Genomic DNA, 112,244 nt, shown 5'->3' on the forward strand with positions numbered 1-112,244 from the left:
GTGGCCCGTTCGTCTATCGGTTAGGACGCCAGGTTTTCAACCTGGAAAGAGGGGTTCGATTCCCCTACGGGCTACCACTTCATCACACTCCGAACTTTTCCTGACACAGGGCCTGTACTTGCGCCCAGACGGATTTGAATTCCGGCGTGTTTTCCGCGGCATAGTGGAAGTTCTTCATCAATCCCGTAAGCTGAGTGAAGACCTGGCGTACCTCGGCCTTGTCGGCGAACTGCGCGGTGGATTGAGTGACGCCATAGACCAGTTTGAACGTCATCTTCTGACGCTCTAGCGGCACCGACGCATCCACCGGGTCAAAGGCATCCTGCTGCAGATAGACCATGTCGACAAACAGCGCCTTTTGCTGAGTCACAAAATCCTCGATCGTGACCCCTTCCTCGCCGGTCACCTGCATCATCTGGTCAACCTGTTCGCCCCTTTCGATCAATGCCAGCAAGTCGCGCACTTTGCCCGTCCATCCGGCTTCGGCGTTGGTGTCGTACCAGTCCGAGAGCTGTTCCAGATAACGCGACCAGCTGAGCATCGGATCGACCGCGGGATAGAACCGCTTATAGGCGCGTTCGGACGACAGGCCGAGGAAACACTTCACCGTGGACAGCGTCGATTGCGTGACCGGTTCATCAAAGTTCCCACCTGCCGGTGACACGGTCCCGATCAGGGTCAGGCTGCCGGTGTCCCCATCATTGGTCTTCATCGCTCCGGCGCGTTCGTACAACCCCTTGATCGAGCTTTCGAGATAGGCGGGAAAGCCCTCTTCCCCCGGAATTTCTTCGAGCTTGCCGGAGGTCTCGCGCATGGCCTGAGCCCAGCGACTGGTACTGTCCGCGATCAGCAGCACATCATACCCCATCTGGCGGTAATACTCACCCAGAGTGATCCCGGTGAAGATCGACGCCTCGCGCGCAGCTACGGGCATCGAGGAGGTGTTGCAGATGATGATCGTCCGGTCCATCAGACTGCCGCCAGTGGTCGGGTCGGTCATCTTCGGGAATTCCGCAATCGTCTCGACAACCTCACCCGCGCGTTCACCACAGGCCACCACGATCACGATGTCCACCTTGGCGTTGCGTGCAATCAGGTTCTGCAGCACCGTCTTGCCTGCGCCGAACGGACCAGGAATACAGGCCGTCCCACCGCGGGCAATCGGAAAGAACGTGTCGATCAGGCGTTGAGAGGTCAGGACAGGTTCGGTTGGATAGAGCCGCTCGGACAAGGTGCGTTTCAGAACGTTTTCCGGTAAAGCCCGCCGTACCGGCCATTTCTGCGACAGGGTCAGCGTGTGCTCACCCCCCTGTGCATCTTCAAGCCGCGCCACGATATCATGGATCATGGCCGCACCTTTCTGAACCCAAATGACTTTGTAATCCCCAACCCAGTTAAAGGGCAGCATGATCTTATGGGTAAAATGCCCCTCGGGCACCGCCCCGATGCTGTCGCCTGCAGTGACCGTGTCGCCCACCTTGACCGATGGGGTAAACGACCACTTTGCCTGAGTGTCCAGCGGCGCCACGTCCGCCCCACGCGGCAGAAAGATTCCGAATTCTGCCGCCACTTTGGCCAAAGGCGACTGCAAGCCGTCAAACACCTGCCCCAACAGCCCAGGACCAAGTTCGACCGAGAGCAGCTGCCCGGATTGTTCGACCGGGTCGCCCACGGCGACGCCATCAGTGCTTTCGTAAACCTGCACATCGGCAGTGTCGCCCCGCACCCGTAACACTTCGGCTTTCAGACGTTCCTGACGTCCACCGGGGCCGGGCCGCGTGGGCAGAATGAAAACGACCTCATTCTTGACCAGCTGTCCGGGATGGCCTGTGGCATCAGGGTTCGCCTGAATTTGTACCAGCCCTTCCTGTACCGAGACGACGCGGGCAGTAGAGGTCTGCGTGGCGGAGGTTGGGGCTGTCATGCGCTTACTCCCTCGAAATCCAAGTCGATCGCACTTGCCATGGCGTGTTGCGCCAGTTTCTCAAAGCGCGTTGCCGCGTCACGCGCATTGCTTTGCGCCCAGCGATCAAAAATATTCCAGATCAGAACATAAATCGCCACGGCTTCGAAATCGAACAGATGGCGCGCGGCGTAGCGTTTCAGTTGCTTATGGCTGACCGACAAAAGCAACCGTTCAAGCCCCAGGGGGTCATCGACATCCAGCAAGTGTTTGGCTTCTTTGATCCAGGGCATTGGGGTTTCCAGCCGAAAGGCAGGGTCGCCCCAGTTGGCTGGAATGTGTCGGCTCCAGCGTCCAATGCCATAGACGCCACTAGGTGCAGCACCCCCCTGTTTGCGCAGGCGCAGCGCGGCAACCGCCGTCCTCAAATCCATCCGTTCCATGAACAGCTTGCGCAAGGTCGGTTGTGAAATGTGCCGGAGCGCTTCTTTGCATCGCTCAATGGTCTGTGCATCCGTGGTGTTCATATCATAGTTGTTCCAGTTCAGAGCGTGTTCCATTACCTCCAGAACCCGCGCATCCGCTGGTGTCAGCGCCCGCAAGCGCCGGTCCAGCCTGAGCCGCGACAGTGGAGGTTGTTTGGCGATGAACAACCGTTCCGAGCCCGGCAGGCTGCTGATCAGCGCGATATAGGCGTCAGGGTCCGACATGTTACCGGATCACACCTTCCAAAACAGCACGAAAGCGCGGCTGCAAATGTTCCATTAACAACGAGGCGACGGCCTTATCGGTCAGATCCAGAACAACCCCCTGTTCATCAGCCCGGATGCGGATGCCATTCTGGGTGTCATCCGCGCTGTGCAGCTCAACCTGTTCCTTCAGCATTTCAGCCGTCAGTCCCAGAACGTAACGCGTCAGCTTTCCCGACTGAATATCATCGGCGTTCTGTTTGATGTCATCCTGAGTGGCGACCCTGGGGGGCAGTATGACCTGCGCGGGCCCTTCCAGTCTGGCGTCTGACGCGGCGCGACCGACGACCTCAAGGATCATTTGTTTCAGCAGTTCAGGATCAGTCATTTCTTGGGTGACCAGCCGTTCAACATCCTTGCGAAATCGATCTGTCAGACCGGCCTTCATTGTAAGCACCGCATCACGCATCGCTGTGTTCAGCGCCTCTTCTCCGGCTGTGCGATAATTATCCGCCTCGGCACGGGCCTTTTTCCGATACTCATCTACGTCGCGCTTGGCATCGGCAAGAATTTTGGCCGCCTCGGCTTTGGCATCAGCGCGCAGCTTGTCTGCATCGGCCTGACCGGCAGCCACACCATCGCTGCGCAGCTTGTCGATCAGCGCATCCACCCCATGCGAAATCATCCCGTCCTGTGCCATCAGCTAATCCCCGCGCTGATGACCAAAGCAAAGACAAAGGCAAATACGCCAAAGCCCTCGATGATTGCAGCCGGCGCAAGTGCCAGGCCAAAAATCTCGGGCTTTTCCTTGGTTGCGTTAATCGCTGCAGCACAGGCCCTTCCCTGCCAGATGCCGCAATACATCAGGGCGATGCCCGACAGGATACCGATCCCGAACAGCCCGCCTGCATTTTCAGGCGTCACATCGCGGTTCAGCGTGAACATGATGACAATACCGTAGATCACCATGGTCGATGGAAAGGCCGACACGCCGATGAACCGGCCATACCCGCCTTCGGTTTCCGTCATCGCTCCGATACTAGCCTGTCCGGCAATGGAACAGCCAATCGCGCTTGCTGCGGCGCCCAGCGCCATGGGGGCATAGATTCCCAACCAGCCCAATGTAAGTACAAGCTCATTCATTCCTGAACCTCCTTGCGGGCGAACGGGCGAAAGACGATGCCTTCATCCGGCAGGCCCCATTTAAAGAATTCGATGTAATTGAGACGTAATCCGTGAACGACGCCGCTCATCATGGCGAGCGCGAAATTGAGGATATGCCCGGCGATCAGGATCAACACTCCGAACAGAAGGCCCAGTCCTTTCAGGGACTGCATCACCGAGACCGCCAGATCGTTGAACGTGATCGCCAGCGAAGCCGAGGCCAGCCCCAGCGCAAACAGGCGCATGTAGCTAAGCACATCGCCAAAGGCCCCCATCGCCCCGGCCAACCCCTGCACGCCCTCTATCAGGCGCCACAGCCAGTCAGAGGGTTTGGCAATCTCGCGCTCGCTGGTGAACAGAAGGATCGCCAAGGCCCCAGCGATCATGATCGCGGCCCCCGGTGCTGTGGGTTCCCCTTTCATATAGCTCAGCCACAGTATGAACCCGCCGATCAACACCGCGATCCAGCCAAGATTGGCGACGGAACTGCGCCGCCCCCAAGACGCGCGTGCTGCAAGCGCATTCGCCAATATCAGGTGCAGAACGCCGACCACGATTGAAATCATCATCATCGAGTCGAAATTGTTCAGGTCCAACAGCTTGAGTTTCCCCCAGATCGTGCCCGAGGTCGGGGAAGCGCCAAAATAGCTTCCAACCAAAATCCCGTACAGGACCGTCGCGCCCGAGATGATCAGACCATAAAGCCGCCACGATCTTTTCGCCGGTGTATTGTCGAGACGTTTCCAGAAGGCCAACAGCCCCAGCAGGATAACCAGGCCATAGCCGGCATCCGCAACGATCATCGCAAAGAAGATCGCGAACGAGACGGACACGATTATGCTGGGGTCCCATTCTCGGTACCCAGGAACCTGATAGAACAGGGCAAGGTCTACCGCCGCACTGAGATTTTCCGGCTGCTCAAGCAGCGTCGGAGGCATCTCGTTCGGGCCCGGGTCTTCGATCAATACAGCGGCGTTCTGCGAATTGGCCATGTCCAGGACAGCCTCGACCTGATCGCTGGGCACCCAACCCTGCAGGGCAAACACTTCGCCTTCGTCGCGGACCTTTTGCGTGGCATGGGCCAGTTCGGCTGCGCTTTCGGCGGCGGCAAGATTACGCCGCATCAACGTCAGAAAACGGGTCTGCCCGATACGCTCGGCTTCCAGCGCCTCAATGGCGATTTCGGCCTCTTCCAGCTGAGCTTCAAGCTCGTGAATGGGCAACGAACCCGTATGGGTGCGCGGCACTGGAAGGATGTCGTCTTCGGGATCTTCCGGGGCGATCAGAACGGCGTAGAGAAACCGGTGATCCTCTTGCAGGATGGCCCAGGGCAACTGAAGCTCCGCCAGTGCCTCACGGTGCTTTAGCGGCAGTTGATAGAACCAAAGCCGGTTGCCTGCCAACACATCACTCGGCGGAAAATCCAGATCTCCCCACGGGCGCACCTGAGCGATCCGGTGGGCCAAAAAATCCCGGTGGTCGGTCATATCCCGTATGCGCTGCATCAAGTCCAGGACTTCACCGACGAACTGGTCCATATCAAAACCAGAATCGCGCCGAACCTGACGGCGCGTTTCCGACGATTCTTTCAAGAACCGCAATGCTTTATACGCATCTCGGGCTCCACGCTCGTTGATCCGCTCTGGCTCTGCCGGCGGCGGTGCCAAAGGTAAAACATGCATGCATCCCAATGTCTGCAGCGCGCCCAGAGTGTCCCCCTTGTTCGCGGCGCGGCCGACCAAAGACAGTTTTTTCAGCCTTGCAACACTCATGCCGCAACCTCCTTCGCATGTTTGCGTTTGGAGATTTTCGAGCGCACAACGGATTGCATCTGTTCATCGCTCAGATAGATGCGGATTTTCTTGATGTTGGCCCTGGCGCGCGGGATCAACACCTTCTCGAACAGATTGACGCGCTGGGTGATCGTGGCGACTGATTTGTCAAAAATCCTGACCCTTTCTTCGGCCACTTTCACGCGCAATCGGGCTTCGATCATGTCATGCAACAAACGCGCCACTGCATCCACCCAATGTGGCTTGGCCAAAAGGGAATACGGACGTACCGCGACCTCGATTCGGTCCAGATCGGGCATGGTAACGCCAACAACGTTGACCTTCTTCAGCCGGTAATCCTTTAGTTCGACCAACCCTTCCAGGTCGACACCTAGTTGCGCCAGCATGGGCAGCTTTTCCCCGACCTGCTGTGCCAAGCGCGCCACCTCCTCCTGCAGGTACTGCACATTTTTACGTGCCTTGGCCCGTTCAGCCATCAGTTGCTGACGCTTCAGGTCCAAAGACGGCAAGAACCGCTCATAGCTTTTCAGCTGCGTCTGCTCGCGCGCAAGCGACGATTTATTCAGCTGCAACCGCGCCATGTGCATCCTTTGGGAAGTATTTGTCGATCAGATCCTGCTTCATCAGCAACTGCTCGGGGGCAAAGCATTCAGCTAGTGTCTTCCATCCCAGATCTAGCGCATCCTCCAGCGGGATCGAGACGTTGATGTCCATAAAGCGTTTGCGGAACAAAGCGCCGAATTTCAGCAACTGGTTGTCATAATCCGATAGGTCAAACGCCATGGCCTGTTTCTGCGCGGCATCTCGGCTTTCGGAATAGAACCGGATCATCGTGTTCATGATCTGGCCGTGGTCTTCGCGTGTGGTTTTGCCGATTACATTCTGCTTGAGGCGCGACAAACTGCCGAACGGGTCGATCACCCCGGAATGCAGGTAAAACTGGCCTTCGGTGATATATCCGGTGTTGTCCGGCACCGGATGCGTCACGTCATTCCCGGGCATGGTTGTGACAGTCAGCACAGTAACCGATCCACCCTTGGCATAGTCGCAAGCTTTCTCATACCGTCGTGCCAGTTGCGAGTAGAGATCGCCCATATATCCACGCTGCGATGGGACGCGTTCCTGACTGATCCCAACCTCTTTCATCGCATCGGCATAGGCGGTCATATCCGTCAGCAGGACCAGAACACGCTTGCCCTCTTCCACAGCGAATTTCTCGGCAACGGCCAGCGCCATATCCGGCACCAGCAGGCGTTCTACCAACGGGTCCATGGCCTGATTGACGAACATCACGGTCCGCGAGAACACGCCCGCATCCTCGAACGAGGTTCTGAACGTGTGGTAGTCGTCAAAAATCAGCCCTAGCCCGCCAAACACAACAATATCCGCATCCGCCTGAATGCCGATGCGGCTGAGAAACGCGTTGAACGGCTCGCCGGATACCGAAAATATTGGGATCTTCTGGCTTTCGACCAGCGTATTGAACACGTCGATCATCGGCACATCCGTGCGAATCATCTTGTTGGGAACCGACCGCTCAACCGGATTCACCGTCGGTCCCCCAATGTCGATGCGCGGTTCGGCAGACAAGTCCGGACCGCCGTCAATCGCCTCGCCTGCGCCGTCAAACACCCGGCCCAGAATATTGGCCGAATACGGGGTTTGCATCGGATGACCAAGGAACGTTGCTGTCGCCTCGGTCGAAATCCCCTTGGTACCCGAGAACACTTGCAAGGTTATCACATCGCGGTCGATGAAGATGACTTGCGCCAGCGTTCTGTGTCCATCGACAGTTTCGATCACGGCCAGATCGTTGAAACGCACCGTCGCGTCAGCGGACCCGTCACTCGGAACTTTTATCTTTAGCGTATCCCCCACGATCTCGAGAACGCGGGTAAATTTCAGAAGACTTCGGGACATTTCCGATCCTCATAGCCTGAAAACTTGATTGAACTCAAATCGTGCAGCAAACGGTCACAAAAGTCTGCTTTTCAAATGGACCCGCATCACAGCGTCTGCCGAAAAACCATGCGCGCGACCCTGCATTCAAGGGGTCTGCGAACTGAAATTAATGGGCAAATGGTGCTTTAAAACATGACATAAATCAATTCATTTTCAGAAATTTATCCCGGTCATCACCTCAATTACTAAAAATTTAGTTTGACACGTAGGAGGCAAATCGCTGATGCTGATCGTCATCCGGTCTGCGCCGGATCACATTATCTTTGGGAGGAAACAGATGCGGAGACATCTACTTTCCGCAGTGGCGGCGGCTGCCGTCATTGCGGGGCACGGTCCCGTTTGGGCCGACGAAGCCGCAGCACAACGTTGGATCGACGACGAATTCCAGCCATCAACCCTGTCGAAAGACGAACAGATGGCCGAGTTGCAATGGTTCATCGAAGCTGCACAGCCTTACAATGGCATGGAAATCAATGTCCTGTCCGAAGGCATCCCTACGCACTCTTACGAATCTGAGGTTCTGACCAAGGCGTTCGAAGAAATTACCGGCATCAAGGTCAATCACCAGATTCTGGGTGAAGGCGAAGTAGTTCAAGCCGTTCAAACCCAGCTGCAAACAGGTCGGAATCTGTATGACGGCTACGTGAACGACAGTGACCTGATCGGCACCCACTCGCGTCTGCAGTTGGCGTATCCGCTGACCGACATGATGGGTGGCGACTGGGCGGGCACGACCTCTCCGACGCTGGATCTGGATGACTTCATGGGCATTCAGTTCACCACCGGTCCGGATGGCAAGCTGTATCAGCTGCCTGATCAGCAGTTTGCGAACCTCTACTGGTTCCGCAAGGACTGGTTCGACGATGAGGCAAACAAAGCCGCGTTCAAAGAGAAGTACGGCTATGATCTGGGCGTTCCGGTCAACTGGTCCGCTTACGAAGACATCGCCGATTTCTTTACCAACGATGTGAAAGAAGTCGACGGTACCGCGATCTATGGCCACATGGATTACGGCAAGCGCGCACCTGACCTGGGTTGGCGTATGACCGACGCGTGGCTGTCGATGGCTGGTGCTGGCGACAAGGGTGAGCCGAACGGTATCCCCGTTGACGAATGGGGCATCCGCATGGAAGCGGGCACCTGTAACCCTGTTGGCGCATCTGTGTCGCGCGGCGGTGCTGCGAACGGTCCAGCTGCGGTCTATGCGATCCGCAAATGGGACGAATGGCTGCGCAACTATGCGCCTCCAGGTGCCGCGTCTTATGACTTCTACCAGTCGCTGCCGGCGCTTAGCCAAGGCAACGTGGCCCAGCAAATCTTCTGGTACACCGCCTTTACCGCCGACATGGTGAAGCCGAAGTCCGAAGGCAACAACACCGTCGACGACGAAGGCACACCGCTTTGGCGGATGGCGCCCAGCCCGCATGGCCCCTATTGGGAAGATGGTCAGAAGGTTGGGTATCAGGACGTGGGATCCTGGACTTTCCTGAAGTCGACCCCTGCGGATCGTGCTCAGGCGGCTTGGCTGTATGCCCAGTTCGTGACATCCAAGACGGTTGACGTGAAGAAGTCCCATGTGGGTCTGACTTTCATTCGCGACAGCTCGGTCAACCACGAGTCGTTCACCGAACGCGCGCCCAAGCTGGGTGGTTTGGTCGAGTTCTATCGCTCACCTGACCGCGTGGCATGGTCGCCGACCGGCATCAACGTGCCGGATTATCCAAAGCTGGCCCAGATCTGGTGGCAGCAGATCGGTGACGTGAACTCGGGTGCCTTCACTCCGCAAGAAGCGATGGATCGTCTGGCCGAAGAGATGGACATCACAATGGGCCGGATGCAGGCCGCGGATGAAAGCGCCGGTGTCTACGGCGGTTGTGGTCCGCGCTTGAACGAGCCGCAGGATGCGTCCTTCTGGCTGGAAAAGCCGGGTTCGCCAAAAGCCAAGCTGGAGAACGAAAAGCCGCAAGGCCAGACCGTCAACTATGACGAACTGGTTCAGCGCTGGCAGTCCCAGTAAGCGTAAACTCGTAGGCCGGGCTCAGACCCGGCCTACCCCCAAATACCCCCAGAGAACACCAGATGATCGAACTTCAAGACGCGACCAAACGGGTCGGCAACGTCATCCATATCAAACCCACGAATCTGACGCTGCAAACAGGCCATTTCAATGTGTTACTGGGTGCCACCGGTTCCGGGAAAACATCACTGATCAAGATGATGGCTGGACTGGATCCGATCGCCACAGGCAAAGTCCTGATGGACGGTCAGGACGTGACTCGGCTGAATACGCAGAAGCGTAAGATCAGTCTGGTGCACCAGTTTTTCGTCAATTACCCCCATATGAGCGTTTTCGACAACATTGCCTCGCCCCTGCGCGTGGCAGGCATGGCGAAAAGCGAAATCGAAGGCCGCGTCGAAGAGGCCGCTGATCTGCTGCAACTGCGTCCGATGCTGCAGCGCCGCCCGCACGAGCTGTCGGGTGGGCAACAACAACGCACCGCTTTGGCCCGCGCGATTGCCAAGGAAAGCCGGGCCGTGTTCCTTGATGAACCCCTTGCCAATCTGGACTACAAACTGCGCGAAGAGCTACGCGAGCAACTTCCTGATCTTTTTGCCGGACGCGGGGCCGTAGTGGTCTATGCGACATCAGAACCGGAAGAAGCATTGCTGCTCGGTGGTCATACCGCTCTGATGGCAGACGGCCGGGTCACCCAATTTGGGCCAACCGCTGATATCTACCGCAATCCGGAAAACATCGCTGCCGCACGTGTGTTCTCGGATCCGCCCATCAACGTCGCGCATATCACCGTCTCAGGTGCGCAGGCGCAACTTGCAGGGGGCGGTGGATGGGCCGTCACCGGCATCGCAGACGGTGAATACACAGTGGCGGTACGCCCGCATCGCGTGACGCCATTCCGCACATCGGACGCAGATGTAGAGCTGACCGGGCGTGTGATCGTGACCGAGCTATCCGGATCTGACTCCAGTGCGCATTTCCAACATGGGAACGACGCATGGGTCTCATTGGCGGCGGGCGTACATCCCTATCAGGTTGGCGAAGACCATAGTTTCTATATGAATCCGGCCCATTGCCGGTATTTCGGCCAAGACGGCAAAAGGGTGGCCTGACATGGCACAGATCAAGCTTTCAAACCTTCGACACAGCTATATGCCATCGCCGCAAGGCCCCGAAGATTATGCGCTGAAGGAAATCGACGTCACTTGGCGCGATGGTGGGGCGTATGCGCTGCTGGGGCCATCGGGCTGCGGCAAGTCTACGCTGCTGAACATCATCTCGGGCCTGCTGACACCCTCTGAGGGGCAGATCCTGTTTGATGACCGCGACGTGACCGCCCTGCCCCCTGATCAGCGCAACATTGCGCAGGTTTTTCAGTTTCCAGTGATCTACGACACGATGACCGTAGGCGAGAACCTAGCCTTTCCTCTGAAAAACCGGGGCGTTGACGCGGCAACCATCAAGCGGCGTGTTGATGAGATTTCCGAAATGCTGGATGTCACAGATATGCTGGGCACCAAAGCCTCTGGCCTGAGCCCGGATAACAAGCAAAAAATCTCGATGGGGCGCGGACTGGTGCGCGATGACGTGAATGCGGTGATGTTTGATGAGCCGCTGACCGTGATCGACCCGCATCTGAAATGGAAACTGCGTTCCAAGCTGAAAGAGCTGCACCAGCGCGTAAAAGCCACAATGATCTACGTCACCCACGACCAGACCGAGGCGTTGACTTTTGCTGATGAAGTCGTGGTCATGCAGGATGGTGAAGTGGTTCAGATTGGTACGCCGGTTGAACTGTTCGAGCGGCCTCAGCATACATTCGTTGGTCACTTTATCGGCTCGCCCGGCATGAATGTCTTGCCCTGCGAGACCAAGGGCGATCGCGCTATTTTCGAAGGGCATGAGGTGGTCTTGGAAGGTCCGACCAATGGTGAAGGTGGTCGCACCGATCTGGGAATACGCCCGGAATATGTAGGCTTCGGCCAATCCGGCATACCGGCACATGTCACCAAAGTGGCCGATATCGGGCGCCATTACGTGGTCAGTGCGATGGTTGGGAACACACCGATCAAGGCCGTCACCGAACACAATGCGCCTGAACAAGGCTCGATGGTCTTTCTGCAACTCAAACCCGAGCAGTCCCGCGTCTATCGCGACGGCTGGATCGCAACGCAGGAGCGGGCCCAATGAGAACAATAAACCAAAGAGCATGGTTCTTTGTCCTGCCGGTTCTGGCACTGGTCGCGTTCAACGCGCTGGTGCCAATGATGACGGTGGTCAACTACTCGGTGCAGGAGACCTTCGGCAATAACCAGTTCTTCTGGGAAGGGCTGGGATGGTTCGAACAAATCCTGCGCTCCGACCGCTTTCAGGCCGCTTTGGGGCGACAGTTCCTGTTTACCTTCATGATCCTGATCATCGAGGTGCCGCTGGGCATCATTGTTGCCCTGTCGATGCCGCGCAAAGGCTTTTGGGTGCCGGTCTGTCTGGTGCTGATGGCTCTGCCGATGCTCATCCCCTGGAACGTCGTCGGCTCGATGTGGAACATCTTTACCCTGCCCAAAATCGGCCTGCTGGGGTATTTTCTGAATGACGTGCTGGGCATCAATTATGACATGACACAGCAACCATTGTCGGCCTGGATCACTGTCATCATCATGGATGTCTGGCACTGGACTTCGCTGGTGGTTCTACTGTGCTATGCGGGTCTGGTTTCGATCCCGGACGCCTATTATCAGGCGGCCAAGATCGACGGTGCCAGCCCGTGGTCAGTGTTCCGGTATATCCAGTTACCCAAGATGAAGACGGTTCTGACAATCGCCATCCTGCTGCGGTTCATGGACAGTTTCAACATCTACACCGAACCCTTCGTTTTGACTGGCGGGGGTCCCGGAAACTCGACCACCTTACTGTCGATCGATCTTGTAAAGATCGCACTGGGACAGTTCGACCTTGGCCCTGCGGCTGCGATGAGCTTGATCTATTTCGCCATCACACTGCTGGTCTCATGGGTCTTCTACACTCTGATGACAAAGGATGACGCCGAATGAAAAAGCGCTCCCTCATCCCGATCCTCTATATCGCGTTCCTGATGTTGCCGATCTATTGGCTGGTGGCGATGTCCTTCAAGACCACGAACGAGATCCTGTCGGGCTTTTCTCTGTTCCCGCAGACCTTTACGCTGGAAAACTACATCACGATCTTCACAGACCCGACGTGGTATTGGGGCTACATCAACTCGATCACCTATGTGACGCTGAACACGGTACTTTCCGTCTGTGTCGCCCTGCCAGCGGCCTATGCGTTCTCACGCTATCGGTTCCTAGGGGACAAGCAGTTGTTCTTCTGGCTGCTGACCAACCGGATGGCACCGGCTGCGGTGTTCGCCTTGCCGTTCTTTCAGCTCTATTCGTCAATCCAGTTGTTTGACACCTATCTGGCGGTGGCGCTGGCGCATACGCTGTTTAACGTGCCGCTAGCGGTGTGGATTTTGGAAGGGTTCATGCGTGGCATCCCCAAGGAGTTGGACGAAACCGCTTATGTGGACGGGTATTCCTTTCCGCGCTTTTTCGTCACGATATTCCTGCCAAATATCAAAGCGGGCGTAGGCGTCGCGGCATTCTTCTGCTTCATGTTCTCATGGGTCGAAATGCTGTTGGCCAAGACCCTGACAGCGGTCGAGGCCAAACCCATCGCTGCCGTAATGACCCGAACCGCGTCCAGCGCCGGGTACGAATTGGGCCTGCTGGCCGCCGCCGGGACGCTGACCATCATCCCCGGCGCCATCGTCATCTGGTTTGTCCGCAACTACATCGCGCGCGGTTTCGCGATGGGGCGTGTATGAGGTTCGATATGCGTAAACTGCTTTTGATCCCCTTTCTGATCCCGGGCTCGGCCTTGGCGCAAGCACAGGCCGGGTGGGGAAGTGTGGGTCAGCCCGAAGAAAAAGAGTTTTCCTGGACCGCGCCCTTGTGGCCGGATTTCTGGATGGCGTGGACACCGGCGACCCTGGCCGTATTTGTCGGCATCTTTTCAGCCATCGCGCTGATCGGTCTGCTGGAAGGGTTCAAATTCCGCGACGGGATTGAACGGCGCGGCGTTCTGGGCTTGACCACCACATTGGGCGACCGTCTGTTCATCACATTGCTTGGGGCAGCTTACATTTTTCTGGCCTGGTTAGGGCTAGTCGGGCAACCGGTCTGGACACCGCTGTTCCTGTCCATCGGCTGGGGCGTTTTCGTGTTCTGGAAAGTTTAAGCTTTGCGAAACCATCAAAGGATGCTTGTCTGTCAGGCACAGGTAAAATGACGGCACTGGGATCAATGCGAAAGAAAAAGACAACAAACCTGCTGACCGAGGTCGAACTGGAGTTCATGAACGAACTCTGGGCTCTGGGTCAGGGCTCGGTGCGTGATGTACTGGACCGGCTGCCACCAGATCGGAACCTGGCCTATACGTCAGGGGCCACAATCCTTCGCATTCTTGACGAAAAAGGCTTTGTAGAAAGTCGCAAAAACGGCAAGACCCTAAGTTATACGCCGCTTCTGGAGAAGGATAGGTATCAGGCGCGTTCACTGCAGAACCTGTCACGAACCCTGTTCGATGACACACCAGCCACGCTGGTTGCACGGTTGGTAGATGACGCCGGTCTGAGCGAGGCAGATCTTGAGGATATTCGGGCACTGGTAGAGAGGAGACTGCAAAATGACAGCGGTTAAACCGGTTCTCGACGCATTTCTCGAACTGAATCTGGTTCTTGCCCTAGCGGCTATTGTATGGATCGCGGCAAGATACGTGGTTTCAATGACGCAGATGCGACACGGGTTTGTTGCACAGCTGCGCGCATTGAAAATTCTGTGTCTTTGCGTCCTGCTCAGCCCCCTTTTGGCAATCGTGGCTGGTTTGGTCATGGCGCTGTATTCCGTTGAAGGCGGGGTCGCCATTGGGGATCTTGCGGTTGCAGCCTATCTGCGTGGCGATATCGCCATGCCCGCTACCCAGTTCGAGGCCCTGCTCAATACCCGGCAAAGGTGGATCGAACAGACCCTTGCAGGAGAAAACCCGATTATATCGGCAATCTTGGTGGTAATGGCGCTCTATTCTGCGGTCTGCATCCTGCGCATTATCCGTGACGGGTTGGCAATCCGAGGCATTGTTCGCTCCAGCTACCTGTGGCGAAGCTCGGAGAAGGTCGATATCCGCCTGTCCGACCGGGTCACAGTCCCCTTCGCCGTTCGCGGTTTGTGGCGCAGGCATGTGGTATTGCCCAGCCATCTGCTCAACACCCCCAGCGATATGCGGTTTGCCCTTGCACACGAGCTGCAACATGTCAGGGCTGCCGATGTTGAATGGGAACTGGGGTTCGAGCTTTTGCGGCCGTTCCTGTTCTGGAACCCGGCATATCTGATTCTCAAGTTTCAATTCGATCGGCTGCGCGAGCTGGCCTGCGATCAATCCGTCGTTTCGCGCCGTGGAATCAACGCGGTCGAATACACCTCCTGCCTGCTGAACTATTGCTCCAATACAGTAATGCGCGGCAGCCCGCGTGTATTGAATGTGGCTTTGGTTAAAGGGGGCAAGGCCAAACGCGTCTTGCGTCAACGTGTGATTGCCCTGGCAGATGCCCCTGCAATCCAACCCACAATGCCTCCTCTGTTCTTTGCCTTAAGCGCAGCTTTTGCTGTGACATTGGCGTTAGGCGCTGCGTCATTGCAGCCTGTAGACGACTGGAGCCATGACAGGTTGATGTTGTCGACCGTTGTGAACCTTGAACGGTTGGAAGCCCGCAATCAGGGCAACTGACCCTTATTCGTGGGAAATACTCTCGAAGGATCTGCAGCGCGACGCACATTCTTGCAGCGAAGCCAATCTGCGTTTGCAGAAGAAAGAAATCGCAGGTTGCTTGGTGAAACAGGCTGAGTGGCGGTGCTGTCAGGCAAATTCGAACCAGTCTCAGTCTACCTCAGAAAGCTAAAAATTAGGCGAAACTAAATTGGCTCCACGCCGAAAGGGCGGCAGTTCAACTGAGTTTGAACTTGTCGCGTGAGTAAAGCTGCCGTTCATGATTGAAGTGACTATGGACGGAAGTGTCGTCTGCGGCAAAATTTTGCAAACATCACATTTGCCGGAGGCAGAGCATCGCACGTTCTTTTCGCCGACGGAAGATGTGAATACTCAGCAAGATTGTTCTTCCTACGGCCAGTTTCTTGTCCTAACGCATTCCCTATGACTTTCATCGCCGCGTCGTAAGAGTGCAACTTGTCAGTGACGACGAAACCCTGACTGGCCCCATCGTTTCATCGCTTTCTTCAAGTGTAAAAGGGCCGCAACACGATCCCGGCGCTTCGTGACATAGATTTCCAGCACCTCGCCTTCATTGTCGGATTCCCGCCGCAGGTGATATTGCTTGCCGTTGATCTTCAATAATAACCTTATTTAGATGCCGCTACCAGTTCGCGAAACATCGCATCCGATTTATGCGTTTTCGGCTAATTTCTGCGGCACAGATAGGGCCAAACCTATTCAACCAGAATCGAACGAACACGATCACTGCTAGACGAATGATCTCAGGGTTGGTTTTGAAGCAGCAAAAAAGTGAGCGTTTTTGTCATCAAGCGAAGCTACGAAACTGCCCTGCCTGTCTCAAGCCAATTTCCCCTGCACCACCCGTTCAAATGTTCAGGGCTTGCGGATCGAATGGCACAAGAATCTCCTGATTTTCTGTACCTCGGATCAAAAGTTGGTTTCCCAGAGTTTCAACTGCAATCACCCTGGCTCCACTACGCCAACGAAGCGCCCCGATGACATGTGTAACCTCAACTTGGCGATCGGGGTTTAGATGAATGACGCCGTGATCGTTCGGGAAACTGTTTTCGACATTTCCCAGGATGGGCGAAGCGGCACCCTCCTCAACCCCAAGGCAGGCGAAGTGGCGGCTCGACCAAGGAGCATAATATCGACCACCGTTCGAATGCCACAACATCGTCATCGGCAAAGCCTGAGCCGATTTTAGCGACAGGAACATGTCGCCCTCCACCGGGCGAGTTACCGCGGTCCAACCCAATTTCTCTTCAGGCGAATCCAATCCAACAACAAAATCTTCACTCTGTGGAGACCATGGGTAGTTTGACAGATTCACTTCGCGGTCTTTCCCAGGAAAAGACGCCAACGTTTGGCTTTCAGCCGGATATCTAAGCGCTGAATAGCCTAAGGCCGGATCAACTTCCTGTTCAACCTTAGGCGTTCTCCAACACTGCTTTCGAGAGGTATGAATGATCCCACCATTGGGCAAGGATACATTTGCGTGATTTGCAACCGGCATCGCGCCGTCGCCACCAATGAAAGTGTGACGCTGGTAGACGAATGGATGCTCAGGATGCAGTGTAATCTCTTTTTGCAGCCTAGCTCCATAGACCGTTCTGTCGAGCTCAGCGCGCAAATAGCTGTCGGTCTTTTCTTCTAGTTTCCAACGAGAGTTAGCTGGCCACCCATGCAGCGGCGATGTCCCCTCAGTTGACCCGAATGGGGCGCAGAAGAAATCACCGCCGAGTTTTTCCAAATGAGGTGCTATACCTTCGGGCATAACTTCGTCTGTGCCGACCCAAGGTGCGCGATGTAGTGGTGAAATCTCAGCGTCACCGTCGTACACACTGAAACTCTCGATCAACCCCAACTGCAAATCGAATGAAAGCCGGATGCCTGTTGCGGACAGCGCGATCACAAACCACTCCTAGCCCAAAAAGTCATTCCACCAATACCATGACGCGACCATTTCCTACTCTGGTTTCGTAGGTGCGAAGATCTTCGCATACGGGTGCCCTCAAAGCTTTGCCCGTGCGATAGTCGAATAGCCCATTATGCTTGGGGCACTCTATCTCGTTGTCCATCACCAGACCGTCCGATAAGTGCACTTGTTCGTGTGTACAGAGGCCGTCGGTGCAATAGAACTCATTGTCCAAACTGCGAACAATCAAGTAGGTTCTACCGTCGTGGTCCCAACGAATGAGATCTTCTTCCTCAATATCGTCTACGGCGCATGCGTCAACCCAAGGCATTACGTTCCTCCTCGATCACCGATTTCTAACCCCGTGTTTCTCTCCGGAACTGCCAAGTGAAAATGTTCCCGATATGGGCGGGCCGTCGGCGGGAGAGACTTTCGTATGGCGTAACTCGGGTCAACACGCTGCTTCATGACGGAACCCATCATTTCTTTGTAGCCGTCCCAAATCGAAGTATTCGGCGGCGGCAGATCATCCTTGATCAGATCATGAAGCGCTGGAAGAGAGTAATAAGGAACCATCGGGAACATATGATGCTCAATATGGTAATTCATGTTCCAGTAGACCCAACGGCTTATCGGGTTCATATATAGTGTGCGGGAATTCAACCGGTGATCAAGAACGTTCTCCGCAAGCCCTCCATGCTGAAGCAACCCCGTCATTACAAAATGCCAGCACCCATAGACCCGAGGACCTCCGATCAAGAGTATGGGGATCAGGGATTTCCATGCGGCCCCGGAGACAAGCAAAACAAATGAAATCAACAATACAGCGGCGTAGATCGCAATGTGAACCCGCGCCCAAAAGACCGCCTTGGGCCATTGGCTTTCCGGAATGTAATCCTGCTCTTCTTGCGACAAGTTCCCCGTGGCATTTCGCATTAGAGTTTTGAGTGAAGTCCAGGTCTCAAAAATCCCTACAAATGCAAACGCCTTCAGGATCAGGCTGATCGGGTGCATCCACGCTATTTCCGGATCGCGGCCAACAATGAGTGTATCGGTGTGATGCCGCGCGTGGCTCCAGCGCCAATTGACCGGGTTTCGCATGATCTGGAAGGACGCGATGTGGTACACGACGTCGTTCATCCATCGGGTTCGAAAGGCTGTTCCGTGTCCGCATTCGTGCCAACGGCTGTCGCAGGCCGAACCATACACGACACCGTATGCAAACCAGAAAGGCACGCAAAGCCAGCTACCCCAGAAGTACAAACCGCCAGCCGCAAATACAAAGTGCAAAGCGATCCAGATCACTGTGTCACGAATGGCCGGCGCATCCCTGCGCTTCATAAGCGATTTCAGCTTCTTACGAGGAACATCGCTGTGGTACCACTCTGCGGCCGACAGACCGTTTTCTATCGCTTGACGCGTATTCGCACCAGTCAGGGAATAATCCCGAGCAGTGAGTTCAGAGCCAATGGGTATGGTCGACTTACTCATTTCCCCTTTCTCCATCGCTCACAGCGCCTCCCGCTTCTTCGTAGACTATAGCAAAGGCGCCTGAATTTTGACTTCGCTAATTGGGCGGCGCGGAGCTCGCCCGTGTTACAAGCTCTACGGGAAGCGCTGATTTCATTGGAAGCGCTTTGCCAGTGTTCGCCAACTGGCCCAGCAAAACCTCTGCCGCACGGCGTCCCAGTTGGTGTCGGTCCTGTCGGATTGTTGTCAGAGCCGGAACATAAGATCCTGACATTTCGATATCGTCGAAACCAACAACCGAAATGTCACCGGGCACCTTCAACCCACCCGCGACCAGCCCAGAAATCAACCCAAAGGCAACCATATCCGCAGCGCAGAACACCGCCGTTGGGCGCTCATCCATCGCAAGTATTCGTCTGGCGGCCTCATGTCCGGATTCCAGCGAAAAGTCGCCTCTGATAATCCACTCGGGCCGCGCTGGAAGCCCCAAGCGTGTCCGTTCTTCGACCACGCCCTTACGCCGAGCGGTCGTCAGAACATTCCCGTCGGGACCGGTAACATGCGCGATTTTTTTGTGGCCCAAATCATGCAGATGCCTGATCGCCAATCGCGCACCTTCAGCGTTGTCGCTGGAAATCACTGGAAAGGCCTCGCCTTCCACCCATTCACACAAAAATACTATGCGGTCGCCCGCGCCGTATGTGACGCATTGCTGAAGTGCGGTCGAAGGAATGCCACCATCCAAAGAGATTGCGCCATCTATCCGGCCGTCTCGAAAGTACCCGGCAAGAGTTTCTTCCTGCAGCGGATTACTTTCGGTATCGGCAATCAGAACTGCATAGTCCGAGCCCGCAAACCCCTCGCTGATACCGGCAAGTATGCCCGAATAGAAAGGTTTGCCGAGGTTGGGAACAAGGATCAGTACGGCCCCCGCCCTTTTCATCCGCAGGTTTCGGGCTGCCTGATTAACGCGATATCCCGTCTCGCGAATAGCTTCCAAAACAGCAACACGTGTTGATTTTGACACCAGATCGGGATTGGACAGAACACGACTGACAGTGGCTGTCGACACCTGCGAAACACGTGCGACGTCCTGTATTGTGGCGGGTTTGGGTATCTTGCTCATTGCTTGGCAGTCGATTTCTGGCTTGACTCGAATCTCATGTGATGCCGATTATGTAATCGATTACACAATTTGGAAAGTAGGTTTTTCCCATAATGTAATCGATTGCAGTAACGATTTCGCCAAACGAGGGAAACTGATGGCATCCGAATTCAAACGCAACAAAAGCCAGGTTCTTTGATGGTTTCGAAGGTCACATTCGACTTTGCCGGGGCAAAGGTCCTGGTGATCGGTGCCAGCCGAGCCGGCATTGGTGCCGCTATTGCAAGAGAATTCCAGGACTCGGGTGCCACAGTGGAGATTACCGGTGTGGAACCGCAATGCGTCGAAGAGGACGCCGCCCGGTTTGACTACATTCAACTGGATGTAACCGACACCGACGAAGTCTACAATTTCGCAAGCACACGCGACCATATTGACGTCTTGGTAAACTGTGCGGCGGTGACTCGACGCGGTGAAGAAATGGCACCTGAGTTCTTTTCCCACGTGCTGGACGTAAATCTGACCGGGTCTTTTCGCTGCGCCGAAGCGCTGCACCCTGCCCTTTCGGTCGCGAAAGGGCGCGTCATAAATGTGGCCTCCATGTATGCGCGCTTTGGTTCACCGCTCAACCCAGCCTATGGCGCGTCAAAAGCCGGCGTGGAACAACTAACAAAATCACTGGCGATTGCGTGGGCCAAAGACGGTATTCGGGTGAATGCGATCGCGCCCGGGTTCATCGTGACCGAGCAATCGGCGAAAGCCCGAAAAGACGCCAGTTTCTCAACAGCTGTAGAAGCACGCACACCCTTGGCACGCTGGGGTCACCCAGAAGATATCGCTGGAACAGCCTTGTTTCTCGCATCCGATGCGGCAGCCTTTGTGACCGGTGCCTGCGTGATCGTGGACGGAGGGTATTCGGTTGTTTGACAGGAGCGCACGATGAGTGACTTCGCAAAAATCCGCGCTGCGGTGATCGGGACCGGCTTCATAGGAACAGTGCACGTTCAGGCGCTTCGGCGTCTGGGCGTGGACGTAAGAGGTGTTCTTGGGTCATCGCCAGAGCGCGGAAGGGAACGAGCGCGGGCAATGAGCGTGGCCCGAGCTTATGACTCTCTGGAGGATCTGTTGGCGGATGAAAACATCGATATAGTGCACGTAACGACCCCTAACCACGCACACTATCCGCAAGTGAAATCGATCCTGGCTGCGGGCAAACACGTCATCTGCGAGAAACCACTTGCCATGACGTCCGTAGAAAGCGCCGAAATGGTCGACCTAGCCAAGGCTTCTGGCAAGGTTGCAGCGGTTTGTTACAACATTCGCTTTTATCCGCTGAACCAACAAGCCCACGGCATGGTAATGGCCGGGGATCTGGGTGATATCCGTTTTGTTACCGGGCACTACCATCAGGACTGGCTTGCCAAGCCCAACGACTGGAATTGGCGGTTGGAAAGCGAAATGGGTGGTGTGTTGCGTTCGGTCGGTGACATTGGAACGCACTGGGTTGACCTGACGAGCTTTGTCACCGGGTTGAAGGCGACCTCCGTCTTTGCAGAGCTGACAACCTTCCTTCCGGAACGCCAGAAACCTCTTGGCCCAATTGAGACATTTACCAGCGGAACCGGTGAAACCGAGACTGTGCGCATCGATACCGACGATGCTGCCATGATCCTTATCCGATATGAGAGCGGAGCACGGGCCGTGATGAGCACATCTCAGGTCAACATGGGGCGAAAGAACTCATTGCAATGGGACATCGCCGGAGCAAATGCCAGTGCGGCTTGGGACAGTGAAACTCCTGATCATCTGTTCATTGGGCATCGTGACGCGCCCAACCAAACCCTGATGCGTGACTTCACCTTGATGAACGGTCCGGGGATCGCAGCCGCCACCTTGCCGCCCGGGCATGTCGAAGGGTTCGCAGATTCATTCTTCAACTTTTTCCGGGCGGTCTATGCCGACGTCATCGCGGGCGGGCGGCAACAAGGCAGCACATGGGCCACATTTGAGGACGGCCACTACGAGATGCAGTTCTGCGAAGCCGTCGTCAAGTCGGCGAGTGAGAGCCGCTGGGTCGATTTGAGCGAGATTTGAGGGCGATGACATGAAACTGGGCTTACTGACTGCACCATTCGAAAACTCTCAATTGACTGAGGTGGCGGCCTGGGCCGGTTCCAATGGGTTTTCGGCGATGGAGGTCGCCTGCTGGCCATCGTCAGGTGGCGAACAACGGCGCTATGCGGGAACCAGCCACATCAACGTAGATGGCCTTTCCGCGGATCAGGGCAATGAAATTGTCGGGCAACTCGGCGATCAGGGGATCGAGATTTCGGGTCTGGGGTACTATCCCAACCCGCTCCACGCCGATGAAGAGCATCGGGTTGAAGTTATTGGACATCTTAACAAAGTAATCACCGCCGCCGGTGTTATGGGCATCAAAGTTGTCAACACATTCGTCGGCGGAGATCGCACTCTGCATCTAGACGCGAACTGGGAGCGTGCCACCGAAATTTTCGATCCGATCGTGAGGCATGCACAAAACTCTGGTGTGCGTCTGTGCTTTGAGAACTGCCCGATGATCTTCAGCTATGACGAATGGCCCGGGGGTCACAACATTGCTTACTCGCCAAGAATCTGGCGGCGGATTTTTGAAGAATGGGGCGATGCGGTTGGCATGAACTTCGATCCTTCACATCTGATCTGGCAGTTCATCGATCAGACACGGTTCATCAAGGAGTTCGGTCCTCACATGGCTCATGTCCATGCCAAAGACGTGATGGTTGATGAGGACGGGCTTTATGAGAACGGTGTGATGTCTACCGGCATGGGATGGCAAATCCCACGGCTATGCGGGCTGGGCGATGTGGACTGGTCCGGTTTCTTTTCCGGCCTGTACCGCGCCGGATACGACGGTCCGATCATTATCGAACATGAAGACAGATTGTTCGAAGGGACTGACGAAAAGGTCAAGCGGGGTTTTCTGCTGGCCCGGGATGTCCTGTCACCATTCATCAAGTGAAGAAATTATCAAATTTGAAATGACTAAAACTGGGAGGAAACTAAAATGAAGAACCTACTTTATGGTGTTGCTGCTCTTGCAGTTTCAGCGTCTCTTTCAACTGTGGCGTTGGCTGACGGGCACAAGCAATACACAATCGGAGTGTCCAACACCGTTCAAGGTAATGGTTGGCGCGAACAGATGATCTGCGCCATGCGTGCGCAAGCTCTGGTCGAAGCCGATGTGACGAACCTAATCGTTGCGCATCGCAACACCGATTCAGCCGGGCAACTGGAAGACATCAACAACCTCATTGAAGCGGGTGTAGACGCCATCGTGCTGAACCCATCCAACCCCGATGCTTTAAACTCGGCACTGGAAAAGGCGATATCTCAGGACATCGTAGTTGTTGCCGTGGATGCCGGCGTTTCGGCTGAAGGCGCCTACATTCTTTCGAACAATCAAGAAGAATACGCCTATCTTGGCGCCAAGTGGTTGTTTGAACAGCTTGGTGGCAAAGGTGACGTTGTCTATATGCGTGGCATTGCTGGGGTTTCGGCGGATACTGACCGCGACAACGGCTTTAAACGCGCGTTGGCAGAACACCCCGATATCAATGTGGTGCACGAGGTTTTCACCGGCTGGCAGCAAGACCAGGGCAAGCAACAGATCTTTGATTACCTGGCCACCGGCATCCCGTTTGACGGTGTCTGGACCAGCGGCATCGACAACGTAATCGTCGATGCGTTCACCGAATCCGGGGCACCTTTGGTGCCGATCGTCGGCGCAGACAACGCGGGCTTTGTTCAATACTTGACCGAGGTTGAGGGATTGAACGGCGCGGCCGTGACAAATCCTGGCTCAGTCGGCGGCGCAGGCATTGCTCTGGCTGTCGACATTCTTAACGGCAAGGCACCTGAGAACAAAACCGTTCTTGTAGATCCTGTGCTTTGGGAGAATGCGACGGACGCAGGCCGTGAAACGATCACAGCGGCTCAGAATCCTAACCTTGACCCAGAGTGGCCCGTATCAGTGACCGTTCCCGGCTGGACCGATTACACGATGGAACAAATCATCGACTGTAAGGGACCCGGCGAGGGCTGATCCGAATTGACTGGCCTTCCGCCTTTAGCTGGGCGGAAGGCAAATCCAACCCACTCGGCATTCAAGGACTTCCATGAGCAGCACACCACTTCTCGACGCGTCTGACGTGGCCAAAAGTTTTGGCGCCGTACGGGCGTTGACCAATGCGCACCTCACGGTTGCCGAAGGCGAGATCGTTGCCTTGATGGGCGCAAATGGCGCTGGCAAGTCCACTTTCGTCAAGATCATTACTGGTGCCCTTAAACCCGACGCTGGTCAGGTATTGATCAGAGGCAAACAAGCGTTTGTCGGAAGCCCCGCCGAGGCGCGCCGTTCCGGTTTGGTGCCGGTTTATCAAGAACCCTCACTCATTCCTGATCTCGACGTATCCGACAATCTTCGGCTGACAGACACACCTGTCGATCAGTTTCAAAACTGGGTTACAGAACTTGGCATCGAAGGCCTGAAACTATCGGCAATGATTGGCGACCTGCCACTTGCTACGCTGCGCATCCTCGATCTGGCACGCGCGCTGGCAGTTGAACCAGATGTCCTCTTGCTGGACGAAATGACCGCGGCGCTGCCGACGGATCTGGTTGAACGCGTATTGAAGACCGTAAGGCGCAAAGCAAATGACGGGATGGGTGTGATCTATGTTTCTCACCGTTTCACCGAGATTTCGGAACTGTGCGATCGGGCCACTGTGTTGCGGGATGGCATGTCTGTCGGAGATCTCGACATTGAACCCGGCGTAGAAGAACGCGTGGTCGAATTGATGCTGGGTCAGAAGATTGACATTGGAACACGTCAGATCCTTCGAGCAAATGAACCACAGGCTAAGACACCGCGCCTAGGCATTAAGTCACTGGCTTTTGAGCCCAGTTTCTCGGATGTTTCGTTCGACTTATTCCCCGGCGAGGTCCTAGGGGTGGTCGCGCTTGAGGGTCAGGGGCAGGATGAACTGTTTGAGGTTCTGGCGGGCTTTGATCGCCCGTCTTCAGGATCGATGGAAGTTGATGGAAAGCCCGTAAACTTCGCCCACCCCGCCGACGCCATTGCCGTCGGGATAACTTTCGTTCCGGGCGATCGTTCAGACGCTCTGCTGGCGCAAAGGTCAGTTAAAGAAAACATCGCTCTGCCATTTTCAGCCCGGCTCAAGAACTGGGGACCAATAAAATTGCGGCATGAGCGCGATCGGGTCGCTTATGCGGTTGAGAAACTTCAGATCGACACACGCGCGCAAGGCGAGGTGCAAAGGCTTTCAGGTGGCAACCAACAGAAAGTCACCATTGGTCGCTGGCTCGCGACAGGTGTCGAAACCCTGCTTCTATTCGATCCGACCCGTGGCATCGATGTGCGCACAAAACGCCAGATTTACCCGCTTGTCCGTGAGTTGGCAGATCAAGGAGCGGCGGTTCTATTCTATACGTCCGAGTTGGAAGAAATCCCACTTGCCTGTGACCGCGCGGTCGTAATCTTCAACGGTCGCGTGGTTGACGTGATAGATGCGGCCGACGCGGATGAACAAACACTGATGCGTGCGGCCTATGGCCTGACCGAGACGGAGGGCGCGGCGTGAGCGTGGCCATCCGAAAACACGCATGGGTCATGGGGTTAGCGATTCTTCTCATGGTCCTTTTGACCATCACAAAATTGATACAACCAACTTTCGGTGCGTCAGGACTGGAGAGTATTGCCCGCGCCGCCCTGCCCTTTGCTTTCGCAACCGCCGGTATGGCCATCGTCGTAATTGTCGGCGGTATCGACCTGTCTGTTGCGTCTATGATGGCTGTCTGTGCTGTGACTGCAGCCGTTCTGATGGAGCGCATGGCCGGTGCACCGGCCTTGTTTATCGTGTTGGGGGTCGGGTTTTTGATGGGGTTGATCAATGGTCTTTTGATCGTTGTAACGCGCGTACCCGACATCGTTGTGACACTCGCCATGCTGTTTGTGTGGGAAGGCGTCGCGCTGTTGATCCTTGAGACACCGGGCGGCGCGACTGCAGATTGGCTGGAACAGGCAATACGCGGTCACTTTCTATTCGCCGGGATGCCCAAGGCACTGCTTGTCATTGCCTTGGGCATCGCTGTTGTCTGGATGCCAATCCGGCGCTCCAAACTCGGACTATCGATCTACGCCACCGGATCAGACGAGCTTGCCGCCTTCCGCTCTGGCGTTTCAGTGGGAAGAACAAAGATAACGGCCTATGCGCTATGCGGGCTGTTTTGCGCCATGGGCGGTCTAAGCCTCGCTGCGCTGACCGGGATTGGAGAGCCGGTTCCGGGGCCATATCTTATGGCCTCGGTCGCGGCCGTAGTTCTGGGCGGTGTCGTGCTGGGCGGTGGTAAAGGCGGTCTGCTTGGGCCGATCATCGCGGTGTTCGTTTTGCGGATCATTCGAACGATCCTGACATTGCTTGCCGTCGATCCAAACGTGACCACGATTATCGAAGGCACAATTATGGTTCTCGTCGTTATGCTGGGCACGGCGGCTTCTTTAAATGGGACCCGCCGATGAGCATGAACACTACAGATCCGCCGATGGTCCGCTTTGGCCGTTATCTGCGAGACAACCCGATCATCCCGCTATTGGTTTTCCTTGTCTTGATGATCGCTGTGCTCGAAATATTGCGGCCAGGTATCGTTACCCCGGTCCGAGCAGGTCGAGATGGGTTGATCTCTACTTTTTGGGTTGGCAACCTGATCAAGTTTGCAATTCCGTTGGCGATGCTTGCGGCTTGTCAGGTGCTGACAATGCTAACCGCAGGAATTGATCTCTCGGTCGGGGTAGTTGCCACCGTGTCAGCCTTCGTTTGCGCAACACTTAGTGCGATTTGGGGCGTGACACCTGCAGTATTGATCGCGCTGTCAGCTGGCCTAGTTGTGGGCGTTGTAAATGGCATCGGTGTGGGATTGGTCCGGGTCCATCCATTGATCATGACACTGGGATCGGGGTTAATCGCCACCGGATGTCTGCAGGTCTATCAACGCCTCGTTATCAATGCTGGCACCGAAATTCCCGCCTTCCTTGCCTGGCTCGGAACCGGCCGCACCGCTGGAATGCCGAACGGCCTTTTTGTATTCATCCCGTTTGCGCTCTTTATCCTGTGGCTGATGCGCTATACAGGATTTGGTCGGCTGCTGTTCGCCTTAGGCTCCAATGAGCAGGCCGCTAAGCTGTCCGGGGTCCGAGCATGGCAGGTCTATCTGGGGCTCTACGTGCTTTCAAGTTTGATCGCTGCGCTGGCTGGCTTGCTCTATCTCGGCATGATCCGTCAAACTTCGCTGAGCCTTGCCAACCCCTTATTGTTACCCTCTGTCGCTGCGGCGGTGATTGGCGGCACATCAATCTTCGGAGGTCGTGGCAGTTTCGCAGGTGCGATTGTGGGCGCACTTATTCTGCGTGTGCTGGATACTATGCTAACATTGATGCAAATGCCGGAAGGTGCGCGCACGGCCCTGTTTGGGCTGATCATTCTTGCAGTTACCGCACTCTACGTCAGGATCACCGGCACGCGCTAAAGGGAGTTTCCAATGGCCAAATTCCGGATCGTCGGCATCAGTTTCGATCACATGCATATGGGTGACTTGCTTCGGATGGTGCACGATCACCCTGACGCTGAAATCGCCGGTATATTCGATCCTGATTGGGACAAGATGAAGGCAGCGGCAACGGCATTCAGCGTTCCCGAAGATCGGATCTTTACCGACTTCGACACATGCATGGCTGCGGGACCCTACGACATGGCAATTCTTTGTGTGGCAACGGCTCAGCATGCGGAATATACCGAACGTCTGGCCTCTTATGACCTGCATGTTTTTGTCGAAAAGCCCTTTGCCGCTTCTTCTGATGATGCGCGCCGCATGATGGCTGCAATGGATAGGACCGACAAGCAGTTGATCATCAACTGGCCATTACGATGGGTCGAAAGCCACGTCACGGCCAAACGGTTGATTGATGAGGGGATGATCGGCAACCTGCGCGAAGTGCATTTCTACGACGGAAATCGCGGCCCCCTATACCATCTGGCCGACAAGGTCGAAGTCACCCCGGACGAGGTTGAGCGTCAGAAACCGAACTCATGGTGGTATAAGCGGGCATCGGGCGGTGGGTCGCTGTTGGATTACCTTGGCTACGGCGCGACGCTTGGAACCTGGTATTTAGGGGGAAAGGAGCCGATCGAGGTGACATGCACAGTCGATGAGACACCGGGGATTGAGGTCGATCAACATGCCATTGCCGTTTGCCGTTATGAAACCGGGCTCTCAAAAATGGAAACGCGCTGGGGCACCTTCACCGACCCGTGGACAACGCAACCTCAACCAACTTGCGGATTCGTCTTTGTGGGCACAGACGGCACCATTTCATCGCCCGATTATGCCGATCACATAACGGTTCAAACCCGCACACGACCTGACCGGCACGAGATACCAGTGACTCCGCTACCGTTAGGTGAACGAAATGCGATTGAGTACGTCCTTGACTGCATATCCAGAGAAATCGCGGTCAAAGGGCCACTGGATCCAGCACTTTGCCTGACAGCGCAACGGATCGTCGATACAGCGCTCCGCTCGGCATATGAAAAACGAACACTTCGGTTACTCGCATGACCTCAGACAGTGCCAATACAGACCAGTACGCACTAAAATCTGCTCATCTGCACGAAATCGATGCGCCGGATCTGCAGTATCTTCCACCAATGCCTCGACGCTATGAACCCCGGATCGGGGTTATTGGTACGGGTGGGATTTCTGCAAGCCATCTTGATGCCTACCGAACAGCAGGCTGGGACGTCGCCGCAATCTGGAACCGTACGCGCTCAAAGGCTGAAGAGAAAGCTGCTGAATACTGCCCCTCTGCACGCATCGAAGATGACTGGGAGGCGCTTCTTGCCGATAGCGAGATCGACGTTGTCGATGTCACGCTGCACCCCGAACATCGTGTGCCAATCATCAGAGCTGCCCTGCAAGCAGGCAAACACGTGCTCAGCCAGAAGCCTTTTGTTACCGACCTCGATCTGGGTAATGACCTTGTGAAGCTGGCAGATGATCAAGGCGTTAAACTAGCGGTAAACCAGAACGGTCGTTGGGCCCCGCACCTGTCCTGGATGCGTGAGGCGGTTTCAGCCGGATTGATCGGTGATGTTCTGTCGGCCCATATCTCAATTCACTGGGATCACAGCTGGACTGCAGGTACCCCGTTTGACGAAATCGACCAGCTGATACTTTACGACTTTGGAATTCACTGGTTCGACTTTCTTGCGTCTCTTGTCGGAGATAGAGCAGAAAGCGTCTTTGCAGCTGCTACATCTGCACGCGGCCAGGCCAACAAAGTGCCTCTGATGTCGCAGGCTCTGGTTCGTTTGGACCAAGGCCAAGCAAGCCTGGTTTTTGACGGGGGCGTTCCCTTTGGGCCTCGCGATACAACATACGTTGCAGGTACGACCGGTAGCCTGACATCAGTTGGACCGGATCTGTCGACGCAATCTGTGACACTTGAGACAGCGCATGGCATTGCGCGGCCTGCACTCGAAGGACAATGGTTCAACGACGGGTTTCGTGGCGCCATGGGGGAGCTTCTTTGTTCAATTGAAGACGACCGAGAGCCCTCAACATCTGCAAGAACCAACCTAAAATCATTGGCCATCGTTCTCGCCGCGGTTGCTTCGTCTAAACGCAAAAGGGAGGTCGAGATAGGAAGCATTAGGCTCAGGACACATAGCGAATAGATGACCAAAGCGGCGAGAGCGATTTCTGAGAGGAAGACTTTGAGACACCTGTCGAACCGCGTCGCCAGTCCTTCAATCTGCCAAACATGATCTCAATCCGATTGCGACGTTTGTAGCGGCACTTGTCGTATCGGACAGTTGTCTTGCGCTGTTTGCGGCCTGGGATGCACGCGCGTATCCCTTTGTCTTTCAACGCTTCTCTGAACCAATCGGCATCATATCCGCGCTCACCCAGCTACCATTCGACATTTGGCGGGCTGCTGATCAATGCCCTCGCGCTAATGTAGTTGCTGACCTATCCGGCAGTGACAGACAGATCCCAGGGGCTTCATTCGCCATTGTGCTTGAACCAATAGCGCAAAGGGGCTCATCTGTCACAAACCGCATGCAACTATGTGTTCATGCCGCCCTTGGTGCGCCCGATCAGACATGTGCACCGCTCATTTGAGCGCGATGATTCACGCAGCCAAACGGAAATCAATGGGCCTAAATTGTTGTTGTCGCGTGATGTCTTCCACTGAAGCAGAATATACTCCAGCATAGTCCGCGCAGTCTCCAGACCGGTTGCTGAGCAAAAGATTGGTGATGTCCTCAGCCGCGTTCTGAGCATGAGCTTGAACGGAAGTAAACCCTGTAAGAAGCGCGCTGAATGTCAAAACACTCACTCGCATGGTTCGATCTCCTTAGGGTTTTCAGAAATCCAAAAAAATGTTGCTCGATGGGAGTTGATGTCAGTCATCCTATCCTCAAAACGCGACGCGGTCCCCTCCATTCAAGTCCAAGATTTCTCTCGCTTCATCGGGAGTTGCGACCTGACTGCCTTTCTCTCACCGAAGATTCAGGCCACGATTCTCGACAGCACCCAGCCGCCCGAACTCACACTCAAGCGTCTGGTCAGCGTTACCCACGCAATTGATTGGGCCGAACAGGAATGTCGTTCGACTTTTGACACCTCAAGAACCGGCCTCCCAGATACAGGGTTCGCCCTCCTTGATCTGTGGGAACAATTCCCTGCTCCACCTTTTTGGGAATTTGCAGCATAGACCTCTGAAAAACATACATTTCTGAGAGGAGAAACTCTGGGTTCCAGACCCATCTCACGAAAATTCCCTGTAAATTGCCGGGTATCAGGGAAATCCCTCCCAAAGCGACCCCGCCAAAATGCGCCACTGAGACTGAGGCCTGAATTGCGTTCTGAGTGTACGGTTTGCTCCGTCTCTGATTGAAAGCGCATGCGCCAACTCGCGGGAATTGCGGCGCAATTCCGGATCAGAAAACACAACTGAAGTGAGACAGGTATGAGTGGCGGGGAGACAGGGATTCGAACCCTGGGGACGCTCTCACGCCCAACGGTTTTCAAGACCGCCGCATTCGACCACTCTGCCACCTCCCCGCGTGGGGCCGGGTCTAAGGCTATCTTTAAACGGTGGCAAGACCAAATAGGGAAATCTTGCCGAAGCCTGTGCAGCAGACTTTCCATGGCCGAACGTGCAGGCTATGCTTTGCGTGAAAGACCGTGACAGGCTGGCAGTTCAGAACCAGCGATCGGCGGCGGGGTACGATGAAAGAGGCCCCTTACAGGCAAGGGATTGCAAATATGGATCGAGCGACCACGACACGCGCAAAACCGCGGGCACTGGCGGTTCTGGTAATAACAGTTGCGGCTCTGTCAGGGTGCGACGAGGCCCTGACATCGGGTGGAACATCCACCGAGCAGGCGGACGAAAGCGTGCAGGACGACGGCAAATTAGAGCTGTTTCCCAAAACGACAGGGAACGCGCGTGATGATGTTGAAGCTCCTGATGTCTTCAAGGTCACCGAAGCCGGTTTGTGGGATGGGCGCCCCTCGTTGGGCGGAATCTGGGTCGCGCACCCGGACGTTACACAGCCTGAACGTGTTCGGATAACGAATACAAAGAACAACAAATCCGTAACCGGCGCACTTTTCCGCCGCGAACGCAACCTGCCGGGCCCTGCGCTGCAACTGTCTTCGACTGCCGCCGCGAAACTGGGTATCCTCGCAGGCGCACCGACTCGGGTTGAAGTTGTTGCCCTGCGGCGCAAGCCTGCCGAGAAAGTAGAAGAAAAAGCTCCTGAGCCCGAAGAGGTCGCTGAACCCGAAGAGACCCCAACGGCTGAGGCGGTTGAACCTCAGGACAAGAAAACCGATAGCCAGACCACAGCAGATGTGTCCGAAGACGTTGATAAACCAGCCAAGCGTAAATGGTGGCAAAAGAAGGCTCCAGTTGCTGCAGCTGGTGCTGCGACAGCTTCAGCCGTGGCTGAAACCGCAGAAAAGACCGATGAGGTGGCAACAGAGATTATCGAGGCGGCGCCTGAGCCAGCACCAACCGCAAATCTGACCGATCCCACTGTCACGCCGCCAACCGAGGCTGCACCGAAGCGGAAATGGTGGCAAAAGAAGCCTGCCGACGAAATCACCGAAACACCTCTGGACCCGATTGAGGGCGCTGCAGCGGCCATCGAAGAGGCCGCCCCTACCCCGGCAGCAACCGCAGCCAGCACTGAGGCAACCTCCGTTTCATCGCTTTCAAAACCGTTTATTCAGGTGGGCACCTTCACAGTTGAAGAAAATGCCGAAGGTGCTGCCGAGAAAATTCGGCGAAACGGGTTGCCTGCGAAAGTTCAAAAACTCGAAGCCAATGGCAAAACTGTTTGGAGGGTGATCGTTGGTCCTGCTTTGACGCGGGCGGAACGAAACGCAATGCAAAGCGACGTCAAAGATCTGGGCTTTTCTGACGCCTATACCGTGAAGAATTAAGCAAAAGGAGGTCCCCCTCGTGCTGTCCTCATTTCGATCATCTGTACTGACCCTCGGTTTGGCTATGTTTGCCCTGCCCGCACAAGCTTTCGATACGCAAGCCCGTGCTGCCTATGTCATGGACCAAACGACAGGAACCGTTCTTTTGTCCAAAGACGCAGACCAGCCGTTGCCGCCCGCGTCCATGTCCAAACTCATGACCCTGTTTGTAGCATTCGAAGCGCTGCGGGACGGTCGCCTGGAACTGAATGAGGAACTTCCGGTTTCCGAACATGCGACCAGCTATAAGGGCTCAAGTATGTTCCTGAACACGCAGGACCGTGTCCGGGTCGAAGACCTGCTGCGCGGGATCATAGTCCTGTCAGGAAATGACGCATGTGTTGTTATCGCCGAAGCCCTTAGCCCGGACGGAACCGAAGCTGGGTTTGCCCGGTTCATGACCCAACGCGCGCAACAGCTGGGCATGAATAATTCGAACTTTGCGAATTCGAACGGATGGCCAGCCGCAGGCCACATGATGTCTGTGCATGACCTCGCCATTCTGGCCGACCATCTGATTAGCGACTTTCCCGAATATTACCCTCTGTTCGCCGAGGAAGAGTTCGAATTCGACAACCGGGTGCCGTCAAATTCGCGTAACCGGAATCCCTTACTGAAACTTGGGATTGGTGCGGATGGGCTAAAGACTGGCCACACGCAAGAAGCGGGCTATGGCCTTGTAGGATCGGCCCAACAGGGCGATCGCAGGGTCATATTCGTTTTGTCGGGGCTCGACAGCGTCGCCCGCCGCGCAGAGGAGGCTGAGGCCGTCGTTAACTGGTCGTTTCGCAATTTTGTCGAGAGGCAGCTTGCCGAAGCAGAAAAACCGATAGGACAAGCCGATATCTGGATGGGCACTTCGAAAACGGTTGATCTTGTCCCGCAAGAGGATTTGACACTGCTGCTGCCTGTTCTCGGGGATAAGAATGTTGAGGCAGAAATCGTCTATGACGGTCCGCTTGAGGCCCCCATCGCCAAAGGACAGGAAATCGCTGAGCTTGTCATCAAACCCGATGGCCTGCCCGAGATCCGTAGACCCCTGGTTGCAGCGGAAAGCGTCGAAAAGGGCGGTTTCTTCGTGCGGATTATGACAGTTGGCGGCATTGTTGCGAAAGATGTCATCGGTAACCCGTTGGGCGCGATGTGACGGCGGGCGGGTTGTTTCTAACCTTCGAAGGCATTGACGGATCGGGCAAATCCTCGCAAGCGCGTATGCTGGCCGAGCATTTGCGCGGGCTCGGGCATGATGTCGTTCTGACGCGTGAACCTGGCGGCTCTGACGGGGCCGAGGAAATCCGCAGACTGGTTCTTGAAGGCGATCCCGATCGCTGGTCCGCCGAGACGGAAATCCTGTTGTTCACCGCTGCGCGCCGTGACCATCTGGAACGCACCATCGAACCCGCTCTGGCGGCGGGCAAGATCGTGATCTGTGACCGGTTTGCCGATAGCACCCGCATGTATCAGGGCCTGTCGCGCGGCGACTTGCGGGGATTGGTCGATCAGTTGCATAGGCTGATGATCAAACGTGAACCGGACCTGACCGTGTTGATCGACATGGACCCTGAAACCGGCCTGTCTCGGGCCAAGGGGCGACAGGGCACCGAAGAACGGTTCGAGGATTTCGGCATTCACCTACAACAGAAGATGCGGGCCGGTTTTCTGGCATTGGCAGATGAGTTCTCCGACCGGTTTCGCGTGATCGATGGCAATAGGGACATGGACAGCGTTGCCCGCGATGTGACAGATATCGTCATGCAAGCCTTGTGACGGACGATTGATGAACAACGACATCCCGATCCCGGATCAGGCACCCGGTGCCCTTCATCCGCGCGAAACGCCACATCTGTTTGGGCAGGCAGAGGCCGAGCAGGCCTTTCTTAGCGCTTATGCTTCAGATCGCCTGCACCATGGCTGGCTGCTGACCGGCCCCCGAGGTGTGGGCAAGGCGACGCTGGCCTGGCGGATCGCGCGGTTTCTGTTGGCTACCCCGGCTGTCGAAGAGGACGGGCTGTTTGGCGCGCCACCTCCCCCTGAAACGCTTGAGATTCCACCAGATCACCCGGTTGTTCATCGAATTCTGGCTGGTGCCGAGCCTGGCCTGGCCGCCATCAAACGATCCGTGAACGATCAGGGCAGGTTGCGAAATGAAATCGTTGTGGACGACATTCGCAAACTTGGGAAGTTCTTCGGCCTGTCCTCGGCCGATGGGGGCCGCCGTGTCGTCATCGTAGATTCTGCGGATGAAATGAACATCAGCGCCGCCAACGCATTGCTGAAAATGCTCGAAGAACCGCCTGCGCGGACAACGCTGCTGTTGATATCGCATCAACCGTCCCGCCTTTTGCCCACGATCCGATCCCGGTGCCGTACCTTGCGCCTTTCGCCGCTGAACGCGGAAGATATGAACGCCGCACTGACCCAGACCGGGGTTGAGCTGACTGGAAACCCCGATCATCTGGCCGCTCTGGCCAGCGGGTCCGTTGGGGACGCCGTCCGCCTGATAAATCTGAGCGGCCTCGAAATATATGCCGAGCTCATCGCGATCCTGGGCACCCTGCCCCGGCTGGACAGACAACGCGCTCTGGCTCTGGCCGAGGCTGCCGCACAGCGCGGAGCAGCCGAACGGTTCGAGTTGCTGTTGACGCTGATCGACATTGCCTTGTCACGTCTTGCTGTGACCGGTGCGACTGGTGCTCCTCCATCGCCAGAGGCCGCGCCAAACGAAGGTGATATCCTGTCCCGTTTGTCCAGATCGCCGGAGCAGGCACGCCTTTGGGCGGAAACCGCAGCCCAGATCACCGCCCGCGCCCGCCACGGGCAGGCGGTGAACCTTGACCCTGCCGCTCTGGTCCTAGATACGGTGTTCAAGATACAGGAAACCGCCGGTCAGAACAGATGAGCGATACCCCCCAAATCACCGACAGCCATTGCCATCTGGACTTCCCCGATTTTGAAGGACAGTTGGACCTGATCGTCGCAAATGCGGCCGAATCCGGTGTGACCCGGATGGTGACGATCTGCACCAGGTTGAGGAACGAACCCACTGTGCGCGCCATAGCTGAGGCTCACGCGCCGGTATTCTACGCGGCAGGCACGCACCCGATGAGTGCAGCCGATGAACCGATGGCAACTGTGGACGAGCTGGTGGCACTGTCACAGCACCCCAAGTTTGTTGGTATCGGTGAAACCGGGCTGGATTATCACTATACCGCCGACAGTGCGCAGGTTCAGCAGCAATCCCTGCGCGTTCATATCGAGGCCGCTCAGCGTACCGGACTGCCTTTGATTATTCATGCGCGCGCGGCGGACGAAGACATGGCCCGCATTCTGGCCGAAGAATACAGCAATGCCCCCTATTCATGTGTGATGCATTGTTTTTCGTCTTCGGCCGAGCTGGCACAGTCCGCCCTGGATCTTGGGTTTTACCTGTCCATGTCGGGCATCGCCGCTTTTCCCAAAAGCCAGGAATTGCGCGATATTTTCGCAAATGCGCCAGTAGACCGCATCCTGGTTGAAACCGATGCACCTTATCTGGCGCCGCCCCCGTTTCGCGGCAAACGGAATGAACCGGCCTATACCGCCCACACCGCCCGCAAAGGCGCGGAGGTCTTTGGCATGGGCTATGCCGATTTCGCGGCGCAGACGCAGGCCAATTTCGAAAGACTTTTCACCAAGGTCGCCTCTTACAAGGCGGCGGCATGACCACGCTGCGCTGCACCATTTTGGGCTGCGGCTCGTCAGGTGGAGTGCCACGTCTTGGCGGTCACTGGGGCGACTGCGACCCCGAAAACCCCAGGAACATCCGCCGCCGCTGCTCGATGCTGGTCGAACGTGACGGGCCCGAAGGCACCACCTCGGTTCTGATCGACACAACCCCGGATATGCGCAGCCAGCTGCTGGACACCGGCACCGGGCGGTTGGACGGGGTGGTCTATACCCATTCCCATGCCGACCACGTCCACGGCATTGACGACTTGCGCATGATTGTCTTCAACATGCGCGAACGGGTGCCGGTCTGGGCTGATGGCGACACCCAGAATGATCTTTTGGGCCGATTTGGCTATGCCTTCATCCAACCTGAAAACTCACCCTACCCGCCGATCCTCAACCTCAAGACAATCGACGGCCCGTTCGAGATCACTGGCCCGGGAGGCCCTATCCCATTTCACCCCTTTAAGGTGAACCACGGTTCAATCGACGCGCTTGGTTTCAAAATGGGCAATCTGGCCTACCTGCCGGACGTGGCAGAGATATATGACGATGCCTGGACCACATTAGAGGGACTGGACTGTCTGGTGATCGACGCGCTGCGCCGGTCCCCGCACCCGACCCATGCGCATCTGGAAAAGACCCTTGGCTGGATCGACCTGTTGCAACCAAAAACCGCGGTTCTGACCAACATGCATATCGATCTTGACTATGCCACGGTCGACGCAGAAACCGCAGACAACATCACCCCTGCTTATGACGGCATGGTGATACATCAGGCTCTGTAGGGCCCTGGCCGAGATCATACAGATATCCTTTCCCGCGCGAATAACTGTTGCGGAACGCTGACATGCTGCAAAATCTCATTGAAGTCATCCTTCCAGTTTTTCTTGTTATTGGAGCCGGTTACGTCTCCACTCTTCTTGGATACTTCAAGGAAAACCACATTGATGGCCTGATGAAGTTCACTCAGGGTTTTGCAATCCCCTGCCTTCTGTTTCTTGCGATTTCACATCTCGACCTCAGTGTCAGTTTTGATCCCAAGCTGTTGATCAGCTTTTACTCTGCTGCTGCGCTTTGCTTTTGTGCCGGCCTGTTCGGCGCGCGACTGATCTTCAACCGCGAATGGGAAGATTGCGTCGCAATCGGTTTTTGCTGCCTGTTCTCCAATTCCGTCCTGCTGGGATTGCCGATTACTGAACGGGCTTATGGCCCTGAAAGCCTTACGGGCAATTATGCCGTCATCGCCTTTCACTCGCCGTTTTGTTACGGCCTAGGCATCACGGTAATGGAGGTGATCCGGAACCGGGGTCACGGAGGATCGCGAATGGTTCGCTCGGTCCTGACCGCGATGTTTCGCAACGCTCTGATTGTCGGGATCTCACTGGGTTTCATCGTAAATCTGTCCGGGCTCGGCGTGCCAGCCGTTGTGGATGATGCCCTTGGCCTGGTGACCCGCGCGGCCCTTCCCGGCGCACTATTCGCGCTTGGGGGCGTTCTGGTTAAATACAGACCCGAAGGTGACCTAAGGGCGATCGCCTTTGTCTGCGGCGTTTCTCTGCTGCTGCACCCGAGCCTTTTCTGGCTTTTCGGATCCACCCTTGGACTGCCACAGGATCTATTCCGGTCCGGAGTGATGACAGCCGCCATGGCCCCTGGTTTCAACGCCTATATCTTTGCAAACATCTATGGCCGCGCCAAACGGGTTGCTGCATCCTCTGTTCTGTTGGGGACGGCAGTATCTATCCTGAGCGTCTGGTTTTGGCTGACCCTATTGGGCTGACGGTGCGGCAGGCGGATTGACTTTTACACGACGCGGCGCACCTATCGCTAAAGTGGACAGGACAGATTTATGACACACGCCCTTATCGTTACCCATGGCCAACCTTCTGACCCAGAACCAGCCGAAGCGGCCTTGGCGGCTTATGCGGCCGATGTAAATGCCCTGTGTGCCGGTGTTTCGGTTCATTCTGCAACGCTGGCAGCCCCTGGGGCGCTTGACAGCGCACTGGACAAGATTCCCGGCGACGCCGTCATCTATCCCCTGTTCATGGCCAAAGGGTGGTTTGTCACAGATGTGCTGCCGAAGCGTATTGGTGACCGCCGAAACCCTATTCTGGATCCTTTGGGCGCGGACCCGGAATTGCCCCAGTTGGTCGCGCAAACTCTTGAGGGAACGCTGCAAGACAAAGGCTGGCGGTCACAAGAAACGGACCTTGTGATCGCTGCGCATGGATCGGGCCGCAGCAGAAACCCTTCCGCCGTTGCAACGGCATTCGGCGACGCTTTGTTGCAGCTGATACCACTTGGATCCCTGCGCCTTGGGTTTGTCGAAGAGGCCCCTTCGATTTCTGTGGCCGCCGCAGGAACCGGCGCCCAAACCCTGTGTCTGCCATTTTTTGCCTGCACGGGTGGCCATGTTCTTGAGGATGTGCCGCAAGAATTAAGCAAGGCCAAGTTCAAGGGACAGGTTTTACCGGTTGTGGGTGAACTGCCACTGGTGCAGCAACACATAGCGTCCGTTCTCAAAGCTTTTTCTTCATCGAAGTAGAGTCGTCTGACCACATACACTTTGCCGGTTCCTTTAGGGGGAAACCTATCTGTGTGAGTGATCCACAAGCTGCGAATATAGACAGTGGCGAGACCGGCCATTTCGCTTGGCCGCATACAGGGCAAGGTCTGCCGCATGCAAAATCTCAGCCGGTTTAAGCGATGGAAACTGGGTCGAAAGCGCCGTGCCTATACTGGCTGAAACCTGGCACGACACGTTGTCGAACATCATCGGTTCCCGCAGCCGTTCGATCAGCCTGCTGGCGATTGCAGAGAGAACACCCTCGTCCGTCAATCCTTTGTATATAATTACAAATTCGTCCCCGCCGACACGCGCCACTGTATCGTCTCCGCGGGTTTCCTCACCCATGATCCGCGCCGCCTGTTGCAACACATAGTCGCCTGCGGCATGCCCGAATTGGTCATTGACCGATTTGAAAAAATCAAGATCCAGATGCATCAGCGCGAATGGAGATTTGGACGAGATCATGTGATCCAATAGAACATCCATCGCCCGGCGATTTTTCAGCCCCGTCAGTGTATCTGTAAATGCCTTTTGCTCGGCGGCAAGCATCGCCCCTTGAAGGCGCAGGTTCAGAGATCTGGACGCCTCCATCGCTGCCGATTTCGCCTCGACCAGATACAATAATTCGATCGCCAGATCAGTGCCCGAGAAATCCGCACTGGTCAGGGCATAGTCCCGGACCGCATCCAAAATCGATATTCCGAAAGACAGATTGATGACCGCCCCCTTACCTTCGGGCAGCGGAGCGATAAGGCCCTTCAATGCTGTGCGCGGGGCGTCATGGAACCTGAGCTGTAACTTGGTGCCGGCCTCGGACATCAAGCCTGAAACCGTGGTAACCGCCCTAGGGCGAAGCAGCTCAAAGATATCCAGAAAGCTTTGACCTTCCATCGGCTTTTCAGGGCGCAGCTTTTGCAAGGTTGATCCGACGCGGGTCACTTTCCCATCCTCGTTCACCAGCAAAAACATCGGGCACAGGGTTTGCAAAAGCTCTGCCAGATTATTCGCGTTCATCTTGCTTTTCGCGCCCCTAAATCAAAATGCCGACCTTCTGAAAAAGCGCTTTCTACCAGAACGATTGAGATAAACTCGATCTCATCCTGCTGGCCCTCATGCGATAGCATGGCCAGAGCCCCGTAATCATCAGCGATCGCGCGCAATACACCAACCATGACGCTTGAAAAGCCAGGCAGGCCTGGATGGCAGGACAGTCTGTATTCCGTCGGTGAAAGCTCGTGCAATTCAAGTGCCGGAAGATTTAGATCCGATACGGCCAATCTGACCCGGTCAGACAGATCATCAAGCGAATGGAGAAATTCCAGATAGCTGACACCGCCAAATCGCAACAGACGGCGCAGGTCTTCCATGTTGGGATGAGACACAAGGTACGTTCCCAAGTCTTCAAGAACGTCACTGCGTGAACGTTTCAGGACCGTGCATACCTCATCCAATACCTGCTCGGTAATATCATCGTCGTAAACAAGCATGGCCTCGAACTCGGCAAAGCCCAGTTCGGCTGAATCCATCACGCGCATCCAGCACGGCTGCCCGTAGGTCACCGCAACAAAGGATTGAATCGCCCGGTTGATCAGACCATGCATGAGAGACCTCAAATTGGTTTCTCACGCAGTGTGCTCTGAAATTTGTTAACAAACACCCAACACGCGGGCGTCACCACATAGAATTCACGCAAGTATCGAAGTGGAAGTGACTGAGATTACGCTAGAAATCTGTCGGCGCTCCGCCTTCGGTTTTGCGTCGTGCGACAAAGTCGGCAAGCTCTTCTCGGATGCCCTCATCCATTGCCGGAGCTTCAAAGCTGGTGATGATTTCCTTGAACATGTGATGCGCGCGCTCAGCGGTCCAGACGCCTCCTGCGACTTCCCAACCCTCATAGTTCTTCCAGTCACTCAGAAACGGCTGATAAAACGCTGTGGTATAGCGATCCTGAGTGTGCTGAATGCCAAAGAAATGCCCGTCATTGCCGACTGACCGGATCGCATCCAGAGCAATCTCGTCAGGGCCGGTTGCCGTCAATTCCGGCTGCATATACCGCTGAATTTGCTGCAATATCTCGCAATCCATAATGAACTTTTCAGGGCTTGCGATCAGGCCACCCTCAAGCCAACCTGCAGCGTGATAGACCATGTTGGTGCCCGATTGCACCGCCGCCCATAATGAGTTCGAGGTCTCCCACACAGATTGGCCATCCGGAACGTTTGCCGCGCAGACACCCGAAGACCGCAGGGGCAAGTCATAAAATCGGGCCATCTGGCCGGTCATCTGTGTCGCCCGCATGTATTCCGGCGTTCCAAAAGCCGGAGCACCAGATTTCATATCCACATTCGAGGTGAACGTACCGATGACACAAGGAATCCCTGGTCGCACATATTGGAACAATGCAATCGCGCACAGCGCCTCAGCCAGGGATTGCGCTACTGCACCGGCCATTGTGACGGGGGCCATCGCCCCGGCCAAGGTGAACGGCGTCACAACAATCGCCTGCCCGCGCCGCGCCAACCTCAGGCAACCGTCGATCATGGGCTGATCGTGCTTCAACGGCGAGGTCGAGTTGATGTTGGTATACATCCTCGGCTTGGCTTCGAATTCTTCATGGCTCAGACCCCCTGCGATCCGCACCATTTCCATGACGTCTTCGACGCGTTCCTTGCCCAGCGAATAGGCATGCATCGCCTTATCGGTCAGAGTCAGCTTGTCGTAGAGAACATCCAGATGCCGGACGCTGGCATGTATATCCACTGGCTCGACCGGGTATCCACCGGCAAAATGGATACAGTTGAAATACTGCGTCAACTTCAACAGGTTCCGGCACATCTCGCGATTTCCCGGTACCTTGGTGCCAATCTCCATATCCCAGTAGTTCGGCGGGGACGACACATTTCCGAACAGCAGGTTTTTGCCCCCGATCTCGATTGCGCGGTCGGGATTACGCGGTGTGATGGTAAAGGTGGATGGGGCTTTACGCACCATTTCCATGACAAAGTCCCGGCCCATTCGAACGTTGTCGCCGTTGATCGTACATCCGGCCTCACGCAGGATTCCGATTGCCTCTTCGTTGTAGAACTCGATCCCGATCTCTTCGAGAATCCGCATTGCGCCCTCGTGGATCGCCGCGACGCCAATCTCGTCCAACGGTTCGGTTGGTTTGTCGGTGTTGATCGGAGGGCTCCACGGCATCTGATCAATAACCGCTGCGCCCCGTCTCTCGGCGGCACCGGCCCGTCCTCCGCTGCGACCTCTGCGTGCTTTCTTGTCGGCCATTGGACACTCCTCGGAACTTGGCTTTCTAGAAGCAAGCCCCGAACGCGTACTGTTGGCCGCTCTGTCTGCGACAGGCTATGTCGGTTTCGACGTCTGAACCGCCGAATTCACAGCCCGATCACGCATTTTCGTACAACCAAGCAGGTATATGTCCGATGTTTGGCAAGACGACATCGGCCATCGCTTCGAGCGTTTCTGCACGCGCCAGACCCGTCAGAACCCCGATCGTCTTCATACCTGCTGCCCGTCCGGCCTGCAGATCATGCAGGCTGTCGCCCACCATTGCTATGTTTTCTGGGTTTACCCCCACATGCTGTGCAAAGGCGAAGAGTTGACCCGGGCCTGGCTTGAATCCGTGCCCACTGTCATAACCGGCGACAAAATCGAAATGTTCGCGGATCCCTGCAGACGAAAGATGTTCGGATGCGGGCATCTCTCCGTCATTGGTCGCAACACCCAGTTTCAGCCCAGCCTCGCGCAGCCCATCAAGGAACGGGATAAGCGGAACGGCCTGGGCTTGCGGAGATGAGGCCGACTCGGCATTCAACAGATCCACCAACTCTTCGCGCGGCATTTCCGGGAGGTGCGGCTCTAGAACCTCGGCGATTTCTTCGACGGTGCCCGCAATGACAACACTGTCCTCAGAATAGGCAACCTGTTCGAGGTCAAAGCCGATCACCTGCCCAAGCTCGGCCGCACGGGCATGATCTCCGTTCGTCACTCGCAGTAAAAAATTGCGCCCAAACGTGCCCCAGGTTTCCGCGAAATCAAACAGGGTACCGTCTTTGTCGAACAGGATGGCTTGGATTGGCATTGTGAAACTCCTGCCCGGTAGGCTTTCAGGTCCAATGAACTTCCGCGCCACCAGACAACAAGGCGCGGGCCTGGCCCGGCTGATCATACGGCACAGAATTGACGTCACAAAACTCGACTACCCACGAATCGTCAAGCATTAGAAAATCCAGAACTGAGCCCAGAAACTCCGGCTCTGCTGCCCTGTCTTTGATGTCCTGTACCGAAGCCCCCGTCGAACCCAGAAATACAGGCAGCAGGTCATCATTGCCCACAAGCCAGGTAAGGGCATTCAGCGCCAGCGTTTCGGCGGATTGAGCGGAAATTGGCATAAAGAAGCCCCTGATCTGATATTGGAAAGGGTTTGTTAACCAGAGTCATAAACACTTTAGCAACGCATGCAATCAACGGTGACTGATATGTCGGTGCAAGGAACGATCCTTGTCCTGGACGGGACCTCAACCAATCGAATTATGCTGAAGGTACAGCTTACTGCGGCCTGGTATCACGTCGCACAGGGGGAAAATCTGCGGGGTCTTGATGGGCTGCTGAAACGTGTGCGCCCCGATTTGATCTTAACCGCGCAGTCATTGCCGGATGGAACGGCGGCTGATGTCAAGAAAGTGGTAATGGCCGACCCGGATCTGGCGGATATTCCCATTGTCGCTATCGCGCCGCAAAACGACAAATCCGCAAGGTTGAGGGCATTGTCAGATGGGTTGGACGATGTATTGGCGCACCCGTTCAAGGACACGTTGTTGCTAGCTCGGGTTCGCAGCTTGTTACGGGCACGCGCCGATACGCAGGAATTGCAAGACAATAGCGGATCGCCATGTTTGGGATTTGCCGAAGCGACAAGCACCTTTGCCACGCCACCCAAAGCTGCGCGCGCCGCCCTACTGACGCAATCCGCTAAAACCGGGGCGCTTTGGCAGAAGGCGCTGTCCGAACATACGCATCACAGTTTGTCAATTCACACGATATCGAACCTTCACCGCCTGCTTTCCGGCCCCATCCCGGACGCGGTTATTGTCGAAATTGATGGCGAATCTTCAGGCCTGAGTGTTCTGGCGGATTTGAAATCGCGCGGGGCAACACGGCACACAGTGCTGATCGGCATCTTGAGAAAGGATGACGCGTCTCTGGCTGCCGAAGCGCTGGATCGCGGCGCGGATGCCATCTGTATGGCGGGGTTCTGCCCCCGTGAAACTCTGTTGCGGCTTGATAACCAGCTTGCCCGCAAAAGCCGAATTGACCAGATGCGGGATTCTTTGCGGCGTGGCATCGCGGAATCCTGGGTGGATCCACTGACCGGCCTGCATAACCGCCGCTATGCAATGCGAGCATTGAAGCAAATCGCCCGGCAGTCTGCGCAGACCGGGCGCGGTTTTACCGTGATGGTGGCCGATCTGGACCATTTCAAATCAATCAACGACAAGTTTGGCCATGCCGGAGGCGATCAGGTCTTGATCGAAACAGCCAAGCGCATGCGCAATTCCATTGATTCTGACGGCTTTGTGGCCCGGATCGGGGGCGAAGAATTCTTGATCGGTCTGCCTGAAACTACAGGGCGGCGGGCATTGGGGATCGCACGAACCGTCTGCAACGACATCTGCCAGTGTCCATTCGACCTATCCGAGGCCGCCGAACCAATCGCAGTGACAATCAGCATCGGCCTCATTACAGCTGATGACAACACGTTTCGCCAGGGCATCCCACCCGCACCATTGGACAACATGATAAAATCTGCGGATACGGCCCTGTATGCTGCGAAAAAGGCGGGACGCAATCAGGTCATGGTCCAGAATCACGCAGCCTGATCGGGTCAGTCGCGCTTTCTGCCCGCTTTCGATTTTCGGTGCACCACATCTTCCAGACGATCAGCGTATTCGACGCGTTCTTTCGGGCTCATGGCTGACACACGGATCAGCCACTGTTCCTGCAAAGCAGACTGCATCTCTGACATCACCTGCGCCTGCTGGCCCAACAAAGTCTCTACAGCGTCAGCCGCGAAGGGTTCGGCGCGAAGTGCGTCGCCAAGGGCTTGAAAATCCGCCGTCCGATGATCGACACCTTGGCGGTGCAGGCCCGAAAGCTCGGCCCGCATCGCCTGGCGTTCATGCTTGGGAAGCGCGCGATAAAGCGCCGATCCAAATCCCGGAGGGGTTTTGACGTGGTCATTGTTTCGGACGCGCAGCGCCGTGCCAACAACCGCACCGATGACTAGCAGATTGATAGCAAGGGACACGATCAGCAGGACAGGCATCCACCGGCGTTTAGGTTTTGACTGTTCGCTCATTCGCCTTCCTCCAGGAAGATTGTATTCAGATCCATATCCGCAACCTCAAATCCAGAGGATTGCGAATAAAGCAACGTCGCCGGATCGGGCAAAAAGGCCGGGGCAGTCAATCCAATCCAGATGCCAGCAATGCCCGCGGCCGCCAGACCTCCCATCCCCTGCCAGCCAAAGAAACTATCCAATGCCTGTGCCCAGAACCCTTGGGGTGATTTCTGAAGCCTTTGCAAACGAACGGTTTCCGCATCGGCCAGAATACGAAGGGCGAGTGCATCGGGTAACGGCTCATTTTCTTGACGAGCACGTAAAAACAGGTGATTCAGGTCGCTATTTTCATCCATCGGCATATCCCAACTCGTCTCTTCTTGCGGCTAACTGCTGTGCCAGTGCCCGCTTTCCCCGAGCTGTCAGACTCTCTACAGCTTCGACGGAAATATCCATGATTCCCGCGATTTCGGGATTGGGCAACTCTTCGATATGGCGCAAGACAACAGCCTGACGTTGCCGATCCGGAAGTTGCGCCAACGCGAACTGCAGTGCGTCCAACCTAGCGGCATCCTGAAGGTGTTCGGTTGCACTGATCGCATCGCTTTCAGGTTCGGCAACATCAGAAAGACTGTCCGCCGATTTCTTCCGCCGAATATCGACACACAGGTTCAGAGTGACCCGGTAAAGCCAAGTCGACACCTTTGCCTGTCCAGCAACCCAATCCGGCGCCATCTTCCATAGGCGCATCATGGCTTCCTGTGTGACATCTTCGGCTTCGGCCCGGTCGTTCAACAGCCTGAGCGCCACCGAAAAACTGCGCGGCCCAAGCCGATCGGTCAAAATGCGTGCCGCATCAGCGTCACCCTCGGCGAACCGCCGCAACAATGCATCGTCTCCAGGGTCGCCCGCAGCCTGACTTTGGCTGCGAGCCCCCGTTGATGAGGTACTCAGGTCCCGCATCCTTCATTAGCTGTCGTCGGTGCCAGCCTTGTCACGTTTTTTGTGATGCCAGCCCATCCGGTTTTTCGCATCGGCAAATTCCTGTTCCGAGATCGTGCCATTTTTGTCCGCGTCGATGCGGTCAAACATCTTGCCAGCACGGCGCGGCTTGGGCAACTCATCATCGGATAAGAGGCCATCCTGATTGGCGTCGTGCTTTTCGAACATTTGATTCACACGCTCATTCGCCTTCTTCTGGCCAGCCGCTTGCATCTCGTCGACGCTCAGCATGCCGTCGCCATTGGTGTCGGCATTGGTGAAACGCTGTTGCCTATAGGTTTGCATTTCTTCCTGCGTGACCTGACCATCATTGTTCAGGTCCAACTCTTGAAAGGTCACGTCCTCTCGGCCTTTCGGACCGACAGCCAAGGCGGTTGTGCCCGTCAATGCAATGGCCGATACCAGAATGGCCGGGATAAGTTTCGCGCTTTTCATATCGTTTTCCTTTGTTTCTCGCGACCGGTTTGTCGCTGCTCACATAGGTTAAAACGGTGCAGTTTTCGGTTTCCGTCGCCCAATTTTAATTTTTTTCTGTTGCTCACTGCCAACGACCACATAATTTCCGGACATCTCATCGCGGCACAAAGCGACGCACCCCCCTTTTCTGTGGGGCAAAACAAGCGCAATATCAGGGCAATCTGAATGCGCGAGTTTCAAAATGACAGATCAAACGATCGACACAATATCCGAGAACGACCGTCCAACCCGGCCTGCGCTAATCAAAGGCTTCCGTTGCCGCTGCCCAAAATGCGGTGAAGGCAAGCTGTTGCACAGCTACCTGAAGGTGAATGACAGCTGCAGCAGCTGTGGTCAGGAACTGTTTCATCACCGTGCGGATGACGGTCCAGCCTATCTGACGATCCTGTTGGTCGGTCACCTGCTGGCGCCCGCTTTGCACATCTCTTATGTCCAGTGGCGCCCTGACCCGCTGAACATGTTCCTGATTTTTGCATTCGGATGTACAGCCTTGACACTATTCCTGCTACCGCGACTGAAAGGGGCCGTTGTCGCCTATCAGTGGGCACGACGGATGCATGGGTTCGAAACGGACCGATGACTGGAATGATTGGGTCGGCCCTGAGATGAGTACGGACAAAACGGCTATACGGGACGCTGCAACAGTTATCGTGTTGCGGGACCGGATGTCGAACCCTTCCATTTTGATGGGTCAAAGGGGCGCAAAAGCCGTTTTTATGCCGAACAAATTCGTGTTTCCGGGTGGCGCGGTAGACGCAGAGGACGCCCTGGTCCCGCTATCGGCTGACATGTCCCAGCTCTGCCGCGATCGGCTTGCTGAACAGTCTCCGCCCGGGCTGCAGAATGCTTTGGCGGCCGCCGCAATCCGCGAGCTCTGGGAGGAAACCGGCCTGGTGCTTGGAGTTCCCGGCGCTTGGACAGGTGAGGTGCCGATTGACTGGCAAAGCTATGCAGAGGCAGGATTTCTGCCCTCTGCAAAGTCATTGCAGTTTGTTTTTCGCGCCGTCACCCCGCCCGGCCGTACTCGCCGGTTCGATGCACGATTCTTTTTGGTAGATGCAGACGCCCTGCAAGGCGATCTGGATGACTTTGGCCGCGCTTCGGATGAGTTGTCTCACCTGCAATGGGTTCCGTTGAACAAGGCGCGAGAGCTTGATCTTCCCTTCATAACCGAAGTTGTTCTGGCCGAAGTTGCAGCCCGGGTCACACGACCCGAACCACCCCAAAGCGTTCCGTTCTTCCTCAATCAAGAAGAACAAAGCCTGTTCTTACAGATCAAAGGCTATCCAATGTCCGAACAGGACTTCTAGCCGAACCTACTTCATTCGGCTGATCACCGTGGTCACCTCGGGCTTTTTGCCGATCTCGGTCTTTGCTGTCTGACGCACGATCCGGCGCAATGCCTCTTCCAGCTTGTCATCGTCGCGCCGGGTTTTGGTATCCGCCCGCATGAGGAATTGGTTCAGGTCCTCTTCCAGAACTTCGACCAGTGCTGCGCGCGATGTTCCGATCTCGGCCAAGCCCATCGTATCGCACCAGGGTTCACCCAACGGTTCGTCTTCTTCGTCTAAAATAACCGTCACGGTTACATGCCCGTTCAAGGCCATGCGAATGCGGTCGCGGACAACTCCATCCAAGGCTCCGACCTTTACGGTTCCATCCAGATAAGTTCGGCCTGTCTCGACGTAGTCGACGACCTTGGGGGCATTGCCGCTGAGATCCAGCATCGTGCCATTGACTGCCACAACCCCGGTACGACCACCCGCTTCGGCCAGTTTAGCATGTTCGCGCAGATGTCGGTGTTCACCATGCATGGGAATAACCATCTGTGGGTTGACTATGGCGTGCACTTTTTCCAGATCAGGCCGGTTGGCATGGCCAGAGACGTGATACAGACCCGAGCTGTCATCCACCACATCAACGCCCTTTTCGCTGAGCTGGTTCATGATGAAGATTACGCCCTTCTCATTGCCCGGTATCGTCTTCGACGAGAACAGGAACAGATCGCCTTCCTTCAACTCGATCCCGCGGTATTTACCGCGTGCAAGCTGGGCACTGGCCGCACGGCGTTCACCCTGGCTGCCGGTTACGATCAGCATCAGGTTCTGGCGCGGGATATCTACGGCCTCTTCGGCGCTGATAACCTTGGGAAAATCCGTGAGAATACCGGTTTCCGTCGCGGCCTCAATCATCCGCCGCATCGCACGACCTAACAGAACGACCGAGCGTCCCGCGCGCTGCCCAGCCTCGGCCAGCGTCTTCACCCGTGCGACATTCGAGGCAAAAGTCGTCGCAACCACCATTGATTTGGCATTTTCGACCAATTTGGTGATCTCAGGCCCGACCTCGGATTCCGAGCGGCCCGCATGCGTTGAAAACACGTTCGTGCTGTCGCAGACCAATGCTTTCACACCGTCCTTTGAAATCTCTGCCCAAAGGTCTTGATCGAACGGTTCACCTACTACAGGGTTGGCATCCAGCTTGAAATCCCCAGTATGCACGATCCGCCCCGCAGGCGAGTCTATGACAAGCGCCGCACTTTCGGGGATAGAGTGCGATACCGGCAAAAACCCGACTGTAAACGGGCCAACCGTCACCTGTTCAGGCCAGGCTGACAGGGTCTGAACCGCGTCTGTCGGATGGGCTTTCTCTTCCATCTTGCGACGCGCGAGATTTGCGGTGAAGGCGCGTGCATAGATCGGGGCGCCCAAGTCGTCATAGCAATGCGCCACAGCGCCGACATGATCTTCGTGGGCATGGGTGACGAATACCGCCTCAAGCCGGTCGGCACGTTCTTTTAGCCAGCTGATATCGGCATGGATCAGGTCGACACCGGGTGTTGTGTCCATATCTGGGAAGGTTACACCAAGATCGACAAGGATCAGCTTCTCCTTTCCCGGCTTGCCATAGCCATAGACATAGGCATTCATCCCAATTTCGCCCGCCCCGCCCAGGGGCAGATAGATCAGTCGTTCACTGCTCATGTTGAGCCATTTTCCTTGTTATAGCGATGGATCACGGTCAGTCCGTGCATCGTCAAATCGTCTTCTATAGCGTCAAACCCAACATCTGCCTGATCGAACAGAGGCGCAAGCCCCCCGGTTCCCACGACTTTCATTGGCATGCCATATTCCGCCTTGATCCGGGCAATCAGCCCTTCGATCAGACCGGAATAGCCCCAATACACGCCAGATTGAATGCAGCCAACCGTATTTGTTCCAATCACTTTTTCGGGACGTGTGATGTCGATATGCGGCAACGCGGCGGCCCCCTGGTGCAACGCCTCAAGGCTCAGGTTTACACCTGGGGCGATGATGCCGCCGACATATGCTCCATCCGAAGACACCACGTCAAAGTTGGTGGCCGTTCCAAAATCGACAACAACCACATCCCCACCATGCCGTTCAAATGCCCCGGCCGCATTGGCCAGGCGATCCGGGCCAGGGACCGTACCCTCATCAATGCGCGGGCTGACAGGCAGCAGACACTCCGGCTTGCCCACGACCAATGGGCGACAGCCAAAGAACCGGTCCGCAAAGACGCGCAGATTGAAAACCACACGCGGCACGGTCGAGGCGATAATCACATCGGTGATATCAGCTTGGATCTCATAATGTTTGACCAGCGTAGAGTACCAAGTGAAATAGGCATCCGCCGTACGGGCATGGTGCGTAGACGTGCGCAGCGTGCAGACGAATTCCTCACCGTCCCAGATCGAGAAAACGGTATTGGTGTTGCCGCAGTCGATGGCTAGAAGCATTGGTGCCCCTTTCAGAAAAATACGTCTGCCGCAGGTATGCTGACGCGGCCCTTCGCGGTGTTTAGGACAAGGTTACCCCGTGCGTCCACCGTTTCGAAGGTCCCGACCGTCTCAGTGGTGACAGTACGCGCGGTGATGACCTCGCCCAGCTTAGCTGCGCGGGACAACCAGGCAGCGCGGATGGGTTCGAACCCGTAGGTTACAAACTGGGCCTCAAAACGCGCATAGGCCGATGCAAGCTCGGTCAAAAAATCTTCGGTGGTGACATCTGCCCCTGTCTCGGACAACAGCGAAACCGGCCTTAGCGCACCTGGTTCGACTTTATCTGCAGTCGGTGCCTGCGAGAGATTGACGCCGATGCCGATTGCCAAATGCGAGACGTCCCGCCCCTGCCCGGTACTTTCCAGCAGTATCCCCGCAAGCTTGCCACCGTTCAGCAACACATCATTGGGCCATTTTAGCGACAAACCCGATATGCGTCCGGTGACCGCCACACATGCATCAAACAGGGCCAAGGCGGCGACAAAACTGCGCAGAGCGGCCTGTTCCGGGCGTCCTGCGGGCCGCATCAGCAGCGTTGCGGCAAGATTTCCCTCGGGGTTGGTCCAGACCCGTCCGCGCCGACCGCGTGCCTGTGTCTGGCGGTGCGCCAGGATCCAGACCGGACCCTGAGCCATCGGCGCGATCCGGGCGGCTTCGTTCAGAGTGCTATCGACCTCTTGCAATACATGCAGGCCATATCCATCCGGCCAATCGCTCATGTCACAAGAACATTAGGCCGCGGGCAATGGTCGAAATCAGTTAACAAGCGTCGCCGCTGCAGCTGCCGCTGCGCCCTCTATCCCAAACTGATAGAATACGCCAACCAACATCAATGCAGCTGACCCCATCAGAGCAACCCACAGAACCGGAGACGAATTTGCGTCGATCGGGTCCTCATTCTCGGCACCGAAATACATATAGTATACGATCCGTAGGTAATAGAATGCACCGATCACCGAGGCGATGGCAGACATGATAACCAGACCGGTCAGGCCAGCCTCAATACCCGCTTGCCAGACGCCAAATTTCGCAAAGAACCCAAGCATCGGTGGAACACCGGCAAGGCTGAACATCAGGATCAGCACGGCCAGAGCCTTACCCGGATCGCGTTTGGAATACTGGCGCAAAGCGTCAATGTCAGTAACAGGTTTACCGTCCCGTTCCATCATCAGGATAAAGGCGAAAGTTCCGACATTCATGGTCACGTAAATCGCCAGATACATCAGCATCGCCTTGATACCCAGCTCGGTCCCAGCCGCCAGTCCGATCAACGCATACCCCATATGGGCAATCGACGAAAACGCCATCAGCCGTTTAATGTCGCGTTGTCCGATGGCAGCCACGGCCCCCAACAGCATAGACAGAACAGACAAGAGTACAATCACCTGCTGCCAGTCCTTTACGACACCTCCAAATGCGTCGTGCAACACGCGGGCAAACAGGGCCATGGCGGCCACCTTGGGCGCCGTGGCGAAGAAGGCAGTGACTGGTGTGGGCGATCCTTCATAGACATCCGGCGTCCACATGTGGAACGGAACAGCCGAAACCTTGAACGCGAGCCCCGAGATCAGGAAGATCAACCCGAACAGCAACCCGAGGGTCACATCGCCGTGGTGAACGGTCTGAATGATGCCCGAGAACAGCGTGGTACCCGTAAAGCCGTAGACAAGCGAAGCCCCATACAGCAGTAAGCCCGAGCTAAGCGCGCCCAGAACGAAATATTTCAGGCCAGCCTCGGTGGATTTGGCGCTGTCACGACGCAGCGCAGCCACAACGTAGAGTGCCAGCGACTGCAGCTCGAGCCCCATATACAGAGACATCAGGTCACCCGCGCTGACCATCATCATCATGCCGACAGCGGCAAGCGCCACCAGCAAAGGGTATTCGAAACGCAACAACCCGCGGCGGGTCATATAGTCCTGGCTCATCATCAAAACGGCAGCGGCAGATAGCAGGATCGCCACTTTGGCAAAGCGCGCGAATCCGTCATCAACGAACATGCCGTTAAACGCGATGTTCGTCCCGTCGCCATTGGTGGCGATCCAGAACGCCAGCAGCGCCATCAGCCCTGCTGTCACCCAGACCAATGTCGGCGCAAGCCCGTCCTTGGTGGTGTAAACAGCCGCAAGCAATGCCGCCATCGCATATAGTGCCAGAACGATCTCTGGCAGGATAATTGTCAGATCAGCCTGGATCATGTCTCCAAAGCCTCCTTAATGCGAGGCGGCTGTCTGGGTCGCGGTCTCAGCCGCGGCCAGAGCCGTATCATAGTTCGAAATCAGCGCGGCAGTCGAGTTGCCAATCACATCTGTTACCAGCGATGGATACACACCCAGCAGGATCGTCATGACGATCAGGGGGGCAAATATCAACCGCTCGCGCGAGCTCATATCAGTCATCGCCTTGAGGCTTTCTTTGATAAGATCCCCAAATACGACCCGACGATACAGCCACAAAGCATATCCCGCCGAGAAGATAACACCAGTCGCGGCCACAGCAGTCACCCAGGTATTGACCTGGAATGCGCCCATCAGGGTCAGGAACTCTCCGATGAACCCACTGGTGCCCGGCAGGCCAACATTGGCCATGGTGAACAGCATGAAGACCAGCGCGTAGGCCGGCATCCGGATTACCAGACCGCCATAGGCCTCGATATCGCGGGTGTGCATCCGGTCATAGATCACGCCGACACACAGGAAGAGCGCCGCCGAGATGAACCCGTGGCTGAGCATCTGGAAGATGGCTCCGTCGACCCCCTGCTGGTTTGCCGCAAAGATGCCCATGGTGACAAAGCCCATATGCGCGACCGAGGAATAAGCGATCAGCTTTTTCATGTCCTCCTGCACCAGTGCAACCAGCGAGGTATAGACCACAGCGATGGCCGACATCCACAGCACCAGATCGGTCATCACCGCCGACCCCACCGGGAACATCGGCAGGCTGAACCGCAGGAAGCCATAGCCACCCATCTTCAACAGGATCGCCGCCAGCACGACCGACCCTGCGGTCGGCGCCTGCACGTGTGCATCCGGCAGCCAGGTGTGGACCGGCCACATCGGCATCTTCACCGCAAATGAGGCAAAGAACGCCAGGAACATCAGCGTCTGCATACCGCCTACGATATGGATGCCCAGAACGGTAAAGCTGTCGGACGAAAAATGATGCGCCATCAGCGCTTCGATATCCGTCGTGCCTGCATCCGCATACATCGCAACCATAGCCACCAGCATCAGCACAGAGCCAAGGAACGTGTAGAGGAAGAACTTGAAGCTGGCATAGATGCGCTCTTTACCACCCCAGATGCCGATGATCAGGAACATCGGGATCAGACCCGCTTCGAAGAACAGGTAGAACAGCACCAGGTCCAGCGCCATGAACACGCCAAGCATCAGCGTTTCCAGCAGCAGGAAAGCAATCATGTATTCCTTGACGCGGTCTGTCACATTCCAGCTGGCCAGAATTGTCAGCGGCATAATGAAAGTGGTCAGCAACACGAACAGGACGCTGATGCCATCCACACCCATCTTGTATTTCAGACCCATCAGCCACTGGCCCTCTTCCACCATCTGGAAGCCAGTGTTTTCAGGATCAAAGCCAGTATAGATGCCAATCGAGACCAGGAAGGTCACCGTCGTCGCAACCATGGCCACCCATTTGGCATTGCGTTGCGCGGCTGCATCGTCGCCCTGCAGAAACAGCGCCAGTATGGCGGCCGCCGCTGCGGGGATGAAGGTGACGATCGAGAGGATATTGTCCATTAGTGTGCGCCTCCGCCGATCGACATCCAGGTGACCAGGGCAGCAATTCCCAGGACCATCCAGAAGGCATAGGTAAATATGTAACCAGTCTGCGCCTTGCCTGCGAGGCGGGTGAAGAATGGCACGATGCCCATCGCTACCCCGTTCAGGAAACCGTCAATCGTGTTGCCGTCGCCGCGTTTCCACAGGAACCGCCCAAGTGCCAAGGCAGGTTTGACGAAGATCGCGTCATAGATCTCATCAAAGTACCATTTGTTCAGCAGGAACAGATAAAGCGGACGCTGGTTTGCTGCCAAGCGCGCGGGCAACGTCGTATTCACGATATAGAACCAATAGGCCACGATGAAACCAAGCAGCATCGCAACGAAGGGTGAGAACTTGACCCATTTCGGAACAGCATGCGCATCGTCCAGCACATGATTGTCCGGTGCGATGTAGAGCGCGCCTTCTCCGGGCGTTCCAACAAAGGCATAATGGTGATCGCCGCCCTGCGCGCCCTTCTCACCATGGCTGTCCTCCGCGTGACCAGCATCCGCATGCGTATCGTCGCCGTGATCATCTTCGGCATGGGTATCGTCCCCATGCGCACCCTCTGCCGCGTGGCCATCCACCGAAGCCTCTGCAACCGGAATGCCATAGAACTGGCCGACCTTGTCGGTGTGGCCAAAAAAGTTGCCATACCAGATCATCCCGGCGAAAACCGCACCCAGCGACAGAACGCCCAACGGAACCAGCATGACCAACGGGCTTTCATGCGCATGGTCGTGCGTGTGTTTGTCCCCGCGCGGCTCGCCATAGAAGGTCAGGAAAATCAGACGCCAGCTGTAGAATGACGTAAATACCGCCGCAATCACCAGCATCCAGAACGCATAGCCGGTGCCTCCGGCAAAGGCGCTTTCGATGATGGCATCCTTGGACAAGAACCCGGCAAAACCGAATGTGGTCAGCGGAATGCCAACCCCGGTAATAGCCAGCGTACCGATCATCATCGCCCAAAACGTATAGGGGATTTTCTTCCGCAACCCGCCATATTCCGTCATCTCTTGCTCGTGATGCATCGCGTGGATCACAGAACCGGCCCCAAGGAACAGCAGCGCCTTGAAGAACGCATGGGTCAGCAAGTGGAACATCGCCGCCGAATACATGCCAACGCCTGCGGCCACGAACATGTAACCAAGCTGCGAACAGGTCGAATAGGCGATGACGCGTTTGATATCGGTCTGCACCAAACCCACGGTCGCTGCAAAGAAAGCCGTCGAAGCGCCGAGGAAGGTGATGAACCCGGTCGCACCCGGCGCAAACTCCATCAGCGGCGACATGCGGCAGATCAGGAATACACCCGCAGTCACCATGGTCGCGGCGTGGATCAGGGCTGATACAGGCGTCGGACCTTCCATCGCATCCGGCAACCAGGTGTGCAGGAACAACTGTGCCGATTTGCCCATCGCACCGATGAACAGCAGAACGCAGATCACCTCGATCGCGGTCCATTCACCCCACAGGAAGTGCAGCTTCTCTTCGGCCAATGCCGGGGCAGAGGCGAAGATGTCCGAGAAATTGATGCTGTCGGTCAGCAGGAATAGCGCAAAGATTCCAAGCGCAAAGCCAAAATCCCCAACCCGGTTGACGATAAACGCCTTCATCGCCGCCGCATTGGCGCTTGGCTTGCGGTAATAGAACCCGATCAGCAGATAGGACGCGACGCCCACACCTTCCCAGCCAAAGAACATCTGAACCAGATTATCCGCCGTCACCAGCATCAGCATGGCAAAGGTAAAGAAGGACAGATATGCAAAGAAGCGTGGCTTATAGCTTTCGCCTTCGCGCCATTGCGGATCGTGATCCATGTAGCCAAAGGAATACAGGTGCACCAGCGCCGAGACGGTCGTCACCACAATCAGCATGATCGCGGTCAACCGGTCCAGACGAATGGCCCAGCTTGTCGAGAGCGAGCCGCTCTCGATCCAGCGCATGATCTCGATCTGCTGGGTGTGACCGTCGAATGTCAGGAACACGATCCACGACAGCAGACAGGCCAGAAACAGCAGGCCCGTGGCGGTCCACATGGCGGCTTTCTCGCCAATGAACTTCCAGCCGAACCCGCACAGGATCGCGCCCACCAGCGGGGCAAAGAGGATGGTGGTTTCCATGTGCCCTTACCCCTTCATCATATTGACGTCTTCAACCGCGATCGAGCCGCGGTTGCGGAAGAAGCAGACCAGAATGGCCAGCCCGATCGCCGCCTCGGCCGCCGCCACGGTCAGCACGAACAGCGTAAACACCTGCCCGACCAGATCGCCCAGGAAGCTGGAGAACGCCACAAGGTTGATATTCACCGCCAGCAGCATCAGTTCGATGCTCATCAGCAGGATGATGACGTTCTTGCGGTTCAGGAAGAGACCGAAGATGCCGATGACGAACAGCGTCGCCGCGACCGTAAGATAGTGTTCAAGTCCGATCATAGCTTCGCTTCGCCTTCATCTGAGACAGTTTTCGTGTTGCAGAATTTCCCAGGATCAAGATGCTCATCGCGCACAATTGGGTCGGCACCGATCACCGAGAGGTCGGAAATAACCTCGGTCAGCATTGGTGGAGTATCGAGGTTGGCATATTCTTCTCTGAGCACCTTCAATTCCAAACTCAGATCAAATTTCAGATTGTCTGCATTAAAACCTTTGACAATAACGTCGAGTGTTTCACCCGTGGCGCATGACATGACGGTCCAAGAGTAACCGGAGTTTACGCAACCAGTTTCTCTTGCAACCCACCAGTCATGAATGCCGGGAATATCAAATTCAAAGGTACCATCATACCCAGTGCACTCTTCCGGTGGTACAAGGCTCGTCTCCGCGTGAGACGTCGTAACCGAACATATGAGTATTGCAGCGGCCATCATGAACTTCACAACCCCTGCCCCGGTTTCACGTCCTTCAGCTCCATCGCCTTGGCCGGGTCGCGCATCATCTGGCCGATGATGTCCTGACGCTTGATGTCCTTGCGGTGGCGCAGAGTCAGCACGATCGCGCCGATCATGGCCACCAGCAGGATCAGGCCCGCGAGTTGGAACAGAAGGAAGTATTGATCATAAAGGATGACGCCGAGTGCCTCGGTGTTGTGGCGGTCGGTTGGAACCGGCTGTGCCAGATTGGCCGCCGCACCCTGCGCGCTGTCCCAGGCCCCAAAGGCCATGACAAACTGCATCAGGATGACCAGACCGATCAGCAAGGCCAGCGGCATATAGCGCGCCATCTCGGCCTTGAGCTCGGCGAAATCCACGTCCAGCATCATCACCACGAACAGGAACAGCACCGCGACCGCGCCGACATAGACGATGATCAGCAGCATGGCCACGAACTCGGCCCCCAGCAGCACGAACAACCCCGCCGCGGACAGGAAGGACAGGATCAGCCACAGCACCGAATGCACCGGCTGGCGGCTGATCACGGTGAACAGCCCGCCGGTGATGGCGCTGATGGCGAACAGATAGAAGGCAAAGACGGTCATTGATCCTCATCCTCGTTATCGCCCATGACCTCTTGCGCCAATTCCAGCGCGCGGGTCATGGCCGGGATGCCGGCAAAGACCGACATCTGACCGATCGTTTCCACGATCTCTTGTTTCTTGGCACCGGCTTCCACAGCGTGGCGCACGGTCTGACGCACCGCCGCATCCGCCTGCGCGCCCTGACAGGTCAGCCCGGCCAGTGTCAGCAACAGGCGGGTCTTGGCATCCAACCCGTCTTTGTTGACGGTGTTGCCGAACATCATCTCCATGACTTCTTTCGGCATGGTCGGCCATAGAGTTTCGAACCCTTTGGGCGAGAAGCTCTCCATCGCAGGGTTCATCGCCTTGGCCATGTCCTGCGCCTGCTTCATCATCAGCTCAAACGGATTTGTCGGGGCGTCATTCATTGATCAATTTCCCATCAACCTTGGGCCAGGGAGAGTTCGCAAAAACCCAAATGACAATGATGTTCACGAATGGGATACACATCAGAAGTGCCAGCCATTTCGATGAACCTGTTCTTTTCGCAATCTTTAGCGAGGGAATACCAACGGCCAAAAATGCTATGCCCAATATTAACAACAGCGCCGGCAGACCGGACACATGAAATTGGAAACTTTCTGTTGCGTCATTCATTAGTTTTCTCGCTTAGCGATACGGCGCGTCTATTTCCAGATTGCGGGCGATCTCGGCTTCCCAGCGTTCGCCGTTATCCAGCAGTTTTTCCTTGTCGTAGAACAACTCTTCGCGGGTTTCCGTGGCGAATTCGAAATTCGGACCTTCGACGATGGCATCGACCGGGCAGGCCTCTTGGCAGAAACCGCAATAGATGCACTTGGTCATGTCGATGTCATAGCGCGTGGTACGGCGGCTGCCATCTTCGCGCGGTTCGGCGTCGATTGTAATGGCCTGTGCAGGGCAGATCGCCTCGCAGAGTTTGCAGGCAATACAGCGTTCTTCACCGTTGGGGTAACGACGCAGGGCGTGCTCACCGCGAAAACGCGGAGACAGAGGACCCTTTTCATGCGGGTAGTTCAGGGTGGCCTTCGGTGCGAAGAAATACTTCAGCCCCAACTTCATGCCGACCCAGAAATCCTGTAGAAGAAAATACTTGGCGGCACGGGTGTAGTCGATTTGGGTCATATCAGCCTCCTACGCTCCAACGCGCAAACGCGCCCCAGAACCAGTCGAATTTCGCCGCAAAGGCCACGAAGACTACCCAAGCCAGCGAGAAGGGCAGGAACACTTTCCAGCCCAGCCGCATCAGCTGGTCATAGCGGTAGCGCGGTGTGATCGCCTTGACCATTGCGAAGAGGAAGAAGAAGAACGCCATCTTAGCGACCATCCACAACACGCCGTCGGGCAGGCCCGGGATCGGGGACAGCCAGCCGCCGAAAAACAGCAGCGTGGTCAGCGCGCACATCAGGAAAATGGCGATATATTCGCCAGCCATGAACAACAGGAAAGGCGTGGCCGAGTATTCGACCTGATAGCCCGCGACCAGTTCGGATTCCGCCTCTGGCAGGTCAAACGGTGGGCGGTTGGTTTCGGCCAGCGCCGAGATGAAGAACAGGAAGACCATTGGGAAATGCGGCAACCAGTACCAGCTGAAGAACCCAAAGCGCCCGTCTTGCGCATGCACGATGTCACCGAAGTTCATCGACCCGGTCGACAGGATCACACCGATGATGATCAGACCAATCGAGACCTCGTAGGAAATCATCTGAGCGGCAGAGCGCAATGAGCCAAGGAAAGGGTACTTTGAGTTCGACGCCCACCCTCCCATGATCACGCCATAAACCTCCAACGAGGACACGGCGAAGACATACAGGATGGCGACATTAATATCCGACAGCACCCAGCCGTCGTTGAACGGAATCACGGCCCAGGCGATCATCGCCAGAACAAATGAGGTCAACGGCGCGAGGATAAAGACGGTGCGGTCTGCACCCGCTGGGATAACCACCTCTTTAACCACATATTTCAGCGCGTCGGCCACCGTTTGCAGCAGGCCATAGACGCCCACCACATTGGGGCCACGGCGCATCTGAACCGCCGCCCAGATCTTGCGGTCTCCATAGACAAGGAACAACAGCGAAATCATCACAAAGGCCACAACGGCAAGCACTTGTGCCAGAATGATGAGGGCTATTCCGCCTGGGGTGTTAAAGAATTCAGCCATTGGTCCTCACACCGTGGGTATTCCGTTTTCCGCACGAAATGCTAAGGCCATGTGCCTGCGCAAAGTGCGTCTGGGTCGGCGCGTTGGTGTAAACAGCATCTGCAGCCGCTACGCCACCCTTTTTATTCCGTTTCATAGGCAAAACAGGGGCGAGCCCCTGTCCGACCAGCACAGGGTCGAGATGCGATATGACAGAGTTTCGGTTCATTCCGCCGCGATCTTTTCGCCTTTGCGTGCCTGCGTCTGCGCCGATAGCTCAGCCATCAACTGCGAGGCCCGTGCAATCGGGTTGCTCAGGTAGAAGTCCTTGACGGTGTGACGGAAGCTCGCCTTGCCCAGAGGGCCGAGCTTCAGCGCCTGAACCTCGTTTTCGATCACCTCGTCGATACGGGCCAGATGCGGCACCGCCTCGATCAGCGCGGTGCGCAGTTGCGCCAGCGAGTCATAAGGCAGCGTCGCACCCAGTTCGGCAGACAAAGCGCGCAGGATCGCCCAGTTTTCCTTAGCCTCACCTGGTGCAAACCCGGCACGCATCGCCAGTTGCGGGCGGCCTTCGGTGTTCACGAACAGGCCGTTTTCCTCGGTATAGGCTGCGCCCGGCAGGATCACGTCGGCGCGGTGCGCACCTCGATCGCCATGGCTGCCCTGATAGATGACAAAGGCGCCGTCGCCGATTTCAACTTCATCGGCACCGAGATTATAGATCACATCCGCCGCGCTGATTGTATCCATGCCACCTTCGTTGGTTGCATCGACATCCATAGAACCAACACGTGAGGCGGCTGTGTGCAGGACAATCAAACCGCTTTCGGTATTCGCCGCAATGGTTTGCGCAGCGCCCAAAACCGCAGCGCCATCCGCTTCCTGCAATGCACCCTGACCAATGATGACCAACGAGCGTTTGCCTTTGACCTCATCATCTCCGCCCATATCCACCACCTGCTGCAATGCCGCACGATCATCGCCGACATGGTGGTAGTCATAGGTCAGATCGACTGCCGGGCCGACCACAGCAATCTCGGCCCCATGCGCCCAGGCTTTGCGAATGCGCGCGTTCAGCACCGGCGCCTCATCGCGCGGGTTGGTTCCGATCAGCAGAATGCGCTCGGCGCTGTCGATATCTTCGATCGCGGCGGTCCCGGCATAGGCCGCGCGGTTGCCCGCTGGCAGCTTGGCGCCATCGGTACGGCATTCGACAACCCCACCCTGCCCTTCAATCATCTGCTTCAGAGCAAACGTAGCCTCGACCGGGGCCAAGTCGCCCACGATACCGGCGGGCTTTTCAGCCCCTTTCAACGCCTCGGCCGCTTTGGTCAACGCCTCGGGCCACGTCGCCGGGCGCAGCTTACCGTTTTCACGCAGGTATGGCTTGTCCAGCCGCTGACGACGCAGGCCGTCCCACACAAACCGCGTCTTATCACTGATCCATTCTTCGTTCACGCCATCATGATTGCGCGGCAAAAAGCGCATGACTTCGCGCCCTTTGGTATCCACGCGAATGTTCGAACCCAAGGCATCCATCACGTCGATGCTTTCGGTCTTGGTCAGTTCCCAAGGGCGCGCGGTGAAAGCATAGGGTTTCGAGGTCAGCGCCCCGACAGGGCACAAGTCGATGATATTACCTTGCAGATTCGAATCTAGCGTCTGGTTCAGATATGACGTGATCTCGGCGTCTTCGCCCCGCCCGGTTTGACCCATCTGAGTGATCCCGGCCACTTCGGTTGTAAAGCGCACGCAGCGGGTGCAACTGATGCAGCGGGTCATCGCGGTACCAACCAGCGGACCCAGATCCAGATCATCGACCGCGCGCTTGGCTTCCTTAAACCGCGTGCCCGACATGCCATAAGCCATCGCCTGATCCTGCAGATCGCACTCGCCACCCTGATCGCAGATCGGGCAATCCAGCGGGTGGTTGATCAGCAAGAACTCCATCACTCCTTCGCGGGCCTTCTTGACCATGGGCGAGTTGGTTTTGACCACCGGTGCCTGCCCTTCCGGCCCCGGACGAAGATCGCGCACCTGCATGGCACAAGAGGCCGCAGGTTTAGGCGGCCCCCCAACAACTTCGACCAGACACATCCGGCAGTTCCCGGCAATCGACAGACGCTCGTGATAGCAAAAGCGCGGCACTTCGACCCCGGCCTGTTCGCAGGCCTGAATCAGGGTCATCGCACCATCGACTTCGATTTCCTGTCCGTCGATGTTAACTTTGCGGAGGTCAGACATGATTTAAACTACCCTTTCAGGAATGTGCCGATAGCAGATTTTTTGGCGATTTCGCTTCGCCCTGCCGAGCACATCGTATCTGGAACGCCAATCACGATGCCGTTTCCTTGGATATAGCGAATAGCGTCGTCCTGTATCCGCTTCCGCGGCAAATTTCTTTCGAGATAGACAAAATCACTTTCCCGATACCCCTTGGCTTCTAGGTCGTCAGCTACCGTTTTCATGCTTTGCCTGATCTGCGAACGATTGAGCGACAAATTCGGACAACCGCCTGCAATCTGCTCTGCCATAGCGTTGGCAAAGGCCACATCATAGAGGCTCTGCGGAACCTGTGTACGAAACTGAGCGCGAGATGTGTCAGCGTCCAAAGCTTGGCTGGATGTTGACTCGCATCCAGCTAAGACCAAAAGCAAAACACCAGCAAAGCCCATCATCAAAGCTCTGAAACCCATACTCAATTCGCCCTCAAATACACGCCGATGGCGCTGTTTCTTTCAATTTCCGCGCGACCAAGCGTACAGAAGGAATTCGGCCGGTCATACGACACGCCATTTTGGGCCAGATAGGCCTCGCCCTTGGCGCGCATTCGGTCTTTTTCTGCATCCGAATCGACATAGGAGCGGATTTCACTGTCGGAATAGCCCAACTGGTTCGCCTTCGACCGCAAGCCCCACATCACACCAATCGCCTTCATACGCCGCCCGCTGATGGAGGGGCAGTATTCCGAAATTTCGTTCGCGATAGCGATGTAATAGAGTTCGTTGTCGATCTCTTTGACTTCGCGCAAGGGAGGTTTAGCCAAAGCAACCGCAGGCAGTGTCAGCGCCGTTGCAACGGCAAGCATTTTGATACCAGACATGACAAATCCTTTCGTCTTGGAAAGACCAAGACGACGGAGGCCAGCATTGCTATGCAATAGCAATGGGCCTGTCACGGCGTGATATGCAAAAAACCGCTTCATGGACGGCGGCAGCTCCCGGCAAAGGTTAGTCTGTCATCGTTGATCTGAAGGTTTTGTGGTTCGGTATCCGGCCCGACCTTCCAGTCGATCCTGGAGGATCCGAAATTCGCGATGCAAAACTTGGTGCCCTCATAACGGCCGGCCTCGCGTGCACCATCCAATGAGGCAGATACTCCTTTGATCACAACGGTGAAATCCGAAGGAGACGCTTTTTTGTTGATGTGCTTTGCTTTGGCTCTGAACGACTTGCCATCGAATAGAATACGATCTTCCGAAGGCTTAATCAGCCCGCAGGCCGAAACCGCCACCAGCAGTAAAACTGCGCCGATGAGGGAAACATTCTTGGTTCTGGTCACAAGATCAACAGTTCGTTCAATCATTAAAACGCCGCCACCAATGCCATGATCCCCATCACGAACATGCAAAGCCAGGCAACCACGTAAAGAACCGAGCGCAAGCCAGAGTTCGGCTTACCCAGTCCACGCAGATGAACAAACAGCATTGCCAGACGCGAAACCAGTGCCACCGAGGCGAGCAAGTTTACCCAAAACGGGCTGACCCCCAACAAAATTGCCGCGATCGTCACCGCCGCAAAAGCAGGAAGCGTTTCAGTGCCGTTCAGATAGGCACGGTTCAACCGATAGGCCCTGTCTGAATAATCTTGCTCGGGCGTGGCGCCTGGCGCCAGCCCCTTACCCTGTTTGGCCATTGCCGAAAATGGGGCTAGGAACAGGACGACGAGGGTGAAGATCATCACCGATGCAAGTGCATGGCCATAGTCCGAGAATACTTCCATTTGAATCACTCCGCTGCCATCGCACCCGTGCGGCCCGATTTCTGGGCCTTGATGCGGTCTTCGATTTCTTCCCGGAAATTGCGGATCAGGCCCTGGATTGGCCAGGCTGCCGCATCACCGAGGGCACAGATCGTGTGGCCTTCGACCTGTTTGGTCACGTCAAACAGCATGTCGATCTCTTCCAACTCGGCCTCACCGCGCACAAGGCGATCCATGACGCGCATCATCCATCCGGTGCCTTCACGACACGGTGTGCACTGACCGCAGCTTTCATGTTTGTAAAACTTCGACAATCGCCAGATCGCTTTAATTATATCGGTGGATTTATCCATCACGATCACGGCAGCCGTACCCAGGCCCGAGCCCAGATCGTTGCGCAGGTGGTCAAAGTCCATGATCGCGTCGCGCATATTCTCACCGCGCACACAGGGCACCGACGAACCACCCGGAATAACCGCCAGCAAATTGTCCCAACCGCCGCGAATGCCGCCGCAATGGGTTTCGATCAGCTGTTCAAACGGAATCGACATCGCCTCTTCAACGACGCAAGGATTGTTCACATGGCCCGAGATCGCAAACAGCTTGGTGCCCGCGTTGTTCTGACGGCCAAAGCCTGCGAACCAGTCGGCCCCGCGACGCAAGATCGTCGGCACTACTGCAATGGATTCCACATTGTTCACCGTGGTTGGGCACCCATACAGACCTGCGCCCGCCGGGAACGGCGGCTTCATCCGCGGCATGCCCTTTTTGCCCTCAAGGCTTTCGATCAGGGCAGTTTCTTCACCACAGATATAGGCGCCCGCCCCGTGATGCAGGAACAGATCGAAGTCCCAGCCTGACCCAGCGGCGTTCTTGCCCAACAAACCGGCGTCATAGGCTTCGTCAATCGCGGCCTGCAGCGCCTCACGCTCGCGGATGTATTCACCGCGCAGGTAGATATAGCAAGTATGCGCATTCATCGCGAAAGAGGCGATCAGGCAGCCTTCGATAAGCGTATGCGGATCGTGGCGCATGATTTCACGGTCTTTGCAGGTGCCAGGCTCGGATTCATCCGCATTTACCACCAGATAGGACGGGCGACCGTCACTTTCCTTGGGCATGAAGGACCACTTCAGACCGGTTGGAAAACCCGCGCCGCCCCGGCCGCGCAGCCCTGAATCCTTCATCGTCTGGATGATCCAGTCGCGCCCGTTGCCGATCAGGCCAGCGGTGCCGTCCCAATGCCCCCGGGCCTGTGCACCGCGCAATGTACGCTCATGCATCCCGTAGATGTTGGTAAAGATCCTGTCCTGATCCTTCAGCATCATGTGTTACCTTCAGCTGTCCTGACGCATGCGCCAGAGTTGAAAAATGTTGACGCCCGCATAGATGAACCCGGCCAGCGCGGCAAAATCAAACAGCAGCGCATAGCGTCCCGGCAGTTCCATCGCAGGGCCAATGAACATGGTCATGGCAAGCCAGACCAGCATGGTCACGGCGATGACCACTCCGATATGTCGACCCTTGCGGGCCATGGCCTGTTCCTTGTCCTTGTCCATCTTGTCCTAAATGCCCAGAGCGGGCACACATCCTAGTCTTCGTATGTACCGTCGTCCTTGGCCCGCTTGGCGAACTCGGTTTCTTCACCCGCCGCCAGCTTGGTGGCCTGATCAATCCAGCCGTCTCTCTCGATCCGGCCTTTGAACTTCAACCGCGCATCAACCCAGGCAACCTGCTCGGGCGTCCATTTGGCGATCTGATCATAATGATAGAAGCCCAGCTCGTTCAGCGTCTTCTCAAGCTTAGGCCCGACACCTTTAAGCAGCTTCAGATCGTCCGACTTGCCGTCCCGCGCACCCGAAAGCGTGTCGGGCTGGTCTTCTTTGACCGCCTTCGCCTCAGCCGCTTGTTTCACCGCGGGTTTGGCCGGTGCGGGGGCCTTGGGAGGATTCGGAGCAGCCTTTGTCGCCGCCGCCTTGCCATCCTTGCCCAGCCATGGCGTCAGGATCGGAACCTCGGTCCCGTCGATGCGCTTGACGGTATCCCCCAGATCAGTCGCCAACTGAACGCTGGCGTTATACTGGGTTCGGCCGCTGTCATACTCTGTCAGGCTGGTCAGTCCCTTCAAGGGCTCTGCCGCATAGCGCCCGTTCTGAGGGCCCGGTGTCGGCACCTTGCCAGCGGCCAGATCGTCGATGATCTTGCCAAAACCCTCGGCGGTCAGGTCTTCGTAATAGTCCTTGCCGATCTGCGCCATTGGCGCGTTGGTGCAAGAGCCAAGGCATTCGACCTCTTCCCAGCTCAGCTTGCCATCGGCGGACAAAGCATGCGGCTTGGCGGCGATCTTGTCCTTGCAGACCGCAATTAAATCCTCGGCCCCGCAGATCATGCAGGACGTGGTCCCGCACACCTGAATATGCGCCACCGAGCCAACCGGCTGCAGCTGGAACATGAAATAGAACGAGGCGACTTCGAGCACGCGGATATAGGCCATGCCCAGCATGTCAGCGACGGATTCAATCGCCGGACGGCTCAGCCAGCCCTCTTGTTCTTGCGCGCGCCACAGCAGAGGGATCACCGCGCTGGCCTGACGGCCTTCGGGGTATTTGGTGATCTGCGCTTCGGCCCATTGCCGGTTGGCAGCAGTGAAGGTGAAGTTCTCGGGTTGTTCGGGGTGAAGCCTACGCAGCATTCGACGTTTCCTCCGCAGGACAGGAGAGCGAGAATCCACCAGCAGTATCGATTTCCATGATACCAACTAATTCAGCTCGGTTGTTGTTCAGTGTCGAAATGAAAATTCCTTCGCAGAAATTCGCATATTCTCGGCTCATCGATGTTTCCCCCGATCGAATTTTGACGAGCAAAGTCGGTGCATCTATCGCTTCTGAATGATTAGTGGAACCTAAAGACCAGCCATACTCCCCAACGATGTAGTACCAGTTGTCCACCTGCTCTTTTATATAGCAGTCGGAATTGCCCCAACCGCTTCGGGCGTTAGGTTCGGCCAATGCGTCTTTTTTGAAGTTACAAATCATTGAACGTTCAAAGTGCTCAGTCGGACCACGAAGAACTGGCATCGCGAATGCAAGCACGACAACTAATGCTCCTGATCCAACAAGATGCGCTTTCTTCACCGGTCAATCTCCCCGAACACGACATCCATGGTCCCAATAATCGCGGCGACGTCGGCCAGTTGGTGGCCTCCGGCGATGTGATCCATGGCTTGCAGGTGCAGGAAGCCCGGCGCGCGCAGTTTGGCCCTGTAAGGCTTGTTGGTGCCATCGGCGACCAGATAGACGCCGAACTCACCCTTCGGGGCCTCGACGGCGGCATAGACCTCGCCCGCAGGCACGTGGAAGCCTTCGGTGTACAGCTTGAAGTGATGGATCAGGCTTTCCATCGAGGTCTTCATGTCCGAGCGTTTGGGCGGGGTGATCTTGCCACGGGTCAGAACGTCTCCGGGGCATTCCCGGATTTTGGCGATGGCCTGACGGATGATGTGCAAGGACTGGCGCATCTCTTCCATGCGGCAGAGATAGCGGTCATAGCAGTCGCCGTTCTTGCCGACCGGAATCTGGAACTCGAATTCGTCATAGCATTCATAGGGCTGCGCGCGGCGCAAATCCCAGGCCAGCCCCGATCCGCGTACCATGACACCCGAGAAGCCGTATTTCTGAATGTCATCCTCGGTCACCACACCAATATCGGCGTTGCGCTGTTTGAAGATGCGGTTCTCGGTCAGCAGACCGTCAATATCGTCGAGAATGGTGGGGAATTCGTGGCTCCACGCCTCGATATCGTCCAGCAGTTCCGGCGGCAGGTCCTGATGTACGCCGCCGGGGCGGAAATAGGCCGCGTGCAGGCGGGCACCGCATGCCCGCTCATAGAACACCATCAGCTTTTCGCGCTCTTCAAAGCCCCAGAGCGGCGGAGTCAACGCGCCCACATCCATCGCCTGGGTGGTCACGTTCAGCAAGTGGTTCAGAATGCGCCCGATCTCGGAATACAGTACCCGGATCAATGAGCCGCGGCGCGGCACCTCAACTCCGGTCAGCTTTTCGATGGCCAGACACCAGGCATGTTCCTGGTTCATCGGCGCAACGTAGTCGAGACGATCGAAATACGGCAGGTTCTGCAGATACGTCCGGCTTTCCATCAGCTTTTCGGTGCCACGGTGCAACAAACCGATATGCGGGTCGCAACGCTCAACAATCTCGCCATCCAGCTCAAGCACAAGCCGCAAAACCCCGTGCGCCGCAGGGTGTTGCGGGCCAAAGTTAATGTTGAAATTGCGGATCTTCTGTTCTCCGCTCAGCGCGTCCGTGCTGCCGTCATCATATCTTGAGCCGTCCATCAACGCCCCCGCTTATTCTTTTTTGCATCAGCCCGAACCCGAACCTTTTCGGCCTCGGCCGCCTTGGCTGCAGCCCCCGCCAGAAGGACCCCCAGCGCACCCAGCACGATCAGTTCCCCCAGCATCATCATCTCAGCGGCGCTCCAGCTCTTGCAGTTTCAGCCCGACCCACCACAGCAACGCGATCGTGCCAAAGGGGATCAGACAGAGCAGGCACCAGTATTTGTTAATCCCGAAGAACGGCAAAATCTTCACCATCGGGATGATGGTCAGTGCAGATAGGATCAGCCACCAAATGCCACCCATTATTCGTTCTCCTGTTTCTCATCGCCGGGCAGGATGTAATTCGCACCCTCCCACGGAGACATGAAATCAAACTGACGGTATTCCTGCACCAGATTGACCGGCTCATAGACCACACGCTTTTGCGCCTCGTCATAACGGACCTCGGTATAACCGGTGGTCGGGAAATCCTTGCGCAACGGATAGCCACGAAAGCCATAGTCGGTCAGGATTCGCCGCAGATCAGGATGGCCCGAGAAAAGGATGCCGAACATATCGAACACCTCGCGCTCGAACCAGTTGGCCGAGGGGTGAACGTCGACAATCGACGGCACCATGTCATCCTCACGGATCGACACGCGCAGGCGGATACGCTGGTTCTGGTACATCGACAGGAAGTGATAGACCACATCGAACCGCTTGGCCCGTTCGGGATAGTCAACGGCTGTGATGTCCACCAGGGTCGAAAACTTGCAACTGGCATCGCCCTTCAGGAATTCGATAAATTCCACAAGATTCGACGGGGCCACGTCCACGTTCAACTCATCATGGGTGACATCCCAGGACAGAACGCAATCGGTCCGTTTGAGTTCCAGCTGCGCGCCGAGTTCTTTGAGTGCTTCGCTCATTGCCCCCTCCTCAGCGTACAATGGTGCCGGTGCGGCGGATTTTGCGCTGCAGCTGCATCAGACCATACAACAGCGCCTCAGCCGTTGGAGGGCATCCAGGCACATAGATATCGACCGGCACAATGCGGTCACATCCGCGCACAACAGAATAGGAATAATGGTAATACCCGCCGCCGTTGGCGCAGGATCCCATCGAGATCACATAGCGCGGCTCGGGCATCTGGTCATAGACCTTACGCAGCGCAGGCGCCATTTTGTTGGTCAGCGTTCCGGCCACAATCATAACGTCTGACTGACGTGGGGACGCGCGTGGCGCGATACCGAACCGTTCTGCATCATAACGCGGCATCGAGGTGTGCATCATCTCAACTGCGCAACAGGCCAGCCCGAAGGTCATCCAGTGCAACGACCCGGTTCGGGCCCAGTTGATGATGTCCTCCGTCGAGGTCAGCAGAAAGCCTTTGTCCTGCAGCTCGGCATTCAGGGCCTGGGTGGCGACTTCTTTGTCGACGCCGGCGGTGTTTGCACCCGTCATCACTCCCATTCCAGGGCCCCCTTCTTCCATTCATAGGCAAAGCCGATGGTCAGAACGCCCAGGAACACCATCATGGACCAGAATCCGACATCGCTGATGTCTTTGAAAGCCACGGCCCAAGGGAACAGGAACGCAATTTCCAGATCGAAGATGATGAAAAGAATCGCGACCAGATAGAATCGGACGTCGAATTTCATCCGCGCATCGTCGAAGGCGTTGAAGCCGCATTCATAAGCGCTGACCTTTTCAGGGTCGGGATTGCGGACGGCCAGCACCACAGCGGCAAGAATCAAGACGATTCCAAGGCCCGCAGCGACGACCAGAAACACCAGGATCGGGAGGTACTCCCGCAGCAGGTCTTCCACGAATAGCTCCTTTCCTGCGCGTGCCCCGTAGGGGAGCGCCGTCAATTAGCGTGTTGACTGGACATTCTCTATCCGCGCGGGGTCAGAGGGTCAACCAAACACAATCGCATGGCACCCTAATATTCCGTTTCATTCCAGCCGAACTTCGATCCGTGAAACGCCCAGACCGACAGAACGTAAACCTAACTATTCCATACAGGTTTTCGCTTGTCGAAGAATGCGCTAATTCCCTCATGCGCCTCGTCGGTTTCCCAGCGCGCAACCAGCGCCCGGATCGTTTGGTCGATAACGGGATCGTCAACGCGCGGCCCCAGACTATGGACCAAGGCCTTGGCCGAGGCCACCGCACCAGGCGCACATGACAAATAAGGTTCAACCTCGGCCTCGACAGCGTCCGCCAGATCTTCTGCTGAGGCCGTTTTGGCCAATAGGCCCAAATTGACGGCCTCGGCCGCGTCAAACAATCGGGCCGACATAAAGACCCGCCGCGCACGTGCCGCCCCCATCCGAGCGACAACATAGGGGCCGATGGTGGCCGGGATCAGGCCCAGTCGCGTCTCGGTCAAGCCCATTTTCAGGGTCTCGACACCTATTGCCACGTCGCAGACGGCGGCAAGGCCCACGCCGCCACCAAAGGCGTTGCCCTGTAACGCTCCGATCAGCGGTTTGGGCATCACGTTCAACGCCTGCAACATCTCGGCCAGCTTTCGCGCCTCGACAAAGCGTGTCTCAGGATCCGCCGCCATCTGGTCCTGCATCCAGCCCAGATCCCCACCGGCACAAAAGCTTTTGCCTGCTCCGGTCAGAACGACGACGCGCACAGTGCCATCGCCGCCCAACTGCACCGCCGCTTGTGTCAGTTCCCGGATCATCTGCGCGGACATCGCATTATGCTTTTCGAGGCGGTTCAGCGTCAGCGTTGCAACGCCACGTGGATCAACCGTGACCGAGATCGTTTCAAACATCGCCTACCCCGCCCTCATGGCCAGTGCCATTTGTGCCGCTTGTTCCACGATCCCCAGATCAAGCCCCGTTTCGTATCCAAGACGCTCTAGATGCGCGACCACGGCTTCGGTGGCCACGTTCCCTGCTGCGGCAGGTGCGTAGGGGCAACCGCCCAGCCCCCCGACTGCTGAGTCAAATGTCCGCACGCCCAGCGCCAATGCAGCGTCGATATTGTCGATGGCCCGACCATTGGTGTCGTGGAAATGTCCCGCCAAGCGGGTAACAGGCACCGTCTCACGCACCGCCAGAAGCATATGGGCGATAGTGTCCGGTGTTCCTTGCCCGATCGTATCTCCCAGCGATACCTCATAGCAACCCAGCGCAAATAGTGTGTCCGCAATCTCGGCCACCTTCTCGGGTGGGATCGGACCATCATAGGGGCAGTCGGTCACGCAGGACACGTAACCGCGCACCGGCAGGTCAATATGGCGCGCAGCCTCTAGGATCGGTTTGAACCTCTCAATGGATTCGGCGATGGTCGCGTTGACATTGGCCTTCGAGAACCCTTCCGAGGCAGATGCGAATACGGCAATCTCATCCGCTTTGGCAGACAAGGCGTCCTCGTACCCGCGCATATTAGGCGTCAGCGCCGCATAGCGCACCTTACCAACCCGCTGAATCCCGGCCAGAACATCGGCACTGCCAGCCATCTGGGGCACCCATTTCGGAGACACAAAACTGGCAACTTCGATCCGATTGAAGCCCGCCTTGCTCAGGCAATCGATCAGAGCGACCTTCTCGGCAACAGGAATTTCCCGCTGTTCGTTCTGCAGCCCATCACGTGGCCCTACTTCAAAAATGTCGACCCGTTCACCCATAGCTTTCGCCTCCCGTTATGCCGTGTTGTCCCGACTGTGCCACGTTGCGGCGCAGCGGGACAGATCATTCCTCCTCCAGCCGGACCAGCGCCGCGCCGGCCTCGACCTGAGCGCCCGTTTCGGCCAGCACCTCGGCGATCACGCCATCACGGGCAGCCAGCAAGGAATGTTCCATTTTCATGGCTTCCAGAATGGCCAGTCGATCACCTTCTGAAACGGCTTGCCCTACGGTGGCGAACATGGCCTTGACCAGACCGGGCATCGGCGCCTCGACCACATTCGTATCGCCCAAGGCGCTTGCATCGCGATCGAGCGGATCGACATGCTCAAACACTTGCCCATAGTCATCGAATACTGTGATTGTCACACCAGCCAGTGCCACGGGCGGCATCGGGCGGTCATCAATGTACCAGCCTCCATTGCGCCGTTGCGCCAGAACCGTTGTGTCCTTGATCTGCCAGACCTGCCGGTCAGGTCCTTCGACCTGTACGTCTAGATCAATGAGCTCGCTATCGCACTTCAACTGGACGGCCCGGTGCAGCGGCGCCCACAGGCTGAAACCCGTGTCGGGCCCGGTCTCGACCAGATCAAGCGCCGTCATGGCTGCTGCAACAATCAAGCGCGCGCGCGCATCAGAAGTTCGGACCAGCCCGTCGATATCCCGACCGATCAGCCCGGTATCGACATCGCCCGCCGCAAATCCAGGGTGCCGGGTCAGCGCGCCAAGAAACGAGAGATTCGTGACCGTCCCGGCAACCTCGGTCCGCCGCAGAACGCGGTGCAGGTTTTCCAGCGCCACCGCACGCGTCGGGCCATGCACCACGACCTTGGCAATCATCGGATCGTACCAGGGGCTGATTGTATCGCCGGACCGCACTCCGCTATCGGCGCGGCATTCCGCAGGAAAGCGCAGATGTGTCAGCGTACCTGTTGCGGGCAGAAACCCTTTGGGCACGTCCTCGGCGTAAAGCCGGGCTTCGAACGCATGCCCGTTGATCGTCAGGTCATCCTGCGTTTTTGGCAACGCCTCACCCGAAGCGACTCGCAACTGCCATTCGACCAGATCAACGCCGGTAATCGCCTCGGTCACGGGGTGTTCCACCTGCAAGCGCGTGTTCATCTCCATGAACCAGAACCGATCCGGGCGCAGCCCGTCCGATGCATCAACGATGAACTCAACCGTACCTGCGCCTTTGTAGCCAATCGCCTCGGCGGCCCGCACGCCCGCCTGCCCCATGGCCTCACGCATTTCAACCGTCATTCCGGGCGCCGGTGCTTCTTCGATCACCTTCTGGTGCCGCCGCTGCAGCGAACAATCGCGTTCGAACAGATGCACCGCCTGGGTGCCATCGCCGAACACCTGCACCTCGATATGCCGGGGCTTGGAAACGAATTTTTCGACCAGAACGGCATCGTTGCCAAAGGCGGTTTTCGCCTCTCCCCGCGCACTGTCTAGAGCCTCAGTAAAGTCTTCGGGGTGCTCTACCAGCCGCATCCCCTTGCCGCCGCCCCCCGCAACGGCCTTGATCAGCACTGGATAGCCGATGGTCTGGGCCGCGCCCGCCAGATGATCAGGGTCTTGGTTATCGCCGTGATAACCCGGAACCACGGGCACGCCCGCCTGCTCCATCAACACTTTTGCCGCGTCTTTGAGGCCCATCTTGCGGATCGCATCCGCCGAGGGCCCGATAAAGATCAGACCCGCAGCCTCAACAGCGTCAACGAAACCGGGGTTTTCAGACAGAAACCCATAGCCGGGGTGGATCGCCTGCGCGCCCGTATCCAGCGCTGCCTGAATGATCACATCACCCTTTAAATAGCTGTCCGCCGGGGCCGCGCCACCGATATGCACCGCCTCATCTGCCATTTGCACGTGCTTGGCGGAGGCATCCGCTTCGGAATACACGGCCACGCAAGTAACGCCCATTTTCTGAGCGGTTTCCATGACGCGGCAGGCAATCTCACCCCGGTTGGCAATCAAGATTTTGCTGAACATGGCTTACCCCTCAACCCCGAGATCTTCGACAAGTCGGAACCGCTCGCAGAGCAATTCCATTTCGGGATCAAACCCGCCGTTTCGCTCGAAATACCGGCGGTGATCTTCGCGCCATCCTTCAAGCGTCTCATTCTCGCCCTCGGCCAGCGCAAAATCCTCGGTCACATCGCAATATCGGCAGGTCGTTACCTCAATCGTTTCGATCACCAGCGCGGGACGGCCATCCCAGTCCAAAGCGATATCGCGCCGCCCAACGACCGGAGTATCAGCACTGCCTTCGGGATAGTCTCGCAAAGCACCGCAGGTTGCTGTTTTCCTTCCTGCACGCACTAAGGCCAAAAGTTCTGCGCTCAACGTTGCGTTGTCACCAAACTTGAAAGTCTGAGCACCCGGATAGCGGGCCATGACATCATTCAAAGAAACGTTCATCTTACATCCTGAACACGCCGAAACGTGTCTCCTTAATCGGGGCATTCAGGGCGGCACTCAGCGACAAGGCCAGAACATCGCGACTTTTGCGCGGGTCGATGATGCCATCATCCCATAGGCGCGCCGAGGCATAGAGTGGGTGAGATTGTTCCTCGAACATATCCAATGTTGGGCGCTTGAATTCGATCTCTTCCTCAGCCGACCAGCTGCCACCCTGCCGCTCGATCCCGTCTCGTTTGACGGTGGCCAGCACGCCCGCCGCCTGCTCGCCCCCCATTACGGAAATACGCGAGTTCGGCCAAGTCCACAGGAACCTCGGCTGATAGGCCCGCCCGGCCATGCCATAGTTCCCGGCCCCGAACGAGCCCCCGACAAGCATGGTGATCTTGGGCACCGAGGTCGTGGCAACGGCTGTCACCATCTTTGCCCCGTGCCGCGCGATGCCTTCGTTTTCGTATTTGCGGCCCACCATAAAGCCGGTGATATTTTGCAGGAATACCAGCGGAATTTTGCGTTGCGAGCACAGCTCGACAAAATGCGCGCCCTTTTGGGCGGCCTCGGAAAACAGCACGCCGTTGTTGGCGATGATCCCAACCGGGCAGCCTTTGACATGGGCAAACCCGGTCACAAGCGTCTCACCAAAGCGCGGTTTGAATTCGTCGAACCGAGAGCCATCGACAAGCCGCGCGATCACCTCGCGGATATCATAGGGCGTGCGCAGGTCGGCGGGAACAACGCCCAGAATTTCCTCGGGGTCATAAGCCGGGTCTTCGGGGCTGGCCCAATCCACGGTCTGCGGTTTGCGCAGGTTCAGAGATCCCACCGCCTGCCGCGCCAAGGCCAGCGCGTGGGCGTCGTCCTCAGCCAGGTAATCGGCCACGCCGGACAGACGGGTATGGACGTCGCCACCGCCCAGATCCTCGGCGCTGACAACCTCCCCGGTCGCGGCCTTGACCAAAGGCGGACCTGCCAGAAAGATCGTGCCCTGATCTTTGACGATGATCGTCACATCCGACATCGCGGGCACATAGGCCCCGCCCGCCGTACACGAACCCATGACCACCGCGATCTGAGGGATACCCTTCGCGCTCATCCGGGCCTGATTATAGAAGATGCGGCCAAAGTGGTCGCGGTCGGGAAAGACCTCATCCTGGTTGGGCAGGTTCGCCCCGCCGCTGTCGACCAGATAGATACAGGGGAGTTGGCTTTCCTCGGCAATCTCCTGCGCGCGCAGGTGTTTCTTGACCGACATCGGATAATAAGTGCCGCCCTTCACGGTGGCGTCGTTGCAAACCACCATGACCTCGCGCCCCTGCACCCGGCCAATGCCCGCAATCACACCAGCGCTTGGCGCGGCATCGCCATACATCCCATGCGCCGCCGTCGCGCCGATTTCCAGAAACGGGGACCCTGGGTCCAGCAGGTTCGCAACCCGGCGCCTGGGGAGCATCTTGCCACGGGATTCATGCCGCGCGCGGGATTTTTCACCCCCGCCCAGACGGGCCGCTTCCGCAGCGGCAGAGATTTGCGCCAGCGCGTCGAGATGGGCCGCGCGGTTTGCTTTGAAACCCTCGGAGGCGGGCATGGATTTGGATGTGAGTTTCATTCCTGAACCTCTCTTTGAGCGTAAATCTGGAGTCGCTGCGCCGTACGCGCGTCTGCGAGGCGCATCGCCTCGGACAGCACACTGGTCAGTTGCGGTGGAACCGTAGGGCTTGGATCAAGGCGTATTGCCGGTTCTTTTGCGCGGGCAAATGCGAATCGGTAACTTCGGGATCGAAATGTGCCAGAGATGGTCTCGGGAAGATTCGTGATCGTTTTTTGTCGAATTTCGTCGATACTCATTTCGAGTTTAGAAAAGCACTGGTCCTGACTTTCCAGAATACCAACAGAACAAACATCGATTGCGAGCCCCGCACAAAGCGCCACATCCTGAGACGCTGCACCACGAACGTCAATCAATGTGCTTTCATCGGTCACTTTTTCCAGTGTCTCAATTAGGACCTCCGAAAAGGTTTGAAGGCATGATTTCATCAACGCATCAGCAAGGCGAAAATCTCCAGCTGCAACGAAAGACGGAAATGTTGCAAAGAAAAATGCGATGCTGACTAACATTCGACTCATTGCCTTACCTCACCCACCGCACGCGCCTTCAAATCCTTCCGGATCACCTTCCCCGTCACCGTCATCGGCAATTCTTCCAGAAACGCCACTTCGCGCGGATAGGAATACTGCGCCAGACGATCCTTGACCCAATCCTGCAACTCTCGCTCCGCAACCGTGGCTCCCGGTTTCAACACGACATAGGCCTTCACAATCTCAGTCCGCAAAGGATCAGGTTTACCGACCACACCAACTGTCGCCACCGCCGGATGGGTCAACAGGCAATCCTCGATCTCAGCAGGGCCGATGCGATACCCGGCGGAAGTGATCACATCGTCATCGCGGCCAACAAAGCGTAAGTACTCACCCTCCCACATGCCGCGATCTCCGGTGATCAGCCAATCGCCGCGGAACTTCTCGGCCGTGGCCTCAGGTCGGTTCCAGTATTCCAGCAGCATCGAGGCCGAGCCTCGGCGGATGGCCACGTCGCCCTCTTGATCTGTGGGCTGGCCATCCTGGTCGATCACTGCAACTTCATGCCCAGGAACCGGTTTACCGATGCAACCCGGGCGCACCGGAAAATCCTCAGCGCAGGAAGACACGACCATGTTGCATTCGGTCTGGCCGTAGAATTCGTTGATCGTCAGGCCGAACGCCTGCTTCCCCCATTCCAACATCTCGGCACCCAGCGGCTCCCCTCCGGAAGCGACCGAGCGCAGACCGGGGATCGCCTGATCCGTGGCCTTGAGCATCCGCAATGCGGTAGGCGGAAAGAACACGTTCCGTACCCCGCCACGTGCGATCACATCTACACAGGCCTCTGGGGTGAATTTCTCAAGCCGGGCCGCCACAACGGGAATGCCCAGTGCCAGCCCTGGCATCAACACATCGAACAACCCGCCAATCCATGCCCAGTCGGCGGGCGTCCACAGAAAGTCACCTTCGCGCAGATGGTTGTGGCTGATCGAGACCCCCGGCAAATGGCCGGTCAAAACCCGATGCCCATGCAGCGCGCCTTTGGGGCTGCCCGTGGTGCCGGAAGTATAGATCAGAACTGCCGGATCCTCGGGGCCGGTATCCGCAAAGGGCACCGGATCATCAGACGGAGCTATCTGATCGACCCGAACCGGTACGGCCAAATCCCCCAGCAGCGCAGCACCCTCTGCGTCTGTCAACACCAGTTGCGCCCCTGCATCCGCGACACGCGAGGCCAGCGCATCATGTTTGAACAATTTAAACAAAGGCACCGAAATCGCGCCGATCTTCCAGATCGCAAGATGCGCCGCCGCGCAGCCGGGTGACTGGCTGAGCAGTACTCCAACGCGATCCCCAGGCCGCACCCGATCGAGCAAGGCGAGTGCGATGTCATCGGCCAAGCGTCCGAGTTGTGCAAACGTGACGACCTTGCCCTCACCCCCGGTCAGATCGATGATCGCCGTCTGCTCTGGGGGCTGTTCCAAGCATTGCCGCGCCATGTTCAACCGGTCCGGCAGATCCCAGCCCCCACCCTGATGCAAACCAGGTATGCCTTCAGCGGGACACATTACCGAAACCCTTTGTTTTTCTATGTCTTTTCTGAATCGAGCCACCAAAGACGGTCACGGGAATTTGATGCAGATCAGAGTCGGCGGGCTCTGCTTCATGCAAAACCCGGTCATCAACAAATCCAAAGGCCGTAAAATGACCAAGAAACTCGCCGCTTTGACTCTTTCGACCGCGCTCGTCGCGTTTGCTGCGCCCGTTTTCGCCCAAAATCAGGGCGACTGGACCGTTGGTGTCGGTGTCGGCTATCTCGACCCGAAATCCGACAATGGGTCCCTCGCCGGGCTGGATGCAGATGTCGATTCCGACACACGCCCGATCTTTACTGCCGAGTATTTCGTTCGGGATAATCTGGGTATCGAGCTGCTGGCCGCCACACCGTTCAGCCATGAGGTCACACTGGGTGGCAGCCTCGACGCAGGGACCGTCAAACACCTGCCGCCCACACTGTCGCTGAACTATCACTTCCCGACCAACTCGGTCTGGAAACCCTATGTCGGCGCGGGCATCAACTATACCATCTTCTTCGACGAAAAATCGGCTCTCGGTGATCTCGAACTCGACAACTCGGTCGGCCTCGCACTGCAGGCCGGTCTGGACTATATGGTCACCGAAAAAGGTGCCGTGCGTCTGAACGTTCGCTGGTTCGATATCGACTCGGATGTCACACTGAACGGTGCCGATATCGGCACCGCTGAAATCGATCCTTGGCTGGTCGGCGTATCCTACGTTCACCGCTTCTGATCCTTTACACAGAACGCCCTGCCGTTACCTCGTCGGTGGGGCGTTTTTTTTGCTCAGAGCATTTCGTTCATCAGTTCCCGTCCGATCAGCATCCGGCGGATTTCGCTGGTGCCGGCGCCGATTTCCATCAGCTTGGCGTCGCGGAATATGCGGCTGACCGGCGAATCCGACAGGAACCCCGCGCCGCCCATAGCCTGAACTGCCTGATGGGCCTGCGTCATGGCCTGTTCCGAAGCATACAGACAGCACGCTGCCGCATCTTGCCGGGTCACATCCCCACGGTCACAGGCCTTGGCGACCTCGTAGACATAAGCCCGGGCAGAATTCGTGGCCGTGTACATGTCAGCAATCTTGCCTTGCATCAGCTGAAAGCTGCCAATCGGTTTGCCGAACTGCTTGCGCTCGGCCAAATACGGCATGACTTCGTCCAGACAGGCGGCCATGATTCCGGTTCCGATCCCGGCGAGCACAACGCGTTCGTAGTCCAGCCCTGACATCAGAACCGCGACACCCTTACCCTCTTCGCCCAGAACATTTTCAAAGGGCACCTCGACGTCATCAAAAATCAATTCCGCCGTGTTTGATCCGCGCATGCCCAGCTTGTCGAAATGGGGCGACGTGGAAAAGCCCGTCATCTCTTTTTCGACCAGAAAGGCGGTGATCCCTTTGGATCCAGCATCAGGATCCGTCTTGGCGTAAACGACCAGAGTATCCGCGTCCGGCCCGTTCGTGATCCAGTATTTGCTTCCGTTCAGCCGGTAGTGGTCGTTGCGCTTTTCCGCCTTCAGCTTCATCGAAACGACGTCTGATCCGGCGGACGCCTCAGACATGGCCAGCGCACCCACATGTTCGCCGGAAATCAACCGAGGCAGATATTTCGCCTTTTGCTCTGGGCTGCCGTTCAGCTTGATCTGATTGACGCACAGGTTTGAATGCGCCCCGTATGACAATGAGATTGAGGCAGAGGCCCGCGCCACTTCTTCGACCGCGACGGTATGGGCCAGATAGGACATGGCCGCGCCACCATATTCCTCGGACACTGTAATTCCCAGCAGGCCCAATTCGCCCATCTCGCGCCAAAGCTCATTGGGAAACGCGTTCGAGGCATCGACCTTCGCGGCCATCGGCTTCACCCGCTCTTGCGCCCAGCGATGCACCATTTCACGCAGTGCGTTCACATCTTCACCCAGATCGAATTGCATGGCCGCCGTGAACATCGAACTCTCCCAGTAAATGAACGATTGTTCAAATAATCTGCCATGACCATGAACCCGGGTCAAGCGCTGACCGAAAAAGGTTCACCCGCGAGCCGATCCGGAGCGTCACAAATTCACCATACTCGACGATTAGATCGCCAAAGCCGTTAAGGTTTTTTGCTTCAAGGATTCTGCGAATGGCCCCAACCAATGTCATCGTAAATGGTACTTTTAATAGCGGTTCCGCAAATTGGTCTGGTACGGATATCGAAGCTGACCACACTGAAGGTGCCTATCTCGGGAATGGTTCATCGAATCGTGTGGCCGAAATGGATGGCAACGCAAGCCAAGTCACGGTGATGGAGCAAACCTTTACGCTGGATGACCCCAAATCCGGCGAGCTTAGCCTGGATTCCGCACTTAGGACGGCATCTAACTCAAATGCAGGCAGCGAAGGATTTACCGTCGAGATTCTGGACAGCAACGGCGTCGTTATCGCCTCGATGACTGTCCTGCCGACTGCGAACAGCTTTTCCACATTCACCATGCAGGTCGATTTCCCTTCCGCCGGTGACTATACCCTGCGCCTTACCGAACTTGGCCTTAATGATAGCCTTGGCGCCATTGTCGATAACATCGAGTTACTGGTGTGTTTTTGTCAGGGCACCCTGATCGAGACGGAACTCGGGGAACGTCCCGTTGAAACCTTGCGTGAAGGTGATCTTGTGCTGACCCGATCGGGGCTGAAACCGGTCAGATGGATCGGACAGCGGCATCTTTCGGCAACCGATCTGGCAATCAATCCAAACCTGAATCCGGTTCGAATCGCGAAATCCGCATTGGGGGACGGTTTGCCGAAACAGGATCTTCTGGTTTCCCGGCAGCACAGAATGCAAATCTCTTCGGCGGTGGCGCAGCGCATGTTCGGATCGCCGGATGTGCTGGTCGCGGCTATCAAGCTGTCGGAATTGCCGGGAATCGAGATAGACAACAGCCTTGATCAGGTTGTGTATTACCACCTGCTGTTCGACAACCACGAAATCGTTTTTGCAAATGGCGCCCCGAGCGAAAGCCTGTTGCTGACCGACACGTCACTGGCATCCGTTACGGCGCAGGCCCGCGAAGAAATCCAAATGATCTTTCCAAATCTGCTGGAAGCCAAAAATACGGTGCCGTCTTATCCGATCCCTGAAAATCGGCTGCAAAAACGACTGGTCGAGCGGCTGCGGAAGAACCAAAAATCCCCGCTCGAATCGCAGGCAATGTGATCAGGACTGGAACACCGCGCCGACTTCAGAGCGAATGATCCGTGCGATCAACCGGCAATCATCCAGTGAAAAAGTCAATGGCACCCGCATATCCATGATCCCGGTCAAAATGCGGTCACTCGCAGGCAGAGGCGCGCTTTCCACATATCGCCAACTGTCATAGCGCGAAGTAAACCCGGTGGGCTCTGCTCCGCCGAACCATTTCAGATCCACACCACGCGCCGCGCAGCGCTGCATCACAAGAGCAATCCGTTCGGGTGACCAGTCCAGCAGCAAGAACTGAATCGACGAGCCCACATAAGTTTCCGCCTCGGGTCGTTCGACAATGGTAAGTCCCGGCGTGCCGCGCAGCCCTTTTTCGATCTCGACATAGCGCTCATTCCACCGGTCAATCTGTTGTTCCAGGTTGCGAAGTTGTGGCCTAAGGATCGCGGCCCTCAAATTGTCCATGCGCCCTGAGACATTGGGCGTGGTGTACTTGATCCGCTCGAATACCTCTGGGCCCGGCGCTGCAAGGTGGCGCTCATACAGCATGTAGGATCCTGAAAGGACCGTCGCCTTGGCAGCCAGTTCCTCGTCATCGGTAATCAACAACCCGCCTTCACCGGAATTTATGTGCTTGTAGGTCTGGCAGGAATAACACCCGATAACGCCCTGCCGTCCGGATTTTTGCCCGCACCATGCGGCGCCCATCGTGTGCGCGCAATCTTCGATCACAGCCACACCGGCGGCATCACAGATTTGCATCAACCGATCCATGTCGCACAGATGCCCGCGCATATGGCTGAGCATCAGCACATCAGACTGATCCAGTTTGCTTTCGAGATCATCCAGATCAATCGTCAGCGCTTCGGTCACACCGACAAATACCGGCTTGGCTCCGATCGAGGCAATCGCCCCCGGCACCGGCGCCAGGGTGAAAGCGTTGGTCAGAACCGTATCTCCTGGCTGCACCCCTATCGCGCGCAATGCTGTCGCCAGTGCATAGCCGCCCGAGGAGACCGCCAGACAATATTTTGCGCCGGTCTGCGCGGCAAATTCCTGTTCTAACAGGGCGGTCTCGGCCAGTTCGCCGGGCGACACGTTATATCTGTGCAGCCGGCCATGACGCAAAACGGCCAGAGCCGCCTCGATCGCCTCATCCGGGATTGGTTCCTGCTGGGTGAAATTGCCAGTAAACTTCTCAGTCATCTTTTCGCTCTTGCAGCCGCGATGGGCCGGGGTCAAGGGGTCAGGCTGCAGCTCCGACCAAATCAAAAACAAGTTTCGGCAGGTCATCAAAATGATGCAACAGCGCTTCGGGTTTCAGCGCAGCCATGTCGTCGCCAGATGGCCCGAATGTTACAAGCACCGAAGGTACACCTGCAGCACGCGCCGTATTCCGGTCGGTGTCGGAATCCCCGATCAGAACGCACAGATCCGGGTGTCCGCCGGCCCGGCGGGCAGCTTCACGCAGGGGCTCCGGATCGGGTTTGCGAACCGGCAAAGTATCCGCGCCGACGAGTGAGCCAAACCGGTCGCGCACACCCATTTGGGTCAGCAGCTGATGTGCCAGAGCCTCGGGTTTATTAGTGCAGATACCAACGCCATAGCCGGCCTCTTTCAACTTTCCAACCGCGTCCAGCGCGCCTGGATAAAACCGGGTATGGGTGTCAATCGCCTCCGAGTACGCTTCTAAAAGCATCGGGTAATAAGCGTGAACAGCCTGCTCGTCATAGGCCCCAACCCGCTTCAAACCGTGGGTCAGCATCATCCGCCCACCACGCAGAGCGATGCCAGCATCCTGCCCGTGGACCAGCACATCGCCGTGCCCCATATCGCGAAAACAATGGTTTGCGGCCTCCAGCAAATCCCCGGAAGTATCCGCCAGTGTCCCGTCCAGATCAAAGATGACTGTTCGCATTACGCCTCCTGCCTCGGCGGGTTTTCGCCACGTCTTGTTGCAAACGGCAATCTAGTTTGATGGCTGAACCGCTTGCGACTTTACCCTCAGCGGATAAAACGGACTGCAACAAAACACAAAGAGAAAACGATTTCATGAGTATCGCCCTTGTCATCCTTGCTGCCGGTAAAGGCACCAGGATGAATTCGGATATCCCGAAAGTCCTGCACCCGATTGCTCAGGCGCCTATGCTGGTCCATGCCATGCGCGCTGGTGCTGTTCTGTCGCCCGAGCGGACCGTCATTGTCACCGGGCACGGGTCCGAAGCCGTTGCCAAAGCAACCCTGGCCGAGGACGAGACCGCACAAATCGCCATTCAGGCCGAACAGCTGGGCACCGCCCATGCTGTCGCACAGGCGCGCGAAGCGCTGCAGGGTTTCAACGGCGACGTGGTTGTTCTGTACGGAGACACGCCCTTTTTGCAACCCGATACGTTGGAACGTATGATCGAAGCGCGGGCCAAGAACGATCTGGTTATTCTGGGTTTTGAGGCCGCAGATCCTGCACGCTATGGCCGGTTGGTCATGAACGGACAGGCCCTTGAACGCATCGTCGAATACAAAGATGCCTCGGATAAAGAGCGCGATATAACACTTTGTAATTCTGGTCTTTTGGCCTGTGACGCTGAATTGCTGTTTTCGCTGATCGACAGCGTGGGAAATGACAATGCCGCCGGTGAATATTACCTGCCGGATGTCGTGGCAATCGCCCGATCCCGTGGCCTGAATGTCACCGCAGTCGCCTGTGACGAGGCACAGACGCTGGGTGTGAACTCACGCGTTGACCTGGCCGCTGCGGATGCGGTTTTTCAGGCCCGTGCCCGCGCCGAACTGCTGGATTTGGGGGTCACGCTGATGGCGCCGGAAACCGTCTATCTGGCCGCTGATACCGTCATTGGCCGCGATACGGTGATCGAACCCAACGTGGTCTTTGGCCCCGGTGTCACGGTGGAAAGCGGTGCAACGATCCGCGCGTTTTCGCATCTTGAGGGCTGCCATGTCAGCCGCGGCGCCATCGTCGGCCCCTATGCCCGCCTGCGCCCCGGCGCTGAGCTGGCGGAAAACACCCGCGTCGGAAATTTTGTTGAAATCAAGAATGCTGAGATCGCCGAAGGCGCCAAGGTCAACCATCTCAGCTATATCGGGGACGCAACGGTTGGGGCGGCGACAAATATCGGCGCGGGCACGATCACCTGCAACTATGATGGCGTGATGAAGCACCAAACGACCATCGGCCAGAACGTCTTTGTCGGATCGAACACCATGTTGGTGGCACCTGTCACCATTGGTGACGGCGCGATGACGGCCACCGGAACCGTGGTGACGCGCGATGTGGAAGCGGATGCTTTGGCCGTTGCGCGCGCCAAGCAGGACAACAAGCCCGGTTATGCGCGTAAATTGTTTGACATGTTGACGGCGAAGAAGGCTCGTCGCGACAAAGGAGCCTGACAGATGTGTGGGATTGTAGGCGTATTGGGCAAGCACGAAGCTGCCCCTATCCTGGTCGAGGCCCTAAAACGGCTGGAATACAGGGGGTATGACAGTGCAGGCATTGCTACGGTCAATGGCGGATCCCTGGGTCGGCGTCGGGCTGTAGGCAAGCTGGTAAACCTCAGCGACCTGCTGGTGCATGACCCGCTTCTCGGTAAATCCGGTATCGGCCATACCCGCTGGGCCACCCATGGCGCGCCGACAGTTTCGAATGCGCATCCCCACCGGGCCGGGCCGGTTGCCGTTGTTCACAACGGCATCGTTGAAAACTATCGAGAGCTGCGGACAGAGCTGGCGGAACACGGGATCGGGTTCGAAACCGAAACCGATACGGAAACCGTCGCCCTGATGGCTGAACATTACCTCAAATCAGGGCTGCCCCCGGTTGAAGCCGCCTATAAAACCATCGACCGGCTGGTCGGCGCATTTGCCTTGGCCTTTCTGTTTGACGGCGAAGATGACCTGATCGTGGCCGCGCGCAAAGGCTCGCCACTGGCAATCGGGCACGGGGACGGAGAGATGTTTGTCGGCTCGGACGCCATCGCGCTAGCGCCGCTGACGGATCGCATCACCTATCTGGAAGAAGGTGACCGTGCGGTTGTGACCCGCACATCGCTGGAAATCCGCAACGAAGCAGGTGAGCTTGCCAATCGCGAAACCCGCAAGATCAAAGTGGATCACAGCCGCGCCGACAAGGCCGGGCACAAGCATTTCATGGCCAAGGAAATCGCGGAACAGCCGATTGTGGTTGCCGAGGCGATCCGGTCCTACCTGCCCTCTGCCGGGGATCAGGTCGTTCTGCCGGGGGATCTGGATTTCACCAAGCTGGACCGTCTGACGATGGTCGCTTGCGGGACTGCTTTCTACGCCTGTTTGACCGCCAAATACTGGTTCGAGCAACTTGCCAGAATACCGGTCGAAGTCGATATCGCCAGCGAATTTCGCTATCGTGAACCTCCGATCCCGGAACGCACTATGGCGCTGTTTGTTAGCCAATCGGGTGAAACCGCCGACACGCTGGCCGCCCTGCGGTATTGCGACGGCAAAGCGGACAAGGTCGTCTCTGTCGTCAATGTTCCAGAAAGCTCGATCGCACGTGAAAGTGACATCGCCCTGCCGATCCATGCCGGGGTCGAGATAGGCGTCGCCTCGACCAAAGCCTTCACCTGTCAGCTGAGCGTGTTGCTGATGCTGGCGCTCAAGGCTGCCGCGGACCGTGGCACGTTGAGCGACGAGGAACTTGCCGATCACGCCGCCGCGTTGCGCGGGCTGCCTTCCGTGCTGAACACCGCGTTGGATCAGAACCGGGCCATCAGGAAATCCGCCCAGCGCTTGTCCGAGGCGCGCGATGTTCTGTTTCTGGGACGCGGCCTGATGTACCCGCTGGCGATGGAAGGGGCGCTGAAACTCAAGGAAATCAGCTATATCCATGCCGAAGGTTATGCTTCGGGTGAGCTAAAGCACGGCCCCATTGCCCTGATCGACAAACACATGCCCGTGGTGGTTCTGGCCCCGCGAGACACGGTGTTCGACAAAACCGTGTCGAATATGCAAGAGGTCATGGCACGCAAGGGTAAAGTCATCCTGGTGTCCGATGATGACGGCATCGCCGAGGCCGAAGACGGGGTCTGGAGCACGATCCGCATGCCGCATGTGCACCCTAGCCTTGCGCCGATCCTCTATTCGGTGCCCGCTCAGCTGCTGGCCTATCATACGGCGGTGGCCAAGGGCACGGATGTGGACCAGCCGCGCAATCTGGCGAAATCCGTAACGGTGGAGTGACGCATGTCCAAGCAATTTCCGGCGCTGGATGACGCCCATCGCAAGTTTATCGAGGATCAGCATCTGTTCTTCGTCGGCACCGCCGGACCTGAAGGACGGGTCAATATCTCTCCCAAAGGGATGGACTCGCTGCGGGTACTGGGGCCCAATCGGATTGTCTGGATGAACCTGACCGGCAGTGGCAATGAAACCGCCGGGCATTTGCTTGAGGTCAATCGCATGACCCTCATGTGGTGTTCCTTCACCACACGCCCGCTGATCCTGCGGACCTATGGCACCGCGCGTACATTGCATGCCGGGGACGAGGGCTGGGACGCGTTGGCCGGGCTGTTTCCCGACCACCGCAGCGCCCGCCAGATCTATGACATTGCGATTGACATGGTTCAGACCTCTTGCGGGTATGCCGTACCGTTCATGGAATACCAGTCCGAAAGGGACACGATGCAGAAATGGGTCGACGGTAAGTCCGATGACGATATCCGCGATTATTGGGTTGAGCGGAACCATCAGACGATCGACGGCAAGCCAACACGCGCTGCGGACCAATGACCCCCGTCACCTATCTTGACCAGATCCGGGCCCATGCCGACCCCGAGCGCGCCGTGCAGATGGCGGCTTATCACAAGGTCGAACGCCTCTATCTGGGCGTTGCAAATCCGGTTCTGAACGACCTGACCAAACTATGGCGACAGGAACTGGACGTTGCTGCGCGGGTGGATCTGGCTGACGCCCTCTGGCAGACCGATATCCATGAGGGCCGTCTGGCCGCAGCCAAGTTGCTGACCCAAGCCCGTATCCGCCCCGATGAGGCTGCTTGGGACCTGCTGCAAAGCTGGTTGCCAGATTTCGATGCCTGGGCGGTGGCAGATCACGCCTGTATGGCGATGCAGAAACGCTTGTCTGCGGACCCGGCGCGGTTGGATCAGGTCGAAAGCTGGACAGCGTCAGACCATATGTGGACACGGCGCGCCGCGCTGGTCGCCACCCTGCCCTGGACCAAGCAGAACCACCCTAAGCCAGAAGACCTGAACCGGCGCGACCGTATTCTTGGCTGGGCAGCGGGCTATGTGCCCGACCGTGACTGGTTCATCCAGAAAGCAATCGCATGGTGGCTGCGCGAGCTGTCGAAACATGACGCGGACCGAGTGGTTAACTTTCTGCGCGACCATAGTGCGGCCATGAAGCCCTTTGCCCGGCGTGAAGCAGGTAAATATCTGAAAGGTCAGTTGGAATAAACTTCCAGCTCGACAAGTTCGTCATAAGGCAAAAGCAGCGCCCGCATTGCATCCAGCGACAGCCTGCTGCCGCCGCTTTCGGGCCCACGGGCCGGGACCAGCGTGATATAGGCCTGCGCCCCTGTTCTGGGCACAACAACACGTCCTGTGAACTCTGTCTCGACCAAAGGCGTTTCCATCCAGCGTCCCGGCGTTGTCGGATCACCCAAGCTGGCAATGGTGGTCTTGGCGCCAACCCAACCAGCGGCGGTTGCGGGGACCGGAACGGATTCGGTGACGTCAGCTTCCGCGGCGACCTCTGGTTCAGCCGCAGGTTTGTCGCGACCGAAAACCCGATCAGTTGTCGAGCGGACAGTGTCACAGCCCGCAACAAGGATACAAATGGTCAGCAGAGTGTATTTCATGGCCTGAACTTAGCCCCCCTCACAGGACTGTGCCAGCACAAAGCACAGTTCAGGCTTGTCGCAGGCCAGTCGCCGCTTTACGTATGACTCATGACAGCTCCGCTTATCGACCCGTTCGCACGTGCCATCACCTATCTCCGCGTCTCCGTTACGGATCGCTGTGATTTTCGCTGTGTTTACTGCATGTCCGAAGACATGAAGTTCCTGCCGAAAAAGGATCTGCTGACGCTGGAAGAGCTGGACCGTATGTGCACGACCTTCGTGAAGATGGGCGTGGAAAAGCTGCGCATCACCGGGGGCGAGCCGCTGGTCCGCCGAAACATCATGTCATTCTTCCATGCCATGACCCGGCATCTGGACAGCGGCGCGTTGAAAGAGCTGACGCTGACAACCAATGGCTCGCAACTGCACCGCTTTGCTGACGATCTCTATGCGGCGGGCGTACGCCGGGTGAATGTGTCGCTGGACACGTTGGATGATGAGAAATTCAGCCAGATCACCCGTTGGGGCCGGTTGAAACAGGTTCTGAACGGAATTGATACTGCCCAAAAGGCTGGCCTGCGGGTCAAGATCAACGCTGTGGCCCTGAAGGGTTTCAACGAGGCCGAACTTCCAACAATCACCCAATGGTGCGCTGAGCGCGACATGGATCTGACCTGGATCGAGGTGATGCCGATGGGCGATATCGGGAACGAGAACCGTCTGGATCAGTACTGGTCGCTCAAGGATGTCCGCAAGGAATATGAAAGCCACTATACCGTCTCCGATCTGGCAGAACGCACCGGTGGCCCGGCGCGATATGCGCGGCTTGAAGAAACGGGCCAGAAGATCGGCTTTATCACTCCGCTGTCGCATAATTTCTGCGAAAGCTGCAATCGCGTCCGCCTGACCTGTACGGGTGAGCTGTATATGTGTCTGGGGCAAGAGGATATGGCCGATCTGCGTGCCCCCCTGCGAGATCATCTCGATACCGAGGCGCCGCTGGAACAGGCCATCCGCGCGGCGATAAATCTTAAGCCCAAAGGCCACGACTTCGACTATTCCCGCCAGGCGGTCGACGGCAAGATGAGCCGCCACATGAGCCATACGGGCGGCTGACATGACCGCCCCCTCTGTCCAGCCGACGCTGCTTTACCGTTTGTATTGCAGCCTGACCGCCGTTGCCGCACCTTTGGCTTGGCGCACCGTGCGCAAGAAACTCCTGGCGGCAGATGTCCCGACAATTCGTCAGCATGAAAGGCTCGGCCATGCCAGCCTACCACGCCCCAAGGGCCGATTGATCTGGTTCCACGCTGCAAGTGTGGGGGAAACCCTGTCGGTCATCAGCCTGATCAAACGGCTGGGTGAACGCCTGCCGGATGCCCAGTTCCTGGTGACCTCGGGCACCCCAACTTCGGCGGCGCTGATCGAAAAACGGATGCCACCCCGTACGCGACACCAGTATCCGCCGCTGGACACCGCAGGGCCGGTCCGGCGATTTCTGGATCACTGGCGCCCCGAAGCCGGAGTATTTGTCGAAAGCGAAATCTGGCCACGCCTGATCGTTGACGCGGCTGGACGGGGAATCCCTCTGGCCCTGTTGAATGCCCGCCTGTCAGAGAAATCCGTCGAAGGTTGGAAAAAACGGCCGCAATCCGCACGATTCATTTTGGACAATTTCAGCCTGTTCCTGACCCAGAATGGCAAAACCGCCGCTAATCTGGTGGACATGGGGGCTGTGGCGGACCGCGTGCAACCGGGAACCAACCTCAAAGCGATGTCCGATCCGCTTCCGGTCGATAATTTTGTGTTGGAAGATATTCAGACCCAGATTGCAGGGCGTCCTGTGTGGATCGCCAGCTCGACCCATGCCGGAGAAGAAGAGATTGTTCTAGCCGCCCATGCGAAATTGTTGGAGCGCTGGCCCAACCTTGTGCTGCTGTTGATCCCGCGCCACCCCGACCGCAGGCAGGATGTGGCTGCGCTGTTGAAACAGGCTGTTCAAACTGCCGTATTCCGAACATCCGAAGGGCGTATCGACACCGAAACACAGGTCTATGTTGCCGACACACTGGGCGAGACTGGCACGTGGTACGCGCTTTGCCCGATCGTATTTCTGGGCGGTTCGCTGCATGAGATCGGCGGACATAACCCGTTCGAACCCGCTCAGGCCGGGGCGGCAGTAATAACCGGTCCCGGATACTTCAACTTTGCCGAGACCTTTGCGCCGCTCATCGAAACCGGTGGCGCGGTTGAGGTGAACTCGGCGCAGGCCCTGGCAGACGCGGTCGCGGTTTGGCTCAGCGATCAGGACGCGCTGGATACAGCGCGCGATGCCGCAAAATCCTGCGTCAACACGCAGAAATCCGCGCTCGATTCCATTGTCGAGACCCTGTGCGACCGGCTTGGCCTGAAGACCACCGGCGTTTAGGGGCAGAGCACCTGCCTGCCCCTTGGGATCACGCCGCTGGCATCCTTTGTTCCACGATTTCGGCCCACCAGCTGCATCCTGCAGGGATGGCCTCATCGTTGAAGTTGTATTCAGGGTGATGCACTGCAGCGGTGTCCCCGTTGCCCACCAGAATATAAGCGCCGGGGCGTTCTTCGAGCATAAAGGCGAAATCCTCGCCGCCCATGATCAGCGGTGCCTGGTCACAATCGCCCGAGACGGACCGCGCCACCTGGGCCGCGAAATCGGTTTGATCATCACTGTTCACCATCACCGGGTAGCCTCGGTAATAGGTCACCTCAACCGCTCCTCCAAATGTGGCGGCCACTCCGGTGCAGATCTCGGTCACGCGCTTTTCGGCCATATCCCGCATGTCCCGGCTCATTGTACGGACCGTACCGCGCAGCTTTACAGTCTGAGGGATCACGTTGAATGCGTTTGAAGAGGTTTCGAAGGAGGTCACCGAAACAACCACCTGATCCACCGGGTCAGCGTTTCGCGCCGCGATGGTCTGGAGCGCCAGAACCGCCTGCGCCGCCATCACCGTTGTATCCACGGTTTCATGCGGCTTGGCTGCGTGGCCGCCCTTGCCTTCAAAAACGATGTCGAACTGATCAGTAGCTGCGAAAAACGCGCCAGGACGGATGGCGAAACTGCCCACCGGACGGCCGGGCCAGTTATGCATTCCGTAGACTTCCTGAATGCCCCAGCGGTCCATCATCCCGTCTTCACACATCTCACGACCACCGCCGCCACCTTCTTCGGCAGGTTGGAAAATGACCACCACTGTCCCGTCAAAATTCCGTGTTTCCGAAAGGTATTTCGCCGCCCCCAACAACATCGCAGTATGACCATCATGGCCGCAGGCGTGCATCGCCCCATCGGTATTCGAGGCATAGTCCAATCCGGTCGCCTCATGGATCGGCAGCGCATCCATATCGGCACGCAAACCGATAACCTTGCCGCCCGTGTCCGCCTTGCCCTTGATCACACCCACCACGCCCGTTCGGCCAATTCCGGTGACCACCTCATCGCAGCCGAACTCTTTCAGCTTTTCCGCCACCAGCGCACTGGTGCGATGGGTTTCAAACAGGATCTCTGGATTTTGGTGGATATCACGCCGCCATTCCGTGATTTCACTCTGCAGTTCTGCGAACCGGTTTTTGATCGGCATGTGTATCTCCCAAAATCATCGTTCGTCGCTGTCACCGGGACGCAACGCGCCGGATAACAGGACAATGAAAACAGCCAGCGGCAGCAAGGCCATGAATGCAACACGCAATGTAAGCATCTCTGCCAGAAACCCAATAAGGGGCGGGCCAATCAACAACCCGCCATACCCTAATGTGGCCACGCTGGCGATGGCTTGACCAGGCGGGACATGCGGATCATTTGCCGCCCTGCTGAACGCAACCGGCATGATCACTGCATATCCAAGCCCCATCAGTCCAAACCCAACCAGAGCAATCCCGGGGCCTTCGGCCGAAACCACAGCCAGCACCCCCAAGGCGGCGCATACCCCTCCGAAACGGGCCGTTGCGGTTGGTCCGAACCGCGCGATCACGACGCCGCCTGCAAGACGGAAGGCGACCATCGTGACCGAAAACACCGCAAATCCCAGCGCCGCGACACTTTCGGGCGCACCGGTCACATCCCGCAGGAAGATCGCGCTCCAATCTGCGACGGCCCCTTCACCCAACGCCCCGCACAGGGCAAAGAACCCGACAAGTATCAACCCACCCGACGGGAGGGCAAAAACCGCCCCGCCCGAGGGCGCAACACGGCGCGAATTCCACTGCACCCGGGACAGGGCCAATGTCAGCCCAACCACGAGGCCACCGGCCAGCAAAAAGTGCTGCATCACCGTCAGGTCCGCTTGCACCGCGCCAAATCCGCTCAACGCGCCCAAACCCGCCCCCAAGCTCCACATGGCGTGGAACGACGACATGACGGGCCTGTCATAGGCGCGCTCAACCTCGGCGGCCCAGGCGTTCATCGCCACATCCATCGAGCCGTGGAAGGCCCCGAATACGAACAGGAAAAACGCCAGCGCCCAAAAGCTTCCGGCAAAGGCCAGCAGGATAAGGGAGGCGGTATAAAGAATGGCGATGATCCGTGTGATCACCACAGCCCCGAACCGATCTGTCAGACGTCCGGTAACCGGGAACGAACACACAGCCCCAGCCGCCATGAACAGCAAGCCGTAGCCAAGCGCTTCGTGCGACAGGTCCAGGTGATCCCTGACTGCGGGAATACGCGAGGCCCAGATCCCGAACAAAGCGCCGTTCAAAATGAACATGGCCGCCACGGCCCGCCAAGCGGCCATAATTCCGATCACGTATTTTCCTTTGCTCCGCGCCCGCCCCTGTCAGTTCTACAGCCTAGGGAAGGTTTAGCAAACGCGGATCAGGCCAACCGCTTTCGTATATGCCTGATACCCAGCCAGACACACAGGACAACCGGCAAGGTTGCCGCCGCGGTCAGCATCCCCTTGCTGATCCCGGTGGCGGTCAACGGGTACAACAGATAGCTGGCCAGTGAGACCGCATAATAGCTAATCGCCACCACGGAAAGCCCCTCGACTGTGTGCTGCAACCTCAGGGCTAGATCAGCACGGCGGTCCATACTTTCCAGCAATGCCTGATTCTGGGCGCTGCGTTCCACATCTACCCGGGTCCGCAGCAACTCACCCCCCCGGATCGCCCGGTCGGACAAGGTCTGCAGCCGACTTTCCGTGGCTTTCACTGTCCGAATTGCGGGCTCATACCTGCGCATCATGAAATCGGCAAAGGACTGACGGCCCTCGAACCTTTCCTCGCGCAATACTTCGATCCGTTGGTTCACGATGGCTTCATAGGCCCCGGTAGCCCCAAAGCGAAATGCGCATCGGGCAGAAAGCGTTTCCAATTCGATGGATGTTGACAGCAGATCCGGCAGTAGTTCGTCAGGATGCGCCGAGTTATCTGTCATCTGCCCCATAAGCCGGGTCAGCTTTCCATCCAGCTCTCCGATTTTCGGCATCAGTTGCTTGATGCGAGCAAAGCCCAACATGGACATGGCCTTGTAGGTTTCGATCTCGCACAGGCGCTGGATGATGCGCCCGGTTCGGCGCTGTCCTGTTCCCTTGGTCACGAAGAGCGCGAACCGCATATGCCCAGCCGGATCAATCCGAAAGTCACTGGCACAAATCGCAGCATCATCCAGCACGCGCGCAACCGCAAGGCTTTCGGGTTCGAACCATTCGGCCAGCGCGGCTTTTACCGCCTCATCATCTGGTCTTTCAGTCACCCGAACCATGGCCGAGGTTATCCTCTGGCCCGGGCTGGCCATCAGCCAATCAGGTGGGAAAGCCTCAAAATCAGCGGGGTTGAAGGCCCGGTCACTGACATTCCGGGTGATCGCCGTATAGGTCACAAATTCCGTGTGCTGCTCCCACTTGAGCCAGTGACGCCCGATCTGGCCAGCGTAATGCGTCGCGTCCGGCTGCGGGTGCTGCGCACCGTGTCGGTCCAAAAGATTGACCAGATGGGCAATGTCTTCGCTCCGGTCCCGCGCAACAGCCGCCACGGGTTTCTTGATGGCCAAAAACGCAACGGTGCATGGCGTCGAGGCCACGGGAAACGGGCGCGCATGCAGCTCGTTGGCCAGCGAATAGCGCAATGGATGATCGTCGATCGGCGTCATTGAATGCTCCGGCGTTGTCCGGCGCACTATACGACAGTTCAAAAATACATCAATTATCTTTTTATTTCAATAGCTTACATGGATACTACGGTATACAAACCCCTTATGTCATTGATTTGGCTGCCACAGTTCGATTGGGTTGCCCTCAGGGTCGTGAATACGTGCGAATTTTCCAACCTCGCTATCCCATTCCGGATTGGACTCGACGGCAATGCCTGCGGCTTGCAACTGGGTCGTCATGGCAGACAGATCGTCAACCCGAAAATTGATCATCCACTGCTGCTCGGCGCGGCCAAAATAATCGGTGTCCTGCGCAAACGGGGCAAAGACCGTATAGCCTTCGCGCTGTTTCCAGGGGACGGGATCGTAATGATGAACGCCAAGATGGGTCTCGTACCAATCCCGCAACGCTTCCGGATCTCTGGCGCGAAAAAACATGCCACCTATGCCGTTGACCTTTTCCATGGGGCACCTCCTAGTCTCTCTATAATAGCCCAAGGATACCACATTCCGCCCGCCTCATCTGGCCAAAAAAATCTTGGGGGCTTGGAGGCAAAGCCCCCAACATGACAAACAAGAAAAGGGCGCCCGAAGGCGCCCTTTGCATTTTGGTTAAGGCTTTAGATCAATCGATCATTGGCAGCAGCTTGTCCAGCGACTGTTTCGCGTCGCCATAGAACATGCGGGTGTTCTCTTTGAAGAACAGCGGGTTTTCGATACCCGAATACCCCGTACCCTGACCACGTTTGGACACGAACACCTGCTTGGCCTTCCAGCATTCCAGAACCGGCATACCGGCGATCGGGCTGTTGGGGTCTTCCTGTGCTGCAGGGTTCACGATGTCGTTCGAACCGATGACGATGGCAACATCCGTTTCCGGGAAGTCCTCGTTGATCTCGTCCATTTCCAGAACGATGTCATACGGCACCTTGGCCTCGGCCAGCAGAACGTTCATGTGGCCCGGCAAACGACCGGCAACCGGGTGGATCGCAAAGCGCACATTCTTGCCCTGCGCCCGCAGCTTGCGAACCAGTTCGGACACCGATTGCTGTGCCTGCGCCACGGCCATGCCATAGCCCGGAATGATCACCACGCTGTCGGCGTCATTCAGGGCTGCGGCAACACCGTCGGCCTCAATTGCAATCTGCTCGCCTTCGACAGCCATCTGCTCACCTTGCGGACCACCAAAGCCACCCAAGATCACACTGACAAAGTGCCGGTTCATCGCCTTACACATGATGTAGGAGAGGATCGCACCGGACGAGCCCACCAACGCACCGACCACGATCAGCAGGTCGTTGCCCAGCGAAAAGCCGATGGCCGCAGCCGCCCAGCCTGAATAGCTGTTCAGCATCGACACAACCACCGGCATGTCGGCACCGCCGATGCCCATAATCAGGTGATAACCAATAAACAAGGCGGCCAGCGTCATCAGGAACAGGGGCAGGAATCCGCCCGTGGACGTGTACCAAACCAGACAGATCAGCGAGAGCCCCGCCGCAGACGCATTCAGCGCGTGACCACCGGGCAGTTTGGTTGCCGTCGATGTGACCTTGCCAGCCAGCTTGCCATAAGCCACGACCGAACCGGTAAAGGTGATCGCGCCGATGAAGATGCCCAGGAACAGTTCCACGTGCAGGATTGCCAGCTCTGCCGCTGTCTTCTTGGCGATCAGCTTGGCAAACGCGCCCAGGTCGGACAGGTCGACGTCTTTGGCGGCATCAACAACCGCAAAAACTTCGGCGACATTCTTGATTTCAAAATGCGCGTTGAAACCCACGAACACAGCCGCCAAACCAACCAGCGAATGCATCGCAGCCACAAGCTGTGGCATCTCGGTCATCTGGACGCGCTGCGCCACATATTGACCGATCAGACCACCACCTATGATCAGCAGCAGTGACAGCAGCCACAAGCCCGAACCGGGGCCGACCAGCGTAGCGAAAACCGCCAGCGCCATACCGACGATGCCATACCAGACAGCGCGCTTGGCGCTTTCCTGGTTCGACAGGCCGCCAAGCGAGAGGATGAACAGAACAGCCGCAACAACGTAGGCGGCAGTGGTGAAGCCATAATCCATGTGCCCGGCCTCCTTAAGATTTCTGGAACATGGCAAGCATGCGCCGAGTTACGAGGAAGCCACCGAAGATGTTGATCCCGGCCATGAATACGGACAGAGCCGCCAGCAGAATAACCAGGAACGACCCGGATCCGATCTGCATCACTGCGCCAACGATGATGATCGACGAGATCGCGTTGGTAATCGCCATCAGAGGCGTGTGCAGGCTGTGCGCGACGCCCCAGATCACCTGGAATCCCACGAAGATCGCCAGCACAAAGACGATGAAGTGCTGCATGAAGCTGGCCGGAGCAATCAGACCGATCAACAGCATTAGCGCACCGCCGATACCCAGCAAGGTGAACTGCTGTTTGGTTTGCGCCTTGAAGGCCGCAACTTCCTGCGCCTTTTTCTCCTCCGGGGTCAGCTCCCTGACCTCAGGCTTTTTCTGAGCGGCAATCGCCTGAACTTTCGGCGGCGGTGGCGGGAAGGTGATTTCACCTTCATGCGTCACGGTTGCGCCGCGGATCACGTCGTCTTCCATGTCATGGTTGATCTGACCGTCCTTTTCAGGCGTCAGGTCTGTCATCATGTGACGGATGTTGGTTGCGTAAAGCGACGAAGACTGTGCCGCCATCCGGCTTGGGAAATCGGTATAGCCGATGATGGTCACGCCATTATCGGTCACGATCTTCTCGTCAGCAACGGTCAGCTTGCAGTTGCCGCCTTTTTCCGCCGCAAGGTCCACGATCACCGAACCCGGTTTCATCGCTTCGACCATGTCCTTGGTCCAAAGCTCGGGCGCTTCGCGGTTGGGGATCAACGCGGTGGTGATCACGATGTCCATTTCCGGAGCAAGCTCGCGGAACTTGGCCAGCTGTGCCTCGCGGAATTCATCGGACTGAACACTCGCGTAACCGCCGGTTGCCGCGCCGTCCTGCTGGTCTTCTTCGAAGTCCAGATAGACGAATTCGGCGCCCATGGATTCAACCTGCTCCGCCACTTCGGGGCGTACGTCGAACGCATAGGTGATCGCACCCAGAGAGGTCGAGGTGCCAATGGCGGCCAGACCGGCCACACCGGCACCTACGATCAGAACCTTGGCAGGCGGTACTTTACCAGCAGCCGTCACCTGACCGGTGAAGAACCGGCCAAAGTTGTTACCCGCTTCGATCACCGCGCGGTAGCCCGCTATGTTGGCCATCGACGACAGAGCGTCCATCTTCTGGGCACGACTGATACGCGGCACCATTTCCATGGCGATCACGTTGGCGCCCTTGGACTTGGCGGCCTCCATGCCCTTTTCATTCCCTGCGGGGTTGAAGAACGAGATCAATGTCTTGCCCTTGGCAAGACGCTTCAGCTCGGTTTCATTTGGCTGACGTACCTTGGCGACGATGTCGGCGGCTTTCCACAGCGCAGCCGCGGTTCCGATAACCTCGACACCCGCCTCTTTATATGTGGCGTCCGAGAACCCGGCCGCAGCGCCGGCCCCTTTCTCGATCAGGCACTCATACCCGAGCTTTTGCAGTTGACGGGCTGAATCCGGAGTCATCGCGACCCGGTTCTCACCGTCAAATGTTTCCTTTGGCGTTCCAATCTTCAACGGCGCGTCCCCCTAATTTTCGGTCAGTTCGCAAGGATAGTTGGCATTCTATCTGAAGAACCAGTTTTAACTGCGCAAGATTATTTCGCAAGCGCAGCATTGTTACGTCGTGTAAAATCCCGTCCACCTCAGATCCAGCGGCGGGTTTGCCTTTCATATCTGGCGAAATCCGTGCGAAAGGCACGGCGCATACGGTTTTCTTCCGGCACAATAAACCTGCGTTCCAAAATCCAGACAAAAACAGGCATCAACACCAAGGACAGCACCGCGTCGAAACGCAGAATCAAGCCGGCCAGAATAAGTACATCGCCAACGTAGATCGGATTGCGGCTGCGCTTGAAGATACCTGTTTGAACCAGACTCGATGGAGTTTCATGCGGCAGGACGGTTGTTCGATGTCGACGAAACTCGGCAATCGCCAGCACGACAAGAACGACGCCGCCCCCGATCAGAAGGCCGCTGAGCAGGTCGGTAAACCCGCTGGCCAGCGACAGACCGAAGGACGCATAGTTCGCCTGCAGCCAGGCGAGAACAGCAAAGGCCACCAACCAAGCGGGCGGAATGTCGAGTTTGCGCTTCATGCTTGTTCCTCTGATCCTGCGGTATGGATGTCGCATTTGTCGGGGTATGTACCGCTTTGCATCCACGAAAGCAAAACCACAGTTGGTCGCATCTGTGCATTTTCGGCCGAACGCGTAGACACGGCAGAACTGATCAGATAGCCCTTTAGTCAGACATTTGTCAGAATTCTGCACAGGACCTCCATGACTGATTTCGCTGCAACCAAAGCCATGTTCGATCTGCCGAATGGAACCATTTATCTGGACGGCAACTCGCTTGGCCCATTGCCACGTGCTGCCGCCGAGCGGGTGAGTGGAATGATGACACACGAATGGGGTCAAATGCTGATCACCGGTTGGAACAAGGCCGGGTGGATGGGGCTTCCGACCGGGCTTGGCGACCGTATCGGGCGGTTGATCGGGGCGGAACCGGGTACCATCGTGACCGGCGATACCCTGTCGATCAAGGTCTATCAGGCTGTTGCCTCGGCGCTGGAGCTTTGCCCCGACCGCAAGGTTGTGCTGTCTGATAACGGCAATTTCCCTTCGGACCTTTATATGGTCGACGGCCTGCTGCGTTCACTCGGATCGGAATACGAATTACGGGTGGTCGCACCCGAGGATGTTGCCGAAAACATCACCAAAGACGTCGCGGTTCTGATGCTGACCGAGGTCGATTACCGGTCTGGCCGGATCCATGACATGAAGGCGCTGACGGAACAGGCCCATGCGAACGGCACAATAACCGTTTGGGATTTGGCCCATTCCGCAGGGGCGATCCCGGTTGAGCTGTCCAGTTGCAAAGCGGATTTTGCCGTTGGCTGCAGCTATAAGTATCTGAACGGAGGCCCTGGCGCGCCGGCGTTCATCTATGTGGCGCCCCGCCATGCCGATCGCGTGCGCCCTGCATTATCCGGGTGGCTGGGCCATGAAGCCCCGTTCACGTTCGATCTGGATTACCGCCCCGGACAGGGTATCGAGCGGATGCGTGTCGGCACACCTCCGATCATCCAGATGACCGCGCTGTCTGCGGCGATGGACATCTGGGACATGGCCAACATCAAAGACGTGCGCGCCAAGTCAATCGAACTGACCGAGCTGTTTATTTCGGGCGTCGAGGCCACCTGCCCTAACCTGAAACTGGCCAGCCCCCGCGACCCTGCGCAGCGTGGCAGTCAGGTTTCATTCCGTTTCGCCGATGGCTATGCCGCAATGCAGGCCTTGATCGCGCGCGGCGTGATCGGTGATTTCCGCGCCCCGGACATCATGCGCTTTGGGTTCACCCCGCTCTATATCGATGAGCAGGATGTAAACGGCGCGGTGGACATTCTGGCCGACATCATGACCAACCGGTTATGGGACGCACCGGAATACAAAGTCAGACAGCGGGTTACCTGATTTCCAACGCTGCACCAATCATGGCGGCAAGGTTCGAGTTCATCCGGTCGAATTCTTGAAAATCCGTCGCGCTGATTTTGTTTCCCCGCAGCGCAGAGGCAATGGTCTCCGCAGTTTCTCTTGCGCCATCAAACAAACGGGCACGATCATTCGACGCTTCTTTCTGTAGCCACCCGGTATATAAAGATTGCAGCCGGGCCTCGCCCTGCGTGATGATATCCGAGGCCAGCGACTTTCCTGCATCTAACAGTTCCATCCCGTGTGGAGAGGACATGATCTGAGCCATACCATCGGTCTGCACGTGGATTGCCTGGCCGATGATCTGCGAAACCGAGCCGTCTGCCTGCAGGGCTTTCGCAACGGCTTCGATCTTCTCCTCATAGTGCAACTCGGTGAGTCTGCGCAGGATCGCCTCTTTGTTGTCGAAATACAGATACAATGCCGGGCGCGAGATCCCCACGCCCTTTGCGATTTCATCCATCGACGTCTTTTTAAAGCCGTAAGCCGCGAATGCCTTACGCGCCGAATCCAGTATGGCAAGGCACTTTGCGTCTAGCACGAAATCTCTCATCTGAACCTTTTGACACTTTTCACTCAATTTGTCAGTTGACACTCTGACACTCACACCCATTTATGTCAGAACGTCACTAAATGCCAAGAGGGAGACGCAGCCATGACGGCCAGCTTAAAGATAAATGGGACGTCATATGAGGTCGATCTACCCGAGGATGTCCCCCTTTTATGGGTTCTGCGCGACGAGATCGGACTGACCGGCACCAAGTTTGGCTGCGGGGTTGCGGCATGCGGCGCCTGTACCGTTCATATAGACGGAGAAGCCGTGCGCTCTTGCCAGGTTGCCTTGTCCGATGTCTGGGGTGACGTCACCACAATCGAAGGTCTGGGCAGCCCGGATGCGATGGCCAAGATACAGCAGGCCTGGGTTGACCATCAGGTTGCGCAATGCGGTTATTGCCAATCGGGTCAGGTCATGCAGGCCGCCGCGCTATTGGCCGAGAACCCCAGCCCCACGGATCAGGACATAGACGATGCGATGCAGGGCAATCTGTGCCGCTGCGGCACCTATCCCCGTATCCGTGCCGCGATCCATGACGCAGCCTCCAGACTGAAGGAGGCATAAGCGATGGCTTCCGTAGGAAAAATTCTTCGCCGCACGTTTCTTATCGGCTCAGCCGCCATTGTTGGCGGCGTCGCGTTTGGCGCCTATTATGTCAGCCGCCCGGCAGCCAACCCGCTGAAGCCTGGTGATGGGGAAACCGCGCTTAGCCCGTTCATCCTGATTGATCAGCAGGGCGTTACCCTGTTCGCGCCACGTGCCGAGATGGGACAGGGCGTAATGACCACTTGGGCAGCCCTGATTGCCGAAGAACTGGACGTCGAATTGGACGATATCCGGGTCCTTCATGGGCCTGCGGCAGCCGCCTATTACAACTCGGCCATTTTGGGTGAGAGCCTGCCGAACAAGGGATATGACATCTCGAATTTCCAGCACAATCTGGCACAGTCGCTGGGCGTTCTGGGCAAGGTTGTCAGTCTGCAGGTCACAGGCGGCTCGACCTCGATGCGCGATGGGTTCGAACGCATGCGGGAAGCCGGGGCAACAGCCCGGGAAACGCTGAAACAAGCAGCGGCTGATCGTCTGGGCCTGGAGCGTGACCAGTTGAAGACCGAAAACGGCGCCGTGATCGCGCCGGACGGGACGCGCATTCCCTATACCGAACTGGCTGAGGCCGCCGGGCAGATCGAACCCATGCAGGTCGAGCTGCGCGATCCCTCAGACTGGCGTTTGCTGGGACAGAATCTGCCACGAGTCGACATGGTTGGAAAATCCACGGGCACGGCCGAGTTTGGCATCGACGTGCGCCCCGAAGGTCTGAAATTCGCCTCGGTCCGGATGAACCCGAAACTGGGCGGTGCGATGAACGGCTTTGACGCCAGCGCTGCGGAATCCATGCCCGGCGTGGAAAAGGTGGTCGATCTGGGCAACGGCGTGGCCGTTATTGCCAATAACACCTGGCTGGCCATTCAAGCGGTTGAGGCCATAGACGTCGATTGGGCCGACGCCCCCTACCCGCCGGATACTGACGGTATATTCGCAAAAATTGCCGAGGCGTTTGACGACTCGCCAAATTCGACCATGCGTGACGATGGCGATGTTGAAACCTTGCCCGAAGGGGCCACCGAAATTACCGCTGAATATCAGGTACCCTATCTGGCGCATTCCACGATGGAACCGATGAACGCCACCGCGCTGTTCACTGGTTCCAACCTCGAGCTGTGGTGTGGCAACCAGGCGCCGACCTTCCTTCTGACCCGCGCTGCAAACACGGCGAATTTGGATAAAGAAGCGGTCGAGATTCACACCACCTATCTTGGGGGCGGATTTGGTCGTCGCGGAGAGCTGGATTTCATCGAAATCGCAACCAAGGTCGCCATGGCCATGCCCAATACTCCGGTCCAGACCACCTGGAGCCGCGATGAGGACATGCGCCACGATTTCTACCGCCCCGGCGCGCTGGCGCGGATGCGCGGCGCGGTCAAAGACGGCAAGGCAGTTCTGATCGACGCCAAGGTTGCATCGCAATCCTGCACGCAACAGGCCGTGGAACGCATATCGGGCTTGCCCGGCGCTGGCCCCGACAAGGTCCTGGTCGAAGGTCTTTTTAACCAGCCCTATGCCGTGCCGAACTACCGCGTCAGCGGCCACATCGCCGATCTGGATGTACCTGTCGGGTTCTGGCGTTCGGTCGGTAATAGCCATAACGGGTTCTTCCACGAGACATTCATGGACGAGCTGGCCCTGGCCGCCGGTCGCGACCCGCTGGAGTTCCGTCTTGAGCTGGCCCAAACCGAGCACGCGCCGTCGGCAGCTGTCCTGCAAGCCGTCAAGGAAATGTCAGGTTGGACGGGTGAAACGCCTGCCGGTTTTGGTCGTGGCGTAGCAATGACCTACAGCTTTGGCACCCCGGTAGCGCAGGTGATCGAGGTGGTCGATGAGGACGGCACCGTTCGCATCGCAAAAGCGTGGATTGCCTGTGATGTGGGTATTGCTTTGGATCCGGGAACGGTCGAGGCGCAGATGTTCGGTGGCATGATCTATGGCCTGTCAGCAGCCGTGATGGGTGAGATCACCTTCGCCGACGGTGAGGTCGAGCAATACAACTTCCCCGACTATGACGCGCTGCGGATGCATAATGCCCCGGTGACCGAGGTCCGCATTCTGGAAACCAATCGCCATCTGGGTGGTGTGGGCGAGCCGGGGACGCCTCCGTCGATGCCAGCACTTGGCAACGCCCTGTTCGACCTTACCGGCAAGCGCGCCCGCAGCTTGCCGTTGATCAATCAATTCAATCTGCTGGTTTGATAGCAAAGCGCCGGTCCCTTCAATCAGGGCCGGCGCAGGGACTCAGGCGGTTTGTTTAACCAATCCCGATCGCACTCCTGCGGACCAGTCGCGTGCCGCATCGCCAAACGCCTCAAAAAGCGGCCGCGAGACAGGGTCATTGACCGCGTCCCATTCCGGGTGCCATTGCACCGACAGGGTGAAACCGGGCGCGTCCTGCACATAAATCGCCTCGGGCGTGCCGTCTGGTGCAGCGCCGTCTATCACAATGCGATGTCCAACCGTTTTGATCCCCTGCCCGTGCAGCGTGTTGGTCATCACCTCGGCAGCGCCCATCAACCGATGAAACACGCCCCCCTCGGTCAGGTTGACCACATGGCGCAGGGCAAATTTTTCTTCTAACGTGCCGTCGGGTGGCATCCGGTGGTTCATTCGCCCCGGCAAATTCCGGATTTCTGGATAAAGTGTTCCGCCCATGGCCACGTTAACTTCTTGAAAGCCGCGGCAGATACCGAAAAAGGGCTGCCCCCTTTCGACACAGGCCCGCACCAAAGGTAACGTGATCGCATCGCGCGCCCGGTCGAAATCACCGTGTGCTTCGGTTGCGGGTTCGCCATATTCCTCGGGATGTACATTGGGGCGTCCTCCTGTCAGCAGGAAGCCATCACAGACTTGCAACAGTTCCTCAACACAGACATACCGCGGGTCGGCAGGGATCAGCATCGGCAAGCAACCCGAGACATTGGCCACCGCATCCGAGTTCATCGTGCCGCCGGCATGAGTCGGATATTGATCGTTCATCAAATATGAATTGCCGATGATACCGACGACAGGTCGAGCCATTATTCTTTCCTAGTTCTTTCCGCACGTTCCGGGAAAGGTATCGACAGGGTCACAGGCGCGCAATAGCACATAGCCTGTGTGTCAGCGCAAGTCTCTGTTCACCCCTGCACAACAAGGGGCCTGATCGGACCACCGCCGAATAGGCCCTGTTCGCTTTGCGCGCCGCTTGTGCCTCGTAAAGATCGGAGAGCTTTTGCCGGCTCTCCGAGTTCACCAAAGGTCAAACTTCGCCAGTCAACCCAGCCGCTTCGATCCCGGCCATGGCAGCGATGGCGTCGTTATCCGACGTGTCGCCGGTCACACCGACTGCGCCAATTACGGCACCTTTTCGGTCACGCAGCAGGACACCGCCCGGAACCGGCACGACCTGACCGCCATAAACACCGTTTACGGCGGCCATGAAATAGGCCTGCGCCTCGGCGCGTTGCATCTGGGCTGTGCCCGCCATCCCCAGCATGACTGAGCCGTAGGCCTTGCCCTGCGCAATCGCAAAACGACCAGGGGCAGCACCGTCTTCACGCTCAAACGCGATGACGTGGCCACCAGCATCAAGAACGATGACCGAGAGGGGTTTCAGCCCCAACTCGCGCCCTTTTTCAAGGGCTTTGCGGATAAGGGTACGGGCTTTGCGCAAAGAAATTACCATATTCGATCCAGTCATTTCTGTTGGGTTAAAGGCTGGCTTTCATCTCCAGACGGCGGGCGTGCAAGACAGGTTCGGTATAACCCGAAGGCTGAACACGGCCTTTGAAAACCAAATCACAGGCCGCCTGGAAGGCGATGCCGTCGAAACCGGGAGCCATTGGGCGATACGCCGGATCGCTATCATTCTGCCGATCGACCACTACGGCCATTTTCCGCATCGCGGCCATGACTTGCGCCTCATCGACAGTGCCATGATGCAGCCAGTTGGCCAAGGCCTGAGACGAAATCCGGCACGTGGCACGGTCTTCCATCAGGCCAACATCATTGATGTCCGGCACTTTCGAACAGCCAACGCCTTGATCGACCCAGCGAACCACATAGCCCAGGATGCCTTGCGCGTTATTTTCGATCTCACGCGCAATCTCATCATCGCTGAGGTTGCGGCCGCCCAGCAAAGGCACGGTCAGCAGATCATCCAGCGTACCACGTGCGCCACCGGCAGCCAATTCGTCCTGGCGCTCCAGGACGTTGACCTTATGATAATGTGTTGCGTGCAGTGTCGCGGCAGTCGGCGACGGCACCCAGGCGCAAGTTGCACCCGATTTCGGGTGACCGATCTTGGCGTCCAGCATGTCACCCATACGGTCGGGCATCGCCCACATGCCTTTGCCAATCTGTGCCTTGCCCTTCAAGCCACATGCCAGACCGATATCAACATTGCGATCTTCATAAGACGCAATCCACGGCGTGTTCTTGATGTCGCCCTTGGGCAGCATTGGTCCTGCCTCCATCGAGGTGTGGATCTCATCCCCGGTCCGGTCCAGAAAGCCGGTGTTGATGAAGGCCACGCGCGATTTGGCGGCGCGGATACATTCCTTAAGGTTCGCCGAGGTGCGGCGCTCTTCATCCATAATACCGAGCTTAACGGTATTCCGCGGCAGGCCGAGGATGTCCTCAACCATATCGAAAATTTCGACGGCAAAGGCGACCTCTTCGGGGCCGTGCATCTTGGGCTTTACCACGTAGACTGAACCAGTGACCGAGTTGCCGCCATCGCGCTGCAGGTCGTGCATCGCAATCAGAGTGGTGCACAGCGCGTCCATCAGACCTTCGCCGATCTCGCGCCCTTCGGCATCCAGAACGGCCGGATTGGTCATCAGGTGGCCAACATTGCGGACCAGCATCAGCGACCGGCCCTTAAGAACACCAGCGCCACCGTCCGCCGCGGTAAAGGTCAGGTCATCGGACAGTTTGCGTGTAAAAGTCGTGCCGCCTTTGCTGACCTCTTGGGTCAGATCACCCTTCATCAGGCCCAGCCAGTTGCCATAGGCAACCACCTTGTCCTCGGCATCCACACAGGCGACTGAATCTTCGCAGTCCATGATCGTCGACAGCGCCGATTCAAGATGCACGTCAGCAATACCGGCCGGGTCGGTGGCGCCAATGGTGCTGGAAGCGTCAATCACGACTTTGACATGCAAACCGTTGTTCTTCAGCAGAACAAAGCCCGGGTTTTCAGCAGCACCGCCAAAACCCACAAACTGCGCTGCATCTGCCAGCGCGGGCACCAGAACCCCATTTTCAACGCGCAGTTCTGACATTTCAGCCCACGATCCGCTGGCCAGCGGGGCGGCATCGTCCAGAAACCCTTTGGCCCAAGCAATCACACGTGCTCCGCGCGCATCGTCATAACCACCACCGACGGGAAGATCGCCCATCGCATCGGTGCCATAAAGCGCGTCATACAAGCTGCCCCAGCGCGCATTGGCAGCGTTCAGTGCAAAACGCGCATTGGTAATAGGAACCACCAGCTGAGGACCGGGAATCAACGCGATCTCGGGATCGACATTGTCGGTTTCGATCTGAAAATCCCCGCCTTCAGCCACCAAATAGCCGATCTCGCGCAAGAAATCCTGATAGGCGACAGCATTATGCGGCTGGCCATTGTTTTCCAAATGCCAGGCATCGACGCGCCCCTGGATATCGGCCCGCTTTGCCAAAAGTGTACGGTTCTTTGGACCCAACTCGTGAACCATCTGCGCAAGCCCGTTCCAGAAGGTGTCAGCCGCAACGCCTGTTCCAGACAGAGCACGCCCTTCTATGAATTCAGTCAGAATCCCGTCGACCTTGAGTCCGCTCCGCATCTGTCTGCTGCTCATGCCACATCCCCTCGTATGTACGCCGTTGTATACAGGCCCCAATTAGGGCGGATATTTCCGATAGGCAACATGTCTTGGTCAGTTTGGGTCTTTGGTCGTCAGGCCACTTCGACATCGACAGATGCTTATCGCCTATTGAGCAAGCTTACTTGCACCGCTTGCAGCCCATCGCAGCAACCCATAACGTCGCGCCTGATACCAACCCATTCGAGGCCACCGATGCGCGACGCAGCCCCCACGACGATCTATCTGAAAGACTACACTCCGTTTGGTTATCTGGTGGACAGCGTACATCTGACCTTTGATCTGGCCCCAAATGCAACCCGAGTGACTTCGCGCATCGCCTTCCGGCCCAATCCTGATGCCTTAGACCGTCAGTTTTTCCTGCATGGTGAGCAACTGAAACTGATCCGTGCTACTGTTGACGGGGTTGAGATCACTCCAGACGTCACAGAGACCGGCCTGACGGCGGTTGTTCCCGACGCGGCATTTGTCTGGGAAGCCGAGGTCGAAATCGACCCAGGCAATAACACTGCGCTTGAGGGGCTCTACATGTCGAACGGCATGTATTGCACCCAATGCGAGGCCGAGGGGTTTCGCAAGATCACCTTCTATCCCGACCGGCCCGACGTGATGTCGATCTTCACCGTACGCATTAATGGCGCGTTGCCGGTTCTGCTGTCGAACGGCAACCCGACCGGCAAGGGGGATGGCTGGGCCGAATGGAATGACCCCTGGCCCAAACCCGCCTATCTGTTCGCCCTTGTCGCAGGCGACCTGATTACACATCCCGGTCAGTTCACAACCAAATCGGGCCGCGAGGTTGAACTGAACCTGTGGGTGCGCCCGGGCGATGAGGGAAAATGCGCCTTCGGTATGGAGGCGCTGAAGAAGTCGATGAAATGGGACGAGGACGTCTATGGTCGCGAATACGACCTGGATGTCTTTAACATCGTCGCCGTCGATGATTTCAACATGGGGGCGATGGAAAACAAGGGTCTGAACATTTTCAACTCGTCCGCCGTGCTGGCCAGCCCTGAGACATCCACCGATATGAATTTCGAACGGATCGAGGCGATCATCGCGCATGAGTATTTCCACAACTGGACTGGCAACCGCATCACCTGCCGCGACTGGTTTCAGCTGTGCTTGAAAGAAGGTCTGACGGTGTACCGCGATGCGCAGTTCACCTCGGACATGCGCTCGGCCCCGGTCAAACGTATCCACGATGCCATCGACCTGCGGGCGCGCCAGTTCGCCGAGGATAACGGCCCGCTTTCACATCCGGTGAGGCCAGACAGCTTTCAGGAGATCAACAACTTCTACACAGCGACGGTCTACGAAAAAGGCGCCGAGGTGATCGGCATGCTGAAACGTCTGGTAGGTGACGAGGCCTATGCGCAGGCGCTGGAGCTGTATTTTGATCGGCATGACGGTCAGGCCTGCACCATCGAGGACTGGATCAAAGTGTTTGAAGACACCACAGATCGCGACCTGACCCAGTTCAAACGCTGGTACAGCCAGTCAGGCACCCCGCGCGTATCGGTGACCGAAGAATGGACTGATGGCATCTACACCTTGACGCTGAAACAGCGCACCGACCCGACCCCCGGACAGTCAGAAAAACTGCCGCAGGTTATCCCCGTTGCGGTCGGGCTGATCGGCGCGAACGGGGATGAAACCATGCCCACAACCATTCTGGAGTTCACGCAGGAAACCCAAAGCTTTGCTTTCGTATACACAGTAGAAGGCTGGCGCTTGCAGGGTTGCGAAGGACCGGAACGCGTGTCCGGTGCCAATCCGCCCAAACCCACGGCCTCAATCCTGCGCGATTTCTCGGCCCCTGTGATTCTGGAACATGACCAGAGCAGCGCTGAGCGGGCCTTTTTGCTGGCTCATGACAGCGACCCGTTCAACCGCTGGCAGGCGGGGCGATCTTTAGCCGAAGACACGCTGATCAAGATGATCTTGACGGATGCGGCACCGGAAACGGATTATCTCGATGGCATCCTCGCCGTATTGCGCGACAGCGATCTTGACCCGTCTTATCGCGCCTTGATGCTGGGGTTGCCGTCCCAATCTGAACTTGCTGCGATGATGCATGAACAGGGTGTCACGCCCGACCCGATGGCCATTTGGACCGCTGTTGAAACGCTGCGGCAGGTAACGGCCCAGCACGTTCAGGATCTGCTGCCCCGCCTGCACAGCGAAACCAGCATCGAAGCAGCCTTTAGCCCGGACGCAGAACAAGCCGGCCAGCGGGCTCTGGGTGGGGCCGCATTGGCGTTGACCTCACGGTTGGACGGGGGTGCAAAAGCGGCCGAGGATTATCAGCGCGCCGATAACATGACCCTTCAGCTTTCGGCTTTGTCCTGCCTGTTGCGTGCGGGCAAAGGCGAACAGGAACTGAACGCGTTTTATGACCGGTGGCAAGATGACCGGCTGGTGATGGACAAATGGTTCGGCCTGCAGGTGGCGATGTCAGCCCCGGCAGAAACTGCAGATATCGTAAGCCACCTGACCGGGCACCCGGATTTCAACTGGAAGAACCCGAACCGTTTCCGGGCTGTTCTAGGGGCATTGGCGACGAATCACGCCGGTTTCCACCGTGCTGATGGAGCTGGTTATTCTCTGCTGGCGGACTGGCTGATCAAACTGGATCCGGTCAATCCGCAGACCACGGCGCGGATGTGTTCGGCATTCCAAGCGTGGAAGCGGTATGACGCAGATCGCCAGGCCCTTATCCGCACCCAACTAACCCGCATCGCCGAAACGCCAGACCTTTCACGGGACACGACCGAAATGGTGACGCGCATCCTGAACGCATGACCCCCTATTCCTATACACGGCATAACAGGTCACCGCAGGTCATCGCCATTCTGCTGTCGGTCTATTCCGCGCTGGCTGTGTTGGTCATCGCCTTTGATGCCGTCTGGTGGCTGATTGGCCTGCTGGCCCTGTTCACCCTGCCCGCATTATGGGACTTTGCACAAAACACCCGTTCGGGGCTCCGGCTGGATCAGGATGGGCTGCGGTGGTTCTCGGGGCGGCGCGAGGCTGGCGTAAGATTGAGCGAAATCGACCATGTGCGTCTGGATACACGCTGGGATTTCTCGGTGCGCATGTCGCTGGTGCTGACCTCGGAAAAGCGGATTCGCCTGCCTGATGAGTCGACCCCTCCGCATAAGGAACTCGAGTCCCGCCTGAAAGAGGCTGGCCTAAAGGTTGAACGGCATCATTTCGGCCCATTTTGAAACGATCCCGAGTCTCAGGGCGCATTGACCGGAACAAAGCGACAATAAGACGGTTGTAGCTTGAATTTGAGCCAAATAGAGGCCAGTCTCTAAAGCTAGGTTACGATTTTTTTTGTTTCGAGTGTAAGCATGTTCCGGTTTCTGATGGCCCAAAAGGCCCGCGTTCCACATCCATCCTTGAAAATTGCGTCAGATTTCGACGCCGCCGATGCAGTGCTGGCCGCTGCTTTGCCAGATCAGGGTTCGGTAAATATCCCCGTCGCAAATGTCTCGGCCGATGAACTGATCGGTCAGGACGTCATCGAACTTGGCCGCGATCTAGCCCGCCAGGATCGGTGGGCAGACCTTTCTGCAAAGATGCGTGCCGCCGATGACGCGCGCGAAACTGCGCCCGATGGGATGCCAATCGCGGATTTGCTGGCATTCGGCGCTCGGTCCGATGTAGTGCTGGCGGTCGAACACGCTCTGTCCGATTATCGGGCATTGTCAGACTATGATCTTCTTGGCGGAATTTCTGAGCTTGAGGATGAAATGCGGGCGCATGAGGATGATCCGATGATCGCCCTTGTTGTGGCTATGGCGCATATTGACCTGGCATGGGCGTGGCGCGGCACTGCTACAAACGCAGTTCTTCCCCCCTTGCACCGGTCTCGCTGCACCGCCCATTTCGACCGCGCGGCCGATATCCTGCCAAAATGCCGCGAAGCCGCACCCAACAATGCGCTGGTTGCAGCTGTTGGCTGTGCTCTGCTGGCAGGTCAGCGCAAGTCCAATCTGCGCGTGGCTGATCAGTATGAACAGTTGATTACGTTGGACCCGCATAACCAACGCCATATGCGTGCAATGGGCACTCATCTGCTGCCACGCTGGTTCGGCAGCTATGAAGAGCTTGAGGTTCAGGCCCTGCGCAATGCAGCCCGTACCCATGACCTTTGGGGCGCCGGTGGCTACACTTGGGTCCAGTTTGATGCCATCGCCCTAGACGACGAAGCCTGCGCACGGCTGGATATCGAATACTTCCTGCAGGGTTTGCACGATATACTGCGCAACCGCCCCGACCAGCAGATGGTCAATATGCTGGCTGCCTATTGTGCGATAACCATCCAGAACGGCCTTGGGGGGAATGAAAAGGCCGACGCGGTGCGCGCTCAGATCCACGACGCGGCCAACTGGCTGATCCGTGATCACCTGACCGAACTGCATCCGCTGATCTGGGCCCATGCGGCACAAGGGTTCAATAACTCGGTCCGCATCAACTCGCCCGAACGGTTTGCAGCCCGCGGGCACCGCGATGCGTTGCGGGCAATCGGCGACCTGTTTCGCGAGGAACTGCGCAGCGGCATGGATGTGACCTTTACTCCGACAGGGTTGCACCTGTCCGGACACTGATTCCCCCTTGCCCCTTTGGCGCGCCGGGCCTAATACGCAGGCTTAGACTTCTGCGGAAATGAGGCGCGCCATGCTCGACCTGACATACGAAATGCCTAAGCCCAAAACCATTGCCGGGGCCAAGCACGATTGGGAACTGGTAATCGGGATGGAGGTGCATGCGCAGGTCTCGTCCAATGCCAAGCTGTTCTCTGGCGCGTCGACCCAATTCGGGGCCGAGCCGAACTCGAACGTGGCCTTTGTGGACGCGGCAATGCCGGGGATGCTGCCGGTGATCAACGAATATTGCGTCGAACAGGCCGTGCGCACTGGGTTGGGCCTGAAAGCCGATATCAACCTGAAATCGGCTTTTGACCGCAAGAATTATTTCTACCCCGACCTTCCGCAGGGTTATCAGATTTCCCAGCTTTATCAGCCTATTGTCGGCGAAGGTGAAGTTTTGGTCGAGATGGGCGACGGCACCGCGCGCATGGTGCGGATCGAACGCATCCACATGGAACAGGACGCGGGCAAGTCGATCCACGACTTGGACCCGCATATGTCTTTCGTCGACCTGAACCGAACCGGTGTTTGCCTGATGGAGATCGTCAGCCGCCCCGACATTCGCGGCCCGGAAGAGGCCTCCGCCTATATCGCCAAGTTGCGTCAGATCCTGCGCTATCTGGGCACCTGTGATGGCAACATGCAGAACGGCAATTTGCGGGCAGACGTGAACGTCTCGATCTGTTTGCCGGGGGCCTATGAAAAGTATCAGGAAACACAGGATTTCTCGCATCTGGGCACCCGTTGTGAGATCAAGAACATGAACTCGATGCGCTTCATCCAGCAAGCCATTGAGGTCGAAGCCCGCCGCCAGATCGCGATCGTCGAAGGTGGTGGCAAGGTCGATCAGGAAACCCGCCTGTATGACCCGGACAAGGGCGAGACGCGTTCGATGCGGTCCAAGGAAGAAGCGCAT

Annotated in this window: 114 protein-coding genes, 2 tRNA genes and 2 pseudogenes (1 of these 118 running past the window's edge); 45 read left to right on the forward strand and 73 right to left on the reverse strand. The window is 57.1% G+C overall.

Features of this window, described 5'->3' with window-relative positions; all coding sequences use genetic code 11:
* Window positions 1-2 precede the first annotated feature (2 nt).
* Window positions 3-77, forward strand: a tRNA-Glu gene (locus tag AC2FLG_RS12375).
* A gap of 5 nt (window positions 78-82) precedes the next feature.
* Here the strand turns inward: AC2FLG_RS12375 and AC2FLG_RS12380 are convergent.
* Genes AC2FLG_RS12380 through AC2FLG_RS12410 form a run of 7 tightly spaced genes read right to left on the reverse strand, consistent with a single transcriptional unit; the run spans window position 83 to window position 7,469 of the window.
* Window positions 83-1,924: a V-type ATP synthase subunit A gene (locus AC2FLG_RS12380; protein ID WP_282021385.1), complete on the reverse strand. Its 1,842-nt coding sequence runs from the start codon at window positions 1,922-1,924 to the stop codon at window positions 83-85.
* Entirely contained in the window at window positions 1,921-2,613 is a 693-nt protein-coding gene (locus AC2FLG_RS12385) for a hypothetical protein (RefSeq protein WP_496706418.1), read from the reverse strand. The genes AC2FLG_RS12380 and AC2FLG_RS12385 overlap by 4 nt, the downstream gene beginning before the upstream one ends.
* 1 nt (window position 2,614) lies before the next feature.
* Window positions 2,615-3,292: a hypothetical protein gene (locus AC2FLG_RS12390; protein ID WP_142634693.1), complete on the reverse strand. Its 678-nt coding sequence runs from the start codon at window positions 3,290-3,292 to the stop codon at window positions 2,615-2,617.
* Entirely contained in the window at window positions 3,292-3,735 is a 444-nt protein-coding gene (locus tag AC2FLG_RS12395; RefSeq protein ID WP_281972343.1) for an ATP synthase subunit C, read from the reverse strand. Before AC2FLG_RS12395 ends, AC2FLG_RS12390 begins: the two co-directional genes overlap by 1 nt.
* A complete protein-coding gene (locus AC2FLG_RS12400) occupies window positions 3,732-5,528 on the reverse strand; it encodes a V-type ATP synthase subunit I (protein WP_496706419.1) in 1,797 nt (598 codons plus the stop codon). Before AC2FLG_RS12400 ends, AC2FLG_RS12395 begins: the two co-directional genes overlap by 4 nt.
* Complete coding sequence (locus tag AC2FLG_RS12405; protein ID WP_496706421.1) at window positions 5,525-6,130, reverse strand: V-type ATP synthase subunit D; 606 nt, start codon at window positions 6,128-6,130, stop codon at window positions 5,525-5,527. Before AC2FLG_RS12405 ends, AC2FLG_RS12400 begins: the two co-directional genes overlap by 4 nt.
* Window positions 6,108-7,469 carry a V-type ATP synthase subunit B gene (locus tag AC2FLG_RS12410; protein WP_282021390.1) on the reverse strand — a complete coding sequence of 454 codons (1,362 nt, stop codon included), beginning with the start codon at window positions 7,467-7,469 and terminating at the stop codon, window positions 6,108-6,110. Before AC2FLG_RS12410 ends, AC2FLG_RS12405 begins: the two co-directional genes overlap by 23 nt.
* A 319-nt stretch (window positions 7,470-7,788) precedes the next feature.
* Here AC2FLG_RS12410 and AC2FLG_RS12415 point away from each other — a divergent pair, with 319 nt between their 5' ends.
* The 8 genes from AC2FLG_RS12415 (at window position 7,789) to AC2FLG_RS12450 (ending at window position 15,330) form a co-directional block, all read left to right on the forward strand.
* Window positions 7,789-9,528, forward strand: coding sequence for an ABC transporter substrate-binding protein (locus tag AC2FLG_RS12415; RefSeq protein WP_496706423.1), 1,740 nt, complete (start codon window positions 7,789-7,791; stop codon window positions 9,526-9,528).
* Window positions 9,529-9,590: 62 nt separating this feature from the next.
* Entirely contained in the window at window positions 9,591-10,640 is a 1,050-nt protein-coding gene (locus AC2FLG_RS12420) for an ABC transporter ATP-binding protein (protein ID WP_496690812.1), read from the forward strand.
* Window position 10,641: 1 nt separating this feature from the next.
* Window positions 10,642-11,718: an ABC transporter ATP-binding protein gene (locus AC2FLG_RS12425; protein ID WP_496706424.1), complete on the forward strand. Its 1,077-nt coding sequence runs from the start codon at window positions 10,642-10,644 to the stop codon at window positions 11,716-11,718.
* Window positions 11,715-12,578 carry a carbohydrate ABC transporter permease gene (locus AC2FLG_RS12430; protein WP_142634709.1) on the forward strand — a complete coding sequence of 288 codons (864 nt, stop codon included), beginning with the start codon at window positions 11,715-11,717 and terminating at the stop codon, window positions 12,576-12,578. Before AC2FLG_RS12425 ends, AC2FLG_RS12430 begins: the two co-directional genes overlap by 4 nt.
* Window positions 12,575-13,372 (forward strand): carbohydrate ABC transporter permease, encoded by a 798-nt coding sequence (locus tag AC2FLG_RS12435; protein ID WP_142634711.1) that lies wholly within the window; start codon window positions 12,575-12,577, stop codon window positions 13,370-13,372. Before AC2FLG_RS12430 ends, AC2FLG_RS12435 begins: the two co-directional genes overlap by 4 nt.
* 8 nt (window positions 13,373-13,380) lie before the next feature.
* On the forward strand, window positions 13,381-13,785 hold the full coding sequence (locus AC2FLG_RS12440; protein WP_281972348.1) for a DUF2160 domain-containing protein: 405 nt from the start codon (window positions 13,381-13,383) through the stop codon (window positions 13,783-13,785).
* A gap of 65 nt (window positions 13,786-13,850) precedes the next feature.
* A complete protein-coding gene (locus tag AC2FLG_RS12445) occupies window positions 13,851-14,246 on the forward strand; it encodes a BlaI/MecI/CopY family transcriptional regulator (RefSeq protein ID WP_142634715.1) in 396 nt (131 codons plus the stop codon).
* The gene (locus tag AC2FLG_RS12450) at window positions 14,233-15,330 is read left to right on the forward strand and encodes a M56 family metallopeptidase (RefSeq protein ID WP_496701794.1); all 1,098 of its coding nucleotides are present in this window, start codon (window positions 14,233-14,235) and stop codon (window positions 15,328-15,330) included. Before AC2FLG_RS12445 ends, AC2FLG_RS12450 begins: the two co-directional genes overlap by 14 nt.
* 217 nt (window positions 15,331-15,547) lie before the next feature.
* Here AC2FLG_RS12450 and AC2FLG_RS12455 read toward each other — a convergent pair.
* The 5 genes and pseudogenes from AC2FLG_RS12455 to AC2FLG_RS12475 all read right to left on the reverse strand — a co-directional run bounded on the left by AC2FLG_RS12455 (window position 15,548) and on the right by AC2FLG_RS12475 (window position 19,847).
* A pseudogene (locus tag AC2FLG_RS12455) lies at window positions 15,548-16,093 on the reverse strand (DDE-type integrase/transposase/recombinase).
* A 105-nt stretch (window positions 16,094-16,198) separates the two neighbouring features.
* Window positions 16,199-17,248, reverse strand: coding sequence for a hypothetical protein (locus AC2FLG_RS12460; protein ID WP_496689801.1), 1,050 nt, complete (start codon window positions 17,246-17,248; stop codon window positions 16,199-16,201).
* Window positions 17,249-17,270: 22 nt separating this feature from the next.
* On the reverse strand, window positions 17,271-17,582 hold the full coding sequence (locus AC2FLG_RS12465) for a MocE family 2Fe-2S type ferredoxin (RefSeq protein WP_496706425.1): 312 nt from the start codon (window positions 17,580-17,582) through the stop codon (window positions 17,271-17,273).
* A complete protein-coding gene (locus tag AC2FLG_RS12470; RefSeq protein WP_496706427.1) occupies window positions 17,582-18,757 on the reverse strand; it encodes a fatty acid desaturase family protein in 1,176 nt (391 codons plus the stop codon). The genes AC2FLG_RS12465 and AC2FLG_RS12470 overlap by 1 nt, the downstream gene beginning before the upstream one ends.
* A 61-nt stretch (window positions 18,758-18,818) precedes the next feature.
* Entirely contained in the window at window positions 18,819-19,847 is a 1,029-nt protein-coding gene (locus AC2FLG_RS12475; RefSeq protein WP_281972354.1) for a LacI family DNA-binding transcriptional regulator, read from the reverse strand.
* 177 nt (window positions 19,848-20,024) lie between these two features.
* Here AC2FLG_RS12475 and AC2FLG_RS12480 point away from each other — a divergent pair, with 177 nt between their 5' ends.
* The 9 genes from AC2FLG_RS12480 (at window position 20,025) to AC2FLG_RS12520 (ending at window position 29,635) form a co-directional block, all read left to right on the forward strand.
* Window positions 20,025-20,753, forward strand: coding sequence for an SDR family NAD(P)-dependent oxidoreductase (locus AC2FLG_RS12480; RefSeq protein ID WP_281972355.1), 729 nt, complete (start codon window positions 20,025-20,027; stop codon window positions 20,751-20,753).
* 12 nt (window positions 20,754-20,765) lie between these two features.
* Window positions 20,766-21,920: a Gfo/Idh/MocA family protein gene (locus tag AC2FLG_RS12485; protein ID WP_496702192.1), complete on the forward strand. Its 1,155-nt coding sequence runs from the start codon at window positions 20,766-20,768 to the stop codon at window positions 21,918-21,920.
* A 10-nt stretch (window positions 21,921-21,930) separates the two neighbouring features.
* Window positions 21,931-22,845, forward strand: coding sequence for a sugar phosphate isomerase/epimerase family protein (locus AC2FLG_RS12490; protein ID WP_496690820.1), 915 nt, complete (start codon window positions 21,931-21,933; stop codon window positions 22,843-22,845).
* A 45-nt stretch (window positions 22,846-22,890) separates the two neighbouring features.
* Complete coding sequence (locus tag AC2FLG_RS12495) at window positions 22,891-23,928, forward strand: ABC transporter substrate-binding protein (RefSeq protein ID WP_496706429.1); 1,038 nt, start codon at window positions 22,891-22,893, stop codon at window positions 23,926-23,928.
* 73 nt (window positions 23,929-24,001) lie between these two features.
* Window positions 24,002-25,486, forward strand: a complete 1,485-nt coding sequence (locus tag AC2FLG_RS12500; RefSeq protein ID WP_496694927.1) for a sugar ABC transporter ATP-binding protein — start codon at window positions 24,002-24,004, stop codon at window positions 25,484-25,486.
* 74 nt (window positions 25,487-25,560) lie between these two features.
* The gene (locus AC2FLG_RS12505; RefSeq protein ID WP_496706430.1) at window positions 25,561-26,424 is read left to right on the forward strand and encodes an ABC transporter permease; all 864 of its coding nucleotides are present in this window, start codon (window positions 25,561-25,563) and stop codon (window positions 26,422-26,424) included.
* A complete protein-coding gene (locus AC2FLG_RS12510; RefSeq protein ID WP_496706432.1) occupies window positions 26,421-27,428 on the forward strand; it encodes an ABC transporter permease in 1,008 nt (335 codons plus the stop codon). Before AC2FLG_RS12505 ends, AC2FLG_RS12510 begins: the two co-directional genes overlap by 4 nt.
* A 12-nt stretch (window positions 27,429-27,440) precedes the next feature.
* Window positions 27,441-28,517 carry a Gfo/Idh/MocA family protein gene (locus AC2FLG_RS12515; protein WP_496706433.1) on the forward strand — a complete coding sequence of 359 codons (1,077 nt, stop codon included), beginning with the start codon at window positions 27,441-27,443 and terminating at the stop codon, window positions 28,515-28,517.
* Window positions 28,514-29,635, forward strand: coding sequence for a Gfo/Idh/MocA family protein (locus AC2FLG_RS12520; RefSeq protein ID WP_496689790.1), 1,122 nt, complete (start codon window positions 28,514-28,516; stop codon window positions 29,633-29,635). The genes AC2FLG_RS12515 and AC2FLG_RS12520 overlap by 4 nt, the downstream gene beginning before the upstream one ends.
* On the opposite strand, the pseudogene AC2FLG_RS12525 reads toward AC2FLG_RS12520, so the two are convergent.
* A pseudogene (locus AC2FLG_RS12525) lies at window positions 29,626-29,930 on the reverse strand (transposase); the annotation flags it as partial. The gene AC2FLG_RS12520 and the pseudogene AC2FLG_RS12525 overlap by 10 nt on opposite strands.
* A gap of 313 nt (window positions 29,931-30,243) precedes the next feature.
* Here AC2FLG_RS12525 and AC2FLG_RS12530 point away from each other — a divergent pair.
* Entirely contained in the window at window positions 30,244-30,678 is a 435-nt protein-coding gene (locus tag AC2FLG_RS12530; protein WP_496706434.1) for a hypothetical protein, read from the forward strand.
* Between the two features lie 260 nt (window positions 30,679-30,938).
* On the opposite strand, the gene AC2FLG_RS12535 is transcribed toward AC2FLG_RS12530, so the two are convergent.
* A tRNA-Ser gene (locus AC2FLG_RS12535) sits at window positions 30,939-31,028 on the reverse strand.
* Between the two features lie 204 nt (window positions 31,029-31,232).
* Here AC2FLG_RS12535 and AC2FLG_RS12540 point away from each other — a divergent pair.
* The 8 genes from AC2FLG_RS12540 (at window position 31,233) to AC2FLG_RS12575 (ending at window position 38,715) form a co-directional block, all read left to right on the forward strand.
* Window positions 31,233-32,417: an SPOR domain-containing protein gene (locus AC2FLG_RS12540; protein WP_282021414.1), complete on the forward strand. Its 1,185-nt coding sequence runs from the start codon at window positions 31,233-31,235 to the stop codon at window positions 32,415-32,417.
* A 64-nt stretch (window positions 32,418-32,481) separates the two neighbouring features.
* A complete protein-coding gene (locus AC2FLG_RS12545) occupies window positions 32,482-33,603 on the forward strand; it encodes a D-alanyl-D-alanine carboxypeptidase family protein (RefSeq protein WP_281994856.1) in 1,122 nt (373 codons plus the stop codon).
* Complete coding sequence (tmk, locus tag AC2FLG_RS12550; RefSeq protein ID WP_496706436.1) at window positions 33,600-34,223, forward strand: dTMP kinase; 624 nt, start codon at window positions 33,600-33,602, stop codon at window positions 34,221-34,223. Before AC2FLG_RS12545 ends, tmk begins: the two co-directional genes overlap by 4 nt.
* A gap of 10 nt (window positions 34,224-34,233) precedes the next feature.
* Complete coding sequence (locus AC2FLG_RS12555) at window positions 34,234-35,355, forward strand: DNA polymerase III subunit delta' (RefSeq protein ID WP_496706437.1); 1,122 nt, start codon at window positions 34,234-34,236, stop codon at window positions 35,353-35,355.
* On the forward strand, window positions 35,352-36,158 hold the full coding sequence (locus AC2FLG_RS12560; protein WP_496706439.1) for a TatD family hydrolase: 807 nt from the start codon (window positions 35,352-35,354) through the stop codon (window positions 36,156-36,158). The genes AC2FLG_RS12555 and AC2FLG_RS12560 overlap by 4 nt, the downstream gene beginning before the upstream one ends.
* Window positions 36,155-36,952: an MBL fold metallo-hydrolase gene (locus tag AC2FLG_RS12565; RefSeq protein ID WP_271950144.1), complete on the forward strand. Its 798-nt coding sequence runs from the start codon at window positions 36,155-36,157 to the stop codon at window positions 36,950-36,952. Before AC2FLG_RS12560 ends, AC2FLG_RS12565 begins: the two co-directional genes overlap by 4 nt.
* A gap of 62 nt (window positions 36,953-37,014) precedes the next feature.
* A complete protein-coding gene (locus AC2FLG_RS12570; protein ID WP_142634838.1) occupies window positions 37,015-37,947 on the forward strand; it encodes an AEC family transporter in 933 nt (310 codons plus the stop codon).
* 69 nt (window positions 37,948-38,016) lie between these two features.
* Entirely contained in the window at window positions 38,017-38,715 is a 699-nt protein-coding gene (locus AC2FLG_RS12575; RefSeq protein WP_496706441.1) for a CbiX/SirB N-terminal domain-containing protein, read from the forward strand.
* Window positions 38,716-38,760: 45 nt separating this feature from the next.
* Here the strand turns inward: AC2FLG_RS12575 and AC2FLG_RS12580 are convergent, their stop codons facing one another.
* The 5 genes from AC2FLG_RS12580 to AC2FLG_RS12600 form a co-directional block, all read right to left on the reverse strand.
* Window positions 38,761-39,753: a diguanylate cyclase domain-containing protein gene (locus AC2FLG_RS12580; RefSeq protein ID WP_496706443.1), complete on the reverse strand. Its 993-nt coding sequence runs from the start codon at window positions 39,751-39,753 to the stop codon at window positions 38,761-38,763.
* Window positions 39,750-40,340, reverse strand: a complete 591-nt coding sequence (locus tag AC2FLG_RS12585; protein ID WP_496706445.1) for a heme NO-binding domain-containing protein — start codon at window positions 40,338-40,340, stop codon at window positions 39,750-39,752. Before AC2FLG_RS12585 ends, AC2FLG_RS12580 begins: the two co-directional genes overlap by 4 nt.
* 121 nt (window positions 40,341-40,461) lie before the next feature.
* Window positions 40,462-42,021: a trimethylamine methyltransferase family protein gene (locus tag AC2FLG_RS12590; RefSeq protein ID WP_496690834.1), complete on the reverse strand. Its 1,560-nt coding sequence runs from the start codon at window positions 42,019-42,021 to the stop codon at window positions 40,462-40,464.
* A gap of 118 nt (window positions 42,022-42,139) precedes the next feature.
* Window positions 42,140-42,835: an HAD family hydrolase gene (locus AC2FLG_RS12595; RefSeq protein ID WP_496706447.1), complete on the reverse strand. Its 696-nt coding sequence runs from the start codon at window positions 42,833-42,835 to the stop codon at window positions 42,140-42,142.
* Window positions 42,836-42,860: 25 nt separating this feature from the next.
* Window positions 42,861-43,145 carry a DUF3572 domain-containing protein gene (locus AC2FLG_RS12600; RefSeq protein ID WP_496690836.1) on the reverse strand — a complete coding sequence of 95 codons (285 nt, stop codon included), beginning with the start codon at window positions 43,143-43,145 and terminating at the stop codon, window positions 42,861-42,863.
* Window positions 43,146-43,232: 87 nt separating this feature from the next.
* Here AC2FLG_RS12600 and AC2FLG_RS12605 point away from each other — a divergent pair, with 87 nt between their 5' ends.
* On the forward strand, window positions 43,233-44,633 hold the full coding sequence (locus tag AC2FLG_RS12605; RefSeq protein WP_496691037.1) for a diguanylate cyclase: 1,401 nt from the start codon (window positions 43,233-43,235) through the stop codon (window positions 44,631-44,633).
* 5 nt (window positions 44,634-44,638) lie between these two features.
* On the opposite strand, the gene AC2FLG_RS12610 is transcribed toward AC2FLG_RS12605, so the two are convergent.
* The 4 genes from AC2FLG_RS12610 to AC2FLG_RS12625 are packed head-to-tail and all read right to left on the reverse strand — an operon-like array spanning window position 44,639 to window position 46,531.
* Complete coding sequence (locus tag AC2FLG_RS12610) at window positions 44,639-45,112, reverse strand: periplasmic heavy metal sensor (protein ID WP_496690837.1); 474 nt, start codon at window positions 45,110-45,112, stop codon at window positions 44,639-44,641.
* Window positions 45,109-45,450 carry a hypothetical protein gene (locus AC2FLG_RS12615; RefSeq protein WP_281972823.1) on the reverse strand — a complete coding sequence of 114 codons (342 nt, stop codon included), beginning with the start codon at window positions 45,448-45,450 and terminating at the stop codon, window positions 45,109-45,111. The genes AC2FLG_RS12610 and AC2FLG_RS12615 overlap by 4 nt, the downstream gene beginning before the upstream one ends.
* The gene (locus AC2FLG_RS12620; RefSeq protein WP_281994866.1) at window positions 45,443-46,057 is read right to left on the reverse strand and encodes an RNA polymerase sigma factor; all 615 of its coding nucleotides are present in this window, start codon (window positions 46,055-46,057) and stop codon (window positions 45,443-45,445) included. The genes AC2FLG_RS12615 and AC2FLG_RS12620 overlap by 8 nt, the downstream gene beginning before the upstream one ends.
* Window positions 46,058-46,063: 6 nt before the next feature.
* Window positions 46,064-46,531, reverse strand: coding sequence for an EF-hand domain-containing protein (locus AC2FLG_RS12625; RefSeq protein ID WP_496701754.1), 468 nt, complete (start codon window positions 46,529-46,531; stop codon window positions 46,064-46,066).
* 223 nt (window positions 46,532-46,754) lie between these two features.
* Between AC2FLG_RS12625 and AC2FLG_RS12630 the strand changes: the two genes are divergently transcribed.
* Entirely contained in the window at window positions 46,755-47,153 is a 399-nt protein-coding gene (locus AC2FLG_RS12630) for a DUF983 domain-containing protein (protein ID WP_271950164.1), read from the forward strand.
* Between the two features lie 25 nt (window positions 47,154-47,178).
* Window positions 47,179-47,883 (forward strand): NUDIX hydrolase, encoded by a 705-nt coding sequence (locus AC2FLG_RS12635; protein WP_496706448.1) that lies wholly within the window; start codon window positions 47,179-47,181, stop codon window positions 47,881-47,883.
* Window positions 47,884-47,889: 6 nt separating this feature from the next.
* Here AC2FLG_RS12635 and AC2FLG_RS12640 read toward each other — a convergent pair whose 3' ends face one another.
* From AC2FLG_RS12640 to AC2FLG_RS12810, 35 genes are all read right to left on the reverse strand, one after another.
* Entirely contained in the window at window positions 47,890-49,557 is a 1,668-nt protein-coding gene (locus tag AC2FLG_RS12640; RefSeq protein WP_496706449.1) for a ribonuclease J, read from the reverse strand.
* On the reverse strand, window positions 49,554-50,333 hold the full coding sequence (locus AC2FLG_RS12645; RefSeq protein WP_271950166.1) for a type III pantothenate kinase: 780 nt from the start codon (window positions 50,331-50,333) through the stop codon (window positions 49,554-49,556). The genes AC2FLG_RS12640 and AC2FLG_RS12645 overlap by 4 nt, the downstream gene beginning before the upstream one ends.
* Window positions 50,334-50,344: 11 nt before the next feature.
* On the reverse strand, window positions 50,345-51,094 hold the full coding sequence (locus AC2FLG_RS12650) for a biotin--[acetyl-CoA-carboxylase] ligase (protein WP_496706451.1): 750 nt from the start codon (window positions 51,092-51,094) through the stop codon (window positions 50,345-50,347).
* A 36-nt stretch (window positions 51,095-51,130) separates the two neighbouring features.
* A complete protein-coding gene (gene nuoN / locus AC2FLG_RS12655) occupies window positions 51,131-52,573 on the reverse strand; it encodes an NADH-quinone oxidoreductase subunit NuoN (protein WP_496706453.1) in 1,443 nt (480 codons plus the stop codon).
* Window positions 52,574-52,588: 15 nt separating this feature from the next.
* A complete protein-coding gene (locus AC2FLG_RS12660; protein WP_271950170.1) occupies window positions 52,589-54,133 on the reverse strand; it encodes an NADH-quinone oxidoreductase subunit M in 1,545 nt (514 codons plus the stop codon).
* Complete coding sequence (nuoL, locus tag AC2FLG_RS12665; protein ID WP_496706455.1) at window positions 54,133-56,283, reverse strand: NADH-quinone oxidoreductase subunit L; 2,151 nt, start codon at window positions 56,281-56,283, stop codon at window positions 54,133-54,135. The genes AC2FLG_RS12660 and nuoL overlap by 1 nt, the downstream gene beginning before the upstream one ends.
* 6 nt (window positions 56,284-56,289) lie before the next feature.
* Entirely contained in the window at window positions 56,290-56,595 is a 306-nt protein-coding gene (gene nuoK, locus AC2FLG_RS12670) for an NADH-quinone oxidoreductase subunit NuoK (RefSeq protein ID WP_050602759.1), read from the reverse strand.
* Window positions 56,592-57,029: a hypothetical protein gene (locus tag AC2FLG_RS12675; RefSeq protein ID WP_496706457.1), complete on the reverse strand. Its 438-nt coding sequence runs from the start codon at window positions 57,027-57,029 to the stop codon at window positions 56,592-56,594. The genes nuoK and AC2FLG_RS12675 overlap by 4 nt, the downstream gene beginning before the upstream one ends.
* Before the next feature lie 5 nt (window positions 57,030-57,034).
* The gene (locus AC2FLG_RS12680) at window positions 57,035-57,637 is read right to left on the reverse strand and encodes an NADH-quinone oxidoreductase subunit J (RefSeq protein ID WP_496706459.1); all 603 of its coding nucleotides are present in this window, start codon (window positions 57,635-57,637) and stop codon (window positions 57,035-57,037) included.
* A complete protein-coding gene (locus AC2FLG_RS12685) occupies window positions 57,634-58,044 on the reverse strand; it encodes a carboxymuconolactone decarboxylase family protein (RefSeq protein WP_496689758.1) in 411 nt (136 codons plus the stop codon). The genes AC2FLG_RS12680 and AC2FLG_RS12685 overlap by 4 nt, the downstream gene beginning before the upstream one ends.
* Window positions 58,037-58,273 (reverse strand): hypothetical protein, encoded by a 237-nt coding sequence (locus tag AC2FLG_RS12690; protein ID WP_496689757.1) that lies wholly within the window; start codon window positions 58,271-58,273, stop codon window positions 58,037-58,039. The genes AC2FLG_RS12685 and AC2FLG_RS12690 overlap by 8 nt, the downstream gene beginning before the upstream one ends.
* Before the next feature lie 12 nt (window positions 58,274-58,285).
* Window positions 58,286-58,780: an NADH-quinone oxidoreductase subunit NuoI gene (gene nuoI, locus AC2FLG_RS12695; RefSeq protein WP_496689756.1), complete on the reverse strand. Its 495-nt coding sequence runs from the start codon at window positions 58,778-58,780 to the stop codon at window positions 58,286-58,288.
* 1 nt (window position 58,781) lies between these two features.
* On the reverse strand, window positions 58,782-59,819 hold the full coding sequence (gene nuoH / locus AC2FLG_RS12700) for an NADH-quinone oxidoreductase subunit NuoH (protein WP_496690845.1): 1,038 nt from the start codon (window positions 59,817-59,819) through the stop codon (window positions 58,782-58,784).
* 204 nt (window positions 59,820-60,023) lie between these two features.
* A complete protein-coding gene (nuoG, locus tag AC2FLG_RS12705) occupies window positions 60,024-62,045 on the reverse strand; it encodes an NADH-quinone oxidoreductase subunit NuoG (RefSeq protein ID WP_496706461.1) in 2,022 nt (673 codons plus the stop codon).
* Window positions 62,046-62,053: 8 nt separating this feature from the next.
* Window positions 62,054-62,479, reverse strand: a complete 426-nt coding sequence (locus tag AC2FLG_RS12710; RefSeq protein ID WP_142634883.1) for a DUF5333 family protein — start codon at window positions 62,477-62,479, stop codon at window positions 62,054-62,056.
* Between the two features lie 20 nt (window positions 62,480-62,499).
* A complete protein-coding gene (locus tag AC2FLG_RS12715; protein ID WP_271950189.1) occupies window positions 62,500-62,904 on the reverse strand; it encodes a DUF5333 domain-containing protein in 405 nt (134 codons plus the stop codon).
* Window positions 62,905-63,002: 98 nt separating this feature from the next.
* Window positions 63,003-63,386: a hypothetical protein gene (locus tag AC2FLG_RS12720; RefSeq protein WP_142634885.1), complete on the reverse strand. Its 384-nt coding sequence runs from the start codon at window positions 63,384-63,386 to the stop codon at window positions 63,003-63,005.
* A complete protein-coding gene (locus tag AC2FLG_RS12725; protein ID WP_142634887.1) occupies window positions 63,386-63,802 on the reverse strand; it encodes an MAPEG family protein in 417 nt (138 codons plus the stop codon). The genes AC2FLG_RS12720 and AC2FLG_RS12725 overlap by 1 nt, the downstream gene beginning before the upstream one ends.
* 5 nt (window positions 63,803-63,807) lie before the next feature.
* Window positions 63,808-65,106 carry an NADH-quinone oxidoreductase subunit NuoF gene (gene nuoF, locus AC2FLG_RS12730; protein ID WP_142635179.1) on the reverse strand — a complete coding sequence of 433 codons (1,299 nt, stop codon included), beginning with the start codon at window positions 65,104-65,106 and terminating at the stop codon, window positions 63,808-63,810.
* A gap of 12 nt (window positions 65,107-65,118) precedes the next feature.
* Window positions 65,119-65,340 carry a DUF5337 domain-containing protein gene (locus AC2FLG_RS12735; RefSeq protein WP_142634889.1) on the reverse strand — a complete coding sequence of 74 codons (222 nt, stop codon included), beginning with the start codon at window positions 65,338-65,340 and terminating at the stop codon, window positions 65,119-65,121.
* A gap of 32 nt (window positions 65,341-65,372) precedes the next feature.
* The gene (gene nuoE / locus AC2FLG_RS12740) at window positions 65,373-66,473 is read right to left on the reverse strand and encodes an NADH-quinone oxidoreductase subunit NuoE (protein ID WP_496706462.1); all 1,101 of its coding nucleotides are present in this window, start codon (window positions 66,471-66,473) and stop codon (window positions 65,373-65,375) included.
* Window positions 66,463-66,915 carry a hypothetical protein gene (locus tag AC2FLG_RS12745; protein ID WP_496706464.1) on the reverse strand — a complete coding sequence of 151 codons (453 nt, stop codon included), beginning with the start codon at window positions 66,913-66,915 and terminating at the stop codon, window positions 66,463-66,465. The genes nuoE and AC2FLG_RS12745 overlap by 11 nt, the downstream gene beginning before the upstream one ends.
* Window positions 66,912-68,135 carry an NADH-quinone oxidoreductase subunit D gene (locus tag AC2FLG_RS12750; RefSeq protein WP_496706466.1) on the reverse strand — a complete coding sequence of 408 codons (1,224 nt, stop codon included), beginning with the start codon at window positions 68,133-68,135 and terminating at the stop codon, window positions 66,912-66,914. Before AC2FLG_RS12750 ends, AC2FLG_RS12745 begins: the two co-directional genes overlap by 4 nt.
* Window positions 68,135-68,260 (reverse strand): hypothetical protein, encoded by a 126-nt coding sequence (locus tag AC2FLG_RS12755; RefSeq protein ID WP_496689750.1) that lies wholly within the window; start codon window positions 68,258-68,260, stop codon window positions 68,135-68,137. Before AC2FLG_RS12755 ends, AC2FLG_RS12750 begins: the two co-directional genes overlap by 1 nt.
* A gap of 7 nt (window positions 68,261-68,267) precedes the next feature.
* Window positions 68,268-68,441, reverse strand: a complete 174-nt coding sequence (locus tag AC2FLG_RS12760) for a hypothetical protein (protein WP_170433422.1) — start codon at window positions 68,439-68,441, stop codon at window positions 68,268-68,270.
* Entirely contained in the window at window positions 68,441-69,046 is a 606-nt protein-coding gene (locus AC2FLG_RS12765; protein WP_496701738.1) for an NADH-quinone oxidoreductase subunit C, read from the reverse strand. The genes AC2FLG_RS12760 and AC2FLG_RS12765 overlap by 1 nt, the downstream gene beginning before the upstream one ends.
* Window positions 69,047-69,056: 10 nt before the next feature.
* A complete protein-coding gene (locus AC2FLG_RS12770; protein WP_037307875.1) occupies window positions 69,057-69,590 on the reverse strand; it encodes a NuoB/complex I 20 kDa subunit family protein in 534 nt (177 codons plus the stop codon).
* Window positions 69,581-69,946, reverse strand: coding sequence for an NADH-quinone oxidoreductase subunit A (locus AC2FLG_RS12775; protein ID WP_496690852.1), 366 nt, complete (start codon window positions 69,944-69,946; stop codon window positions 69,581-69,583). Before AC2FLG_RS12775 ends, AC2FLG_RS12770 begins: the two co-directional genes overlap by 10 nt.
* A gap of 182 nt (window positions 69,947-70,128) precedes the next feature.
* On the reverse strand, window positions 70,129-70,911 hold the full coding sequence (locus AC2FLG_RS12780) for a crotonase/enoyl-CoA hydratase family protein (RefSeq protein ID WP_496706468.1): 783 nt from the start codon (window positions 70,909-70,911) through the stop codon (window positions 70,129-70,131).
* 3 nt (window positions 70,912-70,914) lie between these two features.
* On the reverse strand, window positions 70,915-71,769 hold the full coding sequence (locus tag AC2FLG_RS12785; protein WP_496706470.1) for a hydroxymethylglutaryl-CoA lyase: 855 nt from the start codon (window positions 71,767-71,769) through the stop codon (window positions 70,915-70,917).
* Between the two features lie 64 nt (window positions 71,770-71,833).
* Window positions 71,834-73,765 (reverse strand): acetyl/propionyl/methylcrotonyl-CoA carboxylase subunit alpha, encoded by a 1,932-nt coding sequence (locus tag AC2FLG_RS12790; RefSeq protein WP_496706472.1) that lies wholly within the window; start codon window positions 73,763-73,765, stop codon window positions 71,834-71,836.
* Window positions 73,766-73,768: 3 nt separating this feature from the next.
* Window positions 73,769-74,194 (reverse strand): ASCH domain-containing protein, encoded by a 426-nt coding sequence (locus tag AC2FLG_RS12795; RefSeq protein WP_496690855.1) that lies wholly within the window; start codon window positions 74,192-74,194, stop codon window positions 73,769-73,771.
* A gap of 1 nt (window position 74,195) precedes the next feature.
* On the reverse strand, window positions 74,196-75,800 hold the full coding sequence (locus AC2FLG_RS12800; protein ID WP_496706474.1) for a carboxyl transferase domain-containing protein: 1,605 nt from the start codon (window positions 75,798-75,800) through the stop codon (window positions 74,196-74,198).
* Complete coding sequence (locus AC2FLG_RS12805; protein WP_142634912.1) at window positions 75,797-76,309, reverse strand: hypothetical protein; 513 nt, start codon at window positions 76,307-76,309, stop codon at window positions 75,797-75,799. Before AC2FLG_RS12805 ends, AC2FLG_RS12800 begins: the two co-directional genes overlap by 4 nt.
* A 5-nt stretch (window positions 76,310-76,314) precedes the next feature.
* Window positions 76,315-77,841 (reverse strand): AMP-binding protein, encoded by a 1,527-nt coding sequence (locus tag AC2FLG_RS12810; protein ID WP_496706476.1) that lies wholly within the window; start codon window positions 77,839-77,841, stop codon window positions 76,315-76,317.
* Window positions 77,842-77,977: 136 nt separating this feature from the next.
* Here AC2FLG_RS12810 and AC2FLG_RS12815 point away from each other — a divergent pair, with 136 nt between their 5' ends.
* Window positions 77,978-78,583, forward strand: a complete 606-nt coding sequence (locus AC2FLG_RS12815) for an OmpW/AlkL family protein (protein ID WP_142635181.1) — start codon at window positions 77,978-77,980, stop codon at window positions 78,581-78,583.
* A 53-nt stretch (window positions 78,584-78,636) separates the two neighbouring features.
* On the opposite strand, the gene AC2FLG_RS12820 is transcribed toward AC2FLG_RS12815, so the two are convergent.
* Window positions 78,637-79,800: an isovaleryl-CoA dehydrogenase gene (locus AC2FLG_RS12820; RefSeq protein WP_496690857.1), complete on the reverse strand. Its 1,164-nt coding sequence runs from the start codon at window positions 79,798-79,800 to the stop codon at window positions 78,637-78,639.
* 176 nt (window positions 79,801-79,976) lie between these two features.
* Here AC2FLG_RS12820 and AC2FLG_RS12825 point away from each other — a divergent pair, with 176 nt between their 5' ends.
* A complete protein-coding gene (locus AC2FLG_RS12825) occupies window positions 79,977-81,047 on the forward strand; it encodes a Hint domain-containing protein (RefSeq protein WP_496706478.1) in 1,071 nt (356 codons plus the stop codon).
* Here the strand turns inward: AC2FLG_RS12825 and AC2FLG_RS12830 are convergent, their stop codons facing one another.
* Both AC2FLG_RS12830 and AC2FLG_RS12835 read right to left on the reverse strand, forming a co-directional pair.
* Window positions 81,048-82,238 (reverse strand): DegT/DnrJ/EryC1/StrS family aminotransferase, encoded by a 1,191-nt coding sequence (locus tag AC2FLG_RS12830; protein WP_496706480.1) that lies wholly within the window; start codon window positions 82,236-82,238, stop codon window positions 81,048-81,050.
* A gap of 40 nt (window positions 82,239-82,278) precedes the next feature.
* Window positions 82,279-82,950: an HAD-IA family hydrolase gene (locus AC2FLG_RS12835; protein ID WP_142634920.1), complete on the reverse strand. Its 672-nt coding sequence runs from the start codon at window positions 82,948-82,950 to the stop codon at window positions 82,279-82,281.
* Window positions 82,951-83,084: 134 nt separating this feature from the next.
* On the opposite strand from AC2FLG_RS12835, the gene glmU reads away from it, so the two are divergent.
* From glmU to AC2FLG_RS12855, 4 genes are read left to right on the forward strand one after another with little or no spacing between them, the layout of a single operon-like run.
* A complete protein-coding gene (gene glmU / locus AC2FLG_RS12840; RefSeq protein WP_271950216.1) occupies window positions 83,085-84,437 on the forward strand; it encodes a bifunctional UDP-N-acetylglucosamine diphosphorylase/glucosamine-1-phosphate N-acetyltransferase GlmU in 1,353 nt (450 codons plus the stop codon).
* 3 nt (window positions 84,438-84,440) lie between these two features.
* Window positions 84,441-86,261 carry a glutamine--fructose-6-phosphate transaminase (isomerizing) gene (gene glmS / locus AC2FLG_RS12845; protein WP_496706482.1) on the forward strand — a complete coding sequence of 607 codons (1,821 nt, stop codon included), beginning with the start codon at window positions 84,441-84,443 and terminating at the stop codon, window positions 86,259-86,261.
* A gap of 3 nt (window positions 86,262-86,264) precedes the next feature.
* The gene (locus tag AC2FLG_RS12850) at window positions 86,265-86,810 is read left to right on the forward strand and encodes a pyridoxamine 5'-phosphate oxidase family protein (RefSeq protein ID WP_496702129.1); all 546 of its coding nucleotides are present in this window, start codon (window positions 86,265-86,267) and stop codon (window positions 86,808-86,810) included.
* Complete coding sequence (locus AC2FLG_RS12855) at window positions 86,807-87,496, forward strand: DNA alkylation repair protein (RefSeq protein WP_142634928.1); 690 nt, start codon at window positions 86,807-86,809, stop codon at window positions 87,494-87,496. Before AC2FLG_RS12850 ends, AC2FLG_RS12855 begins: the two co-directional genes overlap by 4 nt.
* On the opposite strand, the gene AC2FLG_RS12860 is transcribed toward AC2FLG_RS12855, so the two are convergent.
* The gene (locus tag AC2FLG_RS12860; protein ID WP_142634930.1) at window positions 87,484-87,900 is read right to left on the reverse strand and encodes a hypothetical protein; all 417 of its coding nucleotides are present in this window, start codon (window positions 87,898-87,900) and stop codon (window positions 87,484-87,486) included. The genes AC2FLG_RS12855 and AC2FLG_RS12860 overlap by 13 nt on opposite strands.
* A gap of 90 nt (window positions 87,901-87,990) precedes the next feature.
* Between AC2FLG_RS12860 and moaA the strand changes: the two genes are divergently transcribed.
* Window positions 87,991-88,998 carry a GTP 3',8-cyclase MoaA gene (gene moaA, locus AC2FLG_RS12865; protein WP_496706484.1) on the forward strand — a complete coding sequence of 336 codons (1,008 nt, stop codon included), beginning with the start codon at window positions 87,991-87,993 and terminating at the stop codon, window positions 88,996-88,998.
* Between the two features lies 1 nt (window position 88,999).
* Complete coding sequence (locus AC2FLG_RS12870) at window positions 89,000-90,310, forward strand: 3-deoxy-D-manno-octulosonic acid transferase (protein ID WP_496706486.1); 1,311 nt, start codon at window positions 89,000-89,002, stop codon at window positions 90,308-90,310.
* A 28-nt stretch (window positions 90,311-90,338) separates the two neighbouring features.
* Here the strand turns inward: AC2FLG_RS12870 and AC2FLG_RS12875 are convergent, their stop codons facing one another.
* From AC2FLG_RS12875 to AC2FLG_RS12905, 7 genes are all read right to left on the reverse strand, one after another.
* Window positions 90,339-91,502 (reverse strand): M20 aminoacylase family protein, encoded by a 1,164-nt coding sequence (locus AC2FLG_RS12875; protein WP_496706487.1) that lies wholly within the window; start codon window positions 91,500-91,502, stop codon window positions 90,339-90,341.
* Window positions 91,503-91,517: 15 nt separating this feature from the next.
* Window positions 91,518-92,666: an MFS transporter gene (locus tag AC2FLG_RS12880; RefSeq protein ID WP_496706488.1), complete on the reverse strand. Its 1,149-nt coding sequence runs from the start codon at window positions 92,664-92,666 to the stop codon at window positions 91,518-91,520.
* Window positions 92,667-92,734: 68 nt separating this feature from the next.
* Window positions 92,735-94,012, reverse strand: coding sequence for a DUF3422 family protein (locus AC2FLG_RS12885; RefSeq protein ID WP_142634941.1), 1,278 nt, complete (start codon window positions 94,010-94,012; stop codon window positions 92,735-92,737).
* Window positions 94,013-94,120: 108 nt separating this feature from the next.
* Window positions 94,121-94,477 (reverse strand): VOC family protein, encoded by a 357-nt coding sequence (locus tag AC2FLG_RS12890; RefSeq protein WP_496706490.1) that lies wholly within the window; start codon window positions 94,475-94,477, stop codon window positions 94,121-94,123.
* Window positions 94,478-94,637: 160 nt separating this feature from the next.
* Window positions 94,638-96,092: an NAD(P)(+) transhydrogenase (Re/Si-specific) subunit beta gene (locus AC2FLG_RS12895; protein ID WP_496690868.1), complete on the reverse strand. Its 1,455-nt coding sequence runs from the start codon at window positions 96,090-96,092 to the stop codon at window positions 94,638-94,640.
* A 13-nt stretch (window positions 96,093-96,105) separates the two neighbouring features.
* Entirely contained in the window at window positions 96,106-97,677 is a 1,572-nt protein-coding gene (locus AC2FLG_RS12900; protein WP_142634946.1) for a Re/Si-specific NAD(P)(+) transhydrogenase subunit alpha, read from the reverse strand.
* 128 nt (window positions 97,678-97,805) lie between these two features.
* Window positions 97,806-98,258: a methyltransferase family protein gene (locus AC2FLG_RS12905; protein ID WP_142634949.1), complete on the reverse strand. Its 453-nt coding sequence runs from the start codon at window positions 98,256-98,258 to the stop codon at window positions 97,806-97,808.
* A gap of 183 nt (window positions 98,259-98,441) precedes the next feature.
* On the opposite strand from AC2FLG_RS12905, the gene kynU reads away from it, so the two are divergent.
* The gene (kynU, locus tag AC2FLG_RS12910) at window positions 98,442-99,635 is read left to right on the forward strand and encodes a kynureninase (RefSeq protein WP_496706491.1); all 1,194 of its coding nucleotides are present in this window, start codon (window positions 98,442-98,444) and stop codon (window positions 99,633-99,635) included.
* On the opposite strand, the gene AC2FLG_RS12915 is transcribed toward kynU, so the two are convergent.
* Window positions 99,628-100,206 (reverse strand): TetR/AcrR family transcriptional regulator, encoded by a 579-nt coding sequence (locus AC2FLG_RS12915; RefSeq protein WP_142634953.1) that lies wholly within the window; start codon window positions 100,204-100,206, stop codon window positions 99,628-99,630. The genes kynU and AC2FLG_RS12915 overlap by 8 nt on opposite strands.
* Before the next feature lie 102 nt (window positions 100,207-100,308).
* Here AC2FLG_RS12915 and AC2FLG_RS12920 point away from each other — a divergent pair, with 102 nt between their 5' ends.
* Window positions 100,309-100,773, forward strand: a complete 465-nt coding sequence (locus AC2FLG_RS12920) for a (2Fe-2S)-binding protein (RefSeq protein ID WP_496690871.1) — start codon at window positions 100,309-100,311, stop codon at window positions 100,771-100,773.
* A gap of 3 nt (window positions 100,774-100,776) precedes the next feature.
* Window positions 100,777-103,017: a xanthine dehydrogenase family protein molybdopterin-binding subunit gene (locus tag AC2FLG_RS12925; RefSeq protein ID WP_496706493.1), complete on the forward strand. Its 2,241-nt coding sequence runs from the start codon at window positions 100,777-100,779 to the stop codon at window positions 103,015-103,017.
* Between the two features lie 42 nt (window positions 103,018-103,059).
* On the opposite strand, the gene AC2FLG_RS12930 is transcribed toward AC2FLG_RS12925, so the two are convergent.
* From AC2FLG_RS12930 to AC2FLG_RS12940, 3 genes are all read right to left on the reverse strand, one after another.
* Window positions 103,060-103,839: a gamma-glutamyl-gamma-aminobutyrate hydrolase family protein gene (locus AC2FLG_RS12930; RefSeq protein ID WP_496694845.1), complete on the reverse strand. Its 780-nt coding sequence runs from the start codon at window positions 103,837-103,839 to the stop codon at window positions 103,060-103,062.
* 220 nt (window positions 103,840-104,059) lie between these two features.
* Window positions 104,060-104,485, reverse strand: a complete 426-nt coding sequence (locus AC2FLG_RS12935) for a GlcG/HbpS family heme-binding protein (protein ID WP_271950308.1) — start codon at window positions 104,483-104,485, stop codon at window positions 104,060-104,062.
* Window positions 104,486-104,510: 25 nt separating this feature from the next.
* The gene (locus AC2FLG_RS12940) at window positions 104,511-106,643 is read right to left on the reverse strand and encodes a malate synthase G (protein WP_496706494.1); all 2,133 of its coding nucleotides are present in this window, start codon (window positions 106,641-106,643) and stop codon (window positions 104,511-104,513) included.
* A 219-nt stretch (window positions 106,644-106,862) separates the two neighbouring features.
* Here AC2FLG_RS12940 and pepN point away from each other — a divergent pair, with 219 nt between their 5' ends.
* From pepN to gatB, 4 genes are all read left to right on the forward strand, one after another.
* Complete coding sequence (gene pepN, locus AC2FLG_RS12945) at window positions 106,863-109,472, forward strand: aminopeptidase N (protein WP_496706495.1); 2,610 nt, start codon at window positions 106,863-106,865, stop codon at window positions 109,470-109,472.
* Entirely contained in the window at window positions 109,469-109,897 is a 429-nt protein-coding gene (locus AC2FLG_RS12950; protein ID WP_496690875.1) for a hypothetical protein, read from the forward strand. Before pepN ends, AC2FLG_RS12950 begins: the two co-directional genes overlap by 4 nt.
* 129 nt (window positions 109,898-110,026) lie before the next feature.
* Window positions 110,027-111,286 carry a hypothetical protein gene (locus AC2FLG_RS12955; RefSeq protein WP_142634967.1) on the forward strand — a complete coding sequence of 420 codons (1,260 nt, stop codon included), beginning with the start codon at window positions 110,027-110,029 and terminating at the stop codon, window positions 111,284-111,286.
* A 70-nt stretch (window positions 111,287-111,356) separates the two neighbouring features.
* Window positions 111,357-112,244: the 5' portion of an Asp-tRNA(Asn)/Glu-tRNA(Gln) amidotransferase subunit GatB gene (gene gatB / locus AC2FLG_RS12960; protein ID WP_496706497.1), read on the forward strand. It continues 624 nt past the right edge of the window; 888 of the gene's 1,512 nt are visible here — the first part of the coding sequence; its start codon is at window positions 111,357-111,359; its stop codon lies beyond the right edge, outside the window.

The sequence above is a fragment of the Ruegeria sp. CDSA193 genome (genome assembly GCF_059611885.1).

Excerpts from the sequence above, each read along its gene's own strand:
- AC2FLG_RS12380 (WP_282021385.1), bottom strand. The coding sequence starts at position 1,924 with ATGACAGCCCCAACCTCCGCCACGCAGACCTCTACTGCCCGCGTCGTC.
- AC2FLG_RS12385 (WP_496706418.1), bottom strand. The coding sequence starts at position 2,613 with ATGTCGGACCCTGACGCCTATATCGCGCTGATCAGCAGCCTGCCGGGC.
- AC2FLG_RS12390 (WP_142634693.1), bottom strand. The coding sequence starts at position 3,292 with ATGGCACAGGACGGGATGATTTCGCATGGGGTGGATGCGCTGATCGAC.
- AC2FLG_RS12395 (WP_281972343.1), bottom strand. The coding sequence starts at position 3,735 with ATGAATGAGCTTGTACTTACATTGGGCTGGTTGGGAATCTATGCCCCC.
- AC2FLG_RS12400 (WP_496706419.1), bottom strand. The coding sequence starts at position 5,528 with ATGAGTGTTGCAAGGCTGAAAAAACTGTCTTTGGTCGGCCGCGCCGCG.
- AC2FLG_RS12405 (WP_496706421.1), bottom strand. The coding sequence starts at position 6,130 with ATGGCGCGGTTGCAGCTGAATAAATCGTCGCTTGCGCGCGAGCAGACG.
- AC2FLG_RS12410 (WP_282021390.1), bottom strand. The coding sequence starts at position 7,469 with ATGTCCCGAAGTCTTCTGAAATTTACCCGCGTTCTCGAGATCGTGGGG.
- AC2FLG_RS12415 (WP_496706423.1), top strand. The coding sequence starts at position 7,789 with ATGCGGAGACATCTACTTTCCGCAGTGGCGGCGGCTGCCGTCATTGCG.
- AC2FLG_RS12420 (WP_496690812.1), top strand. The coding sequence starts at position 9,591 with ATGATCGAACTTCAAGACGCGACCAAACGGGTCGGCAACGTCATCCAT.
- AC2FLG_RS12425 (WP_496706424.1), top strand. The coding sequence starts at position 10,642 with ATGGCACAGATCAAGCTTTCAAACCTTCGACACAGCTATATGCCATCG.
- AC2FLG_RS12430 (WP_142634709.1), top strand. The coding sequence starts at position 11,715 with ATGAGAACAATAAACCAAAGAGCATGGTTCTTTGTCCTGCCGGTTCTG.
- AC2FLG_RS12435 (WP_142634711.1), top strand. The coding sequence starts at position 12,575 with ATGAAAAAGCGCTCCCTCATCCCGATCCTCTATATCGCGTTCCTGATG.
- AC2FLG_RS12440 (WP_281972348.1), top strand. The coding sequence starts at position 13,381 with ATGCGTAAACTGCTTTTGATCCCCTTTCTGATCCCGGGCTCGGCCTTG.
- AC2FLG_RS12445 (WP_142634715.1), top strand. The coding sequence starts at position 13,851 with ATGCGAAAGAAAAAGACAACAAACCTGCTGACCGAGGTCGAACTGGAG.
- AC2FLG_RS12450 (WP_496701794.1), top strand. The coding sequence starts at position 14,233 with ATGACAGCGGTTAAACCGGTTCTCGACGCATTTCTCGAACTGAATCTG.
- AC2FLG_RS12465 (WP_496706425.1), bottom strand. The coding sequence starts at position 17,582 with ATGCCTTGGGTTGACGCATGCGCCGTAGACGATATTGAGGAAGAAGAT.
- AC2FLG_RS12470 (WP_496706427.1), bottom strand. The coding sequence starts at position 18,757 with ATGGAGAAAGGGGAAATGAGTAAGTCGACCATACCCATTGGCTCTGAA.
- AC2FLG_RS12475 (WP_281972354.1), bottom strand. The coding sequence starts at position 19,847 with ATGAGCAAGATACCCAAACCCGCCACAATACAGGACGTCGCACGTGTT.
- AC2FLG_RS12480 (WP_281972355.1), top strand. The coding sequence starts at position 20,025 with ATGGTTTCGAAGGTCACATTCGACTTTGCCGGGGCAAAGGTCCTGGTG.
- AC2FLG_RS12485 (WP_496702192.1), top strand. The coding sequence starts at position 20,766 with ATGAGTGACTTCGCAAAAATCCGCGCTGCGGTGATCGGGACCGGCTTC.
- AC2FLG_RS12490 (WP_496690820.1), top strand. The coding sequence starts at position 21,931 with ATGAAACTGGGCTTACTGACTGCACCATTCGAAAACTCTCAATTGACT.
- AC2FLG_RS12495 (WP_496706429.1), top strand. The coding sequence starts at position 22,891 with ATGAAGAACCTACTTTATGGTGTTGCTGCTCTTGCAGTTTCAGCGTCT.
- AC2FLG_RS12500 (WP_496694927.1), top strand. The coding sequence starts at position 24,002 with ATGAGCAGCACACCACTTCTCGACGCGTCTGACGTGGCCAAAAGTTTT.
- AC2FLG_RS12510 (WP_496706432.1), top strand. The coding sequence starts at position 26,421 with ATGAGCATGAACACTACAGATCCGCCGATGGTCCGCTTTGGCCGTTAT.
- AC2FLG_RS12515 (WP_496706433.1), top strand. The coding sequence starts at position 27,441 with ATGGCCAAATTCCGGATCGTCGGCATCAGTTTCGATCACATGCATATG.
- AC2FLG_RS12520 (WP_496689790.1), top strand. The coding sequence starts at position 28,514 with ATGACCTCAGACAGTGCCAATACAGACCAGTACGCACTAAAATCTGCT.
- AC2FLG_RS12530 (WP_496706434.1), top strand. The coding sequence starts at position 30,244 with ATGAGCTTGAACGGAAGTAAACCCTGTAAGAAGCGCGCTGAATGTCAA.
- AC2FLG_RS12540 (WP_282021414.1), top strand. The coding sequence starts at position 31,233 with ATGGATCGAGCGACCACGACACGCGCAAAACCGCGGGCACTGGCGGTT.
- AC2FLG_RS12545 (WP_281994856.1), top strand. The coding sequence starts at position 32,482 with ATGTTTGCCCTGCCCGCACAAGCTTTCGATACGCAAGCCCGTGCTGCC.
- AC2FLG_RS12555 (WP_496706437.1), top strand. The coding sequence starts at position 34,234 with ATGAACAACGACATCCCGATCCCGGATCAGGCACCCGGTGCCCTTCAT.
- AC2FLG_RS12560 (WP_496706439.1), top strand. The coding sequence starts at position 35,352 with ATGAGCGATACCCCCCAAATCACCGACAGCCATTGCCATCTGGACTTC.
- AC2FLG_RS12565 (WP_271950144.1), top strand. The coding sequence starts at position 36,155 with ATGACCACGCTGCGCTGCACCATTTTGGGCTGCGGCTCGTCAGGTGGA.
- AC2FLG_RS12570 (WP_142634838.1), top strand. The coding sequence starts at position 37,015 with ATGCTGCAAAATCTCATTGAAGTCATCCTTCCAGTTTTTCTTGTTATT.
- AC2FLG_RS12575 (WP_496706441.1), top strand. The coding sequence starts at position 38,017 with ATGACACACGCCCTTATCGTTACCCATGGCCAACCTTCTGACCCAGAA.
- AC2FLG_RS12580 (WP_496706443.1), bottom strand. The coding sequence starts at position 39,753 with ATGAACGCGAATAATCTGGCAGAGCTTTTGCAAACCCTGTGCCCGATG.
- AC2FLG_RS12585 (WP_496706445.1), bottom strand. The coding sequence starts at position 40,340 with ATGCATGGTCTGATCAACCGGGCGATTCAATCCTTTGTTGCGGTGACC.
- AC2FLG_RS12590 (WP_496690834.1), bottom strand. The coding sequence starts at position 42,021 with ATGGCCGACAAGAAAGCACGCAGAGGTCGCAGCGGAGGACGGGCCGGT.
- AC2FLG_RS12595 (WP_496706447.1), bottom strand. The coding sequence starts at position 42,835 with ATGCCAATCCAAGCCATCCTGTTCGACAAAGACGGTACCCTGTTTGAT.
- AC2FLG_RS12600 (WP_496690836.1), bottom strand. The coding sequence starts at position 43,145 with ATGCCAATTTCCGCTCAATCCGCCGAAACGCTGGCGCTGAATGCCCTT.
- AC2FLG_RS12605 (WP_496691037.1), top strand. The coding sequence starts at position 43,233 with ATGTCGGTGCAAGGAACGATCCTTGTCCTGGACGGGACCTCAACCAAT.
- AC2FLG_RS12610 (WP_496690837.1), bottom strand. The coding sequence starts at position 45,112 with ATGAGCGAACAGTCAAAACCTAAACGCCGGTGGATGCCTGTCCTGCTG.
- AC2FLG_RS12615 (WP_281972823.1), bottom strand. The coding sequence starts at position 45,450 with ATGGATGAAAATAGCGACCTGAATCACCTGTTTTTACGTGCTCGTCAA.
- AC2FLG_RS12620 (WP_281994866.1), bottom strand. The coding sequence starts at position 46,057 with ATGCGGGACCTGAGTACCTCATCAACGGGGGCTCGCAGCCAAAGTCAG.
- AC2FLG_RS12625 (WP_496701754.1), bottom strand. The coding sequence starts at position 46,531 with ATGAAAAGCGCGAAACTTATCCCGGCCATTCTGGTATCGGCCATTGCA.
- AC2FLG_RS12630 (WP_271950164.1), top strand. The coding sequence starts at position 46,755 with ATGACAGATCAAACGATCGACACAATATCCGAGAACGACCGTCCAACC.
- AC2FLG_RS12635 (WP_496706448.1), top strand. The coding sequence starts at position 47,179 with ATGAGTACGGACAAAACGGCTATACGGGACGCTGCAACAGTTATCGTG.
- AC2FLG_RS12640 (WP_496706449.1), bottom strand. The coding sequence starts at position 49,557 with ATGAGCAGTGAACGACTGATCTATCTGCCCCTGGGCGGGGCGGGCGAA.
- AC2FLG_RS12645 (WP_271950166.1), bottom strand. The coding sequence starts at position 50,333 with ATGCTTCTAGCCATCGACTGCGGCAACACCAATACCGTTTTCTCGATC.
- AC2FLG_RS12650 (WP_496706451.1), bottom strand. The coding sequence starts at position 51,094 with ATGAGCGATTGGCCGGATGGATATGGCCTGCATGTATTGCAAGAGGTC.
- nuoN (WP_496706453.1), bottom strand. The coding sequence starts at position 52,573 with ATGATCCAGGCTGATCTGACAATTATCCTGCCAGAGATCGTTCTGGCA.
- AC2FLG_RS12660 (WP_271950170.1), bottom strand. The coding sequence starts at position 54,133 with ATGGACAATATCCTCTCGATCGTCACCTTCATCCCCGCAGCGGCGGCC.
- nuoL (WP_496706455.1), bottom strand. The coding sequence starts at position 56,283 with ATGGAAACCACCATCCTCTTTGCCCCGCTGGTGGGCGCGATCCTGTGC.
- nuoK (WP_050602759.1), bottom strand. The coding sequence starts at position 56,595 with ATGATCGGACTTGAACACTATCTTACGGTCGCGGCGACGCTGTTCGTC.
- AC2FLG_RS12675 (WP_496706457.1), bottom strand. The coding sequence starts at position 57,029 with ATGATGGCCGCTGCAATACTCATATGTTCGGTTACGACGTCTCACGCG.
- AC2FLG_RS12680 (WP_496706459.1), bottom strand. The coding sequence starts at position 57,637 with ATGACCGTCTTTGCCTTCTATCTGTTCGCCATCAGCGCCATCACCGGC.
- AC2FLG_RS12685 (WP_496689758.1), bottom strand. The coding sequence starts at position 58,044 with ATGAATGACGCCCCGACAAATCCGTTTGAGCTGATGATGAAGCAGGCG.
- AC2FLG_RS12690 (WP_496689757.1), bottom strand. The coding sequence starts at position 58,273 with ATGAATGACGCAACAGAAAGTTTCCAATTTCATGTGTCCGGTCTGCCG.
- nuoI (WP_496689756.1), bottom strand. The coding sequence starts at position 58,780 with ATGACCCAAATCGACTACACCCGTGCCGCCAAGTATTTTCTTCTACAG.
- nuoH (WP_496690845.1), bottom strand. The coding sequence starts at position 59,819 with ATGGCTGAATTCTTTAACACCCCAGGCGGAATAGCCCTCATCATTCTG.
- nuoG (WP_496706461.1), bottom strand. The coding sequence starts at position 62,045 with ATGTCTGACCTCCGCAAAGTTAACATCGACGGACAGGAAATCGAAGTC.
- AC2FLG_RS12710 (WP_142634883.1), bottom strand. The coding sequence starts at position 62,479 with ATGATGGGCTTTGCTGGTGTTTTGCTTTTGGTCTTAGCTGGATGCGAG.
- AC2FLG_RS12715 (WP_271950189.1), bottom strand. The coding sequence starts at position 62,904 with ATGTCTGGTATCAAAATGCTTGCCGTTGCAACGGCGCTGACACTGCCT.
- AC2FLG_RS12720 (WP_142634885.1), bottom strand. The coding sequence starts at position 63,386 with ATGATTGAACGAACTGTTGATCTTGTGACCAGAACCAAGAATGTTTCC.
- AC2FLG_RS12725 (WP_142634887.1), bottom strand. The coding sequence starts at position 63,802 with ATGGAAGTATTCTCGGACTATGGCCATGCACTTGCATCGGTGATGATC.
- nuoF (WP_142635179.1), bottom strand. The coding sequence starts at position 65,106 with ATGCTGAAGGATCAGGACAGGATCTTTACCAACATCTACGGGATGCAT.
- AC2FLG_RS12735 (WP_142634889.1), bottom strand. The coding sequence starts at position 65,340 with ATGGACAAGGACAAGGAACAGGCCATGGCCCGCAAGGGTCGACATATC.
- nuoE (WP_496706462.1), bottom strand. The coding sequence starts at position 66,473 with ATGCTGCGTAGGCTTCACCCCGAACAACCCGAGAACTTCACCTTCACT.
- AC2FLG_RS12750 (WP_496706466.1), bottom strand. The coding sequence starts at position 68,135 with ATGGACGGCTCAAGATATGATGACGGCAGCACGGACGCGCTGAGCGGA.
- AC2FLG_RS12755 (WP_496689750.1), bottom strand. The coding sequence starts at position 68,260 with ATGCTGGGGGAACTGATCGTGCTGGGTGCGCTGGGGGTCCTTCTGGCG.
- AC2FLG_RS12760 (WP_170433422.1), bottom strand. The coding sequence starts at position 68,441 with ATGGGTGGCATTTGGTGGCTGATCCTATCTGCACTGACCATCATCCCG.
- AC2FLG_RS12765 (WP_496701738.1), bottom strand. The coding sequence starts at position 69,046 with ATGAGCGAAGCACTCAAAGAACTCGGCGCGCAGCTGGAACTCAAACGG.
- AC2FLG_RS12770 (WP_037307875.1), bottom strand. The coding sequence starts at position 69,590 with ATGGGAGTGATGACGGGTGCAAACACCGCCGGCGTCGACAAAGAAGTC.
- AC2FLG_RS12780 (WP_496706468.1), bottom strand. The coding sequence starts at position 70,911 with ATGTTTGAAACGATCTCGGTCACGGTTGATCCACGTGGCGTTGCAACG.
- AC2FLG_RS12785 (WP_496706470.1), bottom strand. The coding sequence starts at position 71,769 with ATGGGTGAACGGGTCGACATTTTTGAAGTAGGGCCACGTGATGGGCTG.
- AC2FLG_RS12790 (WP_496706472.1), bottom strand. The coding sequence starts at position 73,765 with ATGTTCAGCAAAATCTTGATTGCCAACCGGGGTGAGATTGCCTGCCGC.
- AC2FLG_RS12795 (WP_496690855.1), bottom strand. The coding sequence starts at position 74,194 with ATGAACGTTTCTTTGAATGATGTCATGGCCCGCTATCCGGGTGCTCAG.
- AC2FLG_RS12800 (WP_496706474.1), bottom strand. The coding sequence starts at position 75,800 with ATGAAACTCACATCCAAATCCATGCCCGCCTCCGAGGGTTTCAAAGCA.
- AC2FLG_RS12805 (WP_142634912.1), bottom strand. The coding sequence starts at position 76,309 with ATGTTAGTCAGCATCGCATTTTTCTTTGCAACATTTCCGTCTTTCGTT.
- AC2FLG_RS12810 (WP_496706476.1), bottom strand. The coding sequence starts at position 77,841 with ATGTGTCCCGCTGAAGGCATACCTGGTTTGCATCAGGGTGGGGGCTGG.
- AC2FLG_RS12815 (WP_142635181.1), top strand. The coding sequence starts at position 77,978 with ATGACCAAGAAACTCGCCGCTTTGACTCTTTCGACCGCGCTCGTCGCG.
- AC2FLG_RS12820 (WP_496690857.1), bottom strand. The coding sequence starts at position 79,800 with ATGTTCACGGCGGCCATGCAATTCGATCTGGGTGAAGATGTGAACGCA.
- AC2FLG_RS12825 (WP_496706478.1), top strand. The coding sequence starts at position 79,977 with ATGGCCCCAACCAATGTCATCGTAAATGGTACTTTTAATAGCGGTTCC.
- AC2FLG_RS12830 (WP_496706480.1), bottom strand. The coding sequence starts at position 82,238 with ATGACTGAGAAGTTTACTGGCAATTTCACCCAGCAGGAACCAATCCCG.
- AC2FLG_RS12835 (WP_142634920.1), bottom strand. The coding sequence starts at position 82,950 with ATGCGAACAGTCATCTTTGATCTGGACGGGACACTGGCGGATACTTCC.
- glmU (WP_271950216.1), top strand. The coding sequence starts at position 83,085 with ATGAGTATCGCCCTTGTCATCCTTGCTGCCGGTAAAGGCACCAGGATG.
- glmS (WP_496706482.1), top strand. The coding sequence starts at position 84,441 with ATGTGTGGGATTGTAGGCGTATTGGGCAAGCACGAAGCTGCCCCTATC.
- AC2FLG_RS12850 (WP_496702129.1), top strand. The coding sequence starts at position 86,265 with ATGTCCAAGCAATTTCCGGCGCTGGATGACGCCCATCGCAAGTTTATC.
- AC2FLG_RS12855 (WP_142634928.1), top strand. The coding sequence starts at position 86,807 with ATGACCCCCGTCACCTATCTTGACCAGATCCGGGCCCATGCCGACCCC.
- AC2FLG_RS12860 (WP_142634930.1), bottom strand. The coding sequence starts at position 87,900 with ATGAAATACACTCTGCTGACCATTTGTATCCTTGTTGCGGGCTGTGAC.
- moaA (WP_496706484.1), top strand. The coding sequence starts at position 87,991 with ATGACAGCTCCGCTTATCGACCCGTTCGCACGTGCCATCACCTATCTC.
- AC2FLG_RS12870 (WP_496706486.1), top strand. The coding sequence starts at position 89,000 with ATGACCGCCCCCTCTGTCCAGCCGACGCTGCTTTACCGTTTGTATTGC.
- AC2FLG_RS12875 (WP_496706487.1), bottom strand. The coding sequence starts at position 91,502 with ATGCCGATCAAAAACCGGTTCGCAGAACTGCAGAGTGAAATCACGGAA.
- AC2FLG_RS12885 (WP_142634941.1), bottom strand. The coding sequence starts at position 94,012 with ATGACGCCGATCGACGATCATCCATTGCGCTATTCGCTGGCCAACGAG.
- AC2FLG_RS12890 (WP_496706490.1), bottom strand. The coding sequence starts at position 94,477 with ATGGAAAAGGTCAACGGCATAGGTGGCATGTTTTTTCGCGCCAGAGAT.
- AC2FLG_RS12895 (WP_496690868.1), bottom strand. The coding sequence starts at position 96,092 with ATGGATTATGGCTTCACCACTGCCGCCTACGTTGTTGCGGCTGTTCTG.
- AC2FLG_RS12905 (WP_142634949.1), bottom strand. The coding sequence starts at position 98,258 with ATGAAGCGCAAACTCGACATTCCGCCCGCTTGGTTGGTGGCCTTTGCT.
- kynU (WP_496706491.1), top strand. The coding sequence starts at position 98,442 with ATGACTGATTTCGCTGCAACCAAAGCCATGTTCGATCTGCCGAATGGA.
- AC2FLG_RS12915 (WP_142634953.1), bottom strand. The coding sequence starts at position 100,206 with ATGAGAGATTTCGTGCTAGACGCAAAGTGCCTTGCCATACTGGATTCG.
- AC2FLG_RS12920 (WP_496690871.1), top strand. The coding sequence starts at position 100,309 with ATGACGGCCAGCTTAAAGATAAATGGGACGTCATATGAGGTCGATCTA.
- AC2FLG_RS12925 (WP_496706493.1), top strand. The coding sequence starts at position 100,777 with ATGGCTTCCGTAGGAAAAATTCTTCGCCGCACGTTTCTTATCGGCTCA.
- AC2FLG_RS12930 (WP_496694845.1), bottom strand. The coding sequence starts at position 103,839 with ATGGCTCGACCTGTCGTCGGTATCATCGGCAATTCATATTTGATGAAC.
- AC2FLG_RS12935 (WP_271950308.1), bottom strand. The coding sequence starts at position 104,485 with ATGGTAATTTCTTTGCGCAAAGCCCGTACCCTTATCCGCAAAGCCCTT.
- AC2FLG_RS12940 (WP_496706494.1), bottom strand. The coding sequence starts at position 106,643 with ATGAGCAGCAGACAGATGCGGAGCGGACTCAAGGTCGACGGGATTCTG.
- pepN (WP_496706495.1), top strand. The coding sequence starts at position 106,863 with ATGCGCGACGCAGCCCCCACGACGATCTATCTGAAAGACTACACTCCG.
- AC2FLG_RS12950 (WP_496690875.1), top strand. The coding sequence starts at position 109,469 with ATGACCCCCTATTCCTATACACGGCATAACAGGTCACCGCAGGTCATC.
- AC2FLG_RS12955 (WP_142634967.1), top strand. The coding sequence starts at position 110,027 with ATGTTCCGGTTTCTGATGGCCCAAAAGGCCCGCGTTCCACATCCATCC.